Annotated in this window: 100 protein-coding genes, 1 tRNA gene, 3 pseudogenes and 1 riboswitch (2 of these 105 cut by a window edge); of the genes and pseudogenes, 63 read left to right on the top strand and 41 right to left on the bottom strand. The window is 72.8% G+C overall.

Features of this window, described 5'->3' with window-relative positions; translation table 11 throughout:
• From mfd to OG335_RS16305, 3 genes are all read left to right on the top strand, one after another.
• On the top strand, positions 1-2,678 hold the 3' portion of the coding sequence (gene mfd / locus OG335_RS16315; protein WP_405011847.1) for a transcription-repair coupling factor. It extends 937 nt beyond the left edge of the window; the window shows 2,678 of its 3,615 coding nt (coding positions 938-3,615); the start codon falls outside the window, past its left edge; the stop codon is at positions 2,676-2,678.
• A gap of 310 nt (positions 2,679-2,988) precedes the next feature.
• The gene (locus OG335_RS16310) at positions 2,989-3,627 is read left to right on the top strand and encodes a SurA N-terminal domain-containing protein (RefSeq protein ID WP_405011846.1); all 639 of its coding nucleotides are present in this window, start codon (positions 2,989-2,991) and stop codon (positions 3,625-3,627) included.
• Positions 3,628-3,722: 95 nt separating this feature from the next.
• Positions 3,723-4,715, top strand: a complete 993-nt coding sequence (locus tag OG335_RS16305; protein ID WP_405011845.1) for a MazG family protein — start codon at positions 3,723-3,725, stop codon at positions 4,713-4,715.
• On the opposite strand, the gene OG335_RS16300 is transcribed toward OG335_RS16305, so the two are convergent.
• A complete protein-coding gene (locus tag OG335_RS16300; RefSeq protein WP_405011844.1) occupies positions 4,673-5,101 on the bottom strand; it encodes an SDR family NAD(P)-dependent oxidoreductase in 429 nt (142 codons plus the stop codon). The genes OG335_RS16305 and OG335_RS16300 overlap by 43 nt on opposite strands.
• Before the next feature lie 180 nt (positions 5,102-5,281).
• Between OG335_RS16300 and OG335_RS16295 the strand changes: the two genes are divergently transcribed.
• The 7 genes from OG335_RS16295 (at position 5,282) to OG335_RS16265 (ending at position 13,258) form a co-directional block, all read left to right on the top strand.
• Positions 5,282-6,559 (top strand): cytochrome P450, encoded by a 1,278-nt coding sequence (locus OG335_RS16295; RefSeq protein WP_405011843.1) that lies wholly within the window; start codon positions 5,282-5,284, stop codon positions 6,557-6,559.
• A gap of 211 nt (positions 6,560-6,770) precedes the next feature.
• Positions 6,771-6,936, top strand: a riboswitch (cyclic di-AMP (ydaO/yuaA leader).
• Between the two features lie 4 nt (positions 6,937-6,940).
• Entirely contained in the window at positions 6,941-7,828 is an 888-nt protein-coding gene (locus tag OG335_RS16290) for a transglycosylase family protein (RefSeq protein ID WP_405011842.1), read from the top strand.
• Between the two features lie 207 nt (positions 7,829-8,035).
• Positions 8,036-9,322: a phosphopyruvate hydratase gene (gene eno / locus OG335_RS16285; protein WP_405011841.1), complete on the top strand. Its 1,287-nt coding sequence runs from the start codon at positions 8,036-8,038 to the stop codon at positions 9,320-9,322.
• A 96-nt stretch (positions 9,323-9,418) separates the two neighbouring features.
• Positions 9,419-9,859, top strand: coding sequence for a septum formation initiator family protein (locus OG335_RS16280; protein WP_405011840.1), 441 nt, complete (start codon positions 9,419-9,421; stop codon positions 9,857-9,859).
• The gene (locus tag OG335_RS16275; RefSeq protein ID WP_405011839.1) at positions 9,856-10,515 is read left to right on the top strand and encodes a DUF501 domain-containing protein; all 660 of its coding nucleotides are present in this window, start codon (positions 9,856-9,858) and stop codon (positions 10,513-10,515) included. Before OG335_RS16280 ends, OG335_RS16275 begins: the two co-directional genes overlap by 4 nt.
• Positions 10,512-11,453, top strand: coding sequence for an exopolyphosphatase (locus OG335_RS16270; RefSeq protein WP_405011838.1), 942 nt, complete (start codon positions 10,512-10,514; stop codon positions 11,451-11,453). The genes OG335_RS16275 and OG335_RS16270 overlap by 4 nt, the downstream gene beginning before the upstream one ends.
• 428 nt (positions 11,454-11,881) lie before the next feature.
• Complete coding sequence (locus OG335_RS16265; protein ID WP_405011837.1) at positions 11,882-13,258, top strand: NAD(P)/FAD-dependent oxidoreductase; 1,377 nt, start codon at positions 11,882-11,884, stop codon at positions 13,256-13,258.
• Between the two features lie 298 nt (positions 13,259-13,556).
• Here the strand turns inward: OG335_RS16265 and OG335_RS16260 are convergent, their stop codons facing one another.
• Positions 13,557-16,115: an ABC transporter permease gene (locus tag OG335_RS16260; RefSeq protein WP_405011836.1), complete on the bottom strand. Its 2,559-nt coding sequence runs from the start codon at positions 16,113-16,115 to the stop codon at positions 13,557-13,559.
• A gap of 45 nt (positions 16,116-16,160) precedes the next feature.
• Positions 16,161-16,934: an ABC transporter ATP-binding protein gene (locus tag OG335_RS16255; protein WP_405011835.1), complete on the bottom strand. Its 774-nt coding sequence runs from the start codon at positions 16,932-16,934 to the stop codon at positions 16,161-16,163.
• A 307-nt stretch (positions 16,935-17,241) separates the two neighbouring features.
• Between OG335_RS16255 and OG335_RS16250 the strand changes: the two genes are divergently transcribed.
• The 3 genes from OG335_RS16250 (at position 17,242) to OG335_RS16240 (ending at position 18,806) form a co-directional block, all read left to right on the top strand.
• Positions 17,242-17,326: transfer RNA gene (locus tag OG335_RS16250), tRNA-Leu, on the top strand.
• 110 nt (positions 17,327-17,436) lie between these two features.
• Entirely contained in the window at positions 17,437-18,339 is a 903-nt protein-coding gene (locus tag OG335_RS16245; RefSeq protein WP_405011834.1) for a Bax inhibitor-1/YccA family protein, read from the top strand.
• A gap of 83 nt (positions 18,340-18,422) precedes the next feature.
• Entirely contained in the window at positions 18,423-18,806 is a 384-nt protein-coding gene (locus tag OG335_RS16240) for a hypothetical protein (protein WP_405011833.1), read from the top strand.
• A gap of 163 nt (positions 18,807-18,969) precedes the next feature.
• Here OG335_RS16240 and OG335_RS16235 read toward each other — a convergent pair whose 3' ends face one another.
• The 3 genes from OG335_RS16235 to OG335_RS16225 form a co-directional block, all read right to left on the bottom strand.
• Positions 18,970-19,890, bottom strand: coding sequence for a hypothetical protein (locus OG335_RS16235; RefSeq protein ID WP_405011832.1), 921 nt, complete (start codon positions 19,888-19,890; stop codon positions 18,970-18,972).
• Between the two features lie 343 nt (positions 19,891-20,233).
• Entirely contained in the window at positions 20,234-21,454 is a 1,221-nt protein-coding gene (locus OG335_RS16230; RefSeq protein ID WP_405011831.1) for an acetyl-CoA C-acetyltransferase, read from the bottom strand.
• A gap of 82 nt (positions 21,455-21,536) precedes the next feature.
• Positions 21,537-22,616, bottom strand: coding sequence for an SGNH/GDSL hydrolase family protein (locus OG335_RS16225; protein WP_405011830.1), 1,080 nt, complete (start codon positions 22,614-22,616; stop codon positions 21,537-21,539).
• A 144-nt stretch (positions 22,617-22,760) separates the two neighbouring features.
• Between OG335_RS16225 and OG335_RS16220 the strand changes: the two genes are divergently transcribed.
• From OG335_RS16220 to OG335_RS16210, 3 genes are all read left to right on the top strand, one after another.
• On the top strand, positions 22,761-24,161 hold the full coding sequence (locus OG335_RS16220; RefSeq protein WP_405011829.1) for a cystathionine beta-synthase: 1,401 nt from the start codon (positions 22,761-22,763) through the stop codon (positions 24,159-24,161).
• Positions 24,162-24,692: 531 nt separating this feature from the next.
• Positions 24,693-25,019, top strand: coding sequence for a hypothetical protein (locus tag OG335_RS16215; RefSeq protein ID WP_405011828.1), 327 nt, complete (start codon positions 24,693-24,695; stop codon positions 25,017-25,019).
• Between the two features lie 198 nt (positions 25,020-25,217).
• Complete coding sequence (locus OG335_RS16210; protein WP_405011827.1) at positions 25,218-26,525, top strand: Ig-like domain-containing protein; 1,308 nt, start codon at positions 25,218-25,220, stop codon at positions 26,523-26,525.
• Positions 26,526-26,579: 54 nt separating this feature from the next.
• Here OG335_RS16210 and OG335_RS16205 read toward each other — a convergent pair whose 3' ends face one another.
• On the bottom strand, positions 26,580-26,942 hold the full coding sequence (locus OG335_RS16205; protein WP_405011826.1) for a cupin domain-containing protein: 363 nt from the start codon (positions 26,940-26,942) through the stop codon (positions 26,580-26,582).
• A 286-nt stretch (positions 26,943-27,228) separates the two neighbouring features.
• Here OG335_RS16205 and OG335_RS16200 point away from each other — a divergent pair, with 286 nt between their 5' ends.
• Positions 27,229-27,705: a DUF1203 domain-containing protein gene (locus OG335_RS16200; protein ID WP_405011825.1), complete on the top strand. Its 477-nt coding sequence runs from the start codon at positions 27,229-27,231 to the stop codon at positions 27,703-27,705.
• A gap of 35 nt (positions 27,706-27,740) precedes the next feature.
• On the opposite strand, the gene msrA is transcribed toward OG335_RS16200, so the two are convergent.
• From msrA to OG335_RS16180, 4 genes are read right to left on the bottom strand one after another with little or no spacing between them, the layout of a single operon-like run.
• Positions 27,741-28,406, bottom strand: a complete 666-nt coding sequence (gene msrA / locus OG335_RS16195) for a peptide-methionine (S)-S-oxide reductase MsrA (RefSeq protein WP_405011824.1) — start codon at positions 28,404-28,406, stop codon at positions 27,741-27,743.
• A gap of 41 nt (positions 28,407-28,447) precedes the next feature.
• Positions 28,448-29,548 (bottom strand): nucleotidyl transferase AbiEii/AbiGii toxin family protein, encoded by a 1,101-nt coding sequence (locus OG335_RS16190; protein ID WP_405011823.1) that lies wholly within the window; start codon positions 29,546-29,548, stop codon positions 28,448-28,450.
• Positions 29,545-30,183 carry a hypothetical protein gene (locus OG335_RS16185; RefSeq protein ID WP_405011822.1) on the bottom strand — a complete coding sequence of 213 codons (639 nt, stop codon included), beginning with the start codon at positions 30,181-30,183 and terminating at the stop codon, positions 29,545-29,547. The genes OG335_RS16190 and OG335_RS16185 overlap by 4 nt, the downstream gene beginning before the upstream one ends.
• A gap of 12 nt (positions 30,184-30,195) precedes the next feature.
• Positions 30,196-31,368 (bottom strand): hypothetical protein, encoded by a 1,173-nt coding sequence (locus OG335_RS16180; protein ID WP_405011821.1) that lies wholly within the window; start codon positions 31,366-31,368, stop codon positions 30,196-30,198.
• 308 nt (positions 31,369-31,676) lie between these two features.
• On the opposite strand from OG335_RS16180, the gene OG335_RS16175 reads away from it, so the two are divergent.
• Complete coding sequence (locus OG335_RS16175; protein WP_405011820.1) at positions 31,677-32,831, top strand: cystathionine gamma-synthase; 1,155 nt, start codon at positions 31,677-31,679, stop codon at positions 32,829-32,831.
• A 113-nt stretch (positions 32,832-32,944) separates the two neighbouring features.
• Here OG335_RS16175 and OG335_RS16170 read toward each other — a convergent pair whose 3' ends face one another.
• Positions 32,945-33,418: a MarR family winged helix-turn-helix transcriptional regulator gene (locus OG335_RS16170; RefSeq protein WP_405011819.1), complete on the bottom strand. Its 474-nt coding sequence runs from the start codon at positions 33,416-33,418 to the stop codon at positions 32,945-32,947.
• Positions 33,419-33,541: 123 nt separating this feature from the next.
• Here OG335_RS16170 and ilvA point away from each other — a divergent pair, with 123 nt between their 5' ends.
• From ilvA to OG335_RS16155, 3 genes are all read left to right on the top strand, one after another.
• Entirely contained in the window at positions 33,542-34,753 is a 1,212-nt protein-coding gene (gene ilvA, locus OG335_RS16165) for a threonine ammonia-lyase (RefSeq protein ID WP_405011818.1), read from the top strand.
• A gap of 217 nt (positions 34,754-34,970) precedes the next feature.
• Positions 34,971-35,990: an ATP-binding cassette domain-containing protein gene (locus tag OG335_RS16160; protein WP_405011817.1), complete on the top strand. Its 1,020-nt coding sequence runs from the start codon at positions 34,971-34,973 to the stop codon at positions 35,988-35,990.
• Position 35,991: 1 nt separating this feature from the next.
• Positions 35,992-36,855: an ABC transporter permease gene (locus OG335_RS16155; protein ID WP_405011816.1), complete on the top strand. Its 864-nt coding sequence runs from the start codon at positions 35,992-35,994 to the stop codon at positions 36,853-36,855.
• Positions 36,856-36,981: 126 nt separating this feature from the next.
• Here OG335_RS16155 and greA read toward each other — a convergent pair whose 3' ends face one another.
• Positions 36,982-37,479 (bottom strand): transcription elongation factor GreA, encoded by a 498-nt coding sequence (gene greA, locus OG335_RS16150; RefSeq protein WP_405011815.1) that lies wholly within the window; start codon positions 37,477-37,479, stop codon positions 36,982-36,984.
• Positions 37,480-37,755: 276 nt separating this feature from the next.
• A complete protein-coding gene (locus OG335_RS16145) occupies positions 37,756-38,169 on the bottom strand; it encodes a DUF4307 domain-containing protein (protein ID WP_405011814.1) in 414 nt (137 codons plus the stop codon).
• 151 nt (positions 38,170-38,320) lie between these two features.
• Between OG335_RS16145 and mca the strand changes: the two genes are divergently transcribed.
• The 3 genes and pseudogenes from mca to OG335_RS16130 form a co-directional block, all read left to right on the top strand.
• Positions 38,321-39,190 carry a mycothiol conjugate amidase Mca gene (gene mca / locus OG335_RS16140; RefSeq protein ID WP_405011813.1) on the top strand — a complete coding sequence of 290 codons (870 nt, stop codon included), beginning with the start codon at positions 38,321-38,323 and terminating at the stop codon, positions 39,188-39,190.
• 48 nt (positions 39,191-39,238) lie between these two features.
• A complete protein-coding gene (locus OG335_RS16135) occupies positions 39,239-39,430 on the top strand; it encodes a hypothetical protein (protein WP_405011812.1) in 192 nt (63 codons plus the stop codon).
• 201 nt (positions 39,431-39,631) lie between these two features.
• Positions 39,632-39,790: pseudogene (locus tag OG335_RS16130) on the top strand (DUF255 domain-containing protein); the annotation flags it as partial.
• Between the two features lie 33 nt (positions 39,791-39,823).
• Here OG335_RS16130 and OG335_RS16125 read toward each other — a convergent pair.
• From OG335_RS16125 to OG335_RS16115, 3 genes are read right to left on the bottom strand one after another with little or no spacing between them, the layout of a single operon-like run.
• Positions 39,824-40,231 carry a type II toxin-antitoxin system VapC family toxin gene (locus OG335_RS16125; protein ID WP_405011811.1) on the bottom strand — a complete coding sequence of 136 codons (408 nt, stop codon included), beginning with the start codon at positions 40,229-40,231 and terminating at the stop codon, positions 39,824-39,826.
• Positions 40,228-40,500, bottom strand: a complete 273-nt coding sequence (locus OG335_RS16120) for a hypothetical protein (protein ID WP_405011810.1) — start codon at positions 40,498-40,500, stop codon at positions 40,228-40,230. The genes OG335_RS16125 and OG335_RS16120 overlap by 4 nt, the downstream gene beginning before the upstream one ends.
• Before the next feature lie 17 nt (positions 40,501-40,517).
• Positions 40,518-40,907, bottom strand: coding sequence for a hypothetical protein (locus OG335_RS16115; protein WP_405011809.1), 390 nt, complete (start codon positions 40,905-40,907; stop codon positions 40,518-40,520).
• Positions 40,908-41,087: 180 nt separating this feature from the next.
• On the opposite strand from OG335_RS16115, the gene OG335_RS16110 reads away from it, so the two are divergent.
• The 3 genes from OG335_RS16110 to OG335_RS16100 all read left to right on the top strand — a co-directional run bounded on the left by OG335_RS16110 (position 41,088) and on the right by OG335_RS16100 (position 44,477).
• Positions 41,088-43,112, top strand: a complete 2,025-nt coding sequence (locus OG335_RS16110; protein WP_405011808.1) for a thioredoxin domain-containing protein — start codon at positions 41,088-41,090, stop codon at positions 43,110-43,112.
• A 40-nt stretch (positions 43,113-43,152) separates the two neighbouring features.
• Complete coding sequence (locus OG335_RS16105; protein WP_405011807.1) at positions 43,153-44,013, top strand: GNAT family N-acetyltransferase; 861 nt, start codon at positions 43,153-43,155, stop codon at positions 44,011-44,013.
• Between the two features lie 134 nt (positions 44,014-44,147).
• Complete coding sequence (locus OG335_RS16100) at positions 44,148-44,477, top strand: hypothetical protein (RefSeq protein WP_405011806.1); 330 nt, start codon at positions 44,148-44,150, stop codon at positions 44,475-44,477.
• Here OG335_RS16100 and OG335_RS16095 read toward each other — a convergent pair.
• A complete protein-coding gene (locus OG335_RS16095; protein ID WP_405011805.1) occupies positions 44,448-45,152 on the bottom strand; it encodes a hemolysin III family protein in 705 nt (234 codons plus the stop codon). The two genes, OG335_RS16100 and OG335_RS16095, sit on opposite strands and share 30 nt — an antisense overlap.
• A gap of 264 nt (positions 45,153-45,416) precedes the next feature.
• Between OG335_RS16095 and OG335_RS16090 the strand changes: the two genes are divergently transcribed.
• The gene (locus OG335_RS16090; RefSeq protein WP_405011804.1) at positions 45,417-47,258 is read left to right on the top strand and encodes a phosphoenolpyruvate carboxykinase (GTP); all 1,842 of its coding nucleotides are present in this window, start codon (positions 45,417-45,419) and stop codon (positions 47,256-47,258) included.
• Positions 47,259-47,447: 189 nt separating this feature from the next.
• Here the strand turns inward: OG335_RS16090 and OG335_RS16085 are convergent, their stop codons facing one another.
• Positions 47,448-48,662 carry a pyridoxal phosphate-dependent aminotransferase gene (locus OG335_RS16085; protein ID WP_405011803.1) on the bottom strand — a complete coding sequence of 405 codons (1,215 nt, stop codon included), beginning with the start codon at positions 48,660-48,662 and terminating at the stop codon, positions 47,448-47,450.
• A gap of 103 nt (positions 48,663-48,765) precedes the next feature.
• Between OG335_RS16085 and OG335_RS16080 the strand changes: the two genes are divergently transcribed.
• The gene (locus OG335_RS16080) at positions 48,766-49,464 is read left to right on the top strand and encodes a prepilin peptidase (protein ID WP_405011802.1); all 699 of its coding nucleotides are present in this window, start codon (positions 48,766-48,768) and stop codon (positions 49,462-49,464) included.
• 129 nt (positions 49,465-49,593) lie between these two features.
• Here OG335_RS16080 and OG335_RS16075 read toward each other — a convergent pair whose 3' ends face one another.
• A complete protein-coding gene (locus tag OG335_RS16075; protein ID WP_405011801.1) occupies positions 49,594-51,183 on the bottom strand; it encodes a chitinase in 1,590 nt (529 codons plus the stop codon).
• A gap of 379 nt (positions 51,184-51,562) precedes the next feature.
• Here OG335_RS16075 and OG335_RS16070 point away from each other — a divergent pair, with 379 nt between their 5' ends.
• From OG335_RS16070 to OG335_RS16055, 4 genes are all read left to right on the top strand, one after another.
• On the top strand, positions 51,563-52,357 hold the full coding sequence (locus OG335_RS16070) for an isoprenyl transferase (RefSeq protein ID WP_405011800.1): 795 nt from the start codon (positions 51,563-51,565) through the stop codon (positions 52,355-52,357).
• 271 nt (positions 52,358-52,628) lie between these two features.
• Positions 52,629-53,963 (top strand): PhoH family protein, encoded by a 1,335-nt coding sequence (locus OG335_RS16065; protein WP_405011799.1) that lies wholly within the window; start codon positions 52,629-52,631, stop codon positions 53,961-53,963.
• A 456-nt stretch (positions 53,964-54,419) separates the two neighbouring features.
• Positions 54,420-55,103, top strand: coding sequence for a transglycosylase SLT domain-containing protein (locus OG335_RS16060; RefSeq protein ID WP_405011798.1), 684 nt, complete (start codon positions 54,420-54,422; stop codon positions 55,101-55,103).
• A 421-nt stretch (positions 55,104-55,524) separates the two neighbouring features.
• Positions 55,525-56,877 (top strand): AI-2E family transporter, encoded by a 1,353-nt coding sequence (locus OG335_RS16055; protein WP_405011797.1) that lies wholly within the window; start codon positions 55,525-55,527, stop codon positions 56,875-56,877.
• Positions 56,878-56,964: 87 nt separating this feature from the next.
• Here OG335_RS16055 and OG335_RS16050 read toward each other — a convergent pair whose 3' ends face one another.
• Together OG335_RS16050 and OG335_RS16045 are read right to left on the bottom strand one after the other, a co-directional pair.
• The gene (locus tag OG335_RS16050) at positions 56,965-57,501 is read right to left on the bottom strand and encodes an alkyl hydroperoxide reductase (protein WP_405011796.1); all 537 of its coding nucleotides are present in this window, start codon (positions 57,499-57,501) and stop codon (positions 56,965-56,967) included.
• Positions 57,502-57,504: 3 nt separating this feature from the next.
• Positions 57,505-58,056, bottom strand: a complete 552-nt coding sequence (locus tag OG335_RS16045) for a peroxiredoxin (RefSeq protein WP_405011795.1) — start codon at positions 58,054-58,056, stop codon at positions 57,505-57,507.
• A gap of 141 nt (positions 58,057-58,197) precedes the next feature.
• On the opposite strand from OG335_RS16045, the gene OG335_RS16040 reads away from it, so the two are divergent.
• The 3 genes from OG335_RS16040 to OG335_RS16030 are packed head-to-tail and all read left to right on the top strand — an operon-like array spanning position 58,198 to position 60,921.
• Entirely contained in the window at positions 58,198-59,151 is a 954-nt protein-coding gene (locus OG335_RS16040; RefSeq protein WP_405015419.1) for a LysR substrate-binding domain-containing protein, read from the top strand.
• Positions 59,152-59,200: 49 nt separating this feature from the next.
• On the top strand, positions 59,201-60,190 hold the full coding sequence (locus OG335_RS16035) for an AAA family ATPase (protein WP_405011794.1): 990 nt from the start codon (positions 59,201-59,203) through the stop codon (positions 60,188-60,190).
• Positions 60,187-60,921: an HNH endonuclease gene (locus OG335_RS16030; RefSeq protein WP_405011793.1), complete on the top strand. Its 735-nt coding sequence runs from the start codon at positions 60,187-60,189 to the stop codon at positions 60,919-60,921. Before OG335_RS16035 ends, OG335_RS16030 begins: the two co-directional genes overlap by 4 nt.
• Before the next feature lie 16 nt (positions 60,922-60,937).
• Here OG335_RS16030 and OG335_RS16025 read toward each other — a convergent pair whose 3' ends face one another.
• From OG335_RS16025 to OG335_RS16015, 3 genes are all read right to left on the bottom strand, one after another.
• The gene (locus tag OG335_RS16025) at positions 60,938-62,713 is read right to left on the bottom strand and encodes a SpoIIE family protein phosphatase (protein WP_405011792.1); all 1,776 of its coding nucleotides are present in this window, start codon (positions 62,711-62,713) and stop codon (positions 60,938-60,940) included.
• Positions 62,714-62,813: 100 nt separating this feature from the next.
• Complete coding sequence (locus OG335_RS16020) at positions 62,814-63,536, bottom strand: class I SAM-dependent methyltransferase (protein ID WP_405011791.1); 723 nt, start codon at positions 63,534-63,536, stop codon at positions 62,814-62,816.
• A 418-nt stretch (positions 63,537-63,954) separates the two neighbouring features.
• Entirely contained in the window at positions 63,955-66,927 is a 2,973-nt protein-coding gene (locus OG335_RS16015) for a BTAD domain-containing putative transcriptional regulator (RefSeq protein WP_405011790.1), read from the bottom strand.
• A 215-nt stretch (positions 66,928-67,142) separates the two neighbouring features.
• Here OG335_RS16015 and OG335_RS16010 point away from each other — a divergent pair, with 215 nt between their 5' ends.
• Entirely contained in the window at positions 67,143-67,349 is a 207-nt protein-coding gene (locus OG335_RS16010) for a hypothetical protein (RefSeq protein WP_405011789.1), read from the top strand.
• Between the two features lie 97 nt (positions 67,350-67,446).
• Here OG335_RS16010 and OG335_RS16005 read toward each other — a convergent pair whose 3' ends face one another.
• Positions 67,447-69,114: a fumarate hydratase gene (locus OG335_RS16005; protein WP_405011788.1), complete on the bottom strand. Its 1,668-nt coding sequence runs from the start codon at positions 69,112-69,114 to the stop codon at positions 67,447-67,449.
• A 223-nt stretch (positions 69,115-69,337) separates the two neighbouring features.
• Here OG335_RS16005 and OG335_RS16000 point away from each other — a divergent pair, with 223 nt between their 5' ends.
• Together OG335_RS16000 and OG335_RS15995 are read left to right on the top strand one after the other, a co-directional pair.
• Positions 69,338-70,066: a DUF1707 domain-containing protein gene (locus OG335_RS16000; protein WP_405015418.1), complete on the top strand. Its 729-nt coding sequence runs from the start codon at positions 69,338-69,340 to the stop codon at positions 70,064-70,066.
• A gap of 248 nt (positions 70,067-70,314) precedes the next feature.
• Positions 70,315-70,701, top strand: coding sequence for a WhiB family transcriptional regulator (locus OG335_RS15995; protein ID WP_405011787.1), 387 nt, complete (start codon positions 70,315-70,317; stop codon positions 70,699-70,701).
• A 103-nt stretch (positions 70,702-70,804) separates the two neighbouring features.
• Here the strand turns inward: OG335_RS15995 and glpX are convergent, their stop codons facing one another.
• On the bottom strand, positions 70,805-71,860 hold the full coding sequence (glpX, locus tag OG335_RS15990) for a class II fructose-bisphosphatase (RefSeq protein ID WP_405011786.1): 1,056 nt from the start codon (positions 71,858-71,860) through the stop codon (positions 70,805-70,807).
• Positions 71,861-72,057: 197 nt separating this feature from the next.
• Here glpX and OG335_RS15985 point away from each other — a divergent pair, with 197 nt between their 5' ends.
• On the top strand, positions 72,058-72,597 hold the full coding sequence (locus OG335_RS15985) for a DUF4245 domain-containing protein (protein ID WP_405011785.1): 540 nt from the start codon (positions 72,058-72,060) through the stop codon (positions 72,595-72,597).
• 108 nt (positions 72,598-72,705) lie between these two features.
• Here the strand turns inward: OG335_RS15985 and OG335_RS15980 are convergent, their stop codons facing one another.
• The 3 genes from OG335_RS15980 to OG335_RS15970 all read right to left on the bottom strand — a co-directional run bounded on the left by OG335_RS15980 (position 72,706) and on the right by OG335_RS15970 (position 74,670).
• Positions 72,706-73,299, bottom strand: a complete 594-nt coding sequence (locus OG335_RS15980) for a malonic semialdehyde reductase (RefSeq protein WP_405011784.1) — start codon at positions 73,297-73,299, stop codon at positions 72,706-72,708.
• 136 nt (positions 73,300-73,435) lie between these two features.
• On the bottom strand, positions 73,436-73,717 hold the full coding sequence (locus OG335_RS15975; RefSeq protein WP_405011783.1) for an exodeoxyribonuclease VII small subunit: 282 nt from the start codon (positions 73,715-73,717) through the stop codon (positions 73,436-73,438).
• Between the two features lie 137 nt (positions 73,718-73,854).
• On the bottom strand, positions 73,855-74,670 hold the full coding sequence (locus OG335_RS15970; protein WP_405011782.1) for an RNA polymerase sigma factor: 816 nt from the start codon (positions 74,668-74,670) through the stop codon (positions 73,855-73,857).
• Positions 74,671-74,719: 49 nt separating this feature from the next.
• On the opposite strand from OG335_RS15970, the gene OG335_RS15965 reads away from it, so the two are divergent.
• Entirely contained in the window at positions 74,720-75,208 is a 489-nt protein-coding gene (locus tag OG335_RS15965; RefSeq protein ID WP_405011781.1) for a helix-turn-helix domain-containing protein, read from the top strand.
• An 8-nt stretch (positions 75,209-75,216) separates the two neighbouring features.
• The gene (locus tag OG335_RS15960; RefSeq protein ID WP_405011780.1) at positions 75,217-75,768 is read left to right on the top strand and encodes a hypothetical protein; all 552 of its coding nucleotides are present in this window, start codon (positions 75,217-75,219) and stop codon (positions 75,766-75,768) included.
• A gap of 24 nt (positions 75,769-75,792) precedes the next feature.
• Here the strand turns inward: OG335_RS15960 and xseA are convergent, their stop codons facing one another.
• Positions 75,793-77,004 (bottom strand): exodeoxyribonuclease VII large subunit, encoded by a 1,212-nt coding sequence (gene xseA / locus OG335_RS15955; protein ID WP_405011779.1) that lies wholly within the window; start codon positions 77,002-77,004, stop codon positions 75,793-75,795.
• Between the two features lie 112 nt (positions 77,005-77,116).
• On the opposite strand from xseA, the gene OG335_RS15950 reads away from it, so the two are divergent.
• Positions 77,117-78,091, top strand: coding sequence for a 4-hydroxy-3-methylbut-2-enyl diphosphate reductase (locus tag OG335_RS15950; RefSeq protein WP_405011778.1), 975 nt, complete (start codon positions 77,117-77,119; stop codon positions 78,089-78,091).
• Between the two features lie 150 nt (positions 78,092-78,241).
• Positions 78,242-78,985, top strand: coding sequence for a polyphosphate--glucose phosphotransferase (ppgK, locus tag OG335_RS15945; RefSeq protein ID WP_405011777.1), 744 nt, complete (start codon positions 78,242-78,244; stop codon positions 78,983-78,985).
• A gap of 81 nt (positions 78,986-79,066) precedes the next feature.
• Here ppgK and OG335_RS15940 read toward each other — a convergent pair whose 3' ends face one another.
• On the bottom strand, positions 79,067-79,633 hold the full coding sequence (locus tag OG335_RS15940) for a DUF6542 domain-containing protein (protein WP_405011776.1): 567 nt from the start codon (positions 79,631-79,633) through the stop codon (positions 79,067-79,069).
• 216 nt (positions 79,634-79,849) lie between these two features.
• Here OG335_RS15940 and ychF point away from each other — a divergent pair, with 216 nt between their 5' ends.
• Positions 79,850-80,923 (top strand): redox-regulated ATPase YchF, encoded by a 1,074-nt coding sequence (ychF, locus tag OG335_RS15935; protein ID WP_405011775.1) that lies wholly within the window; start codon positions 79,850-79,852, stop codon positions 80,921-80,923.
• Positions 80,924-81,057: 134 nt separating this feature from the next.
• On the opposite strand, the gene OG335_RS15930 is transcribed toward ychF, so the two are convergent.
• The 7 genes and pseudogenes from OG335_RS15930 to OG335_RS15900 form a co-directional block, all read right to left on the bottom strand.
• Positions 81,058-81,321, bottom strand: coding sequence for a type II toxin-antitoxin system RelE/ParE family toxin (locus tag OG335_RS15930; protein ID WP_405011774.1), 264 nt, complete (start codon positions 81,319-81,321; stop codon positions 81,058-81,060).
• Positions 81,314-81,580 (bottom strand): type II toxin-antitoxin system Phd/YefM family antitoxin, encoded by a 267-nt coding sequence (locus tag OG335_RS15925; RefSeq protein WP_405011773.1) that lies wholly within the window; start codon positions 81,578-81,580, stop codon positions 81,314-81,316. Before OG335_RS15925 ends, OG335_RS15930 begins: the two co-directional genes overlap by 8 nt.
• A gap of 218 nt (positions 81,581-81,798) precedes the next feature.
• Positions 81,799-82,191: a DNA-binding protein gene (locus OG335_RS15920; protein ID WP_405011772.1), complete on the bottom strand. Its 393-nt coding sequence runs from the start codon at positions 82,189-82,191 to the stop codon at positions 81,799-81,801.
• Positions 82,191-82,442, bottom strand: a complete 252-nt coding sequence (locus OG335_RS15915; RefSeq protein ID WP_405011771.1) for a hypothetical protein — start codon at positions 82,440-82,442, stop codon at positions 82,191-82,193. Before OG335_RS15915 ends, OG335_RS15920 begins: the two co-directional genes overlap by 1 nt.
• Positions 82,443-82,752: 310 nt before the next feature.
• Positions 82,753-84,123, bottom strand: a complete 1,371-nt coding sequence (locus OG335_RS15910; RefSeq protein WP_405011770.1) for an FAD-binding oxidoreductase — start codon at positions 84,121-84,123, stop codon at positions 82,753-82,755.
• A gap of 152 nt (positions 84,124-84,275) precedes the next feature.
• Complete coding sequence (locus OG335_RS15905; RefSeq protein ID WP_405011769.1) at positions 84,276-84,938, bottom strand: HAD-IA family hydrolase; 663 nt, start codon at positions 84,936-84,938, stop codon at positions 84,276-84,278.
• A gap of 75 nt (positions 84,939-85,013) precedes the next feature.
• Positions 85,014-86,170, bottom strand: a pseudogene (locus tag OG335_RS15900) (dihydrofolate reductase family protein).
• A 159-nt stretch (positions 86,171-86,329) separates the two neighbouring features.
• Here OG335_RS15900 and OG335_RS15895 point away from each other — a divergent pair.
• On the top strand, positions 86,330-87,706 hold the full coding sequence (locus tag OG335_RS15895) for a DUF3616 domain-containing protein (RefSeq protein ID WP_405011768.1): 1,377 nt from the start codon (positions 86,330-86,332) through the stop codon (positions 87,704-87,706).
• Between the two features lie 85 nt (positions 87,707-87,791).
• On the opposite strand, the gene OG335_RS15890 is transcribed toward OG335_RS15895, so the two are convergent.
• A complete protein-coding gene (locus OG335_RS15890; RefSeq protein WP_405011767.1) occupies positions 87,792-88,376 on the bottom strand; it encodes a pyridoxamine 5'-phosphate oxidase family protein in 585 nt (194 codons plus the stop codon).
• Between the two features lie 128 nt (positions 88,377-88,504).
• Here OG335_RS15890 and OG335_RS15885 point away from each other — a divergent pair, with 128 nt between their 5' ends.
• The 17 genes and pseudogenes from OG335_RS15885 to OG335_RS15805 all read left to right on the top strand — a co-directional run bounded on the left by OG335_RS15885 (position 88,505) and on the right by OG335_RS15805 (position 112,644).
• Complete coding sequence (locus tag OG335_RS15885) at positions 88,505-89,317, top strand: class I SAM-dependent methyltransferase (protein WP_405011766.1); 813 nt, start codon at positions 88,505-88,507, stop codon at positions 89,315-89,317.
• 190 nt (positions 89,318-89,507) lie between these two features.
• Entirely contained in the window at positions 89,508-90,074 is a 567-nt protein-coding gene (locus OG335_RS15880) for a (deoxy)nucleoside triphosphate pyrophosphohydrolase (protein ID WP_405011765.1), read from the top strand.
• Between the two features lie 222 nt (positions 90,075-90,296).
• Positions 90,297-93,038 (top strand): SpoIIE family protein phosphatase, encoded by a 2,742-nt coding sequence (locus OG335_RS15875; protein ID WP_405011764.1) that lies wholly within the window; start codon positions 90,297-90,299, stop codon positions 93,036-93,038.
• A gap of 546 nt (positions 93,039-93,584) precedes the next feature.
• Positions 93,585-96,134: a SpoIIE family protein phosphatase gene (locus OG335_RS15870; RefSeq protein WP_405011763.1), complete on the top strand. Its 2,550-nt coding sequence runs from the start codon at positions 93,585-93,587 to the stop codon at positions 96,132-96,134.
• 133 nt (positions 96,135-96,267) lie between these two features.
• Positions 96,268-98,016: an ABC transporter family substrate-binding protein gene (locus OG335_RS15865; protein ID WP_405011762.1), complete on the top strand. Its 1,749-nt coding sequence runs from the start codon at positions 96,268-96,270 to the stop codon at positions 98,014-98,016.
• 170 nt (positions 98,017-98,186) lie between these two features.
• Positions 98,187-98,457, top strand: a pseudogene (locus tag OG335_RS15860) (Uma2 family endonuclease); the annotation flags it as partial.
• Between the two features lie 213 nt (positions 98,458-98,670).
• Positions 98,671-100,572: a translational GTPase TypA gene (gene typA, locus OG335_RS15855; protein ID WP_405011761.1), complete on the top strand. Its 1,902-nt coding sequence runs from the start codon at positions 98,671-98,673 to the stop codon at positions 100,570-100,572.
• Between the two features lie 412 nt (positions 100,573-100,984).
• Entirely contained in the window at positions 100,985-102,619 is a 1,635-nt protein-coding gene (locus OG335_RS15850; RefSeq protein ID WP_405011760.1) for an ABC transporter substrate-binding protein, read from the top strand.
• Positions 102,620-102,758: 139 nt separating this feature from the next.
• Positions 102,759-103,685 carry an ABC transporter permease gene (locus OG335_RS15845; RefSeq protein ID WP_405011759.1) on the top strand — a complete coding sequence of 309 codons (927 nt, stop codon included), beginning with the start codon at positions 102,759-102,761 and terminating at the stop codon, positions 103,683-103,685.
• Positions 103,678-104,619, top strand: a complete 942-nt coding sequence (locus OG335_RS15840) for an ABC transporter permease (protein WP_405011758.1) — start codon at positions 103,678-103,680, stop codon at positions 104,617-104,619. Before OG335_RS15845 ends, OG335_RS15840 begins: the two co-directional genes overlap by 8 nt.
• Positions 104,620-104,633: 14 nt before the next feature.
• Entirely contained in the window at positions 104,634-105,689 is a 1,056-nt protein-coding gene (locus OG335_RS15835) for an ABC transporter ATP-binding protein (RefSeq protein WP_405011757.1), read from the top strand.
• Positions 105,682-106,698, top strand: coding sequence for an ABC transporter ATP-binding protein (locus OG335_RS15830; RefSeq protein WP_405011756.1), 1,017 nt, complete (start codon positions 105,682-105,684; stop codon positions 106,696-106,698). Before OG335_RS15835 ends, OG335_RS15830 begins: the two co-directional genes overlap by 8 nt.
• A gap of 166 nt (positions 106,699-106,864) precedes the next feature.
• Positions 106,865-108,496, top strand: coding sequence for an ABC transporter substrate-binding protein (locus OG335_RS15825; protein ID WP_405011755.1), 1,632 nt, complete (start codon positions 106,865-106,867; stop codon positions 108,494-108,496).
• Positions 108,497-108,576: 80 nt separating this feature from the next.
• On the top strand, positions 108,577-109,503 hold the full coding sequence (locus OG335_RS15820) for an ABC transporter permease (RefSeq protein WP_405011754.1): 927 nt from the start codon (positions 108,577-108,579) through the stop codon (positions 109,501-109,503).
• Entirely contained in the window at positions 109,496-110,494 is a 999-nt protein-coding gene (locus tag OG335_RS15815; protein WP_405011753.1) for an ABC transporter permease, read from the top strand. The genes OG335_RS15820 and OG335_RS15815 overlap by 8 nt, the downstream gene beginning before the upstream one ends.
• Before the next feature lie 16 nt (positions 110,495-110,510).
• Complete coding sequence (locus OG335_RS15810; protein ID WP_405011752.1) at positions 110,511-111,563, top strand: ABC transporter ATP-binding protein; 1,053 nt, start codon at positions 110,511-110,513, stop codon at positions 111,561-111,563.
• Positions 111,564-111,576: 13 nt separating this feature from the next.
• Positions 111,577-112,644, top strand: coding sequence for an ABC transporter ATP-binding protein (locus OG335_RS15805; RefSeq protein WP_405015417.1), 1,068 nt, complete (start codon positions 111,577-111,579; stop codon positions 112,642-112,644).
• Positions 112,645-112,725: 81 nt separating this feature from the next.
• Here OG335_RS15805 and OG335_RS15800 read toward each other — a convergent pair whose 3' ends face one another.
• Positions 112,726-112,943, bottom strand: partial view of an ABC transporter ATP-binding protein gene (locus OG335_RS15800; RefSeq protein WP_405011751.1) — the end only. 877 nt of this gene lie beyond the right edge of the window; 218 of the gene's 1,095 nt are visible here — the last part of the coding sequence; its start codon lies off the right edge, out of view; the stop codon is at positions 112,726-112,728.

Here is a 112,943-nt window from a genome sequence, read left to right as displayed (position 1 = left end):
GGGTGCGCACCCGGGCGGCCGACCTGGTGGCGACCAGTCACGAGTTCCTGCAGGCCTCGTGGGTGGCCGCGGCGGCGGGCGGCGACCGGCCGATCGACGTGGAGGAGATCGACGTCTCGGCGGCCTCGCTGTGGTCGCTGGCGGACGTCCGCGAGCACGCGGCCGGCATCGGCCTGCCGTGGTGGTCGGTGAGCCCGTTCGCGACCAGCGACGCCACCGTGCACGACATCCTCGAGTTCGACGCCGACACCCTCACGCTCGGCATGCACGCCGTCGAGGCGTACCGCGGCGACACCGCCCGGGCCATCGCCGACGCCAAGGAGCGGCTGAACGCCGACTGGCGGGTCGTCATGGTGACGGAGGGCCACGGCCCGGCGTCCCGGCTCGCGGAGGTGCTCGCCAACGAGGGCATCCCGGCCCGGCTGGTCGCCGACCTCGCCGAGGCCCCGACCCGTGACGTCGTGTACGTCTCCTGCGGCTCCATCGAGCACGGCTTCGTCGACGAGGCGCTGAAGCTGACCGTCGTCACCGAGACCGACCTCTCCGGCCAGAAGTCCTCCACCAAGGACATGCGCCGCATGCCGTCCCGGCGCCGCAACGCCATCGACCCGCTCGCGCTGGCCGCCGGCGACTACGTCGTCCACGAGGCGCACGGCGTCGGCCGGTACGTCGAGATGGTGCAGCGCACCGTGCAGGGCGCCACCCGCGAGTACCTGGTGCTGGAGTACGCGCCCGCCAAGCGCGGCCACCCCGGCGACCGGCTCTTCGTGCCGACCGACCAGCTCGACCAGGTCACCAAGTACGTCGGCGGCGAGGCCCCGACGCTGCACCGGCTCGGCGGCGCGGACTGGGCGAAGACCAAGCAGCGGGCGAAGAAGGCGGTCAAGGAGATCGCCGCCGACCTCATCAAGCTGTACTCGGCCCGGATGGCGGCCCCCGGCCACACCTTCGGCCCGGACACCCCGTGGCAGCGCGAGCTGGAGGACGCCTTCCCGTACGCGGAGACGCCCGACCAGCTCACCACCATCGCCGAGGTCAAGTCGGACATGGAGAAGTCCGTGCCGATGGACCGCCTGATCTGCGGCGACGTCGGCTACGGCAAGACCGAGATCGCGGTGCGGGCGGCGTTCAAGGCGGTGCAGGACGGCAAGCAGGTCGCCGTCCTCGTGCCGACGACCCTGCTGGTGCAGCAGCACTTCTCGACCTTCGCCGAGCGGTACGCCAACTTCCCGGTGGTCGTGAAGGCGCTGTCGCGGTTCCAGAGCGACGCCGAGGCGAAGGCCGTGCTGGAGGGCCTCTTCGACGGCTCGGTGGACGTCGTCATCGGCACCCACCGCCTCTTCTCCTCGGAGACCCGCTTCAAGGACCTCGGCCTGGTCATCGTCGACGAGGAGCAGCGTTTCGGCGTCGAGCACAAGGAGCAGCTGAAGAAGCTCCGGGCCAACGTCGACGTGCTGACCATGTCGGCGACGCCGATCCCGCGCACCCTGGAGATGGCGGTCACCGGCATCCGCGAGATGTCCACCATCACCACCCCGCCGGAGGAGCGGCATCCGGTGCTGACCTTCGTCGGCCCGTACGACGAGAAGCAGATCGCCGCCGCCGTCCGCCGTGAACTCCTGCGCGAGGGCCAGGTGTTCTACATCCACAACCGGGTCGAGTCGATCGACAAGGCGGCCGCCAGGCTGAAGGACCTCGTGCCCGAGGCGCGGGTCGCCACCGCGCACGGGCAGATGGGCGAGAGCCAGCTGGAGAAGGTCGTCGTCGACTTCTGGGAGAAGGAGTTCGACGTCCTCGTCTCGACCACGATCGTCGAGTCCGGCATCGACATCTCCAACGCCAACACCCTGATCGTGGAGCGCGGCGACACCTTCGGGCTCTCCCAGCTGCACCAGCTGCGCGGCCGGGTCGGCCGCGGCCGGGAGCGCGGCTACGCGTACATGCTCTACCCGCCGGAGAAGCCGCTCACGGAGACCGCGCACGAGCGGCTCGCGACGATCGCCCAGCACACCGAGATGGGCGCGGGCATGTACGTCGCCATGAAGGACCTGGAGATCCGCGGCGCCGGCAACCTGCTGGGCGGCGAGCAGTCCGGGCACATCGCCGGTGTCGGCTTCGACCTCTACATGCGGATGGTCGGCGAGGCCGTCGCGGAGTTCCGCGAGCAGCTGACGGGCGGCGGCGAGCCGGAGGAGGAGCCGCTGGAGGTGAAGATCGAGCTGCCGGTCGACGCGCACGTGCCGCACGACTACGCGCCCGGCGAGCGGCTGCGCCTGCAGGCGTACCGGTCGATCGCGGCGGTCAACTCCGAGGACGACATCGTGCACGTCCGCGAGGAGCTCACCGACCGCTACGGCAAGCTGCCGGAGCCGGTGGAGAACCTGCTCATGGTGGCGGCCCTGCGGCTGTACGCCCGGCGCTGCGGCATCGGCGACATCACGCTGCAGGGCAACTTCGTGCGGTTCGGGCCGGTCGAGCTGCGGGAGTCGCAGCACCTGCGGCTCAACCGCCTCTACCCGCGCAGCCAGGTGAAGGCGAACACCGCGCAGCTGCTCGTGCCGCGCCCGGTGAGCGGCGGCCGGATCGGCGGAAAGCCGCTGCTGGGCCGCGACCTGCTCGGCTGGAGCACGGAGTTCCTCGGCACGATGTTCGACGAGATGGCGGGTCGGCGGACGTAGCGCGCCGGCCGGTGCGCACGGCGGTCCCGGGCGGTGCGCCCGGGACCGCCGCCGTCGTGTCCGGCGCCCGCCGGGCCACGGCTCCCCGGGGGGCCGGCCCCGCCGCCGGTGCCGGGCGGCCCGTACGCCACCGGCCGCCGAGCGGCCGGCGTGGCCCGAGTGACCGGAAGATCCGCACGGGACGGTTCGGGGTCTGGGCAACGGCCGTGCGGCTGCCTATTGTTCACTCCAGCCAGGAGAACCACCGGACACCCCACCAGCCGCACCCCCCGGCCGCAGGGCCGGGACACCCCAGCCCGGGAGGCCCCCCGTGATCCGCACCCGCTCCGCCCTCCGGCCGGCCCGCACGGCCGCCGGCGTCCTCCTCGCGGCCGCCGTGCTGTCCGCGTGCGGCGGCGCACCGGCCCACCAGGGGGCGGCCGCGGTGGTCGGCGGCGAACAGATCCGGATCGCCACCGTGCAGGCCAAGGTCGGGGCCCTGCGCGACGCCACGGCCGCGGCCGCCCCGGAGGCCGCCGCCCAGGAGCAGGCCGGGCTCGTCCGCCGGACGGTCGCCGGCCTCGTACTGGACCGGGTGATCTCCCGGGCCCTCGCCGACCGCGGCCTCACCGTCACGGACGGGGAGATCGCCCAGGTGCGGGACGCCGACGCCCGACTGCTCGGCGGAGAGGCCGCCCTGCGGCGCGAACTGCTGCTCCGCCAGGGCGTCGCCGCCGCCGACGTGCCGGGCTTCTACCGCCAGCAGCTCGGTATCCGCGCGATAGCCGCCGCCGCGGGCCAGGACGCCCGCACCGAGCAGGGCGACACCGTGGTGCGCAAGGCGCTGGCCGACGCCGGCACGGCGCTGAAGGTCGAGGTGAACCCCCGCTACGGCCGGTGGGACCCGCAGCGCATCACGCTCGTCGAGGCGGACACCGACTGGCTGCCGGCGAAGCGCGCCACCGCCTGACCCCGGGCCGCCGGACGCCGCCGGACGCCGCCGGACGCCGCCGGACGCCGCCGGACGCCGCCGGACGGGCCCGCCGCGGGAGGTAGGTTCGGGGGGTGGAGACTCCGAAGCTGATCCTGCTGACCACCACCCACCGGGTCGCCCCGGGCCTGCTGTCCTGGCCCGCGTGGGAGGCCCTGCGCGCGGCCGGGCGCGTCCTGGCGGCCGATCCGGCGCACCCGCAGCTGCCGGCGCTGCGGCAGGCCGGTGTCGAGGTGGAGATCGTCGAACGGGCGTCCGCGCCCGCGCTGGCCCGGACGCTGGTGACGGCCGCCCCCGTCCTGTGGCTGGGCAGCCCGGACGGCGACCCCGGCCTGACCGACGCGCTCGCCCGGCTCGCGGTCGAGGAGGCCGGCACGGCGCCGGAGATCGAGCTGCTGCCCGGCTCGTACGACCTGCCGGGGGCCCGGCTGCTGGACCTCGCCTCGGTGATGGACACGCTGCGCTCGCCCGGCGGCTGCCCGTGGGACGCCGAGCAGACCCACGAGACGCTGGTGAAGTACCTCGTGGAGGAGGCGTACGAGCTGGTCGAGGCGATCGAGGAGGGCGACCGCGGCACGCTCCGCGAGGAGCTCGGCGACGTGCTCCTCCAGGTCTTCTTCCACTCCCGGATCGCCGAGGAGCACCCGGACGACCCGTTCTCGATCGACGACGTGGCCGGTGACATCGTCGAGAAGCTGATGTACCGCCACCCGCACGTCTTCGGCGACGTCGAGGCGAGCGGGTCCGCGCAGGTCGAGGCGAACTGGGAGCAGCTGAAGGCCGCCGAGAAGCAGCGCGAGTCCGTGCTGGACGGCGTGCCCGGCGGCCTGCCCGCCCTCGCCTACGCGGCGAAGCTCGTCTCCCGGGTGCGCCGGGCCGGCTTCACGGCGGTGCCCGACACGGCGTACGCGCTGCCCGACAGCCTGACCGCCGAGTCGGCGGGCGACCTGCTGCTGGCCGTCGCGCAGCGCGCGTACGACGCCGGGGTCGACGTGGACGCCGCGCTGCGCGGGGCCGCGCGCCGCTACCGGACGGCGGTGCGGACCGCCGAGGGGCTCACCGGCTGACGCTGCGGCGGCACGACCTCGATGATCGCCTCGCCGACCAGGGCGAGGAGCTCGGCCAGCGGGTCGAGGTGGTCCGGCAGGTCGGCGAGGACGACGATCCGCTCGCCGTCCGGGCCGGCCACCGCGAAGAGGTCGATCGGGCCGAGGTGCTTGGCGGCGGTGTCGACCAGCGCGGCGATGTCGCTCGGCTGGTGGGCGTCGCCGCTGACCCCGACGACGGGGCAGCCGGGGCGGTCGAGCTCGGTGGCGAGGTCCTCCGCCACACCGGCGCGCAGATCGGCGATCAGCAGACCCGCGGCGCCCGCGGCGGCGAAGCGGCGGGCGAGGCCGCCGCCGTCCCCGCCGCGGAGTACCGCGATGACCACCACTGCCCCGGCTACCCGCATGGCCTGCTCCTCTCCGAGAGCGACACCCCGTGGACGGCCCGCACTGCCGTCTCCAACGGTTGTTCGGAGGATCGTAGGCACGCCGAGACCCTCCGCAACAGGAATTACCCCCCAGGTGACCAGGCTCACGCCTCCCGGGGCCGACCGGCTCGCCGGACGGCAGCGGATACCGTCGGGGACATGCCCGACACACACCGGCCCGACCGGCCCGAACTCTTCACGTGGGAGTTCGCCGCAGACCCCTACCCCGCGTACGCCTGGCTGCGGGAACACGCGCCCGTGCACCGCACCACGCTGCCCAGCGGCGTCGACGCGTGGCTGGTCACCCGGTATGCCGACGCACGGCAGGCCCTGGCCGACGGCAGGCTCTCCAAGAACCCCGGGCACCACAGCGCGCAGGCCCACCGCAGCGGCCGGGTCGGCATCCCGGGGGAGCGGCAGGCCGACCTGATGACGCATCTGCTGAACATCGACCCGCCGGACCACACCCGGCTGCGCCGGCTCGTGTCGAAGGCGTTCACGCCGCGCCGGATCGCCGCCTTCGAGCCGCGGGTGCAGCAGCTCACCGACCGGCTGATCGACGGCTTCGCCGCCCGCGGCACGGCCGACCTCATCCACGAGTTCGCGTTCCCGCTGCCCATCTACGCGATCTGCGACCTCCTCGGGGTGCCCGCCGAGGACCAGGACGACTTCTGCGACTGGGCGGGCATGATGCTGCGCCACACGAAGCCTGGGCAGCGCGCGCCGCAGCGCGGCGGTGTCGGGCGCGCCGTGAAGCGGATCCGCACCTACCTGGCGGACCTCATCCACCGCAAGCGCGCCGACCTCGGCGACGACCTGATCTCCGGCCTGATCCGCGCCAGCGACCACGGCGAGCACCTCACGGAGAACGAGGCCGCCGCGATGGCCTTCATCCTGCTGTTCGCGGGCTTCGAGACCACCGTCAACCTCATCGGCAACGGCCTGTACGCGCTGCTGCGCAACCCCGGCCAGCGGGCCCTGCTGCAGGCGTCGGTGGAGCGCGGCGAGAGCGGCCTGCTGGAGACCGGCATCGAGGAACTGCTGCGCTACGACGGCCCGGTGGAACTCGCCACCTGGCGGTTCGCGACCCGCCCCCTGGAGATCGGCGGGATGGCGATCCCGGAGGGCGACCCGGTGCTGGTGGTGCTGGCCGCGGCCGACCGCGACCCGGCGCGCTTCGCCGACGAGAACACCCTCGACCTCGCCCGGACGGACAACCCGCACCTGGGCTTCGGGCACGGCATCCACTACTGCATCGGCGCGCCGCTCGCCCGGCTGGAGGGCCGGGCCGCCCTCGCGACTCTGCTCACCCGGCTGCCGGACCTCGCGCTGGACGCGGATCCGGCGGACCTGCGCTGGCGCGGCGGCCTGATCATGCGGGGCCTGCGCGAGCTGCCCGTCTCCTTCACCCCGGAGACGGGGCGGGCCGCGGACTGACGGTGTGTCGACCGGCGGGCGGGCCGTCCGGGTGAACACGAGCGAATCAGGACAAAACGGCTTTGTTCGTGCCCGATGAACGGTGCGTCGTAATTCTTGCGTGATAACGCCGATATGAGCTTGTGATCGGTCATCGCATCTGCCTACTCTCCGGACAGCTCGCGCCAGCGGGCCCCGGGCGCGACAACGCCGAATCCTGTCCGCCGCGCCCCGGGACGACCGACCGAGACCAGGACAGGGGCGGGGGAACCACGTACGTCGCCGTCCCCACGGCTAGGGGTGAAGCCGCGTCAGCAGGTCCCCTCCTGCGGCCGCGGCCGGGCCAGCCTCCCGGTCCGAACCCGACAGCTCACCTCGCAGGCGTTCGGAGAGGGACCACCCATGATCTTCACCGGACCTGGCCGCCACCGTCGTCGGACGTCCGCCGAGAAGGCGGTCGCCGTCGCGGGCGTCACCGGCGTCGGCCTCGCCATGCCGCTGCTCACCGCGGCCGCCGCGCACGCCGCGCCCGTCTCCGTCTGGGACAAGGTCGCCCAGTGCGAGAGCGGCGGGAACTGGCGGATCAACACCGGCAACGGCTTCTACGGCGGACTGCAGTTCACCGCCCGCACCTGGAAGGGCTTCGGCGGCGCCCGGTACGCCGCCTACGCGCACCAGGCCAGCAAGACCGAGCAGATCGCCGTCGCCGAGAAGGTGCTCGCCTCGCAGGGGCCCGGCGCCTGGCCCGTCTGCTCCAAACGCGCCGGCCTGACCCGAGGCGGCGGCTCCGCGACGACCGCGACGACCGCGCCGGCCGCGGCGCCCGCCACCGCGACCCGTTCCGGCGGTGCGCCGGTCTTCTCCGGCCGCGGCGGCTGGGACGCGGGCAGCAGCGTGTACTGGTACCAGAAGGACGGCGGCTGGTACTGGACGGCGCACCGCGACATCTTCGAGCGCCACGTGCCGCCCGCCCCCGCCGAACCCGCCCGGACCGAACCGGCCGAGACCGAACCCGCCGAGATCGAACCGGCCGGCACCGGGTCGGAGGAGAGATCGGGCGACGGGTCGGGCGACGCGGCGGACGGCGGGGCCGGGCACGCCCCGCAGGCGGTGCCGGTGCCCGCGATCGGCCGCGAGGCGTACACCGTGCAGCCCGGTGACTGCCTGTCGGGCATCGTCGCCACCCGCGGCCTGACCGGAGGCTGGGAGCGGCTGTACGCGAGCAACCGCCCGGTCGTCGGCGAGGACCCGGACCTCATCCTCCCGGGCCAGCTCCTGCAGCTCGACTGACGGACCGGCACCGCGCGTACGACCGCACGCCCCCGGGGCCGCCACCCGGGGGGCGGGGCGGTCCGGTGTACGGGTCCCCCAGGTGAACTACCGGCGAGTAGCCCGGTCACACGGTGAGACAGCGCCATGCCCGGCATGGCCCTGGGGCGCCGTGCCGTTAGGCTCAGGTCGTAACGACCCACATCCGCTTCCGCTAGGAGATGCTTCGTGCCGTCCATTGATGTCGTCGTAGCCCGTGAGATCCTCGACTCTCGCGGCAACCCCACCGTCGAGGTCGAGGTGGGTCTCGACGACGGCAGCACGGGCCGTGCCGCCGTCCCGTCCGGCGCCTCCACCGGTGCCTTCGAGGCCCTGGAACTGCGCGACGGTGACAAGAACCGCTACTTCGGCAAGGGCGTGGAGAAGGCCGTCCTGGCCGTCATCGAGCAGATCGGCCCGGAGCTCGTCGGCTACGACGCCACCGAGCAGCGCCTGATCGACCAGGCCATGCTCGACCTGGACGCCACCCCGGACAAGTCCTCGCTCGGCGCCAACGCCATCCTCGGCGTCTCCCTCGCCGTCGCGCACGCGGCCTCCGAGGCCAGCGACCTGCCGCTGTTCCGCTACCTCGGTGGCCCGAACGCGCACGTCCTGCCCGTGCCGATGATGAACATCCTCAACGGCGGGTCGCACGCGGACTCCAACGTCGACATCCAGGAGTTCATGATCGCCCCGATCGGCGCGGAGTCCTTCTCCGAGGCCGTCCGCTGGGGCGTCGAGGTCTACCACACGCTCAAGGGCGTGCTGAAGGAGCGCGGCCTCTCCACCGGCCTGGGCGACGAGGGCGGCTTCGCGCCGAACCTCGACTCCAACCGCGAGGCGCTCGACCTCATCGTCGAGGCCATCAAGAAGGCCGGCTACACCCCGGGCAAGGACGTCGCGCTCGCCCTGGACGTCGCCGCCTCCGAGTTCCACAACGACGGCGCGTACACCTTCGAGGGCAAGGCGATCTCCTCCGCCGAGCTCATCGACTACTACGCCGAGCTCGTCGCCGCGTACCCGCTCGTCTCCATCGAGGACCCGCTGGACGAGTCCGACTGGGACGGCTGGAAGGCCATGACCGACAAGCTGGGCGACAAGGTGCAGCTGGTCGGCGACGACCTGTTCGTCACCAACCCGACCCGTCTGGCCCGCGGCATCGAGTCCGGCACCGCCAACGCGCTGCTGGTGAAGGTCAACCAGATCGGCTCGCTCACCGAGACCCTGGACGCCGTCGAGCTCGCCCAGCGCAACGGCTACCGCTGCATGATGTCGCACCGCTCCGGCGAGACCGAGGACGTCACCATCGCCGACCTCGCCGTCGCCACCAACTGCGGCCAGATCAAGACCGGCGCCCCGGCCCGCTCCGAGCGCGTCGCCAAGTACAACCAGCTGCTGCGCATCGAGGAGATCCTCGACGACGCCGCGCAGTACGCCGGCCGCGGCGCGTTCCCGCGGTTCAAGCACGAGGGCTGACAACCGCCGCTGACACACAGCCGCAGGACCGGTGCCCCGGCTCCCACCCCGTAGGGTGGGGCCGGGGCACCGGTGCGAGCAGGAGGGGCACGAGCGATGTGGAAGATCCCGGGACTGGCGGGGCGTCCGCGCTTCACCAGCCGCGCGACCGTGCTCGTGCTCGTCCTCTGCTCGCTGGTGGCGATCCTCGCCTACCCCACCCGCCAGTTCCTGACCCAGCGCTCCGAGATCGCCGACCAGCGGGCCCGCGCCGAGCAGGCCCGCCGGCAGGTGGAGGACCTCCGCCGTGAGCGGGCGCGCTGGCAGGACCCGGAGTACGTGAAGGCGCAGGCCCGGGCCCGGCTGCACTTCGCGATGCCCGGGGAGACGCCGTTCGTCTCGGTCGACCCCTCGCGGTCCGCCGCGCCGGGCCCGGACTCCGCCGACGCCCTGCCCTCCGGCCAGGCGAGGGCCGCCAAGCCCTGGTACACCACCGTCCTGGAATCGGTCGACCTGGCCGACCAGGCCCCCGCCCCTCACGAAGACAGCGCCCCATGACCTCTGAACAGCACCCCCAGCCCGCCTCCGACGGCGTCACCGCGGAGGCCGACGTCGCCGCCATCGCCGCGCAGCTCGGACGGGTCCCGCGCGGTCTGCGCGGGGTGGCCCACCGCTGCCCGTGCGGCAACCCGGACGTCGTCGAGACGGCCCCCCGCCTGCCCGACGGCACGCCGTTCCCCACGCTCTACTACCTGACCTGCCCCAGGGCCGCGTCGCTGATCGGCACGCTGGAGGCCGGCGGCGTGATGAAGGACCAGACCGCCCGGCTCGCCGAGGATCCGGAGCTGGCCGCGTCGTACCGGGCCGCGCACGACGACTACATCGCGCGGCGCGACGCCGTCGAGGTGCTGGAGGGTTTCCCGAGCGCCGGCGGCATGCCGGACCGGGTGAAGTGCCTGCACGTGCTGGTCGGCCACTCCCTCGCGGCGGGTCCCGGGGTCAACCCGCTCGGCGACGAGGCGATCGGCATGCTGGAGGACTGGTGGGCCAAGGGCCCGTGCGTCTCCCCGGCGGAGGTCGAGGCGGCCGGTGCCCGGGTCGCGAAGAACCGGGCGAAGGCGCAGGACCACACCGCGGTGATCGCGGAGAAGGAGCGCAAGGCCGTCGAGCGCGCGGAGAAGAAGCGCCTGACGGACGAGGAGGGGGAGAAGTGACCACCACCCGGGTCGCCGCCATCGACTGCGGCACCAACTCCGTCCGGCTGCTGATCGCGGATCTCGACCCGGCGACCGGGCGGATCACCGACCTGGACCGCCGCATGGTCATCAACCGGCTGGGCCAGGGCGTCGACGCCACCGGCCGGCTCCACCCGGACGCGCTGGAGCGCACGTTCGCGGCGTGCCGCGAGTACGCGGGGGTCGTCGCCGCGCACGGCGTCGGCGCGGACCGGATCCGCTTCGTCGCGACGAGCGCCTCGCGCGACGCCGAGAACGCGGCCGAGTTCACCGAGGGCGTCCGCGGCATCCTGGGGGTCTCCCCCGAGGTGGTCAGCGGGGACGAGGAGGCGCGCCTCTCGTTCACCGGTGCCACCAAGGAGCTGACGGGGGAGCCGTTCGCCGCTCCCTACCTGGTCTTCGACCTGGGCGGCGGCTCCACCGAGTTCGTGCTCGGCGGCGCGGAGGTGGAGGCGGCCCGCTCGGTCGACATCGGCTGCGTGCGGATGACCGAGCGGCACTTCGCCGAGTCCGAGCTGCCGACATTGGGGCAGATCGCGCGCGCCAGGGCGGACGTCCGGGCGGCGCTGGACACCGCGGCCGAGGCGGTGCCGCTGACCCGGGCGGCCACCCTGGTGGGCCTGGCCGGCACGGTCACCACCGTCGCCGGGATCGTGCTCGGCCTGCCGGCGTACGACTCGGAGCGGATCCACCACGCGCGGCTCACCGTGGAGCAGGTCCGGGAGGTCACCGGGCGGCTGCTGACCACGACGCACGCGGAGCGGGCGGCGATCCCGGTGATGCACCCCGGGCGGGTCGACGTGATCGCGGCCGGTGCGCTCGTGCTGCTGGAGATCATGGAGCGGACGGGGGCCGCGGAGGTGGTCGTCAGCGAGCACGACATCCTCGACGGCATCGCCTGGAGTATTGCCTCCTGACGGTCGGCGGTCCTTACGGAAACGGCCCCGGAGTGCCTTGGTGGCACCCGGGGCCGCGCGCTGCACGGCGTGTCACGAGAACCTTCGTGAATTTCTTCACATGGCCGACCAGTCTTTCGTCGGACTCCGGGGCCCGGTCCGTCCGATATGTGGGACCCAAGGTCGCCCTCCGTGTCGAACCACCGGATCACAGGCCCGGCCTGCTGCGCGGCGATGGATTCGAAAAAATGCTCGGGAACTCGGCCTCCGCCGGGAACGTTGCTGCTCAGCGAGGGCACCGCCCCCCGCGGGCTCACCCCCGCCCGTCCGTCCGCGTGAGCGGACCGCCATGCCCCGGAAACGCGGCCGCGCAGTGTAGCAGAGGGTGTCCAGAGGCTTGTGAAGGGCCTCACGAAGTGCCGGTCCGAGGGGGGTGGATACTTTCGGATATGAGCACCACGGAGCGTCCTCGCATCCTCATTGTCGGCGGTGGTTACGTCGGCCTGTATGCCGCGATGCGCATCCTCAAGAAGATGCGCTACGGGGAGGCGACCGTCACGGTCGTCGACCCGCGGTCGTACATGACGTACCTGCCCTTCCTTCCCGAGGCGGCCGGCGGCAACGTCGCGCCTCGCAACCTCGTCGCGCCGCTGCGCAGCGCCCTCAAGAAGGCGGAGGTGCTCACCGGTGCTGTCACCGGTGTGGACCACGCCCGCAAGGTCGCCACCATCCAGCCCGCAGCGGGCGAGTCCTACGAGCTGCCCTTCGAGTACCTCGTCGTGGCCACCGGCTCGGTCTCCCGCACGTTCCCGATCCCCGGCCTCGCCGAGCACGGCATCGGCATGAAGACGGTCGAGGAGGCGATCAGCCTCCGCAACCACGTCATGCAGCAGCTCGACAAGGCCGAGTCCACCACGGACGAGGACATCCGGCGCAAGGCCCTGACCTTCGTGGTCGTCGGCGGCGGCTTCGCCGGCGTCGAGACCATCGCCGAGGTCGAGGACATGGCCCGGGACGCGGCGAAGATCTACAAGACCGTCAGCCGCGAGGACATGCGTTTCATCCTCGTCGAGGCGGCCAACCGGATCCTCCCCGAGATGGGCCCGGACCTCGGTCTGTGGACCAAGGAGAAGCTCGAAGAGCGCAACATCGAGATCTACATCGAGACCTCGATGGAGTCCTGCGTCGACCGGCACGTGGTGCTGAAGAACGGCGTCGAGGCCGATGCCTCCACCATCGTGTGGACGGCCGGCGTGAAGCCGAACCCGGTCCTGAACCACTTCGGCCTCCCGCTCGGCCCCCGCGGCCACGTGGACACCGCCACCACCCTCCAGGTGCAGGGCTTCGACTACGTCTGGGCCGCCGGCGACAACGCCCAGGTGCCGGACCTCGCCGTCGGCGAGGGTGCCTGGTGCCCGCCGAACGCCCAGCACGCGGTGCGTCAGGCGCTCGTCCTCGCGGACAACGTGATCTCCGGCATGCGGGGCTTCCCGCAGAAGGAGTACAAGCACAAGAACCTCGGTGCGGTCGCCGGTCTCGGCCTGCACAAGGGTGTGGCGATCCTCTTCGGCAAGTACAAGCTGAAGGGCCGTCCCGCCTGGTGGTTCCACCGCCTGTACCACGGCAGCCGGGTGCCCACCATGAACCGCAAGGTCCGCGTCTTCACCGACTGGACGCTGGCGATGTTCCTCAAGCGCGAGACCGTCGGCCTCGCCGAGATGGAGAAGCCGTTCGAGGCGTTCCAGGAGGCGGCGGCCCCCGCCGCCCGGCCCGCCGTCCCGGCGGCCGCCAAGCCGGCCGAGAAGGAGCTGGCGACCAGCAAGTAGGCGACTGCGACCCGGCCCTGGTGGGCCGGGTATGAGTCGGAGGCCCTCCGCCCGGCAACGACGCCGGACCACGACCTCCGTGGTGCTCAGCCGGCCGTGCGAGTCGGGCGGAGTACAGAAGTGACCGAAGGCCCCCGCCGTAACCGGGCGGGGGCCTTCGGCGTGCCCGGCCGGGGAGGCCCCGGGCGGGGCGTACGCGACCCCGCGGGCGCCCTGTGCGCGGGCTCTGCCGCGAGGGGCGCGCGGCAGAGCCCCGGCCCCCTCCGTGCGGGGGTGGCCGGGGCCCTGTGGCGCTGCGTCAGTCCGTCTTGATGGCGCCGAGGATGTCGAGCCGGGCCGCCCGGCGGGCGGGCCAGATCGCCGCCACCAGGCCCACCAGCCCGGCCAGCGCCAGGAAGGCGAGGAGCTTGCCGTAGGGCAGCACCGTGTCCAGGCCGGGCAGGCTCGTCTCAAGGGTGCCGTTGACCGCCCAGGCGAGGAAGCAGCCGAGCAGGACGCCGATCACCGCGCCGAAGAGCGAGATCACCACCGACTCCAGCCGGACCATCCGCTTGACGCCCCGCCGGTCCAGGCCGATGGCGCGCAGCATGCCGATCTCGCGCTTGCGCTCGAAGACGGACATCGCCAGCGTGTTGACCACGCCGAGCACCGCGACCAGGACGGACATCGCCAGCAGGCCGTACATCAGGTTCAGCATGAAGGTGATGATCGAGCTGAACTCCTCCCGGATGTCCTGCTTGGTCTTCACGTCGATCACCGGGTTGCTGCCGGTCGCGTCCTTGATCGCCGCCCGCAGGCCGGCCGACGGACCGTCCGCGCCCTTCACCAGGATCTGCGTGACGTACGGGTCCCCGGTGTGCCGCAGGACGTCGGCGTTGGCCATCACCACGGGGGAGAGCAGCTCGTTCTTCCGGAACAGCCCGCCCACGGTCACCGTGCCGCTCTGCCCGTCCGGGTACTCGACGGGCAGCGTCGAACCGACGGTCATGCCGTTGTTGCGGGCGGTCTCGGCCTCGACCAGGACCAGGCCCTGCTTCAGCGCGGCGGCCGTGCCGCCCGCCATGTCCAGGGCGACCAGCCGGTCGATCGCGTCCGGGTCCACGCCGCTGATCGCCCGCTCGCGGGTGCCCAGCTTCCAGTACACGTCGGTCATCGCGCTCACCGCGGACACCCCGGGCACCTTGGCCACCGCGTCCGCCAGCGCCGGGTCCGGCGAGATGCCGTTGGCCGTCTTGATGCTGTAGTCGGCCCGCATGCCGCTGGTGACGGCGCGGCCCACGGCGTCGTCCACCGACGTGCCGATCACGGTCAGCGAACTCACCAGGGTCAGGCCGATGGTGAGGGCCGCGGCGGTCGCCGCCGTGCGGCGCGGGTTGCGCACCGCGTTCTGCTGGGCGAGCCGTCCGGCGGTGCCGGCCGTGCCGCGCAGCAGCGGCCCGGCCAGGGCCACCACCGGACGGGAGAGCAGCGGCAGCAGCAGGAAGATGCCGATCAGCGCGACGCCCGCGCCGCCGCCGACGGCCATCCGGCCGGCGTCGCCGCCCAGCGAGGCGCCGTACGCGACCAGGCCGAGACCGCCGCCGGCGATCACGCCGCCGATGCTGTTGCGCACGATCAGGCTCTTCTGGCTCACCGGCTGGTCGCCGCTGCTCATCGCGGCGACCGGGGCGATCCCGGCCGCCCGCAGGGCGGGCAGCACGGCCGACACCACCGTCACCAGCACGCCGGTCAGCAGCGACACGAGGACGGTCGCCGGGGCGACCACCAGGCTGCCGGACGGCATGCCGGGGGCCATCGCCCCGAGCAGGGCCTGCATGCCCGCGCCGATGCCCACACCGGTCGCGAGACCGGCGGCCGAGGCGATCACGCCGATCAGCAGCGCCTCCACCAGCACCGAGCGGACGACCTGCCCGCGGGACGCCCCGACGGCCCGCAGCAGGGCGAGCTCCCGGGTGCGCTGGGCGACGAGCATCGTGAAGGTGTTCGCGATGATGAAGACGCCCACGAAGAGCGAGATCGCGGCGAAGGCCAGCAGCGCCGTCTTCATGCCGGACGTGCCCTCGGCGATCTGCTTCGCCTGGGTGTCCGTCAGCTCCTGCCCCGTCCGGGCCTCCATCCGGTCACCGGCGGGGAGGGCGGGGACGGCCTGGGCGAGCAGTGCGCCCTGCGCGACGCCGGGCTTCGCCGTGAGGGCGATGCCGCTGTAGCGGCCGGGGTCTAGCAGCAGCCGCTGGGCGGTGGCGTTGTCGAACAGCGTCAGCGAGCTGCCGGAGCCGACCTCGGGGTCGTCGGTGGTGAAGACGCCGACCAGCCGGACGTCGGAGGCGGGCCCGTCGGAGGCGATCCTGACGGTGTCGCCGACCGTGTACCCGCCCTTGTCGGCGGTCTCCCGGTCGAGGGCGATCTCGCCGCTCCTCCGCGGCCCGCGGCCCCGGGCCATCGGGTACCGCGCGTCCGCGCCGGACGCGTCCGGCAGGTAGTTGGCGCCGCGGGCGCTCCAGCCCTGGCCGATCAGCTCGCCCCTGCGGTCGGCGACGCCGACGAAGCCGGAGACCAGGCCGCGGGCCCGCCCCGTGCCGGGCAGGGCGGCGAGCCGGGCGACCGTGGCGTCGGTGAGCTGGTCCTGCGGCTTGTCGCCGCGCTCCCGGGCCCGGCGGAAGCTGTCCGCGGCCGGGTCGGTGACCAGCACGGAGACGTCGGCGTAGCTCTTGGAGTAGCTGTTCTGCAGGGCCTTGCCGAACGTGTCGGAGAAGACCATGGTGCCGGCCACGAAGGCCGTGCCCAGCAGGACGGCGAGCGCCGTCATCAGCAGTCGGCCCTTGTGGGCCAGCACGTTGCGCAGTGCGGTGCGGTACATGGATGCGTCCTGGGGAGTGGGGTCGGGCGGGCTGCGTACGGAGCGTCAGCTCGTCCGGCCCTTGGCGTCGAAGCGGCGCATCCGGTCCAGCACGGTGTCCGCGGTCGGCGCGAGCAGCTCGTCCACGATCCGCCCGTCGGCGAGGAACACCACGCGGTCGGCGTAGGAGGCGGCGACCGGGTCGTGCGTCACCATCACGACGGTCTGGCCGAGTTCGCGCACGGAGTTGCGCAGGAAGGAGAGGATCTCGGCGCCGGAACGCGAGTCGAGGTTGCCGGTCGGCTCGTCGGCGAAGACGATCTCCGGGCGGGAGGCCAGTGCCCGGGCGCACGCGACGCGCTGCTGCTGGCCGCCGGAGAGCTGCGACGGCCGGTGCGAGAGCCGGCCGGAGAGGCCGACGGTGTCGACGACCCGGTCGAGCCAGGCGCGGTCGACGGCGGTGCCGGCGATGTCCATCGGCAGCGTGATGTTCTCCAGGGCGGTCAGCGTCGGCAGGAGGTTGAAGGCCTGGAAGACGAAGCCGATCTTGTCCCGGCGGAGCCGGGTGAGCTGCTTGTCGCGCAGCCCCACGAGCTCGGTGTCGCCGATCGTGGCGGACCCCGACGAGACCGTGTCGAGCCCGGCCATGCAGTGCATGAGCGTCGACTTGCCCGAGCCGGAGGGGCCCATGATCGCGGTGAACTCGCCGCGGCCGAAGGCCACGCTCACGTCGTCCAGGGCGACCACGCGGGTCTCGCCCTCCCCGTAGACCTTGTTCAGGCCGGTCGCTCGGGCGGCCGCCTGGCCGGTGCGGACGGCGGATGCGGTCGTCGTGGTCACGGGAGGGCTCCTGTCGGGAGAGTGCGGCTGACCGTTCGATCCTCCCGTGCGCGATCATGGATGACGTCGCTCCGGCGGACGGTTGCCACGACCCCCGCCAGGCGTACCCGGCCCCCGTGGGCCTCCTCCTCCGGGATGACCCCGACCCCGACCGCCCGGCGTGGCCGGATCGGGGTGCAGGCATGGGTGAATATCGGACAGTTCGTCAGATGGCAAGGAAACATGACAACTTCCGATGCCCGGAACATGCGAAACGGGGATCCGGACGACTAGGCTCAGGGGGCCCGTACAGGGGCGCGCGGTTCACGCCCGGGTGGTGGAACGCAGACACGGGCAGCTTAAAACTGCTTGGCCGCGAGGCCGTGCCGGTTCGAGTCCGGCTCCGGGCACCAGCGCACACTTTCGCCGTTCGCAAGATCCTCCTCACGGCGTACGCGTAATGCTTTGCCAAACCATTACCCTGTTTCCGTGGGCAGCGCCGTGCCGCCCCGGAGGGAATGACATGAGAAGCAGCAACCCGGTCTTCTCGCGGGAGGGCTCCTTCACCCGCGACACCGGCTACGCGGGGTTCGGCACCACCCAGCAGCCCCACCCCGGCACGCAGGGCCCCGGCGCCCCGGCCGGCGGCAGCCCCTACGGCAACAACCCGTACGGCAACAACCCGTACGCCGGCCCCGCAGGCACGCAGCTGACGGACGAGCAGCTCGCCGAGATGTACCAGGCCCCCTCCGCGGGCCCGCTGCAGACCGGCCGGATGACCATGGACGACGTGGTCGCCCGCACGGCCCTCACGCTCCTCACCCTCGTCGCCGCCGGCGCACTCGCGTGGTTCACCCTGCCCTCCGACAACTACGGCTTCGCCGTCGGCGCCGCGCTGGCCGCCTTCGTCGTGGGCATGGTCGTCACCTTCAAGCGGAGCGTCAGCCCCCCGCTGATCCTGCTCTACGCCGGCCTGGAGGGCTTCTTCCTCGGCGCGATCACCAAGGTCTTCAACACCATCTGGCCCGGCATCGCCATCCAGGCCGTGCTCGGCACCGCCGTGGTCTTCGGCGCGATGCTCGTCGCCTACAAGAGCGGCCGCATCCGGGTCACCCCGCGCTACATGCGGATCGGCCTGGCCATCGCCATGGGCTTCCTCGGCCTGCTGCTCGTCAACCTCGTGGCCTCGGCCTTCGGCGCCGACATGGGCCTGCGCTCGGGCCCGCTCGGCATCGTGGTCGGCCTCGTCGGCATCGCCCTCGGCGCCTTCTTCCTGTCGCTGGACTTCGCCCAGATCGAGGAGGCCATCCGCTACGGCGCCCCGCAGGAGGAGGCCTGGCGGGCCGCCTTCGGGCTCACCCTGTCGCTGGTCTGGATCTACCTGGAGATGCTGCGCCTGATCGCCATCCTCCGCGGCGACGACTGACCGGTACCGCGTGCACGACGGTCCGGCCCCGGGAGCACGCGCTCCCGGGGCCGGACCCGTTCCGGGGCCGATACGCTCCCCGCATGTCCCATGCACACCCCCCGGCGGCCGTCCGGCCCGCCGACCCCGAGGCCGTCCCGCGGATCGCCCCGCAGGCCGCCCTGCTGGACGCGGTCGAGCGCCTGGCCGACCGGTTCCGTTCGATGCCGCAGAGCCGGCTGCTCGCCGCCGTACCCGGCCACACGTCCCGCGCCGCCGCCGTCCTGGCCCTCGTCCGCGGGTTCGCCGCGACCGCGCTCGCCCTGGAGGGCGAGCCGCCGCGCACGGTCCCGGACGCCGGCGCCTTCGCCGTCGGCGACCAGCTCGCGGTGGCCGGGTACGACCTCGCCGCCGCCGCGGGGGGACGCCCCGAGGTGCTCGCGGAGGCCCTGGCGGCCGTCGCGGCGGCCGAGGCCGTCACCGCCTGACCCCCCGGCCGCACCCCCGTCGTGGCCTCGCGGCCCGGCCGGCCGCGCGCCGGTGCCCGTCGTCGTCGCCGTGGGCGGAGACGGCCGAGGGCCGGTCGGGCGCGCAGCCCCGGGGCCGCCCGACCGGCCCTCGGCCGGTGTCCTGCTGGTCGTGCCGCCGGTGTCAGATGCTCGCGACCACGCGGTCGGCGAGCACGTACACCGCGTCCTCGTCCGTCGAGAAGGTCAGCGAGTACGAGCCGGAGAACCGGGAGCCGCCGAGCAGCCGCACGTCCTCGCCTGCCCGGACGGCGTCGATCAGCCGGTAGGCGGCCTCCCGGTCGCCGGGGGCCACGCACAGCGAGGTGCCGTCGGCGAAGGCGTACACGTCGAGCGTGCCGAGCGGGCCCGGGCGGACGTCGGTGAGCGCGATCCGCTCGTCGGCGAGCACGGCGAGCCGGGTGTCCGTCCACTCGCGGGACGGCGTCTGGCTGGGCACGAAGTCGGGGTGCGACGGGTGGCGGCGCGGGTCCGGGGCGGCGGCCGGCTCGGCCTCGGCGTCCAGCAGGCCGGACTCCAGGCCGGTGGCGAGCAGATCGGCCTCGCGGCGGGCCCGGGCGTCACCGCCGGCCTCGGAGGGCAGCGGCGCGCCGCCGCCCTGGGAGGGGTGACCGGGTCGCAGGCCGCCCTCGGCGGGGCCGTCCGTGACGATGTCCTCCAGCGCGTTCCGCAGCGCCTCGCCGAAGCCGGGGTCCATCGAACCCGCGTTGTCGGCGGCGCTCTCCGGGCCGGTCGGCCGCGGGAAGAACAGCGGCCACTCCTCGCCCACGCTCAGGAACGGCCCGTCGAACAGCGGGGAGTCCTCCGCGGCGCGCGCCTCCTGCTCGGCCCAGAACGCCCGGGCCTCGGTGATCTCCCGCTCCCTGTCGGCCGCGAGCGCCTCGGTGACCGCCCGGCGTATCGAGGCCTCGTCGACCGCGGTCGACGCCGCGACCGGTGACGTGTGCCGGGCCTCCAGGCGGCGCGACAGCGCGCGGACCTGGAGCAGCACAGCGGTGGCGACGGCGATCAGGATCAGCAGCAGAGAGATGTAGACGACGCTCACGGAATGTACTCCTTGCGCGGAGTGGAACGGGGGTGCACATCCACAGTGCCGCATGCGGGCGGTTTGCTGCAGTGGCTGATGTCCCATTCATGCCGGACTTCCGCACTTGTCCCCAAATTGTTAGGTACAACCCTTCTACGCAGCGCAGTCGAGCCATTCCGCTGCGTCGATGAAACGGCCCGGAAATGCAAAATCGAGGGCCGGATCACCTTTCGGATGTGATCCGGCCCTCAATTACGGAGTGTCACTCCGAACGGGTGGTGCGAGCAGCGTCACGTCCCCGCCCGCGGTGCGGTGCGGGCGGGTGCCGCCTCGGCCGGCGACCCCCGCCCCGCGCCGCGGCTCAGCTCAGCCGCTCGATCACCATCGCCATGCCCTGGCCGCCGCCGACGCACATGGTCTCCAGGCCGAACTGCTTGTCGTGCCACTGGAGGGAGTTGATCAGGGTGGTGGTGATGCGGGCGCCGGTCATGCCGAAGGGGTGGCCGACGGCGATGGCGCCGCCGTTGACGTTGAGGCGGTCGATGTCGATGCCGAGGTCGCGGTAGGAGGGGATGACCTGGGCGGCGAAGGCCTCGTTGATCTCGACGAGGTCGATGTCGCCGATCGTCATGCCGGCCCGTGCGAGGGCCTGCCGGGAGGCCTCGACGGGGCCGTAGCCCATGATCTCGGGGGAGAGGCCGCTGACGCCGGTGGAGACGACGCGGGCGAGCGGGGTCAGGCCGAGCTCGCGGGCCTTGGTGTCGGACATGATCACGAGGGCGGCCGCGCCGTCGTTGAGCGGGCAGCAGTTGCCGGCGGTCACGGTGCCGTCGGGGCGGAAGACCGGCTTGAGGCCGGAGACGGCGTCGACGGTGACGCCGGCGCGGGGGCCGTCGTCCTGCGAGACGACGGTGCCGTCCGGGGTGGTGACGGGGGTGATCTCGCGTGCCCAGAAGCCGGCCTCGATGGCGGCCTCGGCGAGGTTCTGGGAGCGGACGGCGAACTCGTCCTGCTCGGCGCGGGTGATGCCCTTGAGCGCCGCGAGGTTCTCGGCGGTCTGGCCCATGGCGATGTAGGCGTCGGGGGCGAGGCCGTCCTCGCGGGGGTCGTGCCACTCGCCGCCGCCCTGCTCGGCGCGCCGGGTGGTGCGGGCCCTGGCGTCGGCGAAGAGGGGGTTCTCGGTGTTCGGCATGCCGTCGGAGCTGCCGTTGATGCTGCGGGAGACGGTCTCGACGCCCGCGGAGACGAAGATGTCGCCCTCGCCGGCCTTGATGGCGTGCAGCGCCATGCGGGTGGTCTGCAGCGAGGAGGAGCAGTAGCGGGTGACGGTGGTGCCGGGCAGGTAGTCCATGCCCATCTGGACCGCGACGATGCGGGCCAGGTTGTGGCCCTGCTCGCCGCCGGGCAGGCCGCAGCCGAGCATCAGGTCGTCGATCTGCCGCGGGTCGAGGCCGGGCACCTTGGCGAGGGCCGCGGCGATGATCTGGGCGGTGAGGTCGTCCGGGCGGACGTCCTTGAGGGATCCCTTGAACGCCCGGCCGATCGGCGAACGGGCGGCGCTGACGATGACGGCTTCGGGCATGGTGGGCTCCTCGCTGAGTGACCGGCTAGCGAGCATTCACTTGTGGGAGCGGATCGGCCCCCAATGACGCTCGGGAGGAAAATTACCGCTTGGTAGCTCCGGCGTCACCCGGTCCCGGGTGTGAGTTGGCCGACGCCCCCTCCGGCACCGGTGTCCCCGGCAGTCCGAGCCGCAGCCGGTGCCGCAGCAGGGCCCAGCGGGCGGCCGCGTCCGGACCGGCCGCCGCCACCTCCGTGCCGGACCGGCCCGCCGCGGCCGCCGCGGCCACCGCCACCGGCAGGACGGCCTGCGCCATCGCCGGCTCGCTCCCGGCCCTCTCCGCGTCCTGCGGCCACAGGTCGAGCGCCGCGCAGAGCGAGGGCAGCATCGCCATCGCGGCCGTCGCGTACCCCTGCGAGGAGGGGTGGTAGCGGTCGGCGGCGAACATCTCGGGCCGTGCGGCGAACTCCGGGCCGAGCAGCGAGCCCAGCGAGACCGTCCGGCCGCCCGCCTCGACGACCGCGATCGTCTGGGCCGCGGCCAGCTGCCGGCTCACCCGCCGGGCCACCCAGCGCAGCGGCGGCCGCACCGGCTTGATCGTGCCGAGATCCGGGCAGGTGCCGACCACCACCTCGCAGCCGCCCGCCCGCAGCCGCCGGACGGCGTCGCCCAGCTCCCGGACGGACTGCGCGGCCGGGCTCCGCCGGGTCACGTCGTTCGCCCCGATCATGATCACCGCGAGCGACGGGCGGTGCGGCAGGGCCAGCTCCACCTGCGGGCCGAGGTCGGCCGAGCGGGCGCCCGAGCGGGCCACGTTGACCAGCCGCACCCGGCGCTCCGCCACCGAGGCGAGTCCCGAGGCGAGCAGCGCCCCGGGCGTCTCCCGGCCGCGGGTCACCCCCAGCCCGGCCGCGGTCGAGTCGCCCAGGAACGCCAGGACGAGCGGCGCCCCGTCCGGTGCGGTGCCCGCCGTGCCGGTGTCGGCGAACGCGTCGCCGTACACCCCGTCCGCCCGCGGCGGATCGCCGTCCAGCAGTCCGATCGCCCGGATGGCGAGCCGGCTCTCGGTCAGCAGCAGTCCGGCGAGTCCCACGCCGAGCAGTCCGAGCCCACCGCCGCCGTACGCGGCCGCGGTGGCGATCCGGCGGGCGACCCGTGCCCGCGACGCCTGTGCCCCTGGCATCCTGCACCCCCTTGTGCGGTTTCCAGAGTCCTCGTACCCCTTGGTACCCGTCGGCGCCGCGTGCCTACCGGCAGCCGTCGGCCATCCGTGGCCATACCCTTTAGATACCCACAGTCACACGCGCCACTACCCGGGAGGATCCCCGTGCGGTACAGCAATTCGATCATCGAGTTGGTCGGCAACACGCCCCTGGTGAAGCTCACGAAGGTCACCGAGGGCATCACGGCGACGGTCCTGGCGAAGGTCGAGTACTTCAACCCGGGCGGCAGCGTGAAGGACCGGATCGCGGTGCGCATGATCGAGGCCGCCGAGGCCTCCGGCGCGCTCAAGCCCGGCGGCACGATCGTCGAGCCGACCTCGGGCAACACCGGCGTCGGCCTGGCGATCGTGGCCCAGCAGAAGGGCTACAAGTGCATCTTCGTCTGTCCGGACAAGGTCTCCACCGACAAGATCAACACGCTGCGCGCGTACGGCGCCGAGGTCGTGGTCTGCCCGACCGCGGTGGCCCCGGAGCACCCGGACTCGTACTACAACGTCTCCGACCGCCTCGTCCGTGAGACCCCGAACGCCTGGAAGCCGGACCAGTACTCCAACGCGGACAACCCGGCCTCGCACTACCACTCGACCGGCCCGGAGCTGTGGGAGCAGACCGACGGGAGGATCACCCACTTCGTCGCGGGCGTGGGCACCGGTGGCACCATCTCCGGCACCGGCCGCTACCTGAAGGACGTCTCCGAGGGGCGCGTCCAGGTCGTCGGCGCCGACCCGGAGGGCTCGGTGTACTCCGGCGGCACGGGCCGCCCGTACCTCGTCGAGGGCGTCGGCGAGGACTTCTGGCCGACCGCGTACGACCGCACCGTGGCGGACGAGATCGTCGCGGTCTCCGACAAGGACTCCTTCCGGATGACCCGCCGCCTCGCCAAGGAGGAGGGCCTGCTGGTGGGCGGCTCCTGCGGCATGGCGGTCGTCGCCGCGCTGGAGGTCGCCAAGCGGCTCGGCCCCGACGACGTCGTCGTCGTGCTGCTGCCGGACGGCGGCCGCGGCTACCTCTCCAAGATCTTCAACGACGACTGGATGGCCGACTACGGCTTCCTGCCCACCGCCACCGACGAGGAGCACATCGGCGAGGTGCTCGCCCGCAAGGACGCCGTCGAGCACGAGGGCATCCCGCAGTTCGTCCACATGCACCCGGGCGAGACCGTCGCCGAGGCCGTCCGCGTGCTGCGCGACTTCGGCGTCTCCCAGATGCCGGTGGTCTCCCCCGGCGCCGGGCACCCGGACATCATGGCGGGCGAGGTGATCGGCTCCGTCGTCGAGCGCGAGCTGCTGGAGGGCCTCTTCGCCCAGCGCGTCCAGCTGACCGACACCCTCGACAAGGTGATGTCGAAGCCGCTGCCGGTCGTCGGCTCCGGCGAGTCGGTCACCACCCTGATGACCGTGCTGGAGAAGGCCGACGCCGTGGTGGTGCTGGTGGACGGCAAGCCGCAGGGCATCGTCACCCGCCAGGACCTGCTGTCCTTCCTCACCAGCCGCGCCGGGCACTGAGGAGCCGTCACCGCCCCCGGCCCGATCGGTGCGCTGAAGGAGTGAAAGTCCGCCGGCCGCTCGGTTGGTACACCGACGTCACCTCTGCGCATCACGCCATTAACAACGGCCGTGCAATGTAGTGGTCAACGGCAAGACGCCAAAGCATGGTGGCAGCGGATACCGGGAGCGGCTCCCCGGTACCGCAGTCACCACGGACACGTCGGTCGGCCCTGACCCGGCCCTCCGTGTCCCGCCCGCGGGGGTTGCCGTCGTCCCGCCCCTGTCAGACCGAGGCCTTCGGGTCGAGGCGATCGACAGGGTGCGGTGACCCCCGCGGCACCCATCGCGCCGAAAGGCGCGTCTCCGCGGCTCCCGGGTGGGGGAGCTGGGCGGAGTCGGAGCGGTCGGTCCCCGGGTATCCCGGGGGCCGGCCCCTCCCGAACTCAGGGTTCCCGGTCGGCGGGTGGGCCGACCGGGAACCCTGCTTCGTTTTCCGGCCCGAGCGGGTGCGGTTTGGGTCCGATGGCCCGCTGACCTAGGCTCGCCGCCATGACCAGCACTGACCTGCCCGCGCAGGACGCCCCGCGTTACGTACGCCTCAGCATCGAGCTCATCGCCGAGATCACCGATGAGCAGGCCCTCAAGGCCGCCGCCCTCGCCCAGGTCGAGAACGACGAGTACCTGGACGACGAGGAGCGCGCCCAGTCCGTCGAGGCCATCGAGGTGGACCCCTCCGGGTCGCTCGCCCACTTCATCGACCCCGTCGCCCTGCTCGGCGACGTCCCCGGCATCGAGCTCACCTCGGCCACGTGGGAATCCGCCCACACCGAGTTCGACCCCGAGGAAGAGAGCTGGGACGAGTACACCGTCGAGTAGTCGCCGTGACGGGAATCACGTCACCTAATGCCCGGTCCGGACTTTTCCGGACCGGGCATTTGTCCGTTATGGAGGTATGGCAAGTACTCTCGTACGGTCTCAAGCATTTGTGACGGACCATGCCATTGATCCGAATTGCCATGCTTGATCCGTACAGGCGCGCCGACCCGCGCAGGCACCGCAGCAGGGAGAACGACCGTGACGGCACCCCACCACCAGGAGCGCGGAACCACGACCGGCTGGAGCCGCCGAGGCGTCCTGGCCGGCCTGCTCGGCGCGCCCGTCCTCCTGGTCGCGGCCTGCAACGGCGACTCCGGCGGCCCCGCCGCCGGCTCCACCGCGGCGGCCGGCCTGCCCGCCGGCGGCGCGGGCGGTGACGGTGACGGCACCGAGAACGGCGCCACCGACGGGGCGAGCGGCACCCCGAAGACCTCCGCCGCCCGAATATCCGTCACCCCGGCCGACGGCAGCACCTCGGCCTCCTTCACCGCACCGATCCGGGTCACCGTGACCGGCGGCACACTCTCCACCGTCACCGTCACCGACGGGGCCGGCCGCACCGTCGCCGGCACCCTCGCCGCCGGCGGCCGCTCCTGGACCTCCACCGCGACGCTCGCCAGCGGCACCGGCTACACCGTCGCCGCCTCCGCCGCCGACCCGGACGGCCTGGAGACCGAGGCGCACGCCGAGTTCGCGACCGCCTCGCCCGCCCACACCTTCGTCGGGCACTTCACCCCCGAGAACGGCTCCACCGTCGGCGTCGGCATGCCGGTCTCGATCACCTTCAACAAGGCCGTCACCGACCGCAGGGCCGTCCAGCAGGCCATCACCGTCACCGCCGACACCGGCGTCGAGGTCGTCGGCCACTGGTACTCCAGCACCCGCCTCGACTTCCGCCCCCGCGAGTACTGGGCCAAGGGCACCACCGTCACCCTCAGCCTCCGCCTCAAGGACGTCGAAGGCGCCAAGGGCGTGTACGGCACCCAGTCGAAGGACATCCGCTTCACCGTCGGCCGCAGCCGCACCAGCGTCGCCGACCTCGCCGCCCACACGCTCACCGTCACCACCGACGGCGAGGTCACCGCGGTCCACCCGATCATCGGCGGCGCCCCCGCCACCCGGACCTGGGGCGGCAAGCTCGTCATCTCCGAGCAGTACCTCCAGACCAAGATGGACTCCCAGACCGTCGGCCTCGGCGACGAGTACAACATCCCCGACGTGCCCCACGCCCAGCGGCTCACCACCTCCGGCACGTTCATCCACGGCAACTACTGGTCGCCGTCCGCCGCCTTCGGCCGGGAGAACCTCAGCCACGGCTGCATAGCCCTCCGGGACGTCCAGGGCGCGGGCGACGACACCACCGACGGCGCCGCCTTCTTCAAGGGCTCGCTCGTCGGCGACGTCGTCGAGGTCGTCAACTCCGGCGACAAGACGGTCACGCCGTCCAACGGGCTCAACGGCTGGAACCTCGGCTGGGCCGACTGGAAGGCCGGCAGCGCGATCTGACCCGCCCCGGCGCCCGGTGGCCGCCGTCGTGGTCGGCGGCCCCGGCCGGCGGGATCAGCGCTTCGCGTAGTCCGCGAACCCCTGCCAGTCGATCACGACGCACGCCTCGTCGCCGACGACCCAGGCGTCGTGGCCGGGCGGGCACACCATGAAGTCACCAGGGCCGAACTCGTCCTCCTGGCCGTCGTCCATCACGATCCGCATGCGGCCCGACAGCACGTACCCCACGTGCGAGGCCTGGCAGGTCCCCGTCCCGGCGATCGGCCTCACATGCCGCGACCATCGCCAGCCCGGCTCGAACGTGCCCCGGCCGACCCCGCCACCGGCGAGGTTGACCAGCTCCACCTTGCCGCTGCCCTCTTCGAAGGGGCGGACTTCCTCGGGTGCGTCGAGGCTCATACGGACGAGGCCGGACATGGCGGTGCTCCCTCCGACGGGGGGCGGCGATCCCGCCCCGTCGGGCGCGGCCCTGCTGGTACCCCCAGTCTGCGCCCGTCCGGGGAACGCGGCCAGGGCCGCCGGACCGGCACCGGCCGGTCCGGACCGGTCCCGTGCGGCGGACCGTTCCTGACGCCCCGCCCGCCCCCGGGGTTCCACGGCGGCGGCCGCCCGCAGCGCCCGCGCCGCCCAGTGCCACGTCGCCCGCAGCGCCACGTCGCGAACCCGCCGGTGCCCGCGCCCGGGCCCCGGCAGGCTGGCCGGCATGACGACCCTGCGCATCGAACCGATCCCCGCCGACACCTGCGCCCGCCTCCTCCGGAGCGACGACGCCGGCCGACCCCCCGTCCTCTCCACCCCGGCCGAGGGCGGTGCCCCGCTCCGCTGCTGCCTCACCCGCGCCCGCCCCGGGGAGCCGGTCGCCCTCGTCAGCTACGCCCCGCTGCGCCGCTGGGCCGCCGAGACGGGCGCCGACCCCGGCCCGTACGACGAGCAGGGGCCCGTCTTCCTCCACGCCGACCCGTGCGACGGCCCGGCCCCCGGCTGGCCCGACGGCCTGCACACCGGGTCGCGGGTGCTCCGCGCGTACGACCGGCGGGGCCACATCCTGCGCGGCGTGCCCGTCGAACCCGCCGAGGCCCGGTCACGGGCCGAGGCGCTGCTCACCGACCCGGAGGTCGCGGTGGTGCACGTGCGGGCCCTCGGGTTCGGCTGCTTCTTCCACGCGGTGCGGCGCGCCTGAGCCCGCCCGGTCCGCCTCCGGCGCCGCCGCCCCGGTCACCCCTGCGTGCGGGCCACGCCGATCGGGCAGCTCGCGCCGGTGCCGCCGAGACCGCAGTAGCCGTTGGGGTTCTTCGCGTCGGAGAGGTACTGCTGGTGGTACGGCTCCGCGGCGTAGAACGGGCCGGCGGGGGCGATCTCGGTGGTGATGGCGCCGAGGCCGATCGCGCCCAGGGCCGGCTGGAAGGCGTCGCGGGAGGCCTCCGCGGCGGCCTGCTGGGCGGGGGAGTGCGTGTAGACGGCCGAGCGGTACTGGGTGCCCACGTCGTTGCCCTGGCGGAAGCCCTGGGTCGGGTCGTGCGACTCCCAGAAGGTCTTCAGGAGGGTGTCGTACGGGACGAGTGCGGGGTCGTACACGACGCGGACGGCCTCGGTGTGGCCGGTCAGACCGCTGCACACCTCGTCGTACGTCGGGTTCTCGGTGTGGCCGCCCTGGTAGCCGACGAGGGTCGTCCAGACGCCGGGGAGCTTCCAGAACGTCCGCTCGGCACCCCAGAAGCAGCCGAGGCCGAAGTCGGCGACCTCCAGCCCGGCCGGGTAGGGGCCGTCGAGGGGGTGGCCGAGCACGGTGTGCGGCTCGGTGAGGGCGAACGCGGGGGAGGGGCGGCCGGGCAGTGCCTGGTCGGCGGGGACGAGCGCGCTCTTGTGGCGGTTGAACAGCAAGGCCTGCTCCAGGTGTCCGGCGGGTCGGGGTTCCGTCCCGTTCAACGCGGTGCGGCGGCTGCGGATTCCGGGGCGGTCCACAGGGCGCGCAGTTCGTCCTCGCTGCGGTCGCCGAAGGTCGGGGCGAGCGCGGCCAGCAGCCGGGCGGCGTACTCGTCGGCGGTGCCGAGGTGCGGGTGGTCCTTCCGGAACTCGTCCCACTCGACGCACTCCAGGGCCTCGGCGAGGTCGTCGTGGACGATCGGACGGGTGGCGTACCAGTCGTCGTCGACGCCGTCGAAGACGCGGCGCAGCAGCTCGTAGCGGAGCGGGGTCGACTCGGCGAGCAGCACGGCGTCGTACAGGTCCTTGCCCTGGGCGAAGCCGTCGGTGATCAGCCAGAGGAGCTTCCAGGCGAGGGAGAGCTCCCGGTCGGCGGTGCGCAGGACGGCGGGCGCGCCGTCACCAGGGCCGCCGTCGGCCGGGCCGGCGAGCGGCGGCACGGCGGTGCGCACGGGCTCGGTCGGGATCGCCTCGGTGAAGACGAAGTCGAGCTGCACGCTGCCGCCGGGCAGGCCGTCGGCGCTCCACGGCACGACGAGCCGGCGGCCGGGCACCCGGGCGTACGTCCAGATCTCGTCCTGCGCGGCGTCGTCGGCGTGCAGCCGGACGGCGGCCGAGCGCTCCCCGGCGGCCACGGCGAGGGCGCGGAGCATCTCGCCGGTGCGCGGGTCGTCGAGCTCCCAGTCGGCGGGCGTGACGATGAAGTCGAGGTCGCCCGGCTCGCGGGCCTCGGCGCCGTACCAGGCGGTGAGCAGCACCGAGCCCCGCAGCACCAGGTGTTCGGCCCAGGGGGAGGCGGCGACCGCGGCGAGGACGGTGTCGAGCGCGGTGCGGCGGGCGCGGTACCAGGCGGCACCGGTGGCGGGGTCGGCGAACTCGGGGTCGCCGGCCCGCAGGGCGCGGGTGAACTCGGCGAGGGAGGGGTCGAAGACCGGCCGCTGGACGACGCCGTCGCCGACCACCGGACGGAGCGAGCGGGGCAGACCGAGGTCCGCGCTCTCGTCGGCGGTGGGCCGCTGCTGCGGCACCCGGAGCTCCGGGCTCCACGGGCCGTACCCGAGGTCGTGCCAGGGGCCTTGGTCGGTGCTGGGGCGGGTCATCGGGTGAGCCTTTCGGTGATCCAGCCGGAGTCCAGGGCCTCGTCGGTGTCGAGCACCGCGAACTCCCTCTCGACGGAGACGATGTGGTGGCCGCTCAGCTCGTCGAGCAGTCCGTCGAGCCGCTGCCGGGCCGTGGTGGAGCCGACCATACGGCAGCGCTGGGTGACGAAGTGCTCCTGCCGGCCGTCGGGCCGGGTGCGCCGGGCGTTGCGGGACAGGTGGGCGTCGTGGCGTTCGGCGGCCGCGGCCAGCCGGGCGTCGGGCGGTCCGCCGAGGAGCAGCTTGACGTGGTGTTCGAAGTAGTACGCGGGGCCGAGGGCGCGCGCCGCCGCGTCGGTGGCGGGCACGCCGTCGGCCCACGGCGCGGCCTCGATCTTGGTGCGGAGCACGGCGAACCCGTCGCGGCCCGCGGCCCCGGCGGTCCGCGCGGCGAGCGCGGCCGCCTCGGCGAACGGTCCGCGCACGGCCAGGGTCAGCATGGGCTGCACGGGGGCGGCGCCGCGGGCGAGTTCGATGTCGACGACCTTCAGGCCGCGCCCGGCCGCCCAGGCGGTGAGGCCCGGCCCGTGGTGCGGGGCGACGGTCAGATGGATCTCGAAGTCACCGGCGAACGGCGGTGTCGGGGCGGCGTGCACCGGGGCATCCTGTCACCCCGCACCGACAGCGGGCCGCGGACCGGGCGCCTCCGGGGGCGCGGGCCGGCCGGCCGCGTCCCAGCCGGCCAGGGCACGGTTGCGGACGGTGCCGAACCACGCGGCCGGGTCGCTCGCCCACGACCACGGCGGGCTGCCCACGTGGCGGCCGATCAGCCGGAACTGCCCGACGGCCTCCGCGTACCGCCCGTCGTGGGTGAGGCCGTAGGCGACGAGGTGGCGGAGCTCGGCGGCGCGCGGGTCGTCCGCGGGCACGGTGCCCAGGTCGGCGAGCACGCGGTCGACGGCCCGGCGGGCGGCCGGGGTGGTCCACGCGGCGAAGTCCTGCTGGCGGGAGTCGACCACCAGCAGCGCTTCGAGGACCAGGCCGGAGAGGAGGCTCTCCGGCGGGGCGGTGGCGGCGATCCCCTCGACGAAGGCGATCATCGGCTCCACCGGTTCGGTGGGCATGGGTGTCCGGTGCCGGAACGCCGACCGGTGGGCGCCGTAGTGGTGCGGGGCGCGGTCGACGGCCTCCTGGAAGACCGCGTCGAACTCCGTCCGGGACCGGCCCAGCACGGCCTCCAGCCGCCAGGCCCACGGTGACGGGTCGTCGGGGGCGAGCGCGGCCGCCCGCGTGCAGGCGGGCAGTGCCCCGTCGAGCAGCAGGCGCAGGGTGCGCAGCTCCTCCTGGCGGAGCCGGCGTTCGGGCTGGATCGCCCGGAGGCGGCCGATCCGGGTGACCAGGGTCGCGGCGTGCACCACCGCCGCGTCCGGGGAGTCCGGCTGCTTGCGGAGCCAGTTGCGCAGCCAGGTGTCGTCCTCGACGGCGTGCCGGGCGAGGGCCTCGATGCGCAGGTGGCGCTCGTCCCAGTCGGTGCCGGCCGCGGTGAGGTGGGCGGCCGAGGGGGTCCAGTCGCCGGACCGTGCGGCGGCCCGTGCCCGGTCGGCCGCGCTGCTCGCACGGGAGGGGGGCGCGCCGTGTTCGGTGTCCAGGTCGGCCCGGGCGGGCAGGCCGAAGGCGGTGGGGTCGAGCGCGTCGGAGGCCCCGGGGGCTGCGGCGGCCGCCCGGGCCTCCAGGGCCTCGATCCGGCGGTCGAGCCGGGCGACCCGCCGCTCGGCGTACCACCGCAGGGTGCGTTCGGCGACGAACAGGACGGCCACGGCCACGGCGATCCAGACGGTCATGCGGTTCCTTCCGGGGTCCGGCGACGGCCGTGCGGGGCCGCGCGGGGGTTGCCGAGCAGGTGGGGCCGGGCGGGAGGGCGGGCCGCGCGGGAGGGCCGCAGGAGGGCGGGGCGCCGACGGACGTGCGGCGGGCCGCGCCTGTGCGCCTCCCCCGGGGCGCCGATCGGGCAGCGGTGCGGAGCCGTGATCGTACCGACCGGGTACGACGGCGGGCAGGCCCTCCGCGCCCGCGCCGTGCCGGTGCCGTGCCGGTGCCGTGTCCGCGCTGTGCCCGTGCGCGCGGCCGCGGGCGCACTAGGCTCGGAGACATGACCGAGCACCAGCTTCACCACGGCTTCGAGACCCTCGCCATCCACGCAGGTCAGGAAGCAGACCCCCGGACCGGGGCCGTCGTCACGCCGATCTACCAGGTGTCCACGTACAAGCAGGACGGCGTCGGCGGCCTTCGCGAGGGCTACGAGTACAGCCGCTCCGCCAACCCGACGCGCACCGCGCTGGAGGAGTGCCTCGCCTCGCTGGAGGGCGGCGCCCGCGGCCTCGCCTTCGCGTCCGGCCTCGCGGCCGAGGACACCCTGCTGCGCACGATCCTCAAGCCGGGCGACCACATCGTCATCCCGAACGACGCCTACGGCGGAACGTTCCGGCTGTTCGCGAAGGTGCTGACGCGTTGGGGCGTGGATTTCTCCGTCGCCGACACCCAGGACCTCGCGGACGTCCGCGCCCAGCTGCGCCCGAACACCCGTGCGGTGTGGGTGGAGACGCCGTCCAACCCGCTGCTGGGCATCACCGACCTCACGGCGCTCGCCGAGGTCGCGCACGGCGCGGGCGCGCTCCTCGTGGTCGACAACACCTTCGCGAGCCCGTACCTGCAGCAGCCGATCGCCTTCGGCGCGGACGCCGTCGTGCACTCGACGACCAAGTACATGGGCGGCCACTCCGACGTCGTCGGCGGTGCGCTGGTGCTGGCCGAGGCCGGCCTGGGCGAGGAGGTCGCCTACCACCAGAACGCGATGGGCGCGGTCTCCGGCCCGTTCGACGCGTGGCTGGTGATGCGCGGCATCAAGACGCTCGGGGTGCGCATGGACCGGCACAGCGCCAACGCGGAGAAGATCGTCGAGCTGCTGACCGGCCACCCGAAGGTGCACCAGGTGCTCTACCCGGGCCTGCCCGGGCACCAGGGCCACGACATCGCGGCCAAGCAGATGAAGGCCTTCGGCGGCATGGTGTCCTTCCGCGTGAACGGCGGCGAGGAGGCGGCGGTCGAGGTCTGCAACCGCACGAAGCTGATCACCCTGGGCGAGTCGCTGGGCGGCGTGGAGTCGCTCATCGAGCACCCCGGCCGCATGACGCACGCCTCGGTGGCGGGCTCGGTGCTGGAGGTGCCGGCCGACCTGGTGCGGCTGTCGGTGGGCATCGAGTCGGTGGACGACCTGCTCGCCGACCTCCGCCAGGCCCTGGGCTGAGGCTCCGGGGCCGGGCTTTCGGGGCAGGGCTTTCGGGGCCGGGCTTTCGCGGCCGCCGGGCTTTCGGGACCGGGTTTTCAGGGCCGGGCTTTCGCGGCACGGCCCGGGCCGTCTCACGGCGGGCCGTCGGCCGCGTACGTCCCCAGCGAGTCGGTGAACCGGGCCAGCAGGGTGAGGAACACCTGCTGCTCGTCGGCCGGCCAGTCGGCCGTGAGACGGCGCATCAGCTCCTCGCGGCCGGCCCGCACCTCCGCGAGCCGCCGGTCGCCGAGCGGGGTGAGGGCGAGGTGCACGGCCCGGCGGTCCGCCGGGTACGGCACCCGCCCGGCCAGGCCCGCCGCGATGAGCGGCGCGGCCTGCCGGGTGACGGTGGAGGAGTCGACGCCGAGTGCCGCCGCGAGCGCCTTGACGCTCGCCGGGCCGCACCGGTGCAGTTCGTCGAGCAGCAGGTAGGCGGCCCGGTCGAGGGAGCCGACCACGCCGTGCCGGAGCTGGTCCAGGCGGCGGGCGAACACCGCCAGCTGGTACTGGAGCCGGTCGTGGAGGGGGTCGTCGCCGGGGGCGGCCGGGGGCGAGGGCGTCGTCATCGCGGCTCACGTTCACGAGGCGGTGCGGGTGCTCCGAGCCAGCAGGGTACGCCGGACGGCCCGGCCCGGGAACAGGCCCGGCGCTGCCCGTGGGCGCACCGGCGCAGCCGTACGCTGATCCGCATGCAGAGCTGGCCGATCACCCTCGACGACGTCCGCGGTGCGCAGAAGATGCTGGCCGGGGTCGCCCGTGTCACGCCGATGGAGAGCAGCCGGTACCTCTCCGCGCTGGTCGGTGCGCCCGTCCACCTCAAGTGCGAGAACCTGCAGCGCACCGGCTCGTTCAAACTGCGCGGCGCGTACGTGCGGATCGCCGGGCTGACGCCGGTCGAGAAGGCCTGCGGCGTGGTCGCGGCGAGCGCGGGCAACCACGCGCAGGGGGTGGCGCTCGCGGCGGCGCTGCTCGGGGTGCGCTCCACCGTCTTCATGCCGCTCGCGGCGCCGCTGCCGAAGGTCGCGGCGACCCGCGACTACGGCGCCGAGGTGCGGCTGCACGGCGCCACGGTGGACGAGGCCCTGCAGGCCGCGCAGCGCTGGTCGGAGGCGAGCGGCGCGGTGTTCATCCACCCCTTCGACCACTGGGACGTCGTCACCGGCCAGGCCACGGTGGGTCTGGAGATCCTGGAGCAGTGCCCGGAGGTGCGCACCATCCTCGTCGGTGTGGGCGGCGGCGGGCTGGTCGCGGGGATCGCGGCGGCGGTCAAGCCGCTGCGGCCGGACGTCCGGGTGGTGGGGGTGCAGGCGGCGGGTGCCGCCGCGTACCCGCCGTCGCTGGCGGCCGGGCGTCCGGTGTCGCTGGAGCGGGTCGCGACGATGGCGGACGGGATCATGGTCGGCCGGCCGGGCGACATCCCCTTCGAGGTGGTGAACACCCTGGCGGACGGCATCCGCACGGTCTCCGAGGACTCGCTGTCACGGGCGCTGCTGGTCGGCCTGGAGCGGCTGAAGCTCGTCGTCGAACCGGCCGGGGCGAGTCCGATCGCGGCGCTGCTGGAGCAGCCGGACTCCTTCGAGGGCCCGGTGGTGGCGGTGCTGTCCGGCGGCAACATCGACCCGCAGCTGATGCAGCGGGTGCTGCGGCACGGTCTCGCGGCGGCGGGCCGGTACCTCTCGCTGCGGGTGCGCCTCGCGGACAAGCCCGGGGCGCTGGGAGGCATGCTCTCGGTGCTGACCAGGGCGGACGCGAACGTGCTGGACGTCGCGCACGTGCGGATCGATCCGCAGCTCGGGCTCTCCGAGGTGGAGGTCGACCTGCACCTGGAGACCAAGGGGCCGGAGCACTGCGCGCTGGTGCTGGGGGAACTGCGCGAGGCGGGCTACGTCGTCTCCCACTAGGGCGTGTCCGACCGTTCCCGACGGAATGGTCGGACACGCCCTTGGGCGTGCGGGCCCGGGGTGTCGCCCGGAGGAGTGTCGGGACAAAATCGCTTGACGCGATATATCGCGAGATGCCATCCTCTCGCGATGTATCGCGATGCTCGACCTCCGCCCGCCCGGGCGGCCGTGTGACGATCAGAAGACATTCCGGACAAAACAGGAGATGAGGCAGGCCATGGCGCCAGCCATCCAAGCCGAGAACCTCGTGAAGACCTTCGGCGACGTCCGCGCCCTCGACGGCGTCAGCCTCGACGTGCCCGAAGGCACCGTGCTGGGCCTGCTCGGCCCGAACGGAGCAGGCAAGACCACCACCGTGCGGGTGCTCACCACGCTGCTCCGCCCCGACTCCGGCCGCGCCACCGTCGCCGGCGTCGACGTGCTCGCCCACCCCAACAAGGTGCGCAGCCTGATAGGCCTCTCCGGCCAGTACGCCGCCGTCGACGAGTACCTCACCGGCTTCGAGAACCTCCAGATGGTCGGCGAGCTCTACCAGATGAGCGCCCGCGACGCGAAGGCCCGCGCCCGCGAGCTGCTGGAGTGGTTCAACCTCACCGAGGCCGCGGACCGCACCGCCAAGACGTACTCCGGAGGCATGCGCCGCCGCCTCGACCTCGCCGCGGCCCTGGTCGTCCGCCCGCCGGTGATGTTCATGGACGAACCCACCACCGGCCTCGACCCGCGCAACCGGCTCGCCCTCTGGGAGGTCATCGAGACCCTCGTCGACCAGGGCACGACGCTGCTGCTCACCACGCAGTACCTGGAGGAGGCCGACCGCCTCGCCCACGACATCGCCGTCGTCGACCACGGGCGCGTCATCGCCCGCGGCACCGCCGACGAGCTCAAGGCGCAGATCGGCGGCGAGCGCATCGAGCTCGTCGTGCACCGCGCCGACGAGGTCGCCGAGGCCGTCGCGTCACTCGCGCCGTACGCGCTCGGCGAGCCCGCGGTGGAGCGCAACACCCGGAAGATCACCGTGCCGGTCAGCGGCGGCTCCAAGGTGCTCGCGGACGTCATCCGCGAACTCGACGCCCGCACCATCGAGATCGACGACATCGGCCTGCGCCGCCCCACCCTCGACGACGTCTTCCTGTCGCTCACCGGCCACGCCACCGAGGCCGAGGAGAACGGCGAGGGCGGCACGGACGGCTCGCAGAAGCAGGCGAAGGCCCGCCGCGGCCAAGGGAAGGAGTCCTGAGATGACGACCGCCTCCACCACCGAGCACGCCATCGGCGGCGGTGTCCCCCGGCAGCGCACCGGGATCGCCGCGATCCTCCACGACTCCTGGGTCATCGCCCGGCGCAACCTGCGCCGCATGATGCGCATCCCCGAGATCGTGGTCTTCGGGCTCATGCAGCCGGTCATGTTCGTGCTGCTGTTCTCGTACGTCATGGGCGGCGCGATCCAGATCCCCGGGACGCAGGCCAGCCAGGACGCGTACATCCAGTTCCTGATGGCCGGCATCTTCGCGCAGACCGTCACCTTCGCGGTGGCGGGCGCCTCGGCCGGCATCGCGGAGGACATGACCAAGGGCCTGGTCGACCGCTTCCGCTCGCTGCCGATGACCCGCTCCGCGGTGCTCGTCGGCCGCACCCTCGCCGACCTGGTGCAGACCGCGTTCATCCTGCTGGTGCTCGCCCTGGTGGCGCTGCTGGTGGGCTGGCGCATCCACGACGGCATCTGGCAGGCGCTCGGCGCCTTCGGCCTGCTGCTGCTGCTGGGCTACGCCTTCTCCTGGATCGGCGCGCTCATCGGCCTGTCGGTGCGCAGCCCCGAGGCGGCCACCTCGGCCGGCCTGATCTGGCTGTTCCCGCTGACGTTCATCTCCAACGCCTTCGTGCCGATCAGCTCGATGCCTGGCTGGCTGCAGCCGATCGCCTACTGGAACCCGTTCTCGGCGACCGTGCAGGCCTGCCGCGACCTCTTCGGCAACCAGGTCGGCCCGGTCGACGAGGCCTGGCCGATGCAGCACGCGGTGCCGGTGTCGATCGTCTGGTCGCTGGTGATCATGGCGCTGTTCTCCTGGCTCTCGGTGCGCAAGTACCGCTCCGCCGCGGGCTGAGCAGGAGCGGGACGACGCGGCGGCACGGGCGCCGCGAACCGCGGGAGAAGCCGCGAACCGCGGGAGAAAAAGAAGGGGCGGGCCCGGCGTGTCGCCGGGCCCGCCCCTCCGTGCGCGGTGCCGTGCTCAGCCCGCGTGGGGCTTGGCCTCGATGACCGTGACGCTCGCACGCTTGCCGTTCGGCATCTCGTACGTGGCGTCCTCGCCGACCTTCTTGCCGTTGATCGCGCGGCCGAGCGGCGACTGCGGGGAGTAGATGTCGAGGTCCTCGCCGGCCACCTCGCGGGAGCCGAGCAGGAAGCGCATGGTGTCGTCCGTGTCGCCGTCGAAGGCCACGGTCACGATCATGCCGGGCGCGACGATGCCGGAGTCCGCGGGGGACTCGCCGACCTTCGCACGCTCCAGCAGCTGGGTGAGCTGGCGGATGCGGGCCTCGTACTTGCCCTGCTCCTCCTTGGCCGCGTGGTAACCGGCGTTCTCCTTGAGGTCACCCTCCTCGCGCGCCGCCTCGATCTTCTGGGCGATCTCGATGCGCCAGGGGCCGGTCAGGTGCTCCAGCTCGGCCTTGAGCTGGTCGTAGCCGGACTGAGTGAGCCAGGTCACGTCATCGCTGGTCTGGGTCACAGGTGCTCCTCGTCGGTACTGGGCTGTGCTGAGGGTTGGTCGTCAGCAGGATTCTGTGTCACTACAAAGCAACGCCCGCTCCCGTGTGCGTGCTCGGAAGGGGCGAAACCACGAGCCTAACAATTTCCGCCTCCCGGCGGGAGGGGCGCTCGCAGGTGTCCGGGTACGGCAACGGCCGCGGCGCAGGGCCGCGGCACTCCGTGGGGATGCCCGCCCTCATCCCCGAATATGCGCCAGGCCGGGTGGGATGTGCAAAGGGGACGGCCCGGGCGGCACCTACTTCCGCGGCGTGCAGCCCAGGACCTCGGCCGTGACCCCGCGGGCCGTCGTGTGCAGGGTGACGACCTTCGAGTACGTCGATCCCCCGGCCGGCACCGGGAAGTCGAACAGGCCCACCACGGCCTTGTCCGAGCTCATCGAGCGGACGGTGCACACCCCCGCCGTGCCGGACTTCTTGCGCACCGACAGCTGCAGCTGCAGCTCGCTGTCCGAGACCGCCTGGAAGGTCGGCACGCTCGCGTTGATGGTGCTCTCCCGCAGCATGTACGAGCCGCCCAGCCACGCCACCAAGCCCAGGAACAGCACCCCGCACACCACGGCGGCCCTCCGCAGGCGGCGGTCGGCCTCCGCGTCGGAGCGGCGGCTGTACCGGCCGACGGGCACGGCGGCGGTCGTACGGCTCCGGTCCATGGGCGGCTCGGTCCTTTCGACGAGGAGCTCTCGGGCTGGCGGGGGAATGGAGGGGCTCCCCAGTCCGTCACTATAGGAGGGGCACGTCCGCGCCGGAGGCGGCGGGGGAGGCGACCCGACGAACCGGACATACCTGGAAGGAAACCAGGCGTTGAGCGAGCAGTTGCGACTGATGGCGGTGCACGCGCACCCGGACGACGAGTCCAGCAAGGGCGCCGCCACCATGGCGATGTACGTGGCCCAGGGGGTGGACGTGCTGGTGGCCACCTGCACCGGCGGCGAGCGGGGGTCGATCCTCAACCCGAAGCTGCAGGGCGACCCCTGGGTCGAGGAGAACATCCACGAGGTGCGCCGCAAGGAGATGGACGCCGCGCGGGAGATCCTCGGGGTGCAGCAGGCCTGGCTGGGCTACGTCGACTCCGGCCTGCCCGAGGGCGACCCGCTGCCCCCGCTCCCCGAGGGCTGCTTCGCCCTGGAGGACGTGGACACCGCGGCCGGCACCCTCGTGCGGCTGATCCGCGAGTTCCGCCCGCACGTGATCACCACGTACGACGAGAACGGCGGTTACCCGCACCCCGACCACATCATGACCCACAAGATCACCATGGTGGCCTTCGACGCCGCAGGCGACCCCGAGGCATACCCGGAGGCGGGCGAGCCCTGGCGGCCGCAGAAGCTGTACTACAACCACGGCTTCCCGATGGGCCGCATCCGCGCCCTCCACGCCTACCTCTCCGAGAACGGGCACGACTCCCCGTACGGCGAGTGGATCGAGGGCTGGGAGAAGAGCGGCCGCAAGGAGCGCGAGATCACGACCCGCGTGAAGTGCGACGACTGGTTCGAGATCCGCGACAAGGCCCTCATCGCGCACGCCACCCAGATCGACCCGGACGGCCCGTGGTTCCGCGTGCCGATCGACGTGCAGCGCGAGGTCTGGCCCACCGAGGACTACGAACTCGCCCGCTCGCACGTCGACACCGACCTGCCCGAGGACGACCTCTTCGCAGGCCTCCGCAAGTAGCCCCACCCCGGTGGCCCGGCCCCCGTAGGGCCGGGCCACCATGGAGAGATGAGCACCCCCGTGAACCTCACGCACCTCGCCGCCGACCTCGCCCTCGACGAGACCAAGGTCACCCCCGGCCTGCTGGGCTTCGTCGTCTTCGCGGCCCTCGGCGTCGCCACCTGGTACCTGCTGAAGTCGATGAACAGCCGGTTCAAGAAGATCGACTTCGCCGAGGAGCCCGAATCCCCGAAGGAGTGACCCCGCCGGGGAGGGCACGGCCCCGGCGCCGCGCCGCGACGGCGGCCGCGACCGTCCGGCCCGCCCGGCGTCCCGACGGCACCGCCGACCGGGGCGCGGCCCCCGGAAGCCGCGGGCCGGCCACCTGACGGCGCCGCAGCACGCGCACCTCCACGGCGTGCGGGTCACCGGACGGCGGTGGTGATGCGCAAGGACGGCCCCATGCCGAACCGTCTCGCCGACGCGACCTCGCCGTACCTGCTGCAGCACGCCGACAACCCGGTCGACTGGTGGCCCTGGGGGCCGGAGGCCTTCGCCGAGGCCGAACGGCGCGGCGTGCCGGTGCTGCTCTCCGTCGGCTACGCGGCCTGCCACTGGTGTCAGTGAAATCGCAGACCCGGTAGTCGGCAGTGCTCATACCTCTCTGATGATCACGCGCTTCCCGCAGAGCTTCGACCAGTCGTCCCGGTCGGAGGTCAGAACGATCACGGGGGCCGGGACGCGGAGCGCGAGCGCGGCAACCAGGGCGTCGATCGCGTACTTGTGCCCGTGCAGCCCGCCCGCGTCCTGAAGTAGCGCCACCGCGGTCAGGGAGTCCTCCTGGCTGACCGGTTCCACCCGCAGCCGGGAGAGCACCCACTTCAAGCGCGCCAGATCGGTCTTCCCCTGCACGGCTTCAACGATGGTCAGCGCAGACACGAGGACGGGAACCCCGACCTGCCGGGATGCCTCGATGCGAGCCGCCATCCTGCGGTCGTTGCGCAGGAGCAGGGAGAGCGCCTCGGAGTCCAGCACCAGCGAGCGGGCCGGCTGCTCCTTCATGCAGCGCCCCGCTCGACATCCTCGGCGTTCCCGTCTTCGAACAGCTCACGACGAGCGGCTTCGATCTCCTGCTCCGTGAGCGCGCCGTGTTCCTCCTCGTGGGACGCCACGATCTCGGCGAGCCCGTCCATGGCGAGTTGGTGCCTGACGGCCTCGGTGATGTAGCCGGACAGCCCGCGACGGCCGGTTCGGGAGCGGAGCTCAGTGACCAGTTCGGTGGGCATGGACACGGAGATGTTCTCGGTGGTCCCGGCTCGGGTCGTCTTCATGACCCCAGTGTAAGACACTATCTATTACAGAGAGGGTCTATGGGGGAGCGAGGGCTTTCGGCGCTCCACAGGTGCCCTCGGAGGGTGACTGTGCCTGTCGGACGATCACCCGGCTGGGGCCGGGCAACCGCCTCACCTCGGCCGCCGTGTTCGCGTAGAAGCTCGATCATGTTGCGGAGCACGGGTATCGCCGAGTCGCCGGCCTTGTCCTTGTCGTTGAAATGCATCAGTTCGTTGCGGATCTCGCGCAGTTCGTCGAGGCGGGCGATGAAGGGCTTGCGATCCAACGGCCAGCCCGGCTTGTCCCACTGCTCCTGATTGCCCAGGACCTGCTGGTAATCCCCGTAGGGCAGCTGATCGAAGGCGCCGAGCTTCCGGCGTCCGTCCGGATCGCAGAGCTCGATCACCTCCGCGAGGGCCAGGCCCTCCGTGAGCCGCGCCGCCAGGCGTCCAGGTGGTGCCGTCGCATAGCGCCCAGGCGCCGCAGCAGTGTGTTCCGTGCTCGCCACACGTCCCTCTGCCGCGGACGGTCACGGCGCGCGCGGGGGGACACCCCGTGGAGCGCCGGGCTCCTGGATACTGCCGTCATGACGAACCGTCTGGCCGATGCGACCTCGCCCTATCTCCAGCAGCACGCCGACAATCCCGTGGACTGGTGGCCCTGGGGGCCGGAGGCCTTCGCCGAGGCCGAACGGCGCGGCGTGCCGGTGCTGCTCTCCGTCGGCTACGCGGCCTGCCACTGGTGCCACGTCATGGCCCACGAGTCCTTCGAGGACGACGGGACGGCCGCCTACGTGAACGCGCACTTCGTCGCCGTCAAGGTCGACCGCGAGGAGCGGCCCGACGTCGACGCCGTCTACATGGAGGCCGTCCAGGCCGCGACCGGCCACGGCGGCTGGCCCATGACCGTCTTCCTCACCCCCGCCAAGGACCCGTTCTACTTCGGCACCTACTTCCCGCCCGAGCCCCGGCACGGCATGCCCGGCTTCCGCCAGGTGCTGGAAGGCGTCGTCTCCGCCTGGAGCGACCGCCGCGACGAGGTCGACGAGGTCGCCCGCCGCATCCGCACCGACCTCGCCGAACGCGCCCGCGTCTACGCCGCCGGCACCCTGCCCCCGCCCGGCGAGGCCGACCTGCACGCCGCCGTCGTCGAGCTCACCCGCGGCTTCGACGAGCGCCGCGGCGGCTTCGGCGGCGCCCCCAAGTTCCCGCCGTCCATGGTCGTCGAGTGGCTGCTGCGCCACCACGCCCGCACCGGCTCCGAGGCGGCGCTGGAGATGGCACGGCGCACCTGCGACGCCATGGCCCGCGGCGGCCTCTACGACCAGCTCGGCGGCGGCTTCGCCCGCTACTCCGTCGACGCCGACTGGGTCGTGCCGCACTTCGAGAAGATGCTGTACGACAACGCCCTGCTGCTCCGCGCCTACCTGCACCTGTGGCGGGCCACCGGCGACCCGCAGGCCCGCCGCATCGCCCTGGAGACCGCGGACTTCCTGCTCCGCGAACTCCGCACCCCCGAGGGCGGGTTCGCCTCGGCGCTGGACGCCGACTCGCTCGATCCGGCCGCCGGGAAGTCCGCCGAGGGCGCCTACTACGCCTGGACACCCGAGCAGCTCACCGCCGCACTCGGCCCCGACGACGCGGCGACCGCCGCCGGACTCTTCGAGGTCACCGGCACGTTCGAGCACGGCAGCTCGGTGCTGCAGCTCCTCCGCGACCCCGCCGACCCGGCCGCGTACGACCGGATCCGCGCCCGACTGGCCGAGGCCCGTGCCGAACGCCCCGCCCCCGCCCGTGACGACAAGGTCGTCGCGGCCTGGAACGGCCTCGCCGTCGCCGCCCTCGCCGAGACCGGCGCCCTGCTGGAGCGTCCCGACCTCGTCGAGGCCGCCGAACGCGCCGCCGACCTGCTGCTCTCCGTGCACCTCACCGCCGACGGCCGGCTGCTGCGCACCTCCCGCGACGGACGGCCCGGCCCGAACGCCGGCGTGCTGGAGGACTACGCCGACACCGCCGAGGGCTTCCTCGCGCTGTACGCCGTCACCGGCGACACCGCCTGGCTGGACCTCGCCGGCGGCCTCCTCGACACCGTCCTCGCGCACTTCGCCGACCCCGCGTCGGGCGCCTTCCACGACACCGCGGACGACGCGGAGGAGCTGATCCGCCGCCCGCAGGACCCGACCGACAACGCCACGCCCTCCGGCTGGACGGCCGCGGCCGGCGCCCTGCTCGGCTACGCCGCGTACACCGGCTCCGAGCGTCACCGCACCGCCGCCGAGAAGGCCCTGGGCATCGTCACCGCGCTCGGCACCCGCGCCCCGCGGTTCGTCGGCTGGGGACTCGCCGTCGCGGAGGCCCTCGTCGACGGCCCCCGCGAGGTCGCCGTCGTCGGCCCCGCCGACGACCCCGCCACCGCCGAGCTCCACCGCACCGCCCTGCGCGGCACCGCCCCCGGCGCCGTCGTCGCGGTCGGCGCGCCCGGCTCGAAGGACGTCCCGCTGCTCGCCGGCCGCCCGCTCCTCGACGGCCGGCCCGCGGCGTACGTCTGCCGGCACTTCACATGCGACGCACCGACCGCGGACGCGTCCCGACTCGCCGAGCGGCTCGGGTAATCCGCGTGCGGCGGGCGGCCGGCCCGCGCCACCATGGGCCATGACCTGGACCCTGACCCACGACCCGGCCGCCTTCCGCGCCGGGGCCGGAGCCTTCGTCACCGACCACCCGGCGGAGAACACCGTGCTGCTCACGGTGCTCGACCGGTTCGCCAAGGACGGCCCGCACGCCTACGGGCCGGACGACCCGCTGCTCGGCTGGTGGCGGCCCGCACCGGACGGCCCCGTCGAGGGCGTGTTCCTGCGGACCCCGCCGTACCCGCTCCGGCTGGGCCGGATGCCGGTGCCCGCCGCCGCCGAACTCGCCCGCACCCTCCACGCGCGGGGAGTGCCGGTGCGCGGCGTCGGCGGCATCCGGGAGACCGCGGAGGCGTTCGCGGCGGCCTGGGTGGCGGCCGACGGGGGCGTCACCGTGACCGTGGCCGTCGACGAACGGCTCCACCGGCTGGCCGTGCTGGTGCCGCCCTCGCCGGCCCCGAGCGGCCTGGTCCGGCCCGCCGGGGCGGACGACCGGGAGCAACTCGTCGCCTGGCACGAGGCGTTCACCGCCGAGATCGCCGGGGGCCGGGCCACCGACCACGCCGCCGCGGTCGACCACCGGCTCGCCGACGGCACCCTGCACCTCTGGGAGGACGGCGGTCTCCCGGTCTCCTTCGCAGGGGTCAGCCCCGTCATCGCCGGCATGGCGCGCATCGGCCCGGTGTACACCCCGCCCGCCCTGCGCGGCCGCGGCTACGCGAGCGGCCTGGTCGCGGCCGGCTCCGCGCACGCCCTGCGCGAGGGTGCGTCGGAGGTGCTCCTCTACACCGACCTCGCCAACCGGACGAGCAACGCGATCTACCACCGGCTCGGCTACCGCCGGGTCGGCGACCTCGTGGTGCTGGACTTCACCGCCCGGTAGGCCGCCGGCCGCCACTTCCCGTCCCGGCGCCGCCGGGCGGGCCTCCCCCGGGGTGTTCGGGTCCGCACGAGGTGTTGACGCAGAGTTGATCCGGAGTTCGCCTCGGAGCGTGCAGGACATGTCACCCTGGGTGGGTGTATCTGACGGTCGATCACCTGACGGGGGGCGAGGCGATGGCGCTGCGGCATGCGCGGTTCTGGGGCGGAGTGGTGGCGGTGTCCGCCGCCCTGGCGGTGATCGCCGGGTACCTGGCCGGCGGGACGCGGCTGGTCTGGATCGTCTCCGCGGTCGAGACGCTCCTGGTGATGGCGTACGTCGCGTGGCGGTTCCGGGGGAAGGCGCGCCGCAGACCGGCGCCGGGCCGGGGTGCGGGCGCGGCGGCGCACTGCGAGCGCTGCCGCCGGGCCCAGGAGCGGCTCGATGCGAGGGGCGTGTCAGGTGGCGGCGCTGTACGCCACCAGTGACACGCCGACGTACTGCACGACGAACGCGCCGAGGGTGAAGGCGTGGAAGACCTCGTGGAACCCGAACCACTGCGGTGACGGGTTCGGGCGCTTCAGTCCGTAGACGACGCCGCCCAGGCTGTAGAGGCAGCCGCCGACGATCATCAGGGTGAGGACGGCGGCCCCGCCGGCGCGCAGGAAGTCGGGCATGAAGAAGGCCGCGGCCCAGCCGAGCGCGAGGTAGACCGGGGTGTAGAGCCAGCGCGGGGCGCCGACCCAGAACACCCGGAACGCGATGCCGAGCAGCGCTCCGCCCCAGACCGCCCAGAGCAGGGCCTGCCGGGCGCCGCCGTCCAGCAGCAGGATGGTGAACGGGGTGTAGCTGCCCGCGATGATCAGGAAGATGTTGGCGTGGTCGAGGCGGCGGAGGACCGCCTCGCCGCGCGGCCCCCAGGTGAACCGGTGGTAGACCGCGCTGACGCCGAAGAGCAGCCAGGCGCTGACCGAGTAGATCGCGCAGGCGGCCTTGGCGGTGGGCGTGTCGGCCAGGCAGATCAGGACGATTCCGGCGGCCACCGAGGCGGGGAACATGCCGGCGTGCAGCCAGCCGCGCCACCGTGGCTTCCACTCCTCGTCGGCGGGGCCGATGGCGTCCGCGATGGGGTCGGCAGTGAGGTCCGCAGTCATGCGCGACATCTTACGGAACCGTAGGTTACCGACAAGTAGGAGATGGCGGTTCGACGTTTTGGACAATGTGGAGTGTTAGCCAGGTCTCATCGAGTGCTCCGAAGTGATCCACATCGGGCCGATGTGGCACTTGATAGCGCCGGAAAGGATGAAACCAAGGCAAGTGTCCGACGTAATGGCGAAAGGCGGGGTGGTGTCCGGAGCTACGGTGTAACCACCCTCAACCCCCCGCGATGCCGTCTCCTGGCCGAGATGGTGTGAAACGGAGCGAACGTGTCGCCACTGAAGTCTGCGATCGCCGAGTCCGCGCCGACCCGCCACAAGCCCCTGCTGGCCTGGGTCGCCGAGATCGCCGAGCTGACCCAGCCCGACCGGATCGAGTGGTGCGACGGCTCGGAGGAGGAGTACCACCGCCTCGCCGAACTGCTCGTCGCCCAAGGCACCTTCAGGAAGCTCGACGACGAGAAGCGGCCCAACTCGTACTACGCGGCCTCCGACCCGAGCGATGTCGCCCGCGTCGAGGACCGCACCTTCATCTGCTCCGAGCAGGAGAAGGACGCCGGCCCGACCAACCACTGGAAGGCCCCCGCCGAGATGCGGGAGATCTTCTCCGGCGCCGACGGCCTGTTCCGCGGTTCGATGAAGGGCCGCACGATGTACGTCGTGCCGTTCTCCATGGGCCCGGTCGGCTCCCCGCTGGCCGCCTACGGCGTCGAGATCACCGACTCCGCCTACGTCGCCGTCTCGATGCGCGTCATGACCCGCATGGGCAGCGCCGTGATCGACCAGCTCGGCGAGGACGGCGACTTCGTGAAGGCCGTCCACACCGTCGGCGCGCCCCTCGCGGAGGGCCAGGACGACGTGCCGTGGCCCTGCAACACCACCAAGTTCATCTCGCACTTCCCCGAGACCCGCGAGATCTGGTCCTTCGGCTCCGGCTACGGCGGCAACGCCCTGCTCGGCAAGAAGTGCTACGCCCTGCGCATCGCCTCCACCATGGCCCGCGACGAGGGCTGGCTGGCCGAGCACATGCTCGTCCTCAAGCTCACCCCGCCGGCCGGCCCCACGGGCGGGGCGGAGCCGAAGTACATCGCCGCGGCCTTCCCGTCCGCGTGCGGCAAGACCAACCTCGCGATGCTCCAGCCCACCATCCCGGGCTGGAAGGTGGAGACGATCGGCGACGACATCGCCTGGATGCGCTTCGGCGCCGACGGCCGTCTCTACGCCATCAACCCCGAGGCCGGCTTCTTCGGCGTCGCCCCCGGCACCGGCGTCGACACCAACGCCAACGCCATCGACACCCTGTGGGGCAACACGGTCTTCACCAACGTCGCCCTCACCGACGACGGCGACGTGTGGTGGGAGGGCCTCACCGACGAGGCCCCGGCGCACCTCACCGACTGGCGCGGCAACGACTGGACGCCCGCCTCCGGCACCCCGGCCGCGCACCCCAACGCCCGGTTCGCCGTGCCCGCCGCGCAGTGCCCGACCATCGCGCCCGAGTGGGAGGACCCGGCGGGCGTGCCGATCTCGGCCATCCTCTTCGGCGGCCGCCGCGCCACCGCCGTCCCGCTCGTCACCGAGTCCTTCGACTGGCAGCACGGCGTCTTCCTCGGGGCCAACATCGCCTCGGAGAAGACCGCCGCCGCCGAGGGCACCGTCGGCGAGCTGCGCCGCGACCCCTTCGCGATGCTCCCGTTCTGCGGCTACAACATGGGCGACTACTTCGCCCACTGGCTGGGGCTCGGCGAGCAGGCCGACGCCGCGAAGCTGCCGAAGATCTACTACGTCAACTGGTTCCGCAAGAACCCGGCCGGCGACTTCGTGTGGCCCGGCTACGGCGAGAACATCCGCGTGCTGAAGTGGATCGTCGAGCGCCTGGACGGCACCGGCGCGGGCGTCGAGACCCCGATCGGCGTGCTGCCGGAGGCGGACGGCTTCGACCTGTCCGGCCTCGGCCTCGCGCAGGAGGACCTCGACCTGCTCTTCTCCGTCGACGCCGACATCTGGCGCCAGGAGGCCGCGCTCGTCCCCGCCCACCTGGAGCTGTTCGGCGAGCACACGCCGGCCGCGCTCTGGGACGAGTACCGCGCGCTGGTCAAGCGCCTGGGCTGACGACCCCGGGCGGGCGGGGCCGTGATCGCGGCCCCGCCCGCCCGCGGACGCCGACGGCCGGAGCCCCGGCCGGACGATCCCCCCACCCCGACCACCGCGGGGGATCGTCCGGATCGGGCCTCCGGCCGTCACGCGTACGCCCCGCGGCCCGGGGGGCTGCGGGGCGTGGGGACGCGTCCGGGTGCGGGCTCAGGGCTGGGTGTAGCCGCTCAGGAAGTCGCCGATCCGGGTGACCGCGTCCGCGATGTCCTCGGCGCGCGGCAGGGTGACCAGCCGGAAGTGGTCCGGCTCGGGCCAGTTGAAGCCGGAGCCCTGCACGATCAGGATCCGCTGGGCGCGCAGCAGGTCGAGCACCATCTGCGCGTCGTCCTTGATCTTGTACACCTGGGGGTCGAGCCGCGGGAAGGCGTACAGCGCGCCCTTGGGCTTCACGCAGCTGATGCCGGGGATGTCGTTCAGCAGCCGGTACGCGGTGTCCCGCGACTCCAGCAGTCGCCCGCCCGGCAGGAGCAGGTCCTTGATCGACTGCCGTCCGCCGAGCGCGGCCGCGACCGCGTGCTGCGCCGGCATGTTGGCGCACAGCCGCATCGACGCCAGCACCGTCAGGCCCTCGATGTAGCTGGTCGCACGCTGGCGGTCGCCCGACAGCACCATCCAGCCGGAGCGGAAGCCCGCCACCCGGTAGGCCTTGGACATGCCGTTGAAGGTGACGCAGAAGAGGTCGGGTGCCAGCGTGGCCAGCGGCACGTGCTCCGCGTCGTCGTAGAGGATCTTGTCGTAGATCTCGTCCGCGTACACCACCAGCCGGTTGCGGCGGGCGATCTCGACGATGCCCTCCAGCACCTCGCGCGGGTACACCGCGCCGGTGGGGTTGTTCGGGTTGATCACCACGATGGCGCGGGTGCGGTCGGTGACCTTCGCCTCGATGTCGGCGAGGTCCGGGTACCACTCGGACTGCTCGTCGCAGCGGTAGTGCACGGCGGTGCCGCCGGCCAGCGAGACCGAGGCCGTCCACAGCGGGTAGTCCGGCGCTGGCACGAGCACCTCGTCGCCGTCGTCCAGCAGCGCCGTCATGGCGAGCTGGATCAGCTCCGACACGCCGTTGCCGAGGAAGACGTCCTCGACCGAGAGCCCGTGCAGGCCGCGCTCCTCGTAGTGCATCACCACCGCGCGGCGGGCCGACAGCAGGCCCTTCGAGTCGCCGTAGCCGTGCGCGCCGGCGAGGTTCCGCAGGATGTCCTGCAGAATCTCCGGCGGGGCCTCGAAGCCGAACGCCGCGGGGTTGCCGGTGTTCAGCTTCAGGATGCGGTGGCCCTGGTCCTCCAACCGCATCGCCTCGTCGAGCACGGGGCCGCGGATGTCGTAACAGACGTTGGCGAGCTTGCTGGACTGGATGACCTGCATGCCTGCCTACTTTACGGCGGTGTTACCCGGATCATCACGTGTTCCGCACCACAGGTCGCCCGGGCTGCGCAAGGATCGGCAGGACCGATGAGGGGGGACCACGATGATCGGGCCGTGGGCCGGGGCGCTGATCGGCCTCGCCGCCGCCGCACCACTGCGCGCAGCCGTCGTGCGGTACGCCGTGCCGTACGGCGAACCGCTCCGTCTCTGCTGCCCCGCCGGACGCTTCGGCCGTCTGCCGGGCGGCCGCTGCCCCGGCTGCGGCGACCGGGCCGCGGGGCCCGCGCCCGGCACGGTCGAGGCGGTCGCCGCCGCGGTCGGTGCCGCGCTCGGCCTGGCCGCCGACCCGGGCAACGCGGCACTGCTCTGCTGGGCGGGCCTGTTCGGGGTGCTGCTCGGCTTCGTCGACACGGCCGTGCTCAGGCTGCCCGACGCACTGACCCTGCCGCTCGCCCTCGGCACCGCCGTGCTCCTGCCGCTCGCCGACCACCGCCCGGCCGTGCTGCTGCGCTGCCTGCTGGCCGCCGCCGCACTCGGACTGCTCTACGGCGGGCTGGCCCTGCTCGTGCCGATCGGCCTCGGCGACGCCAAGCTCGCGCCGAGCCTCGGCGCCGTCCTCGGCCTGTACGGCTGGGGCACGGTGGCCTCCGGCGTCTTCGCCGCGTTCCTGCTGGGCGGCCTGTGGGGCGTGCTGCTGCTGCTCACCCGCCGGGCCGGCCGCGGCGACGCCCTGCCCTTCGGACCGCCCCTGCTGCTGGGAGCACTGGTCGCGCTGCTCGCCGCGGCCCGGGCCGCGGTGTGAGCCGCGGCCCGGGCGGGCGGCGGCCGGCTTCCGGGCCCGGGAATGGACGGGGCCCGCCGTACCCCAGCGGTACGGCGGGCCCCTGCGGCGCACCTGCCCCACCCTCAAGGGGCGGCGCGCCTGGTCGTGTTACGGCATCGCGTGGGCGTGGGCGCCCACGTTGGTGGAGAAGTCGTTGCCGTTCTTCGCGTCCCAGTTGGTCGACCAGGTCATCGCGCCGCGGATGGTGGGCCACTTCGCCGGGGGGACGAAGCTGCCGCAGTGCGTGCCGGTGGCGAGGCAGTCCAGCGCGTTGTTGACGACGGTGGAGTTGACGTAGCCGCCGCCCGCCGCCTGCGAGGACGCCGGGACGCCGATGCCGACCTGGTCGGGCCGGAGGCCGCCCTGGATGTGGGTGCAGACCTGCGCGGTGATGAAGTCGATCGTGCCCTGGGTGTAGACCTTGCCGTCGCAGCCGTTCATGCCGCCCGAGTTGTAGAACTGGGTGTTGACGACGGTCAGGATGTCCTTGGTGTTCAGCGCCAGCTGGAAGTACGCGCCGGCGGTGCTGTACATCCCGATGGTCTCCGGGGCCATGGTCAGGACGAACTTCGAGCCGACCTTCGACTGCAGGGTGTGCAGCGACTGCGACATGTACGTCGGGTCGACGCCGTTCTCCAGGTCGATGTCGATGCCGTCGAAGCCGTACTGCTGGATCAGCGCGTAGGCGGTGTTGGCGAAGTTCGTGGCGGCGGTGGCGTTGGCGACGCTGATCGCGCCGTTCTGGCCGCCGACCGACAGGACGACCTTCTTGCCGGCCGCGCGCTTGGTGGCGATGTCGGCCTTGAAGTCGGCGTCGGTGTAGCCGCCGAGCTTGGTGCCGAGCGCCGGGTCGAGGGTGAAGCTGATGCCGCCCTGCGTGGTGGTGGCGTCGGCGAACGACACGGCGATGATGTCGTACGCGCTCTGCACGTCGCGCAGGCGCTGCACGGGCGCGCCGTTGTCGAAGTTCTGCCAGTAGCCGGTCAGCGCGTGCTTGGGCAGGTCGCCGCCGGGCGGCAGCGTCGGGGAGGAGGTCGGCGTCGGGCTGCTCGTCGGGGTCGGCGAGGCGGTCGGCGTCGGGCTCTTGGTCGGCGTCGCGGACGGCGTCGGCGAGGCGGTGGGGGAGGCCGAGGTCGGCGGGGCGGTCGGGGTGGCGGTGCCGGCGGGGCCGGTCAGCGTGATGTCGTCCGCGTTGTAGGCGGCCTGGCCGTACCAGCCGTGCACGTAGAGGGTGACGCTGGTGGTCGAGGCGCCGGTCGTGAAGGTCGTCGACAGCTGGTTCCAGCTGCTCTGGCTCGACCAGGTCGACGGGTCGGTGGAGCCGGTGCCGCGGGCGCCGAGGTAGACGTACGGGCCCTGCACGAAGCCGGCCAGCGTGTAGCCGGTGTTCGGCAGCACGCTGACGGTCTGCGTGCACTCGGCCGTGTCGGAGGCGCTCGGCGCGGCGCTCAGCGCGTTCGAGCCGGCGTGCACGGGGGAGGAGACGGTGCTCGCGGTGCCGGTGCAGACCCAGCCGGAGAGGTTGCCGGTCTCGAAGCCGCCGTTGGTGACGAGGTTGCCCACGGCGGCGTCCGCGCCGCCGGCGGTCAGCGCCAGGCCGGCGCCGGCCAGGGCGAGAACGGTGGAGCCGGCGGCGACGGAGGCGGGGAGCGAGAAGCGGCGGCGCCGATGGGACGGCTGCGCGACGGGACGGGCCATGTCGAGCTCCTGGGGGAGGGGGAGGGGGAGGAGCCGCCGCGGTGGGGGTCGCGGCGGCTCCGCGTGGGGGAGGGTTCGGTGCGGTCCGCAGGAAGGTCCGGGAGGGCGTCCGGCGTGCCCCCGGTCACACAAGCTGGACTAGACCAATAGGGGCCGTCAAGAACCGGACGCCGCTTTGAGCCCGACTTCAGGCCGATTTAAGGAAGGCGAGACCGGACCGTTGCCGAGCCGGGCGGACACACCGGGACGGACCGGGGACAAGGCCGTAACCCCATCGGTACCTGCGGCTTTACCTCCGACCATCCCTCCGGAGTAGGCTGCCCGAGGGATTTTCGCACCACGTCGGCGAACGGCGACGAGCACGGAGAGGCCGAGGAACATGGGTCTGCGCGATGTGGTCGAGCGCACGCCGGGTCTGCGGACCCTGCTCGACAACGCCTACCGCCTCTACGGCCGCCGGGTCGAGGTGCACCTCGACAGCACCCCCCGCCACATCGGCGTCATCCTCGACGGCAACCGCCGCTGGGCGAAGGCCACCGGCGGCACCACCGCCCAGGGCCACCAGCGCGGCGCCGACAAGATCAGCGAGTTCCTGGGCTGGTGCGACGAGACGCACGTCAAGGTCGTCACCCTGTGGATGCTCTCCACCGACAACCTCTCCCGGCCCGCCGAGGAGCTCGTGCCGCTGCTGGGGATCATCGAGGACGCCGTCCGCGGCCTCGCCGCCGCCCGCCGCTGGCGCGTCAACCCGGTCGGGGCCCTCGACCTGCTGCCCCCGGCCACCGCGCAGGTGCTCAAGGAGGCCGCGCACGACACGGCCCACATCGAGGGCATCACCGTCAACGTCGCGATCGGCTACGGCGGCCGCCGCGAGATCGCCGACGCCGTCCGCTCGCTGCTCCAGGAGCACGCCGACCGCGGCACCCCGATCGAGCAGCTCGCCGAGATCCTCGACGTCGAGCACATCTCCGAGCACCTCTACACCAAGGGCCAGCCCGACCCGGACCTCGTCATCCGCACCTCGGGCGAGCAGCGGCTCTCCGGCTTCCTGCTCTGGCAGAGCGCCCACAGCGAGTTCTACTTCTGCGAGGCGTACTGGCCGGCCTTCCGCAAGGTCGACTTCCTGCGGGCGCTGCGCGACTTCCAGGTGCGCAACCGGCGCATGGGGCTCTGACCGGCCGGCACCCGGCCGTCGGTCCGCGGCGGGCTCCCCTCCCGGGGTGCCGGGCGCCGGCCGTGCCCGGTTCCCGCTGACGCCGGGTCAAGCGACATACCCGCAGGCCACCGCCCCAAAACGTTCGCCAGTTGTGATCCGCCAGTTCGCGCCGTCGGGCATGCCGGGCACCTCACCGGGGCATACACCGGTCAGACCGGTACCCCGGCCACCGGGGTCGCGGGGACCGGTGAGCCGCGGGTGACGCTGGGTCATCCGCTCTGGAGGCCTAGTGGTCAGTTCGAAGAGCCGCCGGACACCAGACCGGCGCACGTACGTTCTCGACACGAGCGTGCTCCTGGCGGACCCACTCGCCATGAACCGCTTCGAGGAGCACGAGGTCGTCCTGCCGGTGGTCGTGGTCACCGAGCTGGAGGCCAAGCGCCACCACCCGGAGCTGGGCTACTTCGCCCGTCAGGCGCTCCGCCTGCTCGACGACTACCGCGTCCGCCACGGCCGGCTCGACGAGCCGATCCCGGTCGGCGACTTCGGCGGCACGATCCGGGTCGAGCTCAACCACTCCGACCCGTCGATACTGCCGGCCGGGTACCGGACGGGCGGCGGCGAGGCCGACACCCGCATCCTGGCGGTCGCCCGCAACCTGCAGGCCGAGGGGTACGACGTCACCGTCGTCTCCAAGGACCTGCCGCTGCGGATCAAGGCCAGCTCGGTCGGCCTCCTCGCGGAGGAGTACCGGGCCGAGCTGGCGATCACCTCCGGCTGGACGGGCATGAGCGAGCTGCACGTGTCCGGCGACCAGGTGGACGAGCTGTTCGCCGCCCCGCACGACGCCGCGGTCGACATCGACGGCGCCGCCGAACTCCCCGTGCACACCGGTCTGGTGCTGAACTCCGAGCGCGGCCGGGCGCTGGGCCGGGTCACCCACGACGGCCGGGTGCGCCTGGTGCGCGGCGACCGCGAGGTGTTCGGCCTGCGCGGCCGCAGCGCCGAGCAGCGGGTGGCGCTGGACCTCCTCACCGACCCCGAGATCGGCATCGTCTCGATGGGCGGCCGGGCCGGCACCGGCAAGTCGGCGCTGGCGCTGTGCGCGGGCCTGGAGGCGGTGCTGGAGCGGCAGCAGCACCGCAAGGTGATGGTGTTCCGTCCGCTCTACGCCGTCGGCGGGCAGGAGCTCGGCTACCTGCCGGGCAGCGAGTCCGAGAAGATGAGCCCCTGGGCGCAGGCGGTCTTCGACACGCTCTCCGCGGTCACCACCCCGGCCGTGATCGAGGAGGTGATCTCCCGCGGGATGCTGGAGGTCCTCCCGCTCACGCACATCCGCGGCCGCTCGCTGCACGACGCCTTCGTGATCGTCGACGAGGCGCAGTCGCTGGAGCGCAACGTGCTGCTCACCGTCCTCTCCCGGATCGGCCAGGGGTCGCGGGTGGTGCTCACCCACGACGTCGCCCAGCGCGACAACCTGCGGGTCGGCCGGTACGACGGCGTGGTGGCCGTCGTCGAGAAGCTGAAGGGGCACCCGCTGTTCGCCCACATGACCCTGACCCGGTCCGAGCGGTCGCCGATCGCGGCGCTGGTGACCGAGATGCTGGAGGACGTCCAGCCGTAGCGGTCCGGTCCGCCGCCCGGTCGGCGTCCCGACCCAACGGTGACAAAGCGGACAAAGGTGGATGAATGACCGTCAAGAGGCCTGCCGCATAGCGGCAGGCCTCTCGTTCTGTCGTCGGATCGGTCGGATCGTCGACGACCTTTCGGACAAACGCCCAGCTCGCGAAGATTGTGAGATCCGCCACGCAACCGGGAATTGCGTAGACACGTCTGCGTGCGGCATGGTGTGGGTTCTGTCAGGCCCCGCGTACGGCAGAATCACGCCCGGCAACTCCGGTCGGCGGGCGGTCAACTGAACACCGATGAGCCGTACGCCGCCCGATCACCACGCAGTTCCGAGCCCGCTCGGCGCCGCGGCGGGCCAGTGTCTCCCGTGACCAGGACCGTACGGAGGCGAGCGGCAAGGGGCATGTTGCGCCCGTACGGTCACGCATGGGCGACGCTGGAAGGAAACCATGTGACTCGGATCTCGGTCCGGGGAGTTGCCGTGGCCTCCGCCACCGCCGTCACCGCTGTCGGTGCCGTCGTGGGTGCGGCCTCGGGAAGCGAGGGCTCGGCCGTGCAGACGGTCGACGTCGCCAGCGCGACGCTGCTCGCCGACGTCCCCTCGGGTGCCCAGGCACAGACCATCAGCGACAACCTCGTCCGCCAGGCGACCGCTCAGCAGGTGTCCGCCGACGCCGCGGCCAAGAAGGCCGCGGAGGAAGCCGCGCGCCAGAAGGCCGCCGCCGACGCGCAGGCCAAGGCCGACGCGGAGAAGGCCGCCAAGGCCGCGGAAGAGGCGAAGCGCAAGGCCGACCAGGAGGCCGCCAACCGCGCCGCCGCACGGACCGCGCTCGCCGCGATCCCGGCCGGCTCGGTGCAGGCACTGGCCGCCCAGATCATCGGCGACGCCAGCCAGTTCTCCTGTTTCAGCGAGATCGTGAAGCGCGAGAGCGGCTGGAACTACACCGCCACCAACGCGTCCTCCGGCGCGTACGGCCTGGTGCAGGCGCTGCCCGGTTCGAAGATGGCCTCGGCCGGTGCCGACTGGCGCACCAACCCGGCGACCCAGATCAAGTGGGGCCTCAACTACATGAACAGCCGCTACGGCAGCCCTTGCGGCGCCTGGTCGTTCTGGCAGTCCCACCACTGGTACTGATCCTGCCGCGCACCGCGCGGAACGCGAGGGGCCCCCGACCGCATCCGGTCGGGGGCCCCTCGCGTTCGCGTCGCCGCCGCGACGAAGCGGGCCGCGCCGCCCGGGCGGCGCTGACCAGGGCGCCACGGGCGGTGCGGCCTGATGCGGACGCGGGGCGCCGGAGCGGGTCCTGGACCTCCGGCACCGGCCGGTCCGCCGGCAGTTGGTCCTTGTGCCGGACTCCTCCCCGCTCACCGGTGTCCGAAACCGACGGTTTCATGTTGATTCGTCATCCTCTGCCCCGGCGGCGGTCCGCGGGGTCCGGGGACCGCGCGTACCCCGGGCGGGTAGCGTCGCCCTGACGGTCGCACCATCGGCGCGGCGCAGGGACCGACGGGGAGGGCGACGCAACGTGTCGCGGGAGACGAAGGCACTCAAGGCGATGGCGAGAACCGGCGCGGTCGCCGCCGGGGTGTGGGCCGGCGTCGAACGCCGCCGCCGGGCCGCCGCCCGGGCCGCCGCCGAACCGGCCCCCGCCGCGGGGCATCCCGCCCTGCCGGTGCCGCCGCCCCGCCACGCCGAGGCCGAACGCCAGGCGTACACCGCCCGCGACGTCCACCACCCCGGCCGGCCGGCCACCCCGGCCGAGGCCGTGCCGTGGGCGCTGCGGGTCGCCGCCGAGTCGACCTGGCGGCTGCTGCTGCTCGGGGTCGCGCTCTACGTGGTCTTCCAGGTCGTCGACATGCTGCGCCTGGTGGCGTTCGCAGGGCTGGCCGCCCTGCTGATCTCCGCCCTGCTGGAGCCCACCGTCTCCTGGCTGCGGCGGCTCGGGGTGCCGCGCTCGCTCGCGGCCGCCGGCACCTTCCTCAGCGGCATCGCCGGCATCGGGCTGGTCGGCTGGTTCGTGGTGTGGCAGGTGACGACCAACCTGGAGTCGGTCACCGGCAAGGTGCAGGCCGGCGTGAACCAGCTGCGCGACTGGCTGGTGACCGGGCCGCTGCACCTGACGCAGCAGCAGATCAACGACTTCGCGAAGCAGATCTCGGCGGCCATCGGCACCAACTCCGAGCAGATCACCTCGGCGGGCTTCACCGGCGTGACGATCGCCGTCGAGGTGCTCACCGGTGTGGTGCTGGCCGCGTTCACGACGTTCTTCCTGCTCTACGACGGGGCCCGGATCTGGTCGTGGGTGCTCCGCGGCCTGCCGCGGCACTCCCGGTACGCGATGGCCGGGGCCGGCCCCAAGGCCTGGGCGACGCTGACCGCGTACGTGCGCGGCACGGTCTTCGTGGCGTTCATCGACGCCCTCTGCATCGGCATCGGCATCCAGCTGCTCGGCGTGCCGCTGGCCCTGCCGCTCGCGGTGATCATCTTCCTGGGGGCGTTCGTGCCGCTGGTCGGCGCCCTGGTGACCGGCACCATCGCGGTGCTGATCGCCCTGGTGACGGTCGGCCCGTTCACGGCGCTCATGGTGCTGGTGGTGCTGGTGGCCGTGCAGCAGCTCGAAGGCCACCTGCTGCAGCCGCTCATCCTCGGCCGGGCGGTCGCGGTGCACCCGCTCGGCGTGGTGCTGGGCGTGGCGGCGGGCTCGATCGTCGGCGGGATCGGCGGCGCGATCGTCGCGGTGCCGCTGATCGCCGTCACCAACACGGTCGTCGGGCACCTGCGCCGCCGCAACGCCGCGGGCATGGAGGTCTTCGAGGCGCTGGAGAACGCCCGCCAGGCGGAGGCCGCCCACGCCGAGGCCCAGGCGGAGGCGGAGGCCGACCTCGACACCGGGACGCCCGTGATCTGACCCGGGCCGCCGCCCGGCGGACGGTGCGGCGCGGGACACGCGGAAGGGGCGCGGTGACCCGCGCCCCTTCCGTCCGCTCCGGCCCCGTCAGAGGGTGTCGAGCACGGCCTCGGAGTCGAGCGTGGCGGCGACCGCCTGGATCACCGAGGCGATCTTCACGGATGCCTGGACGGTCTCCCGCTCCACGCCGGCCTTCTTCAGCACGGCCTCGTGCGAGTCGAGGCACTGCCCGCAGCCGTTGATCGCGGAGACCGCGAAGCACCAGAGCTCGAAGTCGGCCTTCTCGACGCCCGGGGTGCCGATGATGTTCATCCGCAGGCCCGCCCGCATGCTGCCGTACTCCTTGTCGGAGAGCAGGTGCAGCGTGCGGTAGTAGACGTTGTTCATGCCCATGATCGCGGCGGCGCCCTTGGCGGCGGTGTACGCCTCCGGCTTCAGGTTCGCCTTGGCCTCGGGCGCCAGCGCGCGCAGCACGGCGGCCGAGCGGGTGGCCATCGCGCAGGCCAGCACGGTGCCCCAGAGCTGCTGCTCGGGGAGGTCCGAGTTGCCGATGACCGCGCTCAGGTTGAGCTTGAGGTCCTTGGCGTAGTCGGGCAGGGCCGCCTTGAGGTCGTCGAGGGACACGGGTCAGCCCGCCAGGAGAGACCGGGCGTCGAGGGTGTCCTCGCCCTTGGTCCAGTTGCAGGGGCACAGCTCGTCGGTCTGCAGGGCGTCCAGCACGCGCAGGACCTCCTTGGGGTTACGGCCGACGGAGCCGGCGGTCACCATGACGAACTGGATCTCGTTGTTCGGGTCGACGATGAACACCGCGCGCTGGGCGGTGCCGTCCGCGGCCTCGACGCCGCACGCCTGCATGAGCTCGTGCTTGACGTCGGCCAGCATCGGGAAGGGCAGGTCGCGCAGGTCCTTGTGGTCCTTGCGCCAGGCGTGGTGCACGAACTCGGAGTCGCCGGAGACGCCGAGGATCTGGGCGTCGCGGTCGGCGAACTCCTCGTTCAGCTTGCCGAACGCCGCGATCTCGGTCGGGCAGACGAAGGTGAAGTCCATCGGCCAGAAGAAGACGATCTTCCACTTGCCCTCGTAGGACTTGTGGTTGATCTCGGCGAAGGCGTTCGCGGCGTCGAGGTCGACGCAGGCGTTGAGTTCGAACTCGGGGAACTTGTCACCGATCGTGAGCACGTTCGCTACTCCTGGGTTGAGATATGAGGGAATTCTGCCCGGATTGCCTGTGGTTCGACGGATTCGAGCGGGTTCAACCTTCCCACATGCTGGACTGATCGGGGAAATAGCTAGACTCGATGCATCTGATCGGAGAGAGCTATCAGTACCGCCCCGCACCACCCGAAGACCCGCACCCCCAGCGTCGCCCAGCTCCGCGCCTTCCTCGCCGTCGCCGAGCACCGGCACTTCCGCGAGGCCGCCGCGGCCACCGGCACCAGCCAGCCCGCCCTCTCGGGCGCGGTCGCCGCCCTGGAGGACACCCTCGGCGCCCAACTGCTCGAACGCACCACCCGCCGCGTGATCATCACCCCGCTGGGCGAGCGCGTCGCCGAGCACGCGCGCCGCGTCCTCGGCTCCCTGCACTCCCTCACGGAGGCCGTCGAGGCCGCCCGCCGCCCCTTCACCGGCCCGCTGCACCTCGGCGTCATCCCCACCGTCGCCCCCTACCTGCTGCCCGCCGTGCTCCGGCTCGTCCGCGACCGCTTCCCCGCCCTCGAACTCCACGTCCACGAGGAGCGCACCCCCGCCCTCACCGAGGGCCTCGCCACGGGACGGCTCGACGTGCTCCTGCTCGCCCTCCCCGCCGGCGGCACCACCGCCACCCGCGACATCCCGCTCTTCGACGAGGACTTCGTCCTCCTCACCCCGCCCGGCCACCCGCTCGCCGGCCGCACCGGCCTCCCGCGCGACGTCCTCCTCGACCTCGACGTCCTGCTCCTGGAGGAAGGCCACTGCCTCCGCGACCAGGCCACGGACGTCTGCCGCGAGGCCGGCGTCGCCCCCACCCCCGGCACCACCCGCATCGCCGGGCTCTCCACCCTCGTCCAGCTCGTCGCCGGCGGCCTCGGCGTCACCCTGCTGCCCGCCACCGCGCTCGACGTCGAGGCCGGGCGCTCCGACCGGCTCGCCGCCGCCCGCTTCGCCGCCCCCGCGCCCGGCCGGCGGATCGGCCTCGCCACCCGGCCCGGATCCGCCCGCGGCGAGGAGTACGACCACTTCGCCGCCGCACTGAAGGACGTGCTCCGGGACCTCCCCGTCCGCATCGCCGACTAGCCCACGGGGCATACCTCCTGCGGGGCACCGTTCGGACGGGGGTGGGCGCGTGTACGTGTCGCGGATCAGGGTGACAGGGCTCGGCTGCTTCGACGGCCCGCGCGCCGTCGACCTCACCCTCGGGGCCGAACCCGGCTGGACCGTCCTCGCCGGGCCCAACGGCTCCGGCAAGACCACCCTGCTGCGGGCCCTCGCCGACGCCCTCGGCGCCCGGCCCGGCACCACCCCGCCGGACCCCGGCAGCCCGCCCGGCGAGGTGCACCTGCCCGGCCTCGGCCGCTGGAGCACCGGCCAGGCCGTCCGGCCGCGCCGCACCCGCACCCACCACCTCGACGGCAGCCGCCCCGCCCCCACCGCCCTCACCCGCGCCGCCTCCCTGCTCCTCGACGACGGCCTGCTGCCCGACGGCTGGTGCGTCGCCGACCCGGCCCGCGCCCTCGTCGCACCCCCCGACGGGCCGCCGCGACCCCTCACCGCCCTCGGCAGCGGCCACACCGCCCTCGCCGCGCTCGTCGCCGCCCTCACCGACGGCGGCGCCCGCACCGGCACCACCGACGGCACCCCCACCGTGACCCGCCGCGCCATCGCCCTGATCGACGACGTCGACCTCCACCTGCACCCCGTCTGGCAGCAGCGCATCGGCGGCTGGCTCACCGCGCACTTCCCGCACGTGCAGTTCCTCGTCGCCACCCACAGCCCGTACGTCGGACAGGCCGCCGACCCCGGCACCCTCGTCCGCCTCGCCGCGCCCGGCGACGCCGCACCGCCCCGCGTCCTCGACGAGGACGTGCACCAGCGCGTCCTCTACGGCAGCGGCGACGACACCGCCCTCTCCGAGCTCTTCGGCCTGCCCAGCGCCTACTCCGCGACCGCCGAGGCCGAACGCCGCCTCCTCGTCCGGCTGGAGCGCAAGCTCTACACCGGACGCGCCACCAGCGCCGAACTCGACGCCTACCGCCGCCTCGGCGCCAAACTCAACAGCTCCCTCGGCGCCCGCGCCGACGAACTCGCCGCCCGCCTCCTCGGCGACCGGCCGTGATCCCGCTCCGGCGGCCGCCCCTCCAGCAGACGCTGGCCGCCGACCTCGCCCGCCGCACCGACGCCATCCGCGCCGCCGGCCCCTCCACCGCCGCGGGCCGCGCCGCCTGGCGCACCGCCCGCCAGCCCAAGGCCCAACTGCGCCTCATGCTCCGCCGGATGGCCCCCGGCCTGGAACGCTGCATGTACTGCGGCGACAACCTCGGCACCGACATCGACCACTTCGAACCGATCGCCCGCGACCCGCTGCGCACCTTCGACTGGCAGAACCACCTGCTCGCCTGCGCCCACTGCAACAGCAACCAGAAGCGGGACCGCTTCCCCTGCGACCCGCTCACCGGCGACCACCTGCTCGTCGACCCCGCCCGCGAGGACCCGGCCGACCACCTCGTCCTCTACCTGGAGTCCGGCGCCTACGACCCGCTCACCGCCAAGGGCGAGGCCACCATCGACGTCTTCGGCCTCAACGCCCGCGCCGAACTCGTCCGCGGCCGCCGGATGATGTTCACCGTCACCAAGTCGCTCCTGGCCGCCTGGAGCGCCGCCGGCACCGCGGGCCGCACCGCCGAACAGCGCGAGTACCTCGCCGCCCTGCGCCTGCTGCAGCACGCCGACGTGCTGCGCGGCGTCGTCGCCCTGCACCGCACCCCCGCACTCGCCGACGCCGTGCTCGGGCCCGACCTCGCCGCCGTGCTCCCACGGCTCGTCGCAGCCGAGCCCGGCTTCGGGTGAGTGCCCAGGGCTGCCCCTAGCCGGCGCCGCCCGCCGGCAGCCGCTGCTCGAACCAGACCACCTTGCCCGCACCCAGCCGGGTCGCGCCCCAGTCGTCCGCGCACCTGGCCACTATCTGCAGGCCCCGGCCGTGCTCGTCGTCCGGCCCGGCCCGGCGCGCCCGCGGCAGCGCCGGACTGTCGTCGCCCACCTCGCAGCGGAGCCGCGAGGTGCGCACCAGCCGCAGCGTCACCGGCCGGGTCGCGTGCCGGATCGCGTTCGTCACCAGCTCGCTCACCATCAGCTCCGTCGACTCCGACAGCTCCTCCAGCCCCCACCGCCGCAGCGCGTGCGCCGCCAGCCGCCGCGCCCGGCCCGGCGTCTCGTGCCGCGGCTGCAGGTACCAGTACGACACGTCCTCCGCCGGGATGCCGTCGAACGCCGCCGCCAGCAGCGCGATGTCGTCCGCCCGCTCGCCCGGCGGCAGCACCCGCAGCGCCTCCTGGCAGACGTGCTCCGGCGAGTGCCGGTGCACCGACGCCAGCCGGCCCCGCAACTGCTCCAGCCCCGTCGACAGCGAGCGCCGCCGGCTCTCCACCAGCCCGTCCGTGAACAGCAGCAGCGCCGAACCCGGCGGCGCCGGCAGCTCCACCGACTCGAAGTCCACGCCGCCCACCCCGATCGGCGCACCCGCCGGCAGCTCCAGCAGCTCCGCCCGCCCGTCCGGGCCGATCAGCACCGGCGGCACGTGACCCGCGTTCGCCATCACCACCCGGTTCGCGATCGGGTCGTACACCGCGTACACGCACGTCGCCAGATGCTGCTCCGCACCGAGGTGCTGCGCCTGCTCGTCGAGGTGGTAGAGCACCTCGTGCGGCGGCAGGTCGAGCCCGGCCAGCGTCTGCGCGCTCGTCCGCAGCTGGCCCATCACCGCCGCCGACGTCAGCGAGTGGCCCATCACGTCACCGACGATCAGTGCCACCCGGTTGCCCGGCAGCTCCACCGAGTCGTACCAGTCGCCGCCGACCTGCGCCCCGCGCTCGCCCGGCAGGTAGCGGTGCGCCAGGCGCACCCCGTGCGGCTGCGGCAGGTGGGCCGGCAGCATCCGCCGCTGCAGCTCCCGCGCGGTCGCGAACTCCCGCGCGTACCGCAGCGCCGTGTCGACCGCCAGCCCCGCCTGGGTCGCCAGGTGCCGGGCCATCGCGGTGTCCGCCGGATCGAACCGCGCCGCACCCGCCTTGCCCGGCCGCCGGATCAGCAGCAGCAGCCCCAGCGCCGCCTTCCGCCCGCGCAGCGGCAGCGCCAGCACCGCCGTGCCCGCGGCGAGCCGCCCCAGCGTCCGCGCCCCGTACAGCTCGGTGAGCAGCGGCCGCAGGCGCTCCGCCGACGGCGTGCCCAGCACCGCGGGGCCGTACGGTGCGGCGCCCGCCATCAGCGCCGCCACCGCACCGTCCGGCACCGGCCGGCACAGCCGGGCCCGGCGGCCCAGCCGGGTGCCCTGCCCGTGGTGCAGCTTCAGGGTCGCCGGCGGGCCCGGGTCGCGCTCCATCGACGGCAGCGGGTCGCGCAGGTGCACCACGGCGGCGTCCGCCAGCGCGGGCACCAGCGCCCTCCCGAGGTCGCGCAGCGTGGTCCGCAGGTCCAGCGAACCGTTGATCCGCCGGGTCGCCGCGTCCAGGTAGCCCAGCCGCTCGGTGATCCCCGGCCGGTCGTCCGCCCCCGTGGCGCTGCGCTGCGCGCCGACGAGCGGCACGCCGGGAAGCGGCGCGGCGGTGGCCGGCCGCCCGGTGGTGGGTGCGGTCTGGTCGTGCACGGGTTGCCCGTTCGTCAGTGGCGGGAGGATGGGTCGGGCGGGGGCGCGGTCGGGCGGGGGTGCGGTCGGGCGGGTGCGGTCGGGCGGGGTGCGGCGCCCGTCAGGTGGTGCGCCGGCAGCGCAGGAACAGCTGCTCCTCCGGCGGCAGGGCGGTCGACGCCGGTGCGTACGGGTGGCCGGTACACGACTCCACCGTGAACCCCGCCCCCACCAGCGTGCGGACCAGCTCCTCCCGCAGGTAGCCGCTGATGCGCAGCTCCCGGCCCAGGAACGGCAGCGGCGCCGCGTCCAGGTCCGCCTCGGCCAGGCCCAGCGCCAGCAGTCCGCCCGGCTCCAGCAGCGTACGCATCCGGTGCAGCACCACGCCGATCTCGGCCCGCGGCAGCAGGGCGAGCGAGAAGAACGCGGTCGCCGCGGCGAACGACCCCGCGGCGCCCGGGCCGAGCGACGGGGCGTCCCACACGGTCGCGGCCCGTTCGGTCGCCAGGTCGTACATGTCCATCCGGTGCAGCTCCGCGCCCGGCACCACCTGCCGGGCCTGCGCCAGCATGCCGTCCGAGAGGTCCACCCCTGTCACGCGGAGTCCTCCGGCGACGAGTTGGCGGGCCGTCGGGTCACCGGTTCCGCAGCCCACGTCCAGCACCCGGGCGCCGGGCGGGAGTTCGGAGAGCAGCCAGTCGCCGCAGGCGAGCTGGCCGGCGCGGTCCGGGAAGACCTCGGCATAGCGGTGTCCGATCGCGTCGAACGCGACGGCCTGCAGGGCCCGTTCGGAGCGTCGCCGATGACGGGCGCGGGCCTGGTCGGAGATCTGTCCGGTTGTCACGCGTGAGGCACCTCTCCACCTGGCTCCCGGCGAGCACTGCCCGCCCGGCGTACCGCCCCCGCGTCGGCCGATCGAAGTGTGACTGGCCTTCGAGAATATGCGTGATCACTGCACCGTGGGGCCGCTTTCCGGCCAACTCGCGTCATCGGCGCATCAGGTGGCCGACTTTCGGGGACAGTGGGGGCCAATCCGGGGGCAGACCGGAGCGGGCCGGGGTCGCGCAGCCGCCACCGTGCGCCGGTGCACTGCTCCCACCTGCGGAAACGCCCCGAACGTGCGCGTTTATCGAACGTCAATCGGCGGCTGCCAGAGTCTTCCTCAGCGCCGGGGAAGCGTCGAAGCGTTCCCGCAGCCGGGGGGCTGCGGGAACGCCGACGCACCAGGGGGGAGCCCGACCGTCCGGGGGGACGGAGCGGGCCTACGGCGCCGGGGGGAGAGAGGGCTCGGTGTGCTGCCGGTCGATGAGGGCCTGCACGGGGGAGGCCTCGGGCACACCGAGCCGTACGAAGACCGCGTGCGCCTCCTGGAGGCAGGCCAGCCCGCGCGCGGGCTGGCCCAGCTCCAGGAGCGCCTCGCCGAGCGAGGCGTTCGCCAGGCCCTGGCAGTACGCGGCGTCCAGCTCCTGTGCGATCACGAGCGACTCGTCCGCCGCCTCCGCCGCCTCCGCCGGACGCCCGTCCGCCAGCAGGCAGGCGGCCAGCCGGGCGAGCGCGTAGCCCTCCCAGATCCGGTGCTGCTGAGCCTGGTAGAGCCGGTGCGCCTCGCGGAGGTGCTCGGCGGCGTCCCCGGGGGATCCGGTCGAGCGGAGGACGACGCCCAACTGGTACAGCGTGTCGGCGAGGCAGGGCGCGTTGCCCGACGCCCGGGCCGCGGACACGGCGGAGGCGGCCGACGCGACGGCCTCCTCGTGCTGTCCGAGGTGGAGCTGCGCCCGTGCCATGTTGCCCAGGAGCCTGGCCTCACCGATGGCCGCGCCGAGGCTGCGGCTGATGGCGTGGGCCTGCTGGTAGAACGGCAGCGCCTCGGCGGGGCGTCCGGCGAGGATCAGCACGATGGCGAGCTCGTTGGCCACCGAGATGTGCAGCTGGGTGCCGTCGTCCTCGGACTGCAGGGCCAGGCTCTGCCGCAGGGACGCCTCGGCCTCCTGGAGCTCCCCGGCCATCTGGTGGATGTGCCCGACGGCGTACCGGACCCGGGCCAGCGCCGCGGTGTCCCGGTGCAGGCGTGCGTTGTCCGCGGCGGCGTTGAGGGCGGCCCGGATCCGCGGGCCGAGCGTCGGGTCCTCGACCAGGGCCCGGAGGACGAGGACGAGGTCGACGGCGGGCCGCAGCAGTTCCATCGGCTCGCCGACGACGGCCTCGACGCTGCTGAGGAGCAGCGCCACCTCGGATCTGATCCACGCGCGCGCGGTCCCGCTGTCGTCCATCGGCAGCCCGGGGGAGCCGGGGTGGTGCAGCAGTTCCGCCTGGAGGTCGTCGGGTTCGATGACGCGGGCGGCGTTCTGCATCGTCGCCAGCAGCAGGTCGAGGAGCCGGAGCAGCGCGGCGCGCTGCTCGTCGGTGTCGCCCAGCTTCTCGTTCTGCCGCTGGGCGAACAGCCGCAGGAGGTCGTGGTAGCGGTAGCGGCCCGGGGTGAAGCATTCGAGCATGTTGGCCTCGACGAGTGCCTCGGCGAGGTCCTCGGCCCGGCGTTCGTCGGCGCCGAGCAGCGCGGCGACGGCCGCGAGCGGCAGGTCGGGCGCGTCGACCGTCGAGAGCAGCCGGAAGGCCCTTGCCTCGTCCGGCCGCAGCTGGGCGTAGCCGAGCCCGATGGTGGTCTCGACGGCGAGGTTGCCGAGCTGGAGTTCCTGGAGGCGGTTGCGCTGGTCGGCTAACCGCCGGGCGAGGTCCGAGACGCTCCACCGCGGGCGGCTGGCGAGCCGGGCGGCGGCGATGCGCACGGCGAGCGGCAGGAAGCCGCAGGCGGTCACCACGGCCAGCGCGGCCTCCGGTTCGGCGGCCACCCGCTCGACCCCGACGATGGCCGAGAAGAGGGCGAGGGCCTCCTCGGGCGTCAGCTCCTCGATGTCGACGAGGTGCGCGCCGGGGATCTCGGCCAGCCGCGAACGGCTGGTGACCATCACGGCGTTGCCGGAGACGCCGGGGATGAGCGGCAGCAGCTGCCGCGCGTCCTTGGCGTTGTCGAGCAGGATGAGCATGCGGCGGTCGGCGAGCAGCGAGCGGTACAGGGCCGATCGCTGGTCGAGCGTCTCCGGGGCGTCGGGGGTGCCGAGCGTGTGCAGGAAGTCGCCGAGCACGACGGCGGGGTCGGCCGGGGAGGCTCCGGCGCCGCGCAGGTCGACGTAGAGCTGCCCGTCGGGGAAGTCCGGGCGGAGGCCGTGGGCGACGTGGACGGCCAGCGTGGTCTTGCCGACGCCGCCGATGCCGGCCAGCGAGGTCACCACCACGGCCTGGCCGGAGCCGCCGCGCAGGACGTCGCGGAGCTCGTTGACGATCTTGCTTCGGCCGCTGAAGTCGGAGACGTCCGCGGGGAGCTGGGCCGGCGGGACGAAGACCGGGACGTCCTCCGTGCTCACCCGGGCGCTCGCGGCCGCCGCCGGCATCAGCGCCGGGTCCCCGGCCAGGATGCGGGCGTGCATGGCGGCCAGGCCGGTGCCCGGCTCGACCCCGAGCTCCTCGATCAGCAGCTTGCGGGTGTCCGCGTACACGCCGAGCGACTCCGCCTGCCGGCCGCACCGGTAGAGCGCCAGCATGAGGAGTTCGCGCAGGCGTTCCCGGAGCGGGTGCGCGGCGCAGAGCGCGCTGAGGTCCGACACCACCTCGGCGTGCAGGCCGATCTCCAGGGCGACGGCGCAGCGCTCCTCCGAGACGGCGGCCTGACGCTCCGACAGCCTGGTGCGCTGCGTCTCGGCGTAGGGGCCGGGCACGCCGGGCAGGGGGCGGCCGCGCCAGAGGGCCAGGGCTCCGAGCAGGGTGTCGTGGGAGGCTCTGAAGTCGCCGTCGGCGCGCGCCTCGGAGGCTTCGGCGACCCGGCGTTCGAACGCGGCGAGGTCGAGCGACTCGGGCGGGATCCGCAGCGCGTACCCGTCGCTGACCGACACCAGGATCTCGGCCGGTTTGCGCAGGGCGCGGGTGGGTTCGATCACCGAGCGGAGACGCGAGATGTAGGTGCGCAGCGCCGCGACCGCCTGTGGGGGCGTCCGGTCGCCCCAGACGCCGTCGACGAGGTCGTCGGTGGTGACCGGCCGGCCCTGGCCGAGGAGAAGGGCGGCGAGCACGGCCTGCTGCTGCGGTGATCCCAGCGCCAACTGCTCGGTACCGCGCCAGGCCTGGACGGGGCCGAGCACCTGGAAGCGCAGTGTTGCGGCCGACGGCGTCCCGTTGAGCTCCATGTCCTCCCCCGAATACCTCTGTTGGTGGTGCATGAAGATGGTGCGGTCCGCGGATGCGGGGGCGTCAGCTTACGAGAGGGCTCGCAAACGGCGGCAAAGCGCCTGGACGGCCGAGCGTTTATAAGACATTTAACGGCCTCTACGATACTGTCCGGGCGCCCTGAGCGATCCGGCTGGGCGGCTGAGATCTGATGACCCGAAAGGCGGCCCATCCCATGGCCGACGACACCACCACCACCGCGACCGAGCCCGTGGCCGAATCCGCTCCCGCCGAGCACACCATCGCTCCGGTGGACCCCAACGCCTTCGAGCAGGCCCTTGAGGTCCTCGCCGAGCCGCAGGCCGACGAGCCGCCGGCGACCGACAAGCCCAAGGGCGACGAGGTCTTCGAGCCGATGGGCTCGGTCGGCAACTGCCCCTGACGTTCCCCGTGCGACGTGCACGCCCCGGTCCTCGCGGACCGGGGCGTTTCCGTGTCCGCGCCCGGGCGGCGGGCCGTCCGGGGCGCGGGTGCCGCCGCTACTCCGCCGAGCGGACCCGGAGGCTGGTGATCAGCGGGCCGTCGGTGACCTCGGCGAAGAAGTCGTTGCCCTTGTCGTCGACGACGATGAACGCCGGGAAGTCCTCGACCTCGATGCGCCAGACGGCCTCCATGCCGAGTTCGGCGTACTCCAGCACCTCGACCTTCCGGATGCAGTCCTGGGCGAGGCGGGCGGCGGGGCCGCCGATGGAGCCGAGGTAGAAGCCGCCGTGCTCGTTGCAGGCCTTGGTGACCTGCTTGGAACGGTTGCCCTTGGCGAGCATGACCATGGAGCCGCCGGCGGCCTGGAACTGGTCGACGTAGGAGTCCATGCGGCCGGCGGTGGTGGGGCCGAAGGAGCCGGAGGCGTAGCCCTCGGGGGTCTTGGCGGGGCCGGCGTAGTAGACCGGGTGGTCCTTCATGTACTGGGGCATGCCCTCGCCGGCGTCGAGGCGCTCCTTGATCTTGGCGTGGGCGATGTCGCGGGCGACGACGAGGGTGCCGCTGAGCGAGAGCCGGGTCTTGACCGGGTACTTGGCGAGCCGGGCACGGATGTCGGCCATCGGCTGGTTCAGGTCGACGCGCACGACGTCGTCGTCGAGGTGCTCGTCGGTGGTGTCCGGGAGGTACTTCGCCGGGTCGGTCTCCAGCTGCTCCAGGAAGACGCCCTCGGCGGTGATCTTGCCGAGCGCCTGCCGGTCGGCCGAGCAGGAGACGGCCATCGCGACGGGCAGCGAGGCGCCGTGCCGGGGCAGGCGGATGACGCGGACGTCGTGGCAGAAGTACTTGCCGCCGAACTGCGCGCCGATGCCGATCTTCTGGGTGAGCTCGTGGACCTTCTGCTCCAGCTCCAGGTCGCGGAAGCCGTGGCCGGTCTTCGCGTCGCCGGAGGTCGGCAGGTGGTCGAGGTAGTGCGCGGACGCGTACTTGGCGGTCTTGAGCGCGAACTCGGCGCTGGTGCCGCCGACGACGATCGCCAGGTGGTACGGCGGGCAGGCGGCGGTGCCGAGCGAGCGGATCTTCTGCTCCAGGAAGGAGAGCATCGACGACTCGTTGAGGATCGCCTTCGTCTCCTGGTACAGGTACGACTTGTTGGCGCTGCCGCCGCCCTTGGCCATGAAGAGGAACTTGTACGCGTCGCCGTCGGTGGCGTACAGCTCGATCTGGGCCGGCAGGTTGTTGCCGGTGTTCTTCTCGTCCCACATGGTGACCGGCGCCATCTGCGAGTAGCGCAGGTTGAGCTTGGTGTACGCGTCGAAGACGCCGCGGGCGATGGCCGTCTCGTCGCCGCCGGAGGTGAGGACGTTCTGGCCGCGCTTGCCCATGACGATGGCGGTGCCGGTGTCCTGGCACATCGGCAGGATGCCGCCGGCCGAGATGTTGACGTTCTTCAGCAGGTCGAGCGCCACGAAGCGGTCGTTGGGGCTGGCCTCCGGGTCGTCCAGGATGCGGCGCAGCTGGGCGAGGTGGTCGGGGCGCAGGTAGTGCGAGATGTCGTGCATCGCCTCGGCGGTGAGCAGCCGCAGCGCCTCGGGCTCGACCTTGAGGAAGGTCCGGCCGTCGGCCTCGAACGTGGAGACGCCCTCGGAGGTCAGCTTGCGGTACGGGGTGGGGTCGGCACCGAGCGGGAGGAGGTCGCGGTACTCGAAGTCCGGCGTGGGAGCCATGGGGGGTGATCCTTAGCGAGGTCGGCTGCGTCTGCGAAGCACCCTCCAGGGTAGGCGCAGGAGGAGGACCGCAGGTGCTCAGGTGAGCCTGCGTGACCGGGCTCACGCCTTTCTCGGGCGAACCCTCGTTCGGGCGCGGCCCGGTGGCTAGGCTCGTGCCGTGGAGAATTCGCCGTCGCAGGACGAGCCGTCGCAGGACGGCCAGGGGCAGCAGCCCGTACCCATGACCAAGGCCGGGTCCGCCGCCGCGCAGGCGGCGCCGGAGCCCGTGCCCGTCCCCGTGCCCGTCCCGGCCGCGGTCCCCGTGCAGGTGGCCGCGCCCGTCGCCGAGGCCGAGTTGAGGGTCTCGGACGCGGACCGCGAGCAGGTCGCCGACCTGCTCCGCGACGCGTACGCGGAGGGCCGGCTCACGGTCGACGAGCACGCGGAGCGGATCGAGGCCGCGTACACCGCGAAGACGTTCGGCGATCTCGCCCCGCTGACCCGTGACCTGCCGGCGGCGGCGGGCCGGCCCCTCTCGACGGAGAAGCCGACGGTGCGCCACGAGCGTCCGCCGCTGCCTCCGGCGCGCCAGGAGGCGCCGACGATGGTCGCGGTGTTCGGCGGGGCCGAGCGCAAGGGCCGCTGGCGGGTCGGCTCGCACCTGCGGGCGGTGGCGGTGTTCGGCGGGGTCGACATCGATCTGACCGATGCGGTGTTCGAGTCGCCCGAGGTGGTGATCGAGGTGATCGCGGTCTTCGGTGGCGTCGACATCAAGGTGCCGGAGAACGTCAGCCTGCACGGCACCGGGGTGGGGATCTTCGGTGGTTTCTCGGTGCGCGAGCAGACCTCCGCAGACCCGTACGCGCCGGTGGTGCGGGTGAAGGGCGCGGCCGTCTTCGGCGGTTGCGACGCCCGGCCGCGGCGGGGCAAGAAGCTGAGGGAGTGGGCGCGCAAGCAGCTCGACCTCTGACCGCGGTGCGGCGGCGCGCCCGGATGGCCTCCCAACTGGACTGAGGGCACTCGTCGTTGCGGCGAGTGCAGGGAGTAGTCGGTTGCGTGCGGTGTGCATGAATCGGGGACCGAGGGGGTAGTTCCCCACGCACATCGGTTCTTGTTACGGCTGTGACCCCGAAGGGCGGCGGTGCCGCGACGGGTGGGCACGGGGCGGCCGGGCAGGGACGCGAGCTTCCCCGAGTCACGATCCGCGTAGGAGTTGCCGTGCTGCATCCGATCGAGTCCAGCGCCACCGGCACCGCCGCCGCCCGCCGCAGCCCCGTGGCGGCACCGGCCCCGGCGGACCCGCTGGAGGACAACCCGTGGCACACCGGGGCGGCGTGCCGCCGCGACGAGGCGGGCCTGTTCTTCGCGCCGTCCAAGGAGCCGACGGCGGCCCGTCTGGCGCGTGAGGAGCGGGCCAAGCAGGTCTGCGCCCGCTGCCCGGTGCTGCTGGAGTGCCGGGAGCACGCGCTGGTGCAGCCGGAGCCGTACGGGGTGTGGGGCGGTCTGACGGCGGCGGAGCGCCGGGTGGTGCTGGCCCGGCGGCGGCGCCGCGACTCGGAGCTGCGCGAGGCGCGCCGGTCGACGACCCGCCGGATAGCGGGCTGACCGGGCGCCGAGGACGACGGACGGGCCGCGGCCCCGGGCGGTGTGCCCGGGGCCGCGGCCCGTCCGGTGGCGCGTCGGCGGGGCCGCGCGCCGGTGGCGTCGCTCAGTTGGCGCGGTCGAAGTCGATCGCGCTGTAGGCCCGGAGCTTCGACAGCTTGTGGGTCGAGTCGATCCGGCGGATCGTGCCGCTCTTGGAGCGCATCACCAGCGAGCTGGTGGTGGCGGTCTCCTGGCGGTAGTGGACGCCGCGCAGCAGCTCGCCGTCGGTGATCCCGGTGGCGACGAAGAAGACGTTGTCGCCGCTGACGAGGTCGTCGGTGCCGAGCACCCGGTCGAGGTCGTGGCCGGCGTCCAGGGCCTTCCGCCGCTCGGCGTCGTCCTTGGGCCACAGCCGGCCCTGGATGACGCCGCCCATGCACTTCATGGCACAGGCCGCGATGATGCCCTCGGGGGTGCCGCCGATGCCCATGAGCAGGTCGACGCCGGTGCCCTCGCGGGCGGCCATGATGGCGCCGGCGACGTCTCCGTCGGAGATGAACTTGATGCGGGCGCCGGCCTCGCGGATCTCCTTGACGAGCCCGTCGTGGCGGGGGCGGTCCAGCACGACGACGGTGACGTCCTCGACGTTGCTGCCCTTGGCCTTGGCGACCCGGCGGATGTTGACGGCGGCCGGGGCGGTGATGTCGACGAAGTCGGCGGCCTCGGGTCCGCAGACCAGCTTGTCCATGTAGAAGACGGCGCTGGGGTCGAACATCGTGCCGCGGTCGGCGACGGCCAGCACGGCGACCGCGTTGTTCATCCCCTTCGCGGTGAGGGTGGTGCCGTCGACCGGGTCGACGGCGACGTCGCACTCGGCGCCGGTGCCGTCGCCGACCCGTTCGCCGTTGTAGAGCATGGGTGCCTCGTCCTTCTCGCCCTCGCCGATGACGACGATGCCGTTCATCGAGACGGTGGAGACGAGGGTGCGCATGGCCTTCACGGCCGCGCCGTCGGCGCCGTTCTTGTCGCCGCGTCCGACCCAGCGGCCGGCCGCCATGGCGGCGGCCTCCGTGACGCGGACGAGTTCGAGGGCCAGGTTGCGGTCCGGGGCCTCCGGTGCGACCTCCAGCGAGCTGGGCATGGCATGCGGCCGGAGTTCATCAAAAGCGTGCGTGGTCATCGTCGATACCTCTCTGTACGCGACGGCCAGTAGGCGTCCGACTACTGCCTGGTCGGAACGCCGTGGTGAGGGTAGTTGCGATCGTATCCGGGTCTCGGAGGGGTGTCTGTGGCGCACCCGTCAGGACCAGCGGCGACGCGGGGTCCGTCGCGTCCCACCCGGTTGCGGGGCACCCGGTGGTCGGGGCGGCGGGGGCGATGGTCCACCATGGTCGGGTGGCAGGCAGCAGCAGTACGAGAGGCCGGCAGACGGTACGGGACATGATCCTGTCGATGCTGGCAGTCGGTGTCGTGGTCTACGTCGGGTACCTCTTCCTCCCGCACGAGGCCGGTGACGGCGTGCGCGTGGTGGACTACCGGGTGGCGCTCTCCTCGGCGAAGCGGGCGGCGCCGTACCCGCTGCTCGGCCCGCAGGGGCTCTCCGGGCAGTGGCGGGCGACCTCGGTCGAGTACCGCAAGGACGGCGAGGGCAATGCCGTGTGGCACCTGGGCTTCGTGACGCCGTCCGGGATGTACGCGGCGGTCGAGCAGTCGAACGGCGACCACGACGCCGTCCTCGCGGGTGTGGTGCCGAAGAGCAGGCCGGACGGCAGCGCGGCCGTGGCCGGGCAGGACTGGCAGCGCTACCAGGGCACGCCGTACCGCGCCCTGGCGCAGCAGGCGGCCGGGGCGACCACAGTGGTGACCGGTTCCGCCTCGTACGAGGAACTCGCCGAGCTCGCGGGCGCGCTGAAGTGACCGCGCGCCGCTGAGCACCGCCCGCCCCCGGGCGGGTCGATGCACGAGGAAAGCCCCCGGCGGCTGCCGGGGGCTTTCCTCGTGCGCGGGTGTGCGCGCGGGGTGCGATCAGACGGTGGTGACGACCTGGTCGTAGGCCAGGCGCGGGGAGCGGTCGAACCAGGCGGCGTCGCCCGGCTTGCCGATGTTCACCACGGCCAGCACGGAGTGCTCGCCGTCGGCGAAGAACTCCTTGTTGAGGCCGGCCGGGTCGTAGCCGGTCATCGGGCCGGCGGCGAGGCCGGCGGCGCGCACGCCGATGATGAAGTAGGCGGCCTGCAGGGCGCCGTTGAGGGTCGCGGACGCCTCGCGGACGCTGCGCTCCGAGAAGAACATGTCCTTGGCCTGCGGGAAGTGCGGGAGCTGCGACGGCAGCTCCTCGTGGAACTCGTTGTCCTGCGCGAGGATCGCCACGAGCGGGGCGGTGGCGGTCTTGGCGCGGTTGCCCTCGGCCAGGTGCTGCACCAGGCGCTCGCGGCCTTCCTCCGAGCGGACGAGCACGATGCGGAGCGGCTGCTGGTTGAACGCGGTCGGGCCGTACTTGACCAGGTCGTAGATGGCCTGGACCTGCTCGTCGCTGACCGGCTCGTCGGTGAAGGTGTTGGCGGTACGGGCCTCACGGAAGAGCAGGTCCTGTGCGGCGGCGTCGAGTGCCAGAGTCATGCGGAATCCACCTCATACGGGAAACGGGGAAGCAGTGAGCGGACGGGCCGAACGGCCGTTCCATCCTGCTCCAACGTTGGGTGAATCTTAAACTATTCCGCAAGGGGATGTGGCACGTCTCACATTTCCCCGGGCGCTACTCCCGCCCGTCGGACTCCTCCGCGGCGAGCGCCGCGTCCAGTCGGGCCCGTGCGCCGTCGAGCCACCGCTGGCAGACCTTGGCCAGCTGCTCGCCGCGCTCCCACAGGGCCAGCGACTCCTCCAGCGAGGTGCCGCCGGTCTCCAACTGCCGGACGACCTCCAGCAGGGCGTCCCTGGCCTGCTCGTAACCGAGGCCGTCGTCGTCGCCCGCGCCGGGGTGTCCGTCGGCCGGCGCCCCGCCGGCCCGTGCCCGGCCCGTCTGCTGCTGATCTGCCATGGCGCCAGCGTAGGCGCTGCGGCCGACAAACCGCGGGTGGGCGGTCCGCCGGCATGCCCGTCGCCGCGGATGCCCCGCCGCGGTCGGGGCCCGGTCGGCCCCGGCGTCCGCCCGGCCGTGCCCGGCGGCGGGTCCGCTCAGCGGGCCGCGGGGGGCTGACGGGCCGTCGGGTCGCAGCCGTGCACGCGTACGGGCCTCCGGGGCGCCGCCTCCGCGCGGGCGCAGGGCTCGCCGGGCTGCGGTGCGAGCGTGCGGCGCAGGCTGCTGCGGGCCCGGTAGGTGAGCGTCTTGACCGCGCCGACCCGGATGCCGATGGCGGCGGCGACCTCGCGCGAGCTGAAGTCGTTCCAGTAGCGCAGGGTCAGGGCGGTGCGCTGGTGGTCGGTGAGCGTGGCGAGTGCGGCGGAAATGCGTTCCGCCTCGACGCCGGCGAGCACGAGATCCTCGATGCAGATTCCGGCATCGGAATCGGCGACGGTCGCCACCGCGGACTCGCTGCGGGTGGAGCGCCGTTTGTCGTGGTCGAACATGATGTTCCGGGCGATGGTGAAAATCCACGCGCCCATGTCCTTGCCGGTCCAGCGATAGCCGCCGATGCACGCCATTGCGCGGACGAATGTGTCCTGCGTGAGATCCTCCGCCAATGCGCGATTCCCGGTGCGGCGGGTCAGGAACGCGAGGACGGGTGCGCGGTATCGCCGGTACAGCTCCGCCCAGGCGTCGTGGTCGCCGGCCTTGGCGGCCTCGATCAGCTGCGGTGTTCCGTGGCGCGTCCCGTGCCGTGTGGCGGGCCGTGCCGCGAGTGATGTCCTATCCATGCCGGACCTCCCGGTGAGCAGTGCGGCAACCCTACGAGTGGGCATGCATGCGTGCAAGCGATTCCGGAATTCCGACGCCCGATCAGTCCAGCGCCCTTTAATTGGCGGCTTGAGGCTCTTCAGCTTGGCTTGCACTCGTGCAAGCCAAGCTGCGTGGACATGAACAAGCGATAGCCTGCCCGCCATGCAGCCGACTGAGGGCGCCGCCGAGGCCACCACTCCGAGCACCCCCGCCCGCCGCTTCGGAGCCGTCGTGCACGAAGCCGCGCAGCGGGCCGGCTACGACCTCACCCCCGGCTCCGGAGGGCGCCTCGCGCTGGCCCGCGACACCGGCATGAGCGCCTCCGCCGTCGGGCGCATGCTCCGGGGTGAAACGCTCCCGCGGCCCTCGCAATTCGAGCGGATCGCGCAGGTCGTCCACCTCGGCCTGCATGAACTTCTGGTGCGCGGCGGAGTTATTTCCGAGGATTCCGCAAACGATCTCTCGCAAGGGGTACGCTCACCCATCACCCCCGAAGGAGCGCTGGACGCATGGGGTGTCACCCACCCGATGATCCGGAAATTCCTCCTCGCCTCGATTGACCAGGCGATCAGCCTGCAACGGGAAAGCGAGCGTGGCCCCATTCCGTCGGACGAGGGTCGCGGGGGAGGCGCAGTGCACATGCAGAGGTGAGGCCAGACATGCCGAGAATCCTGCCGGTGACGGCCGACGTGCTCAGAGCAGTGGGCGCGGTCGGCGGAATCGCCCTGATCGTCGCCGGCACCTACGACAGCCGGTGGGTGCCGTTCCTCGGCTGTCTCGCCGTCGTCGCGCTCTCCACGACCGAACTCGCCCTGGCCCGGATGCGGCGCTGGATGCGCGCGACCGAGGACCGGACAGGACGTCAGGAACAGCCCGGCACAAGGCCGGACGCCGGGGCGGTCCGGGCACCCGCGCTCCCCGCCGCCGTCCGGGAGCCGCACGTGGCGGCGCAGCCGTCCGCCGGGCAGCCGTCCGCCGCGGGGCCGCCCGCCGCCGAGCCGCGCGCGGCCGACGACCCGGAGGCGCCGCTCGGCGCGGACGCGCTGCTGCGGCTGCTGGAGGCCGTCCACCACGAGCTGCGCCACGCCCACGCGGCCGCCGACCGGGCCCAGGCCGACCTCGCCGACCTCAGCCGGGAGTGGAACGCCCTCGTGCAGGAGAGCATGACCCGCCGACCCGCCGACCCGCCCGCCCGGATCCGGAGCGACTGACCCCGGCCGCCGTACGGGTGCGGTTCAGTCCTGCCCGACCGCCACCCCGAAGCCGCCCCCGGCGACCCGTACGTGCAGGTCCTCGCCCGCCGCCACCTGCGCCGGGTCGGTCACCACGGCACCGTCCGCCTTCCGGACCACCGCGTAGCCGCGCTGCAGGGTGGCGAGGGGGGAGAGGGCGACCACCCGGGCCAGCGCGTGGCCGAGGTCGGTCTGCGCGTGGTCGAGACGGTGACCCAGCACCCGCCGCGCGCGGTCCAGCAGCGAGGCCACCTCGTCGGCCCGGCCGTCCACCAGCCGCTGCGGCGCGGCGAGGACGGGCCGGCTGCGCACCGCGGCCAGCCCGTGCAGCTCGCGGTCCACCCGGCCGGTCACGGAGCGCCGGGCGCGGTCGCGCAGCTGGTGCACCCGGGCGAGTTCCTCGCCGACGTCCGGCACCACCCGCTTGGCGGCGTCGGTGGGGGTCGAGGCGCGGAGGTCGGCGACCCAGTCGAGCAGCGGCTGGTCGGGTTCGTGGCCGATCGCGCTGACCACCGGGGTGCGGGCCGCCGCGACGGTGCGCACCAGCTCCTCCGAGGAGAACGGCAGCAGGTCCTCGACGCTGCCGCCGCCGCGCGCCACCACGATGACGTCGACCCCGGGATGCTCGTCCAGCTCGCGGACGGCCGCGGCGACCTGGCCGGCCGCGGCAGGGCCCTGCACCAGGACGTTCCGCACCTCGAACCGGACCGCGGGCCAGCGCCGGCGGGCGTTCTCCAGCACGTCGCGCTCGGCCGCGGACCCGCGGCCGGTCACCAGCCCCACGCAGTGCGGCAGGAACGGCAGCGGGCGCTTGCGCTCCGCGTCGAAGAGACCCTCCGCGCCGAGCTTCCGCTTCAGCTGCTCCAGCCGGGCGAGCAGCTCGCCCAGGCCGACCAGCCTGATCTCCGTGGCCCGCAGCGAGAGCGTGCCGCGCGCCGTGTACCACTCGGGCTTCGCGTGCAGGACGACCCGCGAGCCCTCCTGCACGGCCTCCGCGACCTGCTCGAACACCGATCGGAAGCACGTGACGGTGAGCGAGACGTCGCGCTCGGCGTCGCGCAGGGTCAGGAACACCATCCCCGCCCCCGGGCGGCGGTTCAGCTGCGCGATCTGCCCCTCCACCCAGATCTCGCCCAGCCGGTCGACCCACCCCCCGATCAGGGCGGACACCTTGCCGACCGACACGGGCGCCTCGGGAGAGCTGCTGTTCGCCATGGGTACGAGGCTAGCGCCGCCCGGTGACGGCGGGCGGCCGCCAGCGGCGCCGCCGTCCGGCGCGCGGGCCGGGGGGTCGGACGCCGCGGCGGGGCGCCCGTACGATGGGGCCATGTCCACCAGTGCTCAGCGCCGTGTCCTGCTCGCCGCCCCCCGGGGCTACTGCGCGGGCGTCGACCGCGCCGTGATCGCCGTGGAGAAGGCCCTGGAGCAGTACGGGGCGCCGATCTACGTCCGCAAGCAGATCGTCCACAACAAGTACGTCGTGCAGACCCTGGAGAAGAAGGGCGCGATCTTCGTCGACGAGACGGAGGAGGTGCCCGAGGGCTCGATCGTCGTCTTCTCGGCCCACGGTGTCGCGCCGTCCGTGCACGACGAGGCCAAGGCGGGCAAGCTCGCCACGGTCGACGCCACCTGCCCCCTGGTGACGAAGGTGCACAAGGAGGCCGTGCGCTTCGCCGACGAGGGCTACGACATCCTGCTCGTCGGTCACGAGGGCCACGAGGAGGTCGTCGGCACCATGGGCGAGGCCCCGGACCGCATCCACCTGGTGGACGGTGCCGAGGACGTCGCCAACGTCGAGGTGCGCGACGAGTCGAAGGTCGTCTGGCTCTCCCAGACCACCCTGTCGGTCGACGAGACCATGGCCACCGTCGGCGAGATCAAGAAGCGCTTCCCGCTGCTGGTCTCCCCGCCCAGCGACGACATCTGCTACGCCACCCAGAACCGCCAGGTCGCCGTCAAGCAGCTGGCGCCGGACGCCGACCTGCTGATCGTCGTCGGCTCCAGGAACTCCTCCAACTCCGTCCGCCTCGTCGAGGTCGGCCTGGAGTACGGCGCCAGGGCCGCCCACCTGGTCGACTTCGCCGACGAGATCGACGAGGCCTGGCTGGAGGGCGTCACCACGGTCGGCCTCACCAGCGGCGCCTCCGTGCCCGAGGTGCTCGTCGACGGCGTGCTGGAGTTCCTCGCCGCCCGCGGCTACACCGACGTGGAGACGGTCAAGACCGCCGAGGAGCACCTGATCTTCTCCCTGCCGAAGGAGCTCCGCCGCGACCTGCGCGCGGAGGCCGCCGGCAAGGTCTGACGCACCCGTGGAGCCCGGGACCGCACGGCGGTCCCGGGCTTCACGCCGTCCCGAGCGGGTAACAGAGCGTGCATGGGCGATCGGCGGGCGGGCAGGGCCGTGATCCCGGTAGGTTCTGTACACAGGCTGTGGACGACGGAGGGCGTGGCCATGACGACGGTTTTCGGTGTGGACATCGGGGGCTCGGGCATCAAGGGCGCCCCGGTCGACCTCGAACGCGGCACCCTCGCCCAGGAACGGCACAAGGTGCTGACCCCGCACCCCGCCTCGCCGCAGGCGGTGGTCGAGGCCGTCTGCGAGGTCGTCCGTCACTTCGACCACCGCGGGCCTGTCGGCCTGACCTTCCCCGGCGTGGTCGTCGGCGGCCGCACCCGCACCGCCGCCAACGTCGACAAGGACTGGATCGGCCTCGACGCCGAAGGGCTGTTCCGCGAGGCCCTCGACCTGCCCGCCACCCTCGTCAACGACGCCGACGCCGCCGGCATCGCCGAGGTCGCCTACGGCGCCGGGCGCGGCCACGGCGGCACCGTCCTGATGCTCACCTTCGGCACCGGCATCGGCAGCGCCCTCTTCGTCGACGGGTCCCTCGTGCCCAACACCGAGCTCGGCCACCTGGAGCTGCGCGGCAAGGACGCCGAACGCCGGGCCTCCTCGGCGGCCAAGGAACGCCACGAACTCTCCTGGGCCGAGTGGGCCGAACGCGTCGACGAGTACCTCGACCTGGTGGAGATGCTGTTCTCGCCCCAGCTCGTCATCGTCGGCGGCGGGGTGAGCCGCAAGCACGAGAAGTTCCTGCCGCTGCTCCGCCGCCGCCAGGCCGACGTCGTCCCGGCCGAACTGCGCAACGACGCGGGCATCGTCGGCGCGGCGATGGCCGCGGTCAAGGCCGGCTGAGACGGCACGCCGGGCCGCGCGGCGGTCCGGTGGTCCGGGTCCGGCGGTCCGGGGTCCGGTGGTCCGGCAGGGGCCGGGCGGTCAGCGGGCCCGGCGGATGCGCCGCTGGGCCACGAACCGGGCCGCGACGATCGCCGCCGCCAGGCCCGTCCCGGCGAACAGCCAGCCGGCCCGCACCGCCAGCCCGCTCGCCAGCGCCACCACCCGGCCGGTCACCCCGGACGCGGGCACCGGCGCCAGCACGGCCAGCGCCAGCGCGAACGCGATCGGCCCGCTGATCGGTGCCGCCGGCAGGTCGGGCAGCCGCACCCGTACGGCCAGCTGGAAGCAGACCACCAGGTAGCCGAGGCCGAACAGCACGCCGAGGCCGCCGAAGACCAGCCGGTCCAGGCCCGCGACGAGCAGGGTGCCGACCGCCGCGGCGACGGCCGTGCCGACCGCCGTCAGCCGGGCCGGACGCCCGTTCGGAGACGTGCCGCGGCCTGCCCACGGCAGCCGCAGCCGGGGCGCGGACGCGCCGCCGGAGGCCGTCCGCAGCCGCGAGTCGGCGGGCGCGGCGGGCGCCGGGACGGCGGCCCGGTCGGTGCCGCTCGACGGGGGCCGCCGCCGGGGGCCTGGCGTCTGGGTACGGGTCCTCTGCTGCTCCACCCACCCAACGTACGGTCAGATCATCGCCACAGTGTGTAATGCGGGAATTCCCGTTCGCGCGTGTCCACCGGTCCACCGGGTCGTCCACGATCGACGCAGTCCCCGGGCCGCGGTGGCGGCCTTCCCGTCCGGGTGGCCCGGACGGGCCCCGTAGACTGGGGGACCGGCCACCACCGGTGCCGCTCCACGCCCTCCAAGCCCACGGGACATCGCTTCATGTCGCTCACGATCGGAATCGTCGGCCTGCCGAACGTCGGCAAGTCGACCCTGTTCAACGCCCTGACCAAGAACGACGTGCTGGCGGCCAACTACCCGTTCGCCACCATCGAGCCCAACGTCGGCGTCGTCGGTGTCCCGGACGCCCGGCTGGCCAAGCTCGCCGAGATCTTCGGCTCGCAGCGGATCCTCCCGGCGACGGTGGACTTCGTCGACATCGCCGGCATCGTCCGCGGCGCCAGCGTGGGCGAGGGCCTGGGCAACAAGTTCCTTGCGAACATCCGTGAGTCCGACGCGATCTGCCAGGTCATCCGCGCCTTCGTCGACCCCGACGTGGTGCACGTCGACGGCAAGGTCTCGCCGAAGGACGACATCGAGACCATCAACACCGAGCTGATCCTCGCGGACCTCCAGTCCATCGAGAAGGTGATCCCCCGCCTCCAGAAGGAGGCCCGCCTCAAGAAGGAGTCGGCGGCCACGCTGGCCGCCGCCGAGGCCGCCCAGAAGATCCTGGAGACGGGCAAGACCCTCTTCGAGGCCGGCTTCGACGCCTCCTCGGTCCGCGAGCTGCACCTGCTCACCACCAAGCCCTTCCTCTACGTCTTCAACGTCGACGAGGACGAGCTCACCGACGAGGAGTTCAAGGACGCCCAGCGCGCCCTCGTCGCCCCCGCCGAGGCGATCTTCCTCAACGCGAAGATCGAGTCCGAGCTGATCGGCATGGACGAGGACGAGGCACTGGAGCTCCTCCAGTCGATGGGTCAGGAGGAGACCGGCATGGCCACCCTCGGCCGCGTCGGCTACGAGACCCTCGGCCTGCAGAGCTACCTGACGGCCGGCCCGAAGGAGACCCGGGCCTGGACGATCAAGAAGGGCGCCACCGCCCCCGAGGCCGCCGGAGTCATCCACACCGACTTCCAGAAGGGCTTCATCAAGGCCGAGGTCATCTCCTTCGGCGACCTCGTGGAGACCGGCTCCATCGCCGAGGCCCGCTCCAAGGGCAAGGCCCGCATCGAGGGCAAGGACTACGTCATGCAGGACGGCGACGTGGTGGAGTTCCGCTTCAACGTCTGAGCGGATGAGACAACACCACGTCGCTGATGTGGCGAACATGCAGTTCAGGAGGGGTCGGGCCCGGTTGGGTCCGGCCCCTTCGTCGTTGCCGTGCTGGATCGGTGCCGGATGTTCCGACGCGTGGTCAGTGGCAGTCAGGTCTCGTGGACGGTGGACCGGTGTCCCACGTGAACGGCCCAGACCGCCAGCTCTCCGTTGTCGATCGTGTAGACGACGCGGTGGTCGCCGACGCGCAGGCGGCGGCGCTCGGGCTGGGACACGAGTGCGGTGGTGCCGAAACCGAGCGGGTCGGTCTCCAGCTCGGTCAGCTTGGCCAGGATGCGCAGAGCCATGCCGCGAGGGATTTTCCGAAGTTCGGCCTGCGCTTCGGGGCGGAAGACGGTTCGGTACTCACTCACCGCGCGCCAGCGTCTCCCTCATGATGTCCTCGATCGGGATGCCGGGTGCGGGGTTGGCCATGCGCTCGTCGATGATCCGATTGATCTCGCGCTCCTCCCACTCCTGGTACTTGCGCACCTCGATGGAGACGACGGCGGCGACTTCCCTGCCCCGGCGCGTGATCACCGTGGGTACGTCGTCGCGGTCCGCGCGCTCCACGACCTCGGCCAGGTGGGCGCGCACGTCGCGGATGGACTCTGTGGGCAGCGGCTGCGTCATGCGCCCAAGCGCACGGAGTGACCCATGTGTACACAACGCCGGGAATCTGCGATGGTCCATCGCTGGACGAGAGTGGCGGGAACCACGTTTTCGCAGGTGGGATCCCTGTGCTCAACGTTCCGCGTCAACGCCTGACGGTCACTCAAGAGCTCTGCCCGACCCGCCTGTCAGCGGGTCGGGCAGAGCGAGCCTGGTCGCCTTCGGCGCGGCGGGCGCGCTCACACCTTGACGACCTCGACCGTGGGGCCGCAGAGGAGCGTCAGATCCTCGGGGTCGGAGGTGAGGACGGTGACCGGCGGGGGCGCGGTGCGGGCGATGACGGCGAAGGCGGCGTCGATGGCGTACTTGTGGCCGTGGAGGTGGTGGGTGCGCAGGAGGGTGGCGCCCTGGTCGGTGATCTCCTTGGTGACGTCGTGAACGTCGATGCGGGAGAGTACCCACTTGATGCGGGCCGGGTGGATGCGCTCGTAGTCGGCCTCAAGGGTGGTCATGGCGCTGGTGGCCACGCGGACGCCCTCTTCCGATGCCGCTTGGACCAGAGCCACGAGCGTCCGGTCTTTGCGGTAGAGCTTCGAGAGGCCTTCACTGTCCAGCATGAGCGTGCCGGGCATCAGGCGGCGACTCCGTCGTCACGGCGGTGGTCATGACGCAGCAGGGCGCGGGCGGCCTCGACCTCCTCGCGGGTGAGCCCGTCGTTGTCGGTTTCGAAGTCGGCGACGATCTCCCCGAGCTTGTCCATGGCGACCCGCTGTTCGAGGGCTTCGGCAACATAGGCGGAGAAGCCGCCGGGCCCCACGTGTGCGCGTACGGATTCGGCGAGGTCCTCGGGCAGGCTGATCGAATACTTCCTGCTACTGCTCATGCTGCCGATCCTACCACTGGTAGCAAGCGAGGAGTATGGGCGGTGGTGGCGGCGAGGCGCGCAGATCGACGGTCCGCCCTCCGCGTCGCCGGAGCCCGGTCAGTCCGCAGGACACTCGATCACGACCGTCGCGTGCCGTCGCCCGCCAACCAGGAAGTGCCCGCTCAGGGCCGCTGTCGACATCCTGTCGCAGGTCGGGTTCCGCCACCGTCCGTTCCGCTTCAACGTCTGACCCGCCCCGCAGAAGGCCGCCCGGCCCGCGATGAGCGGGTGGGCGGCCTTCGGCGTCCGCGCGCGGTGAACGGTGCCCTCACGGCTCGATGTTGTGGTTCACGCGGAACAGGTTCCCCGGGTCGTAGGTGCGTTTGACCTGCACGAGGCGGTCGTAGTTGGCGCCGTAGTTGGCGGGGGCCCGGTGCTGGTCGTCCTCGGACATGAAGTTGACGTAGCCGGCGTCGGAGGAGTGCGGGGCGATCGCCGCGTGGTAGCCGCGGACCCAGGCGGTGTTGGCGGGGGTGTCGGCGGGGTCGGGCCCGGCGCCGACGATGACGGTGGCGAAGGTGGCGTCGCGGTGGGCGAAGGCGGTGGCGTCCGGGGCGACGCGGTGGCAGGCGCCGTTGATCGGGTAGATGTGGCAGGTGGAGTTGACGGTCGGTACGCGGGGCCCGTGCTCCAGGTGGGCGGCGATCGCGCCGTCCGTGAGCTCGCGGGCGAACGTGCCCTTCCAGTAGTGGTGGAGACCCCGGGGCAGCAGGGCGTCGAAGGCGCTGTTGATCGCCGGGTACGGCATCGGGCCGACCATCTCGGCGACGACCGGCGCGACCTCGCGCAGCGGGCGGATCGCGGCCTCGGCCTCCTCCGGCGGCCCGGCCCAGCAGACCACGGCGAGGGCGAGGGTGTCGCCGTGCCGGTCGGCCGGGATGAACGGCAGCGGAGGGGCGATCTGGAAGCCGGGGAAGGCGCCGAGCTCCTCCGGCGCCTCGGGGATGTACTCGCGGAAGCGCCGGATGAGGGCCTCGGCGTGCTCCAGCTCGAAGAGGAGGGGCCCGGCGACGACGTCCTTCACCTGGCCCAGCCGGAACTCGAACGAGGTGACGACGCCGAAGTTGCCGCTGCCGCCGCGCAGCGCCCAGAAGAGGTCGGGCTCCTCCGTGGCGCTGACCACGTGCAGGGTGCCGTCCGCGGTGACGACGTCCGCGGACAGCAGACTGTCGCAGGTCAGGCCGAGTTTGCGGGCGAGGTAGCCGAAACCGCCGCCGAGGGTGAGGCCGCCGACCCCGGTGGTGGAGATGATGCCGCCGGTGACCGCGAGCCCGAAGGCGTGGGTGGCGGAGTTGAGGTCCGCGAGCGTGGCGCCGCCGTCGACGCGGGCGGTGCGGCGTGCCGGGTCGACCCGGACCCCGCGCATCCCGCCCAGGTCGGCGACCACCCCGTCGTCGCAGGTGCCGTAGCCGGGGACGCTGTGCGATCCGCCGCGGACGGCCAGCGGCAGACCGCTGCGCCGGGCCGTGTCGACCGCGGCGATCACGTCGCCCGCGTGGGCGCAGCGCACGACGGCGGCCGGTTTGCGGTCGATCATCGCGTTGTAGACCCTGCGGGCCTCGTCGTAGCCGGCGTCACCGGGTCCGGTGACCGTGCCGTGCACCCTGGCTGCCAGTTCCTCGATCGTCCCTGTGCTCATCGCACCCGCTCCTGACCGTGCGGTCCCGTCGGGCCGGCCCGGTGCGGTTCGTTGAGCCGACGGTGAACCGGTCGGCCTTCCGTTCCACGCTACGCCGGGTGGCGGGGGCGGCCCACCGGTGGGGGGAGGTGCCGTGCGGGTGCGGCGCAGGGTCAGGCGTGGGTGAGGGTGAGCTGCAGGGAGCCGTCGGGCCGCGGGGTGACGGTGACCTGCTCCAGGCTCGCGACGTGCCAGGTGGCGGGGTGGGCGGTGGCCCGCTCGCCGATGCCGACGACGCGCATGCCGGCGGCGAGGGCGGCGGTGATGCCGGCCTCGGAGTCCTCGAAGGCGATGCAGTCCTCGGGGGCGTAGCCGAGTGCGGCCGCGCCCTTGAGGAAGCCCTCCGGGTCGGGCTTGCTGGCGCCGACGGAGCCGGCGGTGATCAGGGTCTCCGGCAGGGGCAGCCCGGCGGTGCCCATGCGGGCGCGGGCGAGGGCCTCGTCGGCGGAGGTCACCAGTGCGTGCGGGCGGCCGGAGAGTGCTGCGAGGAACTCCGCGGCGCCGGGTACGGGGACGACGCCGTACGTGTCGGCGGTCTCCTCGGCGAGGATGCGGCGGTTCTCGGCGAGGTTGATCTCCATGGGCCGGTCGGGCAGCAGCAGGGCCATGGTGAGGTGGCCCTGGCGTCCGTGGACGACGGACATCACCGCGTCGCCGTCGAGGCCGTGCCGTGCGCCCCAGCGGCGCCAGCAGCGCTCGACCACGGCGTCCGAGTTGACGAGGGTGCCGTCCATGTCGAGCAACAGGGCGCTGGTGGTGGGCGTGGCGACGGGCATGCGATCTCCTCCGGGCGACTGGGGTTTGTCACACCAGGGTACGAAATTGCCGGGCCGTTCGGGTGGGGACGCCGGTCACACCGGTCCGGAGGGCCCCAGCAGGTGGGCGTTGACCGCCCGGGCGCGGGCCGCCAGCTCCGGCAGCTCGACGACCTCGACGCCGGCCCCGGCGAGCAGGGCGGTGCCCTGGCAGGCCTGGACGAACAGGTCGGGCTCGCGCCAGGCCACGACCACCCGCGGCACCCCGGCCGCGATGATGAGCTGCGCGCAGGTGCGCGGCCGGGAGGCGCGCTGCCCGCAGGGTTCGAGCGAGCTGTAGACGGTGGCGGTGCGCAGCCGCGGGTCGCCGGCGGGCAGCTTGGCGAGCGCGGCCTCCTCGGCGTGGTCGTGCGGGTCGCCCTCGCGGCTCCAGCCCTCGGCGAGGATCTCCCCGTCGGCGCCGACGACCACCGCCCCGACGGAGAACGCCGTCGCGGAGGGCGGGCAGCGCTCGGAGAGTTCGACGGCGCGGGCCAGCCAGTGCAGGTCGCGGGAGGGCTCGGGGCCGGTCACGGCGTCGACTCCTTCGGGGCGTAGCGGATCAGCACGACGTCGCCCACCGTACGCGCCTCGACGAGCCGCATCCGGCGGGTGGGTCCGCCGGGGTACGCGGCGTCGCCGAGGAAGCGGGGCGCGCCGGCCTGGCCGACCACCAGGGGGGCCAGGGCGAGCTGGAGTTCGTCCGCGAGCCCCTCGGCGAGGAAGCGGGTGTGCACGCTGCCGCCGCCCTCGACCATGAGCCGCCGCACGCCGCGGGCGCCGAGGTCGTCGAGCAGGGCGCCGAGGCCGACCTCGGGGCCGAGCGCGACGACGTCGGCGAGGCCGTCGAGCGCGGTGCGCAGCCGGGGGGCGGCGGTGTCGGTGGTGTAGACGGCCTTGGCGCCGCCGGTGTGCCAGAAGTTGAGGCCGGGGGAGAGGTCGCCGCTCGCGCTGAGGGTGACCTTGAGCGGGTACGCGGGGCGGCCGTCGGCGACCCGGGCGGCGCGCCGGGCCGGGGAGTTGACGAGCAGCCGGGGGTTGTCGCGGCGCAGGGTGTTGCCGCCGACGAGCAGGGCGTCGCAGCGGGCCCGTTCCTCGTCGACCCGGTCGAAGTCGTCGGGTCCGGAGAGCAGCAGCCGGTCCGGGGAGGCGTCGTCGAGCCGCCCGTCGACGGAGACGGCGGCGCTCAGCAGGACGTACGGGCGGCTGGGCACGGGGAAGGGTCCCTTCGGTCGGCTGCCGACCACGGTACGCCGGGAGAACGCTTTCGAACGGCGCCGTTCGCCGCCCGGCCCGGTGCCGTAGGGGCGGCGTTCGCCGGCGGCCCCGACGCTGGTCCGGACCACGCACCCCCCGTCGAAGGGCCCACCCCCGTGTCCCGTCACCGCTCGCTCGCGCTCGCCTCGGCCGTGCTCGTGCTTGCCGCCGTCCCGGTCGCCGCCGTCCCCGCGTCGGCCGCCAGCTACGGCACGCCCACCATCTCCCTCTCGGCCTCCTACCTGTCGGGTGCGGTCGGTGCGACCGGCGACCCGACGGTCACCGTGACCGTCGCGCAGAGCGGTGCGGACGTCTCCGCGCTGACGGTCGCGGCGAGCGCGACGAGCAGGAGCGCGGTCGCCCAGACCGGCGACGTCACCGTCACCGGCACGACCGGGTCCCGCACGCTGAAGGTCGCGGCGCGCGGCGTCGGCTACACCAACCTGACGATCAAGGTCACCGGGCTGGGCGGCAAGACGGCCACCAAGACGCTGTACTACGCGGCCTCCCCCGCCGTGCAGTACTCCGCGGACGCCCGCTACCTGACCGGCTCCAGCGACGCCTCCGCCGCGGTGGACGCGGGCGGCGGCTACATCGTGGTCGCCGACGACGAGTCGAACGTGCTGCGGCTCTACGACCGCAACACCTCGGGTGCGCCGGTGAAGACCTGGGACTTCACGTCCTCGCTGGGCGTCTCCAAGGAGGTCGACATCGAGGGCGCGACCCGGGTCGGCAACACGATCTACTGGACGGGCTCGCTGGGCAACAACAAGGACGGCGAGATCAAGGCCGACCGCAACACCGTCTTCACCACCACCGTCAGCGGCTCCGGCGCCTCCACCCAGCTCACGTACGGCGGCAAGTACAAGAGCCTGCGCGAGGACCTGATCGCCTGGGACAAGGCCAACGGCAACCGGTACGGCTTCGCGGCGGGTGCCGCGTCCGGCGAGGTGCCGAAGCAGATCGACGGCTTCAACGTCGAGGGCCTGGAGTTCGCCCCGGGTTCGACGACCACGGCGTTCGTCGGCTTCCGCGCGCCGCTGGTGCCGCCGGCCAACGGCGGCAAGGCGCTGATCGTGCCGGTCACCAACTTCAACCAGCTGCCCGGCGGTTCGGTGCACGCCACGTTCGGCACGCCGATCACCCTGGACCTCGGCGGCCTGTCGATCCGCGACATCCGCAAGAACGCGGCCGACCAGTACCTGATCGTGGCCGGTTCCTGGGCCGCGGACGACAACTCCGACCCGTACGCGCTCTACCGCTGGACGGGCCTGGCCGCGGACGCCCCGGTGAAGGTGAAGGACCTGCCGACCACGGACGCGGGCGGCTGGGAGGCCGTCGTCGACGTGCCGGACCTCTCCGTCTCCGGCGCCCGGGTGCAGGTCATCACCGACGACGGTTCGGCCGACCTCTACAACGACGGCACCGAGGCCAAGGACCTGACCCACGCGGAGTGGAAGAAGTCCCGCTCCACGTGGTTCACGCTCGGCTGATCCGGCGCTCGCGACCGCGGGCCCGTCCCGGCTCCGGCCGGGGCGGGCCCGTCCGCATGCGGTCCGGAGCCCGCGGGCCGGGCGGTCAGCCGGTGCGCGGTGGCAGCGGCAGCGGGAGGGCGGGCAGCCCGTCGATGCTGGTGGCGACGTGGTCCTTGCCCTCGCAGTAGGCGGAGAACTCCTCGTCGCTCTTGCGGGCGAAGTAGTCCGCGTGCAGGCTGCGTTCGCTGCGGTAGTCCATGAACGGCACGGCGAAGCCGCAGGAGTCGCTGATCCGGTCCGCGTGCACCAGCACGACGGCCCGCAGGGCGGGGCCGTCCGCGGCGGGGTCGAAGTGTCCGATCAGCCCGGCGAACCGCGGGTCGTCGCGGAACACCGCCTCGCCGTGGCCGTGCACCCGTACGACGGTCGGCGGACCGTCGAAGGCGCACCACATGAGGGTGATCCGGCCGTTCTCCCGCAGGTGGGCGATGGTCTCGGCGTGGCTGCCGCCGAAGTCGAGGTAGGCGAGGGTCCGGTCGTCCAGGACGGCGAGCGTGCCCGCCCGGCCCTTGGGGGACAGGTTGACGTGCCCGTCCCCGGCGAGCGGGGCCGTGGCGGTGAAGAAGACCGGCTGGTTCTCGATGAACGTGCGCAGACGTCCGTCGATGCGTTCGTACGTCTTTCCCATGGTGTCGATTGTCGTCGCACCACCCTTCCGGGGGCGAGCCCGACGGCGCATCATCTTGCCATTCGAGACATGATTTCTCGACAAGCGAGACGAGGCGTACGGTCGTCGCACCCCGAGAGGAGCCGTTCATGACGAACCGTCGGACCGCCTACACCCACGGCCACCAGGAGTCCGTACTGCGCTCGCACCGCAGCCGGACGGTGGCCGACTCCGCCGCCTACCTGATCCCCGAACTCCGCCCCGGGCAGCGGCTCCTGGACGTCGGCTGCGGACCCGGCACGATCACCGCGGACCTGGCCGCCCGGCTCGGCCCCGAGGGCCGCGTCACGGCCGTCGACACCTCCGCCGAGGTGCTCGTCGAAGCCGCCGCGCACGCCGCCGGACTCGGCGTGGACACCGTCGTCTTCGAGGTCGCCGACATCCACCGGCTGCCGTACGCCGACGGCGCGTTCGACGTCGTGCACGCCCACCAGGTCCTCCAGCACGTCGCCGACCCCGTGGCGGCGCTGCGCGAGATGCGCCGGGTCGCCGCCCCCGGCGGGGTCGTCGCCGTCCGCGACGCCGACTACGCGGCCATGGCCTGGTACCCGCAGCTGCCGGAACTCGACACCTGGCTGTCGCTCTACCGCCGGATCGCCCGGCTCAACGGCGGCGAGCCCGACGCCGGACGCCGCCTGGCCGCCTGGGCGCGCGCCGCCGGCTTCACCGACCTCACGGCCGGATCGGGCACCTGGACCTTCGCCGACCCGGAGCGCCGCACCTGGTGGGGGGAGACCTGGGCCGAGCGCACCGAGCGGTCGGCCACCGCCGCCACCGCGGTCGCCGAGGGCCTCGCCACCGCCGAGGAGCTGGCCGCCGTCGCCGACGGCTGGCGCCGCTGGGCCGCCGACCCGGACGGCTGGTTCGCGGTGCTCCACGGGGAGCTGCTCGCCCGCCGGTGACGCCCGTCCGGACACCCGGCGGTGGAGCCCGCCGGCGAGGGCTGTCCGGACGGCTGCCCGGCCCCGCGTCGGCGCGGTCGTCTTACCGCGCGTTAACCACCGGCGTACCGTCCGGTAGCAAATCGCGCCTACCGTCGAGCCCACGGGCCCGGTCCGTCCCCCACCGGGCCGGGCCCGTTACGGTGACGCCATGGACGGCTATCGGGTGATGCGCCAGGACGACAACGGCAACCGCTTCCGGGTCGCCGACGGTCTCGGCCGGGCCGAGGCCGACGCGCTCGCCGCCGAGTTCGAGGCCCGCGGGCACAAGCAGTTCTACTGGGTCGAGGCCGGCCGTTCCCGCACCCCGCAGCCGCCCGCCGGGGAACCCCGGTACGTCGTCGGCGGCGCTCTCCTGCACCGCGGCCGGGTGCTCGCCGCGCGCCGCAGCGGGCCGCCCGAGCTGGCCGGCTCGTGGGAGTTCCCCGGCGGCAAGGCCGAGCCCGGCGAGACCCAGGAGCAGGCCCTGGAGCGCGAGCTCGCGGAGGAGCTCGGGGTCCGCGCCCGCGCCCTGCGCCCGCTGCCCGGCAGCTGGGAGGTCCGGCCCGGCCTGGAGCTCCGGATCTGGGCCGCCGAGCTGCTCTCCGGCGAGCCCCGGCCCCTGCAGGACCACTCCGAGCTGCGCTGGCTCGCCGCCCACGAGCTCGACGACCTCCCCTGGCTGCCGCACGACCGCGAGGTGCTCCCGCACGTCGCCGCCCTGCTCGCCGCGGGCTGACGGCCCCTCCGGGCCCTCTCCCGCCCTCTTCCGGCGCGATTGCTCCACGTAGCGCAATCACCGAAGACGGTCCCGCCCCGCCGGGATAGCCGCACATGTGGTGGGGTATGTCACAGTTCGACAGAAATCGTCACGATCGGTGAGGCGCACCGGCGCCCCGCCGGACCACCCGTACCCGGCCCCGGCCGGGCACGCACAGCCCACGAGCCGGAGGCCCCGTCGGTGTCGAGCACGGGAGACGGCGGGGGAGAGCGGCGGACCCGGCGCCTCCCCCGACGCGGAACGCAGCGCGCGGCCGCCCCCGGCGTGCCCGCCCGCCCCTCCCGGCCCGCCGGCAGCGCCTCCGCGCGGGCCCGCCTCCGCCGCGGCCCGGCCCGCCCGCCGGCCGACCAGCCGTCGCGGCGGCCGCAACTCCGCGACACCCCGGCCTCCGGCCGCGGCCGTCCGATCCTGCCGTTCCCCGGCACCCCGACGGCCGGCGCCACGGTCACCGAGCCGGCCCGCGGCAGCCTCTTCGACGTGGTGAAGGTCGCCATCGCGATCCTCGACACCTCCGGCCGCGTGGTGCTGTGGAGCCCCGCCGCGGAGGACATGCTCGGCTGGCCCAGCGAACTGCTCGTCGGCCGCAGCATCGACCAGCTGATCGGCGACGACGAGCTCGTCGGCCAGGCCCGCCAGGCCATCCAGGAGACCCTCCGGCAGGGCAGCTGGCACGGCGTCACCCGACTCACCGACCGGGAGGGCGTGAGCGTGCCGGTGGAGGCCCGCATCTCCCTGCTCGTCGACGGCGACGGCACGCCCTTCCTCCAGGTGGCGCTGGCCGACGCCCGTACCGTCGCCGCGGTCGAGCGCGACCTCGCCGTCCGCGACGCCCTCTTCGAGCAGTCCCCGCTCGGCATCGCCGTCCTCGACACCGAGCTGCGCTACACGGCCGTCAACCGCACCCTCGCCGAGATGAACGGCGTGCCGGTGGAGGAACACGTCGGCCGCACCACCGGTGAGACGCTCCCCGAACGCGCCGCCGACGAGATCACCGCCATCCAGCGCCAGGTGCTCGCCACCGGCGAGTCGGTCATCGACGTCACCCTCGCCGCACCCGTCACCGCCCGGGCCGGCTTCCGCTCCATCTCGTACAGCCGGATGACCGACCGGGCCGGCCGCGTGCTCGGCATCTCCGGCACCGTGATGGACGTCACCGAGCGCTACCGCGCGGTCTCCAAGGTCGAGCACGCCCGCCGCCGGCTCTCCCTGCTGAACGAGTTCGGCTCCCGGATCGGCGACCTCCTCGACGCCTCCCGGATCGCCCAGGAGCTGGCCGGCGCGGTCGTCCCGCGGCTCGCCGACTACTCCGCGGTGATCCTCCTGCAGGCGGTCGCCCACGGCGACGACCTGCCGCGGCACGGCCACGACCGCCGGACCTCGCTGCTCCAGCTCGGCACCGCCTCCGTGCAGGACGGCCCCGAGGTCGAGGTGATGCTGCGCCGCGGCGCCCGCATCACCTTCACCGAGGAGTCCGCGTTCGGCCGGGTGCTGCGCACGGGCATCCCCGAACTCCTCACCGGCAAGGAGGAGTCCGAGGACCTCAGCTACCCGGGCGACCCCAAGACGCTGGCCGCCCAGGAGCTCGGCGTGCACTCCCGGCTGGTCGTGCCGCTGCGCGCCCGCGGCATCGTCATCGGCCTGCTGGTGGTCAGCCGGGCCGGCTACCGGGAGGGCTTCGACCGCGACGACCTGGCCTTCGCCGTCGAGCTCGCCGACCGGGCCGGCAGCTCGCTCGACAACGCCCGCCTCTACTCCCGCGAGCGGGCCGCCGCCCTCACCCTGCAGCGCACGCTGCTGCCGCAGCAGGTGCCGCAGCCGCCCGGCGTCGAGGTCGCCTACCGGTACGTCCCCGGCAGCAGCGGCACCGAGGTCGGCGGCGACTGGTTCGACGTGATCCCGCTGCCGGGCGACCGCACCGCCCTGGTGGTCGGCGACGTGATGGGCCACGGCCTGCGCGCGGCCGCGACGATGGGCCGGCTGCGCACCGCCGTCCGGGTGCTCGCCGCCCTCGACCTGCCGCCGGAGATCCTGCTGCGGCACGTCAACGAGCTGGCGGACGACCTCGCGCAGGGCCCCGACGAGGCGCTCCTCGCCACCTGCGTCTACGCCGTCTTCGACCCCGTCCGCCGGCGGCTGACGGTCACCAAGGCGGGCCACATCCCGCCGGTGCTGATCGTGCCCGAGGACGCCGACGGCCCGGCGCCGTCCTCGGGCGGCCCGCTGCCCGGCGGCACCGGCACGGTGCTGGACCTGCCGTCCGGGGCGCCGCTCGGTGTCGGCGGGGTGCCCTTCGAGTCGGTGCAGATGGACATCCCGGAGGGCGCGCTGCTCGCCCTGTGCACCGACGGCCTGGTGGAGTCCCGCGACAAGGACCTCGACATCGGCCTCGGCCGGCTGGTCGCCGTGCTGGAGCAGCCGTACGCCTCCATCCAGCAGGCCTGCGAGGCCGTGCTCGACACCATGGAGCAGGGCCGCGAGCCCGACGACGTGGCCCTGCTGCTCGCCCGGCTCAGCCACGGCGAGACGAACACCCCGACCGCCGGCTGGACCCTCCCGGCCGAGCCGACCGCCGTCTCCCGGGCCCGCCGCCTGGTGCGCGGCACGCTCGCCGAGTGGGCGATCGAGCACCTCACTGACACTGCCGAACTGCTCGTCAGCGAGCTGGTCACCAACTCCGTCCGGTACGCCAGCGCCCCCATCGGCGTGCGCCTCACCCTCGCCGACACCCTGCTCGTCGAGATCAGCGACCCGCTGCCAGACCCGCCCCGGGAGCGGCACGCCGCCGAGGCCGACGAGGGCGGCCGGGGGCTGGAGCTCGTCCGCCGCCTCGCGCTGCGGTGGGGTGCGCGGGCCGAGGGCATGGGCAAGGTCGTCTGGTTCGAGCTGCCGCTGGACGAGACCGAGGCCGACTGGACGCGCTAGGGCGCGTCCGATGGCCACAGTCCGTCGGGGCCCGGTCACACCGGGGAGCGGCGGCCGGCGCGGAGCGGTTCCTCCCGGCTACCCGGCGTGGCCGCCGCGTCCGCACCGTGGTCGCCCGAAGGGTCGTGCGTGTCCGTCCGTCCGGCCCGCCACCCTCCGGCGGACCTGCCCGGCCCCGCCCGGGCGGTGTCGTGCGGGGTCGCCGCCCGGGGCGGGTGCGCCGGGGGCGCGCGCCGGGTTCCGGGCTGGTGCTGATGACGTGTCATGTGATGAAATGCCCGAATCCGTACGAGGTTTCGAGTCACGTTGAGGCCCGTTCCTGCCATAACCGTGCACGGTGACGCCATCTCCTGCGAGGCTCTTGACCTGGCCCGCCGATCCGTGCAGGCCAGGCCGGTTCGAACAGCAGCCGTCGGGTAAGGACCAGCGGGCGGGACTCCCCCGATTCGATGTTGTGATGCTCGGGGGCATGTGCGCCCGCGCCCGGATGATGAATACTCGGTCTTCTCGACATCCGGATGGGCACTGGTTGGAGGGGTCGGTCGGTTGAACAGCATCCCGGCGCCGCAGGCACCGAGCAGCAGCGGTCATGCCGCCGTGCCCGGCCAGCCCGGCGCACCCGACGGCGAGGACGCCGTCCCGCGCGGCACCGCCGCGGGCTGGGGCCACGGCGGGCCCGGGTCGATCTACGACTACATCCGGGTCGCCACCTTCGCCATCGGCCCCGACGGCCGGATCAGCCAGTGGAGCGCGCGCGCCGCCGAGTTCTTCGGGGTCCGCGCGGCGGACGCCCTCGGCGCCGACCCCATCGCCGCCTTCGTCCCCCGCGACCTGTGGCAGCGCGGCCGCGCCCGCCTCGAACGCGTCCTCGACGGCGAGGAGTGGATCGGCACCGCGCCCTACCGCGACGCCCACGGCCAGGAAGGCCTCGCCGAGCTCTACCTGATGCCCTCCGACGGCCGGCCCGCCCCCGGCGCCACCTGCCTCGCCGTCGACGTCGGCCGCCTGCGCACCATCGAGACCGGCCTCCTCGCGGGCGAGGCCGTCATCGGCCAGGCCCCCACCGGCTTCTTCCTCTTCGACCCCGACCTGCGCCTGCAGCGCGTCAACGAGGCGTTCGCCGCCAGCGTCGGCCGGCCCGCGGGCGAACTCCCCGGTCTGCATCCCTCGGAGCTCTTCCCCGCAAGCGAGGCCGACCGGCTGCTCGTCGCCCTGCGCAAGGTGCTGGCCGGCGGCGACCCCATCCTCGACCTGCGCTTCAGCGGGGGAGCACCGGCCGGCGGCACCCGCGACGGCCGCCGCTGGTCGATCGCGCTCTTCCGTCTCACCAGCCCCTCCGGCACCCCCATGGGCGTGGCCGGACAGGTCCAGGACGTCACCGGCCGGCACGTCGCCGAGCGCGAGGCCGCCGGCGTCCGCCGCAGCCTCGCCCTGCTCAACGAGGCCTCGACCCACATCGGCTCCACCCTCGACCTGGAGACCACCGCCAAGGAACTGCTGGACGTGATCGTCCCGCAGTTCTGCGACGTCGCCACCGTCGACCTCTACACCGCCCTGCTCTCCGGCGACTCCGGCCCGGTGTCCGGCGGCCCCGGCCTGCTCGACGGCTCCGGCGAACTGCGCCGCGTCGCCGTCTCCAGCGTCGTCGGCGGCGCCTCCTCGGTGCTCGGTGCGGACGGCGGCGGCCACCCGGCCGTGCCCGTCGCCGAAGCCGGCGGCACCCTCTGTTACCCGCCCCGCTCCCCGCACGCCCGCGCCCTGCGCACCGGACGCAGCGTCGTGCCGCAGCCCGGCCCCGACCCGCTGCTGCGGTCGACCCTGGTGGTGCCGCTGGTCGCCCGCGACCAGGTGCTCGGCCTCGTCCAGCTGTCCCGCGCGATCGGCTCCGAGCCCTTCGACGCCCGCGACGTGGCCATCGCCGAGGAGCTCGTCTCCCGTGCCGCCGTCTGCGTCGACAACGCCCGCCTCTACCGCCGCGAGCACGAGCGCGCCCTGATCCTCCAGCGCAGCCTGCTGCCCCCGGGCAAGCCGCAGGCCACCGGCCTGGAGATCGCCCGCCGCTACCTGCCGAGCAACAACAACACCGAGGTCGGCGGCGACTGGTTCGACGTCATCCCGCTGCCCGGCAGCCGCACCGCCCTGGTGATCGGCGACGTCATGGGCCGCGGCCTGCGCGCCGCCGTCGCCATGGGCCAGCTCCGCACCGCCGTCCGCACCCTCGCCATGCTCGACCTCGACCCGGCGGAAGTGCTCGGCTGCCTCGACGAGATCGCCCGCGGTCTCGGCGGCGCCGAAGACGCCTACGGCAGCCCGAGCGACGGCATCTCCGAGGTGTACCTGGCCACCTGCGTCTACGCCGTCTACGACGCCGTCACGCAGCGCTGCGTCTTCGCCAGCGCCGGCCACCTGCCGCCGGTGCTGCTCGAACCCGGCGAGCCCGCCCGGATGCTCGACGTGCCGCCCGGCCTGCCGCTCGGCGTCGGAGGCGAGCCCTTCGAGGAGGTCGAGGAGACCCTGCCCGACGGCGCGGTGCTCGGCCTCTACACCGACGGCCTCGTCGAATCCCGCAAGCACCAGCTGGACGAGGGCCTGCGGGCCTTCCGCGCCTCGCTCACCCACGGCTCCCGCGATCTCGAACGGCTCTGCGACGAGGTGCTCGACGAGCTGATCCCGCACCACGGCGAGGACGACATCGCCCTGCTCATGGCCAAGATCGGGGCTCTCCCCGCCGACTCCGTCGGCGACTGGAGGCTCCCCCCGGAGCCGACCTCCGTCGGCCGGGCCCGCGAGAAGGCCTGCGACTGGCTGATCAACCGCGGCCTCGACGAACTCGTCGACACCACCGAGCTGCTGGTCAGCGAGCTGGTGACGAACGCCCTGCGGCACGGCCGCGGCGAGATCAGGGTCCGGCTGCTGCACGACCGGACGGTCGTGTGCGAGGTCTGGGACGACGGCTACGCCCAGCCGCGGCAGCGCCGCGCCCAGGAGACCGACGAGGGTGGCCGCGGCCTCCAGCTCGTCAGCCTCCTCGCGGAGCGCTGGGGCAGTCGGCGCACCCCCAAGGGCAAGATCGTCTGGTTCGAACTGGCGCTCTGACCAGGCGCTACGCCGCCCGGGTGGATCGTGCCGCCCGGGCGCCGTGTCGGACCCCGCCGTGCGCGCGGATGGCCTTCAGTGGGCGGCAGTCCCGGATCCCTCGGGTCGGCCGACACCCCTGACGGAGGAGCGCATGCGCGCCAGCCGAGCCGCCGACCGGACCGCCGCCGCGGCCGCCGTCCTCTGCCTGGCCCTCGCGGCCGCCGGCTGCACGGACGGTTCCCCCGCGGGCCCGGCCGCGTCCGACGTCACCGCGGCGGACCGCGCCCGCACCCGCGACGGCGGCACCGTGCGCTGGGCGGTCGACGACATCCCGGAGACCCTGAACGTCTACCGGCCCGGCGCGGGCGCGGACTCCGAACTCATCGCCCGGGCGCTGCTGCCGGGCCTCTTCCGGATGGACGACCGGGGCCGCACCGCCCCCGACCCGGACTACCTCGCCGGCGCCGAGTCCACCCCGCCCGGCCGGAGCCCGCAGCGCATCACCTACCGCCTCAACCCGGCCGCCGTGTGGAGCGACGGCTCCCCGCTCTCCGCCGCCGACTTCACCGCCCAGTGGAAGGCACTCTCCGGCGCCGACCCGGCCTTCCACAGCGACCGGCCGGCCGGCTACGACGCCATCGCCTCCGTCTCCCCGGGCAGCGGGCCCGGCGAGGTCGAGGTCGTCCTGAAGCACCCGTACGCCGACTGGCGGGCGCTCTTCTCGCCGCTCTACCCGGCCGCCCGGACAGCCACCGCGGAGACCTTCGACGAGCCGCTCGACGGCGACTTCCGGACCTCCGCCGGACCCTTCGTCCTCGACGCCTACGACCGCGAGGGCGGCAGCGCCCGGCTCGTCCGCAACCCCCGCTGGTGGGGCGAGAAGGCCAAGGCCGACGCGGTCGAGTTCGTGGCCGTGCCCGCGGCCGAACGGCTCGACGCACTGGCCCGTGGCGAGCTCGACATCGCGGCCGTCACCGCCTCCGTCGACCGGGCCGTGCCCGGCGGCACCGCCGACGCCGCCCCGCCGGACGCCGCCGCCATGGTCGAGGCCTCCGTGCACGCCCTGCGCCGCGCCGAGACCACCCCCGGGCTCACCCTGCACCGGGCCCCCGCCGCCGCCTTCACCCAGCTGACCCTGAACGCCGCCCGCGGACCGCTCGCCGACCAGGGCGTACGGCAGGCCGTCGCCCGCGCCACCGACCGCCGCCGCACCGCCGAGGCCGCCCTCGTACCGCTCGGGCTCGGTGCCGTACCGCTCGGCAACCACCTCCTGCTGGCCGGGCAGGACGGCTACCGCGACAACAGCGCCGCCCTCGGCACGATCGGCGCCGCGACCCTGCTCGACCGGTCCGGCTGGAAGGCCGCCGACGGCAAGCGCACCAAGGACGGCAAGCCGCTCGCCCTCACCCTGGTCATCCCCGAGGGCTCCACCACCGCCCGCCGCACCGCCGACACCCTCACCACCGACCTCGCCGCCGTCGGCATCGCGCTGACCTCGACGCCCGTCCCCGCGGACACCTTCGTCACCGACCGCCTCGACAAGGGCGACTTCGACCTCGCGCTCTTCTCCTGGCCCGCCACCGGCTACCCCGCCGAGGCCCGCGCGCTGTACGCCAAGCCGCAGCCCGGCCCGGACGGGCAGCCGCTCCCCGGCCGCAACTACGGCCGCACCGGCACCGCCGAGATCGACCGGCTCCTCGACCGGGCCTCCGCCGAGCTCGACCCGGCCGTCCGCACCGGCCTCCTCCAGCAGGCCGACGCCCGGCTCTGGCAGCTCGCCGACGTCGTGCCGCTCTACCGGCGCCCCGAGCTGGTCGCCGTCCGCGACGGCGTCGCCGGGGCCGGGGCGTACGGCTTCACCACCCCGCGCTACCAGGACGTCGGCTTCCGGACGGCCTGAGCCGGACCGCCTGAGCCGGACCGGGTGGGTCAAACCGCTCGAAAGCGTGAACGCGGGCGCATATCGCCCCGCTACGCCGAGTGGTGGGGCCACACTTCCGTCCCATGGGAGCGCCGACGATGACACGCCACTCACTGCCGGACCGGGCCGTCCCGCCGGAGGGCGGCCTCACCTCCTTCGCCCCCGCGGACGTCCTGCTCGCGGTGAAGGTCGTCTCGCCGGATTTCGAGGAGCGGGACCGCAAGCCCGAGCTGTACGCGGAGGGCCGGCATCCCGTACTTCTGGCTGGTCGAGGAGGAGGACGGCCGACCCGTCGTCTTCGCCCACACCCTCGACCCGGTCACCCGCCGGTACGTCGCCGACGGGGTCCACCGCGACCGCCTGAAGGTGTCCGTGCCCTTCGCCGCGGACATCGACCTGACGGAGGTCGACAGTCTCTGACCGGCCCTTTCCTGTGATCTTGCACGCGGTGCCACCCGCCGTTTCGGCCTGAGGGGGCGGTTCCCCGTACCATAGGAGGAGCCGTGGCATGGTGTGCCCGGCGGGTGGACCGGTAGTAGCAGGCGGAACGGGCGGCGGCGATCGACATGGATCGCCCAGTCGGCGTCACGCAGCCGGGCGCCGAAACCCACGAACCGGGAGATTCCGCTCAGCATGCCCACGCGCAACGACATCCGTAACGTCGCCATCGTCGCCCACGTCGACCACGGCAAGACCACGCTGGTCGACGCCATGCTGAAGCAGGCCGGCGCCTTCGCCGCCCACCAGCACCTCGACGACCGCATGATGGACTCGAACGACCTGGAGCGCGAGAAGGGCATCACCATTCTCGCGAAGAACACCTCCGTGAAGTACCACCCCAAGGACGGGGGTGTGCCGATCAACATCAACATCATCGACACCCCCGGCCACGCCGACTTCGGTGGCGAGGTCGAGCGGGGCCTGTCGATGGTGGACGCGGTCGTCCTCCTCGTCGACGCCTCCGAGGGCCCGCTGCCCCAGACCCGTTTCGTGCTCCGCAAGGCGCTGCAGGCCCGGCTGCCCGTCATCCTCTGCATCAACAAGACGGACCGCCCGGACTCCCGGATCGACGAGGTCGTCAACGAGACGTACGACCTCTTCCTCGACCTGGACGCGGACGAGGAGCAGATCGAGTTCCCGATCGTCTACGCCTGTGCCCGTGACGGCATCGCCTCGCTGACCAAGCCGGAGAACGGCACCGTCCCGTCGGACAGCGACAGCCTGGAGCCGTTCTTCTCCACGATCCTGGACCACGTCCCGGCCCCGGTCTACGACGACGCGGCCCCGCTCCAGGCTCACGTCACCAACCTGGACGCCGACAACTTCCTCGGCCGCATCGCGCTGCTCCGCGTCGAGCAGGGCGAGCTGCGCAAGGGCCAGACCGTGGCCTGGATCAAGCGCGACGGCACGATCCAGAACGTCCGCATCAGCGAGCTGCTGATGACCGAGGCGCTCACCCGCAAGCCCGCCGAGAAGGCCGGCCCGGGCGACATCTGCGCCGTCGCCGGCATCCCGGAGATCATGATCGGCGAGACCCTCGCCGACACCGAGAACCCGATCGCGCTCCCGCTGATCACCGTCGACGAGCCGGCCATCTCGATGACCATCGGCACCAACACCTCGCCGATGGTCGGCAAGGGCGGCGGCGGCAAGGGCGCGGACGCGAAGGCCACGGTCAAGGACCGCAAGGTCACCGCCCGCCAGGTGAAGGACCGCCTGGAGCGCGAGCTCATCGGCAACGTCTCGCTCCGCGTGCTGGACACCGAGCGCCCCGACGCGTGGGAGGTGCAGGGCCGTGGCGAGCTGGCGCTGGCCATCCTCATCGAGACCATGCGCCGGGAGGGCTTCGAGCTCACCGTCGGCAAGCCGCAGGTCGTCACCCGCGAGGTCAACGGCAAGACCCACGAGCCGGTCGAGCGCCTGACCATCGACGTGCCCGAGGAGCACATGGGCCCGGTCACGCAGCTCATGGGCATCCGCAAGGGCCGGATGGACAACATGTCCAACCACGGCTCCGGCTGGGTCCGCATGGAGTTCGTCGTGCCGTCGCGCGGCCTCATCGGCTTCCGCACGGAGTTCCTCACCAGCACCCGCGGCACCGGCATCGCGCACTCGATCCACGAGGGCTACGAGCCGTGGTTCGGCACCCTGACCACCCGCAACAACGGTTCGCTGGTCGCCGACCGCTCCGGTGTCGTCACCGCGTTCGCGATGACCAACCTGCAGGAGCGCGGCGTGCTGTTCTGCGACCCGGGCACCGAGGTGTACGAGGGCATGATCGTCGGTGAGAACTCGCGCGCCGACGACATGGACGTGAACATCACCAAGGAGAAGAAGCTCACCAACATGCGCTCCTCCAACGCGGACGTGGCCGAGTCCATCGTGCCGCCGCGCAAGCTCTCGCTGGAGCAGTCGCTGGAGTTCTGCCGCGAGGACGAGTGCATCGAGGTGACCCCGGAGAGCGTGCGCATCCGCAAGGTCGTCCTGGACGCCAAGGACCGCGGCCGTACGGCCTCGCGCGCCAAGAAGAGCTGACGGGAGACCGTCCCCGGGCCGGCCGGTCCCACCCCCCGGGGTGGGACCGGCCGGCTTCTTTGTGACGCTGCGCTGTCGACGCGCGTAGCGCAAGAGCCCGGTCTGTGTTCGATAGTCGGACGTGACCCACCGTCATCCATGGAAACTGTCCGTTTCACCCCGGTTGCGTATGTCCTGAATGTCCGATGTATGAAACTAATTCGTCCTGCATGTGACCAAATTGAGATCCGTAATGGTCCGTTCCGCATCCCTGAGTGACCGATAGTGGGACAAGTCGAGCTCGGGTCACGGGTCACGCGCAGGGGTGCGCGCCGAACCTCGGGCGAGGAAGCACCGCCTGGTCACGGCACCGATGCCGGCCACCTCCCCGCGGTGCTCTCCACGTTGAAACACGGATTCAGGAGGCACACCCATGCGCGGTGCCAGCCAGGCCAAGTGGGTCGTCGCAGCCGTCGCGGTCGCCCTCGCCGCGACCGCCTGCGGCAGCGGCGGAAGCTCTGCCGGCGGTTCGTCCGACGGGGCGGTCAACGCCCAGGGCACGTTCAGCTACCAGAGCGCCGAGCCGCAGAACCCGCTCCAGCCGGCCAACGCCATGGAGAACCAGGGCGGCCGCATCATCAAGCAGCTGTTCAAGGGTCTCGTCGACTACGACCCCGCGACCGGCGACCTCCGCAACCAGGTGGCCGACAAGATCGAGACCACCGACGCGCAGCACTACACCGTCTCGCTGAAGTCCGGCTGGACGTTCCACGACGGCACCCCGGTCACCGCGGCCTCCTTCGTGGACGCCTGGAACTGGTCGGCCAACGTGAAGAGCGGCCAGATCAACTCGGACTGGTTCTCCGACATCGCCGGCTACGCCGCCGTGCACCCGGAGACCGGCGACCCGACCGCGGCCACGATGTCCGGCCTCAAGGTCGTCGACGACACCCACTTCACGATCGAACTGACCGGCCCGGTCTCGTACTTCGAGTACAAGCTCGGCTACACGGCCTTCTCTCCGCTGCCGAAGGTCTTCTACACCGACCCGGCGAAGTACGGTCAGTCGCCGATCGGCAACGGCCCCTACAAGTTCGTGTCGTGGGAGCACAACAAGGCGATCACCGTCGCCGCCTACGACAAGTACGCCGGCGTCGACAAGGCGAAGAACGGCGGCATCGTCTTCAAGAACTACTCCCAGCCCGAGGCGGCCTACAAGGACCTCACCTCGGACACCCTGGACGTCCTCGACCAGGTCGACCCGACCGACCTCGCCTCCTACAAGACGGACCTCGGCGACCGCGCCGTGGACCAGGCCCAGGGCGCGATCCAGGCCATCTCCTTCGCCCTGTACCAGGGTGACTGGAGCGGCGTCGACAAGGCCAAGGTCCGCCAGGGCCTGTCGATGGCGATCGACCGCGACACCATCACCAAGACGGTGCTCAACGGCTCCCGCCAGCCCGCCAACAGCTGGGTCGCCCCCGGCGCGATGGGCTACAAGAACGACACCTGCGGCGAGTTCTGCACCTTCGACCCGGCCAAGGCGAAGCAGCTGATCGCGGCCGGCGGCGGCGTCCCCGGCAACAAGATCACCATCGTCTACAACTCCGACGGCGGCCACAAGGAGTGGGTGGACGCGGTCTGCAACTCCATCCGCCAGTCCACCGGCGTGGAGTGCCTCGGCGACGCCAAGCCGGACTTCAAGACCTCGCGGGACCTCATCAAGAACAAGAAGGTCCAGTCGATGATGCGTACCGGCTGGGTGCAGGACTACCCGCTGAACGCCAACTACCTGCGCGACGTCTACGGCACCGGTGCCGCGGCCAACGACGCCGGCTACTCCAGCGCCGCGTTCGACAAGCTCGCCGCGGAGGCCGACAAGGCCACCACGGTCGAGAAGACCGCCGACCTGTACCAGCAGGCCGAGGCCCAGCTCGCCAAGGACATGCCGGCCATCCCGCTCTGGTACTACAAGACCAACTCGGGCTACTCGAACAACGTCCAGAACGTGAAGTTCGACTCGTTCGGCGACCCGGTCTTCACCCAGGTCGAGGTCAAGCAGAAGTAATCCGCGCCACTTCACGGCCCGGACCGACACGGCCGGTGCCCGTCCCCGCCCCACGAGGGCGGGCAGGCACCGGCCGTCGTCACGCCGAGAACCTCTGACATCGGGACGACAGCCCGTCAGAGCATTGGATGGAGGCATGATGGGGCGCTTTGTCGCGAGGCGACTGCTCCAAATGATCCCGGTCTTCCTCGGGACGATCACCCTGATCTTCCTCATGGTGCACGTCCTGCCGGGCGACCCGGTCGCGGCGATGTGGGGCGACAAGGCCCCGGACCCTGCCCAGCTCGCCGCGTTCAAGCACGAGATGGGCATGGACAAGCCGCTGGTCCAGCAGTACCTGGACTACCTGGGCAACCTGCTCACCGGTGACTTCGGTACCACGATGGACCACCGCAGGGTGATCGACGTGATCTCCGACGCGCTCCCCGTGACCGTCCGCCTCGCCCTGATGGCCTTCGCCATCGAGGTCGTGCTGGGCGTCGGCATCGGCCTCGTGTCCGGCCTGCGCCGCGGAAAGGCACTGGACAAGGGCACCCTCGTGCTCACCCTGCTGCTGATCTCGATCCCGGTGCCCGTGCTCGGCTTCGTCTTCCAGAACGTCTTCGCGACGAACCTCGGCTGGGTGACCCCCACCGTCCAGGACTCGATGAACCTCGGTCAGCTCCTGCTGCCGGCCTTCGTCCTGGGCTCCCTGTCGCTCGCGTACGTGGCGCGGCTCACCCGCACCTCGATCGTCGAGAACGTCAAGTCCGACTACATGCGCACCGCCGTCGCCAAGGGCCTGCCCCGGCGCCGGGTCATCGGCACCCACCTGCTGCGCAACTCGCTGATCCCCGTGGTGACCTTCCTCGGCACCGACCTCGGCGCCCTGATGGGCGGCGCGATCGTCACCGAGGGCATCTTCAACGTCAAGGGCGTCGGCAACGCGCTCTACCACGCGATCAACCTGAAGGAAGGCGCCACCGTCTCCGGCTTCGTCGTCGTGCTGGTGCTCGTCTACCTCGCCGCCAGCCTGATCGTCGACCTGCTCTACGCGGTCCTGGACCCGAGGATCCGGTATGCCTGACCTGATCGAGAAGAAGAACGCGGAGATCCCCGCGCAGCGCACCGGGCAGAGCGCCGAGCCCAAGCCGGAGAAGGCCCGCAGCCTCGGCCTCGACGCCTGGCACGACCTGCGCCGCCGCCCGATCTTCCTGCTCTCCGCGCTGCTGATCGTGCTGTTGGTCGTGATCGCGATCGCGCCCGGCCTGTTCACCTCGGTGGACCCGCGCGCCGGCGACCTGCGCAACCACTACCTGACGCCGCCGAACTACGGCCACCTCTTCCAGGCCGACTGGTTCGGCTACGACGGCCAGGGCCGCTCGATCTACGCCCGGGTGCTGTACGGCGCCCGCGCCTCGGTCGTGGTCGGCATCTGCGTCACCGCGGGTGTGACGGTCCTCGGCGGCCTGACCGGCATGATCGCCGGGTACTTCGGCGGCTGGGTCGACACGGTGGTCTCCCGGGTCACCGACATCTTCTTCGGCATCCCGCTGCTGCTCGGCGCGCTGGTCATCCTCAACGCCTTCACCTCGCGCTCGATCTGGAGCGTGGTCTTCGCCCTGGTCGCCCTCGGCTGGACGCAGATGACCCGCGTGATGCGCGGTTCGGTGATCACCGTCAAGCAGGCCGACTTCGTCACCGCGGCGAAGGCGCTCGGCGCGGGCACCGTGCGGATCCTCTTCAAGCACATCCTGCCGAACGCGATCGCCCCGGTGATCGTCGTCGCCACGATCGCGCTCGGCGGCTACATCGCCACCGAGGCCACGCTGAGCTTCCTCGGCATCGGTCTGCAGGACCCGACGATCTCCTGGGGCATCGACATCAACTCGGCCCAGAAGGTCATCCGCACCGCCCCGTTCGTGCTGTTCTTCCCCGCGGGCATGCTGAGCCTCACCGTGCTGGCGTTCATCATGCTCGGTGACGCGGTGCGCGACGCCCTCGACCCGAAGCTGCGCTGAGAGGCGGAGACACCATGACCACTGCGATCGAGAAGACCGCCACGGCGCCCGCGGGCCGCCTCGTGCCCGGCACGCCGCTGCTCGAAGTCCGTGACCTGCACGTCGAGTTCAAGACCCGCGACGGTGTCGCCAAGGCCGTCAACGGCGTCAACTACTCGGTGGCCGCCGGGGAGACGCTGGCCGTGCTCGGCGAGTCCGGCTCCGGCAAGTCCGTGACCGCCCAGACCATCATGGGCATCCTCGACATGCCGCCCGGCCGCGTCACGGCCGGCCAGATCCTCTACCGCGGCCGCGACATGCTCACCATGTCCGACGAGGAGCGCCGGAAGGTCCGCGGCCGCAAGATCGCGATGATCTTCCAGGACGCGCTGTCCTCGCTCAACCCGGTGCTGAGCGTCGGCTACCAGCTCGGCGAGATGTTCCGCGTGCACGAGGGCGCCTCCCGCAAGGAGGCGAAGGCCAAGGCGATCGAGCTGATGGACCGGGTGCGCATCCCGGCCGCCGCCCAGCGGGTCGGCGACTACCCGCACCAGTTCTCCGGCGGCATGCGCCAGCGCATCATGATCGCGATGGCGCTGGCCCTCCAGCCCGACCTGATCATCGCGGACGAGCCGACCACCGCCCTGGACGTCACCGTCCAGGCGCAGGTGATGGACCTGCTCGCCGAGCTGCAGGCCGAGTACCACATGGGCCTGATCCTCATCACGCACGACCTGGGCGTGGTCGCGGACGTCGCCGACAAGATCGCCGTCATGTACGCGGGCCGGATCGTCGAGACCGCCCCCGTCCACGAGCTGTACGCCAACCCCGCGCACCCCTACACCAAGGGCCTGCTCCGGTCGATCCCCCGGCTGGACCAGAAGGGCGAGGAGCTCTACGCGATCAAGGGTCTGCCGCCGAACCTCTACCGGGTGCCGGCCGGCTGTGCGTTCAACCCGCGCTGCGAGGCGGCCACCGACCTCTGCCGCACCGAGACCCCGGTGCTGCACCAGGTGCTCGACCGCGACGGTGCCGAGCTCGCCGGCCGCCGCAGCGCCTGCCACCTCTGGAAGGAGACCCTCCATGGCTGAGCCGATCCTGGAGGTCCGGAACCTGGTCAAGCACTACCCGCTCAGCCAGGGCGTCCTCTTCAAGAAGCAGACCGGCGCGGTGAAGGCCGTCGACGGCATCTCCTTCGCCCTCCACAAGGGCGAGACGCTCGGCATCGTGGGCGAGTCCGGCTGCGGCAAGTCGACGCTCGCCAAGGTGCTGATGAACCTGGAGCGGGCCACCGCCGGCCAGGTGCTCTACAAGGGCGAGGACATCTCCAAGCTGTCCGGCGCCGCCCTGAAGGCCGTGCGCCGCAACATCCAGATGGTGTTCCAGGACCCGTACACCTCGCTCAACCCGCGGATGACGGTCGGCGACATCATCGGCGAGCCGTACGAGATCCACCCCGAGGTCGCCCCCAAGGGCGACCGGCGCAAGGCCGTCCAGGACCTGCTGGACGTCGTCGGGCTGAACCCGGAGTACATCAACCGGTACCCGCACCAGTTCTCCGGCGGCCAGCGCCAGCGCATCGGCATCGCCCGCGGCCTCGCGCTCAAGCCCGAGATCATCATCTGCGACGAGCCGGTCTCCGCCCTCGACGTCTCCGTCCAGGCACAGGTCATCAACCTGCTGGAGCAGCTGCAGCACGACTTCGAGCTCTCCTACATGTTCATCGCGCACGACCTCTCGATCGTCCGGCACATCTCCGACCGCGTCGGCGTGATGTACCTCGGCACCATGGTCGAGATCGGCTCGGACGAGGAGATCTACGAGCACGCCACGCACCCGTACACCCAGGCGCTGCTCTCCGCCGTACCCGTGCCCGACCCGACCGGCCGGGAGAACCGCGAGCGGATCATCCTCTCCGGCGACATCCCCTCGCCGGCGAACCCGCCCTCCGGCTGCCGCTTCCGCACCCGCTGCTGGAAGGCGGAGGAGCGCTGCTCGACCGAGGTGCCGCTGCTCGCGGTGCCGTCCGTCCCGGACGGCCCGGCCCGGCACGAGTCGGCCTGCCACTTCGCCGCCGTCCGCGAGGTCGCGGCGGTCTGACCGGCACGTCAGCAGGGCCCGGACACCGGCGACGGGTCCGGGCCCTGCGGCGTCCGCGGACGGGATCACTCTCCGTGCACCCATCCGGCGGTACCCCGCGCGCGCCGCCGCGTGACCTTGTTTCTCATGGGGTGTGATGCGACACACGTCCTGAGGAGGAAGCTCCATGTCCGCAAGCGCCACACGAAAGCGCTGGGCCCTGATCGGTGCGACATCCGTGGCCCTCGTGGCCAGCGGATGCGGGAGCAGCGGTGACAGCGGGGGAGGCACCGGGGCCTCCGACTCCGGCAAGACCTTCAGCTACCAGAGCAGCGAGCCGCAGAACCCGCTGCAGCCGGCCAACGCCAACGAGACCGGCGGCGGCCGGATCGTGCAGAACCTCTTCAAGGGCCTGGTCGACTACAACCCCGAGAACGGCGAGCTCCGCAACCAGGCCGCCGAGAGCATCGAGACCTCGGACGCCCAGACCTTCAACGTCACGCTCAAGACGGGCTGGACCTTCCACGACGGGTCGCCGGTCAACGCGAAGAGCTTCGTCGACGCCTGGAACTGGGCGGCCACCACCGCCAACAACCAGATCAACAGCTCCTGGTTCGGTGACATCGAGGGCTACAAGGACGTCCACCCGGAGAGCGGCAACCCGACCAAGACGACGATGTCGGGCCTGACCGTCACGGACGACACCCACTTCACGATCAAGCTGTACACCAAGGTCTCGTACTTCACGTACAAGCTCGGCTACGTCGCCTTCTCCCCGCTGCCGCAGGCCTTCTTCAACGACCCGGCGGGCTACGGCCAGAAGCCGATCGGCAACGGCCCCTACCAGTTCGTGAGTTGGGACCACAACTCGCAGGTGGTCACCAAGGCCTTCGCCAACTACCAGGGCGTCGACAAGCCGAAGAACGGCGGTGTCGTCTTCAAGATGTACACCACCGCCGAGGCCGCCTACGCGGACCTCCAGTCCGGCAACCTCGACGTGATGGACCAGGTGCCGCCCTCGGCGCTGGCCACCTACAAGACCGACCTCGGCGACCGGGCGGTCGACTCCCCGCAGGGCGCGATCCAGAACATCGGCTTCACCCTCTACCAGCCCGAGTGGGCCGGCGCGAACACGGCCAAGGTCCGCCAGGGCCTGTCGATGGCGATCGACCGCGACACCATCACCAAGACCGTGCTCCAGGGTTCCCGTGCGCCCGCCTCCGCGTGGACCGCCGAGGGCGTCCAGGGCTACAAGGCCGGCACCTGCGGTGACTTCTGCACCTACGACCCGGCCAAGGCGAAGCAGCTCATCCAGGAGGGCGGCGGCGTCCCCGGGAACAGTCTGAAGATCACGTACAACGCGGACGGCGGCCACAAGGAGTGGGTCGACGCGGTCTGCAACTCGATCCGCCAGGCGACCGGCGTCAACTGCGTCGGCGACCCGAAGACCGACTTCAAGACCGCCCGCGCGGCGATCACCGGGCACCAGATCAACGGTGCCTTCCGCACCGGCTGGGTGCAGGACTACCCGCTGAACGCCAACTTCCTCGCGGACGTCTACCGCACCGGCGCGGCCTCGAACGACTTCGGCTACTCGAGCCCGGAGTTCGACAAGCTCTCCACCGAGGCGGACCAGGCCGACAGCATCGACGCCACCGCGACCGGCTACCAGAAGGCCGAGGCCGTGCTGGCGCAGGACTTCCCGGCGATCCCGCTCTGGTACTACCGCACCAACTCGGGCTTCTCCACCAACGTGCAGAACGTCGTGTTCGACTCGTTCGGCAACCCCAACTGGACCGGGGTCGAGGTCAAGAGCTGACCACCCCGCCGGCCGGCCCCGTCCTCCCCGCACGGAGGGCGGGGCCCCGGCACTAGCCGCCTCAGCGGAAGGAGGCACCCATGGGCAGCTACGTCCTACGGCGGGTGCTGCAGATGATCCCGGTGTTCATCGGCACCACGCTCCTGATCTTCCTCATGGTCTACACCCTGCCCGGCGACCCGATCGCCGCGATGTACGGCGACAAGGCCGCGGACCCGGCGCAGGTCGCCAACCTGCGGCACCAGTTCTACCTCGACCAGCCGCTCTGGAAGCAGTACCTGCACTACATGAACAACGTGCTCCACCTGGACTTCGGCACCAGCTTCACCGGCCGGCCGGTCTCCGAGATCATGGCCGACGCCTTCCCGGTGACCATCCGGCTGGCGCTGGTCGCGTTCTTCTTCGAGATCTTCGTCGGCCTCCCGCTCGGGCTCGTCTCCGGCCTGAAGCGCGGCCACCTGGTGGACACCATGGTGCTGGTCATCACCCTGCTGGTGATCTCCATCCCGGTGTTCGTGCTCGGCTACATCGCCCAGACCGTCTTCGCGACGAATCTGGGGTGGGTCACACCCACGGTCCAGGACTCCGAGGACATCACCCAGCTGATCCTGCCGGGCATCGTGCTGGCCTCCCTGTCCCTCGCGTACGTCGCCCGGCTCACCCGCACCTCGATCGGCGAGAACCTCCGCGCCGACTACATGCGCACCGCCGTCGCCAAGGGCCTGCCGAAGCGCACGGTGATCACCCGCCACCTGCTGCGCAACTCCCTGATCCCGGTGGTGACCTTCCTCGGCACCGACCTCGGCGCCCTGATGGGCGGCGCGATCGTCACCGAGGGCATCTTCAACGTCAAGGGCGTCGGCAACATCCTCTACCGCGCCGTCAGCCAGAAGGAGGGCCCGACGGTGGTGGGCATCGTCACCGTGCTGGTCATCGTCTACCTGGTCGCCAGCCTGGTCGTCGACCTGCTCTACGCCGTCCTGGACCCGAGGATCCGCTATGCCTGACGTGCCCGACCCCCACGAGCAGCTGCCGCCCAACCCGTCGTTCAGCGACCACCTCGAATACGCCGGCAGCCAGGGACTGTCCGTGGAGCACGAGACGATGGTCGAGCCCGACCCGGTCAAGCGGGAGGAGGCGCGCAGCCTCTGGGGCGACGCCTGGCGCGACCTGCGGCGGCGGCCGATCTTCATCGTCTCGTCGCTGCTGCTCGTCCTGCTGCTGCTGATGGCGATCGTCCCGCAGCTCTTCACCGACACCAACCCGCGCGCGGCCGACCTCGTCAACGACTTCCTGAAGCCGCCGGACTGGACGGACTTCTTCGGCGCCGGCTGGTTCGGCTACGACGGTCAGGGCCGCTCCATCTACGCCCGGGTCATCTACGGGGCCCGCGCCTCGATCACCGTCGGCATCTGCGTCACCCTGGCCGTCACGCTCCTCGGGGGCCTCACCGGTATGGTCGCCGGCTACTTCGGCGGCGTGGTCGACACCGTCGTCTCCCGGATCACCGACGTGTTCTTCGGCATCCCGCTCCTGCTCGGCGCCCTGGTGCTGCTGAACGCCTTCACCACCCGCAACGTCTGGACGGTGGTGATCGCGCTCGCCGTCCTCGGCTGGACCCAGATCGCCCGCGTCATGCGCGGCGCCGTGCTGACGGTCAAGCAGGCCGACTACGTGGTCGCCGGCCGGGCCCTGGGCGCCGGCACCGGACGCCTGATGTTCCGGCACATCCTGCCGAACGCCCTCGCGCCGGTGATCGTGGTCGCCACGATCGCGCTCGGCGGCTACATCGCCGCCGAGGCGACGCTCAGCTTCCTCGGCATCGGCCTGCAGGATCCGACGATCTCCTGGGGCGTCGACATCTCGTCGGCCCAGAAGGTGATCCGCACCGCCCCGTACGCCCTGTTCTTCCCGGCCGCGGCGCTCTCCGTCACCGTGCTGGCCTTCATCATGATGGGCGACGCGGTGCGCGACGCCCTCGACCCGAAGCTGCGCTGAGCGAGGGGACGCGACAGTGAACACCTCCATCGAGTCGGTCGAAGGCGTCCGGCAGCAGCCCTACGAGGGGCCGCTGCTGGACGTCCGTGACCTGCACGTCGAGTTCAAGACCCGCGACGGTGTCGCCAGGGCCGTCAACGGGGTCAACTACAGCGTCAGCGCGGGCGAGACGCTGGCGGTGCTCGGCGAGTCCGGCTCCGGCAAGTCCGTCACCGCACAGGCGATCATGGGCATCCTCGACATGCCGCCCGCCAGGATCCCGCAGGGCGAGATCCTCTACCGCGGCGAGAACATGCTGACGATGTCCAAGGAGGAGCGCCGGCGGATCCGCGGCCAGAAGATCGCGATGATCTTCCAGGACGCGCTGTCCTCGCTCAACCCGGTGCTGAGCGTCGGCTACCAGCTCGGCGAGATGTTCCGCGCGCACGAGGGCGCCTCCCGGCAGGAGGCCAGGGCCAAGGCGATCGAGCTGATGGACCGCGTCCGCATCCCCGCGGCCAAGGACCGGGTGAACGACTTCCCGCACCAGTTCTCCGGCGGCATGCGCCAGCGCATCATGATCGCGATGGCGCTGGCCCTCGAGCCCGACCTGATCATCGCGGACGAGCCGACCACCGCCCTGGACGTCACCGTCCAGGCGCAGGTGATGGACCTGCTCGCCGAGCTGCAGGCCGAGTACCACATGGGCCTGATCCTCATCACGCACGACCTGGGCGTGGTCGCGGACGTCGCCGACAAGATCGCCGTCATGTACGCGGGCCGGATCGTCGAGACCGCCCCCGTCCACGAGCTGTACGCCAGCCCCGCGCACCCGTACACCCGCGGGCTGCTGGACTCCATCCCCCGGCTCGACCAGAAGGGGCAGGAGCTCTACGCGATCAAGGGCCTGCCGCCCAACCTGATGCGCATCCCGCCCGGCTGTGCCTTCAACCCGCGCTGCCCGCGCGCGCAGGACGTCTGCCGCCAGGAGGTGCCGCAGCTCTTCGACGTGACCCGCGACGACGGCGTGCCCGCCCCCGGGCGGGGCAGCGCCTGCTTCTTCTGGAAGGAGACGCTCCATGACGAGTGACGGATCCACCGCGATGGGCTCCTCGGCCACGGCACCGGAGGAGGCCGCGTTCGAGAAGCCGGTGAGCCGCGGCGAACCGATCCTGGAGGTGCGCGACCTCTTCAAGCACTTCCCGCTCACCAAGGGCATCCTCTTCAAGAAGCAGGTCGGCGCGGTCAAGGCGGTCGACGGCGTCAGCTTCGACCTGATGCAGGGCGAGACGCTCGGCATCGTCGGCGAGTCCGGCTGCGGCAAGTCGACGCTCGCCAAGGTGCTGATGAACCTGGAGCCGGCCACCGCGGGGTCCGTCCGCTACAAGGGCGAGGAGATCTCCAAACTGTCGGGCTCGGCCCTGAAGGCCGTGCGCCGCAACATCCAGATGGTGTTCCAGGACCCGTACACCTCGCTCAACCCGCGGATGACGGTCGGCGACATCATCGGCGAGCCGTACGAGATCCACCCCGAGGTCGCCCCCAAGCGGGACCGGCGCAAGGCCGTCCAGGACCTGCTGGACGTCGTCGGGCTGAACCCGGAGTACATCAACCGGTACCCGCACCAGTTCTCCGGCGGCCAGCGCCAGCGCATCGGCATCGCCCGCGGCCTCGCGCTCAAGCCCGAGATCATCATCTGCGACGAGCCGGTCTCCGCCCTCGACGTCTCCGTCCAGGCGCAGGTCATCAACCTGCTGGAGCAGCTGCAGGGCGAGTTCAACCTGTCGTACATGTTCATCGCGCACGACCTCTCGATCGTCCGGCACATCTCCGACCGCGTCGGCGTGATGTACCTCGGCAAGATCGTCGAGATCGGCTCGGACGAGGAGATCTACGAGCACGCCACGCACCCGTACACCCAGGCGCTGCTCTCCGCCGTACCCGTGCCCGACCCGACCGCCCGCGAGGACCGGGACCGGATCGTGCTCACCGGCGACGTCCCCTCGCCGGCGAACCCGCCCTCCGGCTGCCGCTTCCGCACCCGCTGCTGGAAGGCCCAGGAGAAGTGCGCCGAGGAGGTGCCGGAGCTGACCGTGCGGGAGTGGCTCAAGGGGCGGGCGGCGCACGACGCGGCGTGTCACTTCGCGGCGGAGCGCGACATCAGGCCCTGAGCGCGGCGGCCGTGGACGGCGAACGGCGGCGGGCCCCTTCCCGGAGGAAGGGGCCCGCCGCCGTCGTGCCGGGGGGACGCGTCAGAGCGTCTTGGCGGCCCGCTGCTCGGGCAGCTCCGCCGGGGCGGTCGCCACGACGGCCTTGTCCTCCGGGAAGTGGCAGGCCGTCAGGTGGCCGTCGGTGCTGCCGGCGATCTGCAGCAGCGGCGGCTCCTCCGTCGCGCATTTGTCCTGCGCCTTCCAGCAGCGGGTGCGGAAGCGGCAGCCGGACGGCGGGTTGAGCGGCGACGGCACGTCGC

Source organism: Kitasatospora sp. NBC_01539 (assembly GCF_045040525.1).
Classification (GTDB): Bacteria; Actinomycetota; Actinomycetes; order Streptomycetales; family Streptomycetaceae; genus Kitasatospora.
This window is presented reverse-complemented; position numbering and strand designations above follow the sequence as displayed.

What these genes read in the sequence shown, in the direction of transcription:
- OG335_RS16015 (WP_405011790.1), bottom strand. Translation starts at nt 66,927, where the DNA reads ATGGAGCTCAACGGGACGCCGTCGGCCGCAACACTGCGCTTCCAGGTG.
- OG335_RS16145 (WP_405011814.1), bottom strand. Translation starts at nt 38,169, where the DNA reads ATGGACCGGAGCCGTACGACCGCCGCCGTGCCCGTCGGCCGGTACAGC.
- OG335_RS15925 (WP_405011773.1), bottom strand. Translation starts at nt 81,580, where the DNA reads ATGACGCAGCCGCTGCCCACAGAGTCCATCCGCGACGTGCGCGCCCAC.
- OG335_RS16075 (WP_405011801.1), bottom strand. Translation starts at nt 51,183, where the DNA reads ATGGCCCGTCCCGTCGCGCAGCCGTCCCATCGGCGCCGCCGCTTCTCG.
- OG335_RS16105 (WP_405011807.1), top strand. Translation starts at nt 43,153, where the DNA reads ATGACCTGGACCCTGACCCACGACCCGGCCGCCTTCCGCGCCGGGGCC.
- OG335_RS15915 (WP_405011771.1), bottom strand. Translation starts at nt 82,442, where the DNA reads ATGAGCAGTAGCAGGAAGTATTCGATCAGCCTGCCCGAGGACCTCGCC.
- OG335_RS16275 (WP_405011839.1), top strand. Translation starts at nt 9,856, where the DNA reads ATGACCTCTGAACAGCACCCCCAGCCCGCCTCCGACGGCGTCACCGCG.
- OG335_RS15850 (WP_405011760.1), top strand. Translation starts at nt 100,985, where the DNA reads ATGCGCGGTGCCAGCCAGGCCAAGTGGGTCGTCGCAGCCGTCGCGGTC.
- OG335_RS16085 (WP_405011803.1), bottom strand. Translation starts at nt 48,662, where the DNA reads ATGCAGGTCATCCAGTCCAGCAAGCTCGCCAACGTCTGTTACGACATC.
- OG335_RS15960 (WP_405011780.1), top strand. Translation starts at nt 75,217, where the DNA reads ATGCCGAGAATCCTGCCGGTGACGGCCGACGTGCTCAGAGCAGTGGGC.
- OG335_RS16055 (WP_405011797.1), top strand. Translation starts at nt 55,525, where the DNA reads ATGGCGAGAACCGGCGCGGTCGCCGCCGGGGTGTGGGCCGGCGTCGAA.
- OG335_RS16290 (WP_405011842.1), top strand. Translation starts at nt 6,941, where the DNA reads ATGATCTTCACCGGACCTGGCCGCCACCGTCGTCGGACGTCCGCCGAG.
- ilvA (WP_405011818.1), top strand. Translation starts at nt 33,542, where the DNA reads ATGCAGAGCTGGCCGATCACCCTCGACGACGTCCGCGGTGCGCAGAAG.
- OG335_RS16125 (WP_405011811.1), bottom strand. Translation starts at nt 40,231, where the DNA reads ATGAAGGAGCAGCCGGCCCGCTCGCTGGTGCTGGACTCCGAGGCGCTC.
- typA (WP_405011761.1), top strand. Translation starts at nt 98,671, where the DNA reads ATGCCCACGCGCAACGACATCCGTAACGTCGCCATCGTCGCCCACGTC.
- OG335_RS16005 (WP_405011788.1), bottom strand. Translation starts at nt 69,114, where the DNA reads ATGGCTCCCACGCCGGACTTCGAGTACCGCGACCTCCTCCCGCTCGGT.
- OG335_RS15820 (WP_405011754.1), top strand. Translation starts at nt 108,577, where the DNA reads ATGGGCAGCTACGTCCTACGGCGGGTGCTGCAGATGATCCCGGTGTTC.
- OG335_RS15845 (WP_405011759.1), top strand. Translation starts at nt 102,759, where the DNA reads ATGGGGCGCTTTGTCGCGAGGCGACTGCTCCAAATGATCCCGGTCTTC.
- OG335_RS15905 (WP_405011769.1), bottom strand. Translation starts at nt 84,938, where the DNA reads ATGCCCGTCGCCACGCCCACCACCAGCGCCCTGTTGCTCGACATGGAC.
- OG335_RS16080 (WP_405011802.1), top strand. Translation starts at nt 48,766, where the DNA reads ATGATCGGGCCGTGGGCCGGGGCGCTGATCGGCCTCGCCGCCGCCGCA.
- OG335_RS15980 (WP_405011784.1), bottom strand. Translation starts at nt 73,299, where the DNA reads ATGACTCTGGCACTCGACGCCGCCGCACAGGACCTGCTCTTCCGTGAG.
- OG335_RS16170 (WP_405011819.1), bottom strand. Translation starts at nt 33,418, where the DNA reads ATGACGACGCCCTCGCCCCCGGCCGCCCCCGGCGACGACCCCCTCCAC.
- OG335_RS16230 (WP_405011831.1), bottom strand. Translation starts at nt 21,454, where the DNA reads ATGCCCGAAGCCGTCATCGTCAGCGCCGCCCGTTCGCCGATCGGCCGG.
- OG335_RS15825 (WP_405011755.1), top strand. Translation starts at nt 106,865, where the DNA reads ATGTCCGCAAGCGCCACACGAAAGCGCTGGGCCCTGATCGGTGCGACA.
- OG335_RS15910 (WP_405011770.1), bottom strand. Translation starts at nt 84,123, where the DNA reads ATGAGCACAGGGACGATCGAGGAACTGGCAGCCAGGGTGCACGGCACG.
- OG335_RS16205 (WP_405011826.1), bottom strand. Translation starts at nt 26,942, where the DNA reads ATGTCCGGCCTCGTCCGTATGAGCCTCGACGCACCCGAGGAAGTCCGC.
- OG335_RS16000 (WP_405015418.1), top strand. Translation starts at nt 69,338, where the DNA reads ATGACCAAGGCCGGGTCCGCCGCCGCGCAGGCGGCGCCGGAGCCCGTG.
- OG335_RS16265 (WP_405011837.1), top strand. Translation starts at nt 11,882, where the DNA reads ATGAGCACCACGGAGCGTCCTCGCATCCTCATTGTCGGCGGTGGTTAC.
- OG335_RS16280 (WP_405011840.1), top strand. Translation starts at nt 9,419, where the DNA reads ATGTGGAAGATCCCGGGACTGGCGGGGCGTCCGCGCTTCACCAGCCGC.
- OG335_RS16155 (WP_405011816.1), top strand. Translation starts at nt 35,992, where the DNA reads ATGACGACCGCCTCCACCACCGAGCACGCCATCGGCGGCGGTGTCCCC.
- OG335_RS16120 (WP_405011810.1), bottom strand. Translation starts at nt 40,500, where the DNA reads ATGAAGACGACCCGAGCCGGGACCACCGAGAACATCTCCGTGTCCATG.
- ppgK (WP_405011777.1), top strand. Translation starts at nt 78,242, where the DNA reads ATGACGACGGTTTTCGGTGTGGACATCGGGGGCTCGGGCATCAAGGGC.
- glpX (WP_405011786.1), bottom strand. Translation starts at nt 71,860, where the DNA reads ATGACCACGCACGCTTTTGATGAACTCCGGCCGCATGCCATGCCCAGC.
- OG335_RS16240 (WP_405011833.1), top strand. Translation starts at nt 18,423, where the DNA reads ATGTCCCATGCACACCCCCCGGCGGCCGTCCGGCCCGCCGACCCCGAG.
- OG335_RS15890 (WP_405011767.1), bottom strand. Translation starts at nt 88,376, where the DNA reads ATGGGAAAGACGTACGAACGCATCGACGGACGTCTGCGCACGTTCATC.
- OG335_RS16110 (WP_405011808.1), top strand. Translation starts at nt 41,088, where the DNA reads ATGACGAACCGTCTGGCCGATGCGACCTCGCCCTATCTCCAGCAGCAC.
- ychF (WP_405011775.1), top strand. Translation starts at nt 79,850, where the DNA reads ATGTCGCTCACGATCGGAATCGTCGGCCTGCCGAACGTCGGCAAGTCG.
- OG335_RS16225 (WP_405011830.1), bottom strand. Translation starts at nt 22,616, where the DNA reads ATGCCAGGGGCACAGGCGTCGCGGGCACGGGTCGCCCGCCGGATCGCC.
- OG335_RS15880 (WP_405011765.1), top strand. Translation starts at nt 89,508, where the DNA reads ATGGACGGCTATCGGGTGATGCGCCAGGACGACAACGGCAACCGCTTC.
- OG335_RS16135 (WP_405011812.1), top strand. Translation starts at nt 39,239, where the DNA reads ATGAGCACCCCCGTGAACCTCACGCACCTCGCCGCCGACCTCGCCCTC.
- OG335_RS15830 (WP_405011756.1), top strand. Translation starts at nt 105,682, where the DNA reads ATGGCTGAGCCGATCCTGGAGGTCCGGAACCTGGTCAAGCACTACCCG.
- OG335_RS16215 (WP_405011828.1), top strand. Translation starts at nt 24,693, where the DNA reads ATGACCAGCACTGACCTGCCCGCGCAGGACGCCCCGCGTTACGTACGC.
- OG335_RS15885 (WP_405011766.1), top strand. Translation starts at nt 88,505, where the DNA reads ATGACGAACCGTCGGACCGCCTACACCCACGGCCACCAGGAGTCCGTA.
- OG335_RS15835 (WP_405011757.1), top strand. Translation starts at nt 104,634, where the DNA reads ATGACCACTGCGATCGAGAAGACCGCCACGGCGCCCGCGGGCCGCCTC.
- OG335_RS16095 (WP_405011805.1), bottom strand. Translation starts at nt 45,152, where the DNA reads ATGTCGCGCATGACTGCGGACCTCACTGCCGACCCCATCGCGGACGCC.
- OG335_RS16190 (WP_405011823.1), bottom strand. Translation starts at nt 29,548, where the DNA reads ATGACCCGCCCCAGCACCGACCAAGGCCCCTGGCACGACCTCGGGTAC.
- OG335_RS16300 (WP_405011844.1), bottom strand. Translation starts at nt 5,101, where the DNA reads ATGCGGGTAGCCGGGGCAGTGGTGGTCATCGCGGTACTCCGCGGCGGG.
- OG335_RS16200 (WP_405011825.1), top strand. Translation starts at nt 27,229, where the DNA reads ATGACGACCCTGCGCATCGAACCGATCCCCGCCGACACCTGCGCCCGC.
- OG335_RS15805 (WP_405015417.1), top strand. Translation starts at nt 111,577, where the DNA reads ATGGGCTCCTCGGCCACGGCACCGGAGGAGGCCGCGTTCGAGAAGCCG.
- OG335_RS16010 (WP_405011789.1), top strand. Translation starts at nt 67,143, where the DNA reads ATGGCCGACGACACCACCACCACCGCGACCGAGCCCGTGGCCGAATCC.
- OG335_RS15965 (WP_405011781.1), top strand. Translation starts at nt 74,720, where the DNA reads ATGCAGCCGACTGAGGGCGCCGCCGAGGCCACCACTCCGAGCACCCCC.
- OG335_RS16175 (WP_405011820.1), top strand. Translation starts at nt 31,677, where the DNA reads ATGACCGAGCACCAGCTTCACCACGGCTTCGAGACCCTCGCCATCCAC.
- OG335_RS15840 (WP_405011758.1), top strand. Translation starts at nt 103,678, where the DNA reads ATGCCTGACCTGATCGAGAAGAAGAACGCGGAGATCCCCGCGCAGCGC.
- OG335_RS15920 (WP_405011772.1), bottom strand. Translation starts at nt 82,191, where the DNA reads ATGCCCGGCACGCTCATGCTGGACAGTGAAGGCCTCTCGAAGCTCTAC.
- OG335_RS15815 (WP_405011753.1), top strand. Translation starts at nt 109,496, where the DNA reads ATGCCTGACGTGCCCGACCCCCACGAGCAGCTGCCGCCCAACCCGTCG.
- OG335_RS15985 (WP_405011785.1), top strand. Translation starts at nt 72,058, where the DNA reads ATGGTCCACCATGGTCGGGTGGCAGGCAGCAGCAGTACGAGAGGCCGG.
- OG335_RS16160 (WP_405011817.1), top strand. Translation starts at nt 34,971, where the DNA reads ATGGCGCCAGCCATCCAAGCCGAGAACCTCGTGAAGACCTTCGGCGAC.
- OG335_RS16260 (WP_405011836.1), bottom strand. Translation starts at nt 16,115, where the DNA reads ATGTACCGCACCGCACTGCGCAACGTGCTGGCCCACAAGGGCCGACTG.
- OG335_RS15975 (WP_405011783.1), bottom strand. Translation starts at nt 73,717, where the DNA reads ATGGCAGATCAGCAGCAGACGGGCCGGGCACGGGCCGGCGGGGCGCCG.
- OG335_RS16180 (WP_405011821.1), bottom strand. Translation starts at nt 31,368, where the DNA reads ATGACCGTCTGGATCGCCGTGGCCGTGGCCGTCCTGTTCGTCGCCGAA.
- OG335_RS16295 (WP_405011843.1), top strand. Translation starts at nt 5,282, where the DNA reads ATGCCCGACACACACCGGCCCGACCGGCCCGAACTCTTCACGTGGGAG.
- OG335_RS16070 (WP_405011800.1), top strand. Translation starts at nt 51,563, where the DNA reads ATGGGTCTGCGCGATGTGGTCGAGCGCACGCCGGGTCTGCGGACCCTG.
- OG335_RS16245 (WP_405011834.1), top strand. Translation starts at nt 17,437, where the DNA reads ATGAGAAGCAGCAACCCGGTCTTCTCGCGGGAGGGCTCCTTCACCCGC.
- OG335_RS15865 (WP_405011762.1), top strand. Translation starts at nt 96,268, where the DNA reads ATGCGCGCCAGCCGAGCCGCCGACCGGACCGCCGCCGCGGCCGCCGTC.
- xseA (WP_405011779.1), bottom strand. Translation starts at nt 77,004, where the DNA reads ATGGCGAACAGCAGCTCTCCCGAGGCGCCCGTGTCGGTCGGCAAGGTG.
- OG335_RS15950 (WP_405011778.1), top strand. Translation starts at nt 77,117, where the DNA reads ATGTCCACCAGTGCTCAGCGCCGTGTCCTGCTCGCCGCCCCCCGGGGC.